The following is a 113,141-nucleotide window of genomic DNA, read 5'->3' as shown; positions in this document are numbered from 1 at the left end:
AGCGCCGCCAACCTCCGTGCCCTGCTTGCCGGTTCGGGCATCGTCGCCAGCCACAAGGGACCCGAGTGCACCCGGGTGCAGGACGCCTACTCGCTGCGCTGCTCGCCGCAGGTGCACGGCACGGTGCGGGACACCCTCGCCCACGCCGAGCTGGTCGCCTCCCGTGAGCTGGCCAGCGCCGTGGACAACCCGGCGGTCACCCTCGACGGCCGGGTGGAGAGCAACGGCAACTTCCACGGCGCCCCGGTCGCCGCCGTCCTCGACTTCCTCGCCATCTCGGTGGCCGACCTCGCCTCCAACTCCGAGCGCCGTACCGACCGGTTCCTCGACCCGGCCCGCAACCGCGGCCTCAATGCCTTCCTCGCCGACGACCCGGGCGTGGACTCCGGCCATATGATCGCGCAGTACACCCAGGCCGCGATCGTCTCCGAACTGAAGCGGCTCGCCGCACCGGCCTCCGTCGACTCCATCCCCTCCAGCGCCATGCAGGAAGACCACGTCTCCATGGGCTGGTCCGCCGCCCGCAAACTGCGCCGCGCCGTCGACGGCCTCACCCGCGTCCTCGCCGTCGAGATCTACACCGCCGCCCGCGCCCTGGACCTGCGCGCCCCGCTGGAACCGTCGCCCGCCACCGGCGCGGTGCGCGACGGGCTGCGCGAGTACGTCGAGGGCCCCGGCACCGACCGCTGGCTCGCCCCCGAGATCGAGGAGGCCGTCCAGTACGTCGCCTCGGGCGGGGCCGTCGCCGCCGCCGAGTCCGTCACCGGGCCGCTGGTCTGAGGGGGAGCCGGATGACACCGCGGATCCTGCCCGCGGCCGGGCGGCGGCCCGTGCCCTGGAAGAACGGCGGGGGAGTGACCACCCAGGTCGCGGCCGCCCCCGAGGGCGCCGGTACGGAGGACTTCGCCTGGCGGGTCAGCGTCGCCGAGGTCGCCCACGGCGGCCCGTTCTCCGCCTTCGAGGGCGTCGACCGGATCATCACCCTGGTCGACGGCCCCGGCATGGTGCTGACCGTCGACGGGGTGCGGCAGGTCGTGGACGCCCCCGGCGAGCCGTTCGCGTTCTCCGGGGACGCGGCCACCGACTGCGAACTGCTCGGCGGCCCGGTGGTCGACTTCAATGTGATGGTCCGCCGCGGTCAGGTGTCGGCCGAGGTCCGGGTGGCGCGCGGACCCACCGAGGTACGGGCGGCCGCCGGAAGCCGGGTACTGGCGGTCGTCCTCTCCGGCACGGCCGCACCGGAACGTACCGGCGCCCGCCTCGGCCGCTTGGACGCGGTACTGCTGGAGGCGGGCGAGGCGGAGTCGTTCGCGGTGACGGGGGCGCTGGCGGTGGTGACCTTCAGCAACTCGGCGGTGCCGGGGGCGAGTTGAGCAAGTGGCCCGGCCTCCGGCAGTTTCAGTGGGCGAAGACCGTGCGAGCCAGGATCACGTGGGTGGCGGTGCCGCCGAGGATGCTCAGCGGTGCGTTGCGGCGCCACAGACGCAGGCCGACCCAGGGAAAGGAGCCGGGCGGCCACCGCACTGAGCACGGCCACTACGGGCGTGGGCACATCGCCCCGCAGGTCCCGAACGGCGTCCAGGGTGAGGACGGTGAACAGCGCGGTCAGCGCATACGCCTCGTCGCGCATCGCGTAGGTGCTGTACGCCTTGCCGAGTCGGCCATGGGCGCCTGCCAGTTGAGACCCCTGGCCTACGAGGAGGTGTGCCGGGGGAGTGCCGCCGGCCAGGCCTCGGTGTCCGTGGGGTGGGGGAAGTGGTGGGTGGTGAGTGGGGTGAAGTGCGGGTCGGCGGTGCGGCGTCGGATCTCGGTGCGGCGGGCCGTGTGCTGTGAGCAGGACCACCACACCGGGTGCTCCGGGCTCAGCCAGCCCGCCCAGGTCTCGCGGTTCCCGCCGAAGATCCGCTCGCGGGTGAGGCTGCGGCGCAGCGACCGGCGCAGTACCCGCGGCAGCACCACCCGCCGCGGATAGTCCAGCCACAGCACCGCGTCCGCCCGCTGCCACAGCAGGTCACGCACCTCGGGCGCGCCGATCGAGTCGATGATCCACCGCGGCTGTGCGGCGATCCGCGCCACATCCTCGGCCAGTCGCGCGTTCACCGACCACCCGGGGCCGAAGTACATCGCGTCCATCTCGTGGTACGGCAGCCCGAGCCGCCCGCCCACCGCCCGCGCCAGGGTGGACTTCCCGGCGCCGGTGACACCCACCACCAGAACCCGTTCCATCCAACTCACCCTAGCCTCCGGCGAGTTCGGGCAACCGCGCCAAGTGGCCCGCGGGCGGGGGTATTTCGGACCGGTGTGCGAACACTCATACCAGAGAAGGGTGTTGTATGCGGGACTTTCCCAACTGGCCGCCGTATGCGGCCCGATGGCGACTACCGTCGGTGTCCGCCGGTCCACGCAGGGAGACAACAGGCCTCCCTGTCACACCGGTTACGCCGCCGCGCCCCCACCGGGGCACGGCGCGGCCCGACCCGCCCCACCACCCCCGGTGCGGGCAACCCCCACCGAAGGACACCGATGTCACACCTCCGTGCACCTGCCGCACGCGCCGACCGCCGTGAGGGCGGCCGGCACGGCAGGCCGGGCGGGCGCAGTGCCGTGCACCTGCCGGAGACGCACATACGCACCCAACTCCTCCGGCTCGCCCTACTCCCCGCCGTCGCGGTGGCGCTCTGCGCCGCGGCCGCCGTCCTCTTCACCGTCCGCGCCACCCCCGGGCCCCGCGGCCACGCCCTGTGGGCCGTACTGGCCGGGGCCGGCGGGATCGCGGTGGGCGGACTGGTGATCGCCGTGGTCGCCGCCGAACGCACCGCCCGCACCCTGCGCGAGCGGGTCGGCGTACTGCGTCGCACTACCGCACGCCACCAGGCCGAACTCCGCGCCCTGGCCGAGCAGATCACCCATGGGCGGACCCCGCGCGCCCGCCGCACCCCGACCCCGCCGCGTGACGGCACACCGGACGATCTCGACCTGCTCGCGGACGAACTGCGGCGCGCCCAGGACGCCGCGGTGGCCGCCGTGGTCCACGCCGCGCGCCGCGGTGAACGGCAGCCGGCGGCACTGGAGTCCGGCACCGGCAAAGACCCCATGATGGAGGTCTTCGCCAACCTCGCCCGCCGCCTCCAGTCCCTGGTGCACCGCGAGATCTCCGTACTGGACGAGCTGGAGAACGACACCGAGGACCCGGACCTGCTCAAGGGCCTCTTCCACGTCGACCACCTCGCCACCCGGATGCGGCGCCACGCGGAGAACCTGGCGGTGCTCGGCGGCGCAGTCTCCCGCCGCCAGTGGAGCAGCCCGGTCTGCCTCACCGAGGTACTGCGCTCCGCGGTCGCCGAGGTCGAGCAGTACGAACGGGTGCGGCTGGTGCCGCCCACCGAGGGCACCCTGCGCGGGCACGCCGTCGCCGACGTCGTCCATCTGCTGGCCGAACTCGTGGAGAACGCAACGGTGTTCAGCGCACCGCAGACCCAGGTCCTGCTGCGGGTCGCACCCGTCACCTCCGGGCTGGCGGTCGAGGTGGAGGACCGCGGACTCGGGATGCCGGCCGGGGAGCAGAAGCGGATGAACGCCCTGCTCGCCGAGCCCGGCCGGGTCGATGTGGCCCGTCTCCTCCAGGACGGCCGTATCGGCCTGTATGTGGTGTCCCGCCTCGCCCAGCGGCACGGCATCAGCGTCCGCCTCCAGTCCAATATCTACGGCGGGATCCAGGCGGTGCTGGTGGTACCGGAGAAGCTGCTCGGTACGGGCGGTGAGGAGACACCGGCCGCACAGCCCAGGTCGGGCGGCGCCGAGCACCGGATCACCGCCTCCGCCGCCCTGAGCGACCTCGTCGACGCCCGCCACCGCGCCCGCCCCGCCCCACCCGGCTCCCCGGCCTCCCTCCCGGCGGCGACCACCGCACCCGCGTACCGCACTCCGGCCAACGGAACGCCCGTTCCCCCGGCGGCAGTTCAGATGACAGCGGCCGGCGCGACGCCCGCCCACGGCACCCCGGTCGGCTCAACTCCGGCCCACGGCACGCCGGTTCAGGCCCAGGCGGCGTACGGCACCCCGGCGTACGGCACCCCGGCCGGTCCAACTCCCGCCCAGGACACCCCCGGTGGGCCGGCGCGGCCGCGGTTGCCCAGGCGGCGGGCGCAGGAGCATCTGGTGCCGCAGTTGCGGGAGCCGGCCGCGGTGCGGGCCGAGGCGGTGCAGGCCGTGGACGAGGAACCGGCGGTGCACGACCCGGGGTTGGTCGCCGCCTTCCGCCGCGGTATCAGCCTCGCCGAGACCGCCGAAGCACCCGCGACCACCGCACCGGACCCGGCCGCACCCACCGCGGAACCCACCGCCCCACCCGCCGAAGCCGCACCCCCCGGAACCGGCTGAACCACCCCCTTCGCCCACCCCACGACGTACCGAGGAGTCGATCCACCATGGCGAGCGATGTGCCGACCGGCCACGCCTGCGACCTCGACTGGTTGATGAACGGCCTGGTGCAGCGCGTGCCGGGCACCCGCAGTGCCGTACTGCTGTCCTCCGACGGACTGGTGAAGTCCGTGCACGGACTCGACGCCGACAGCGCCGACCATATGGCGGCCCTGGCGTCCGGCCTGTACTCGCTGGGCCGCAGCGCGGGCGTACGGTTCGGCGACGGCGGCGAGGTCCGGCAGGTCGTCGTCGAACTCGACACCACCCTGCTCTTCGTCTCCACCGCCGGCTCCGGCACCTGCCTCGCCGTACTGGCCGACCGGGAGACCGACGCGGCCGTCCTCGGGTACGAGATGGCGATGCTCGTCAAAAGCGTGCGCCCGTACCTGGTCACCGCCCCGCGCCGGACCGAGGCCGAGGCCGAACCTTCGGCGATGAGGCATTGAACGTGGCCGCCCCGCAGGACGGGCCCTGGCTGGACGAGGCGGCGGGCCGGCTGGTCCGCCCCTACCAGGTGAGCAACGGCCGCACCCGGCCCACCGCCGAACTGGACCTGCTGTCCCAGGTGCGGGTCACCGGCACCACCCCGGCCGGATACCTCGGCCCGGAGCACAGCGCGGCCCTCTCACTGTGCGGGGTGCCCGTCTCGGTGGCCGAACTCGCCGCCCAACTGCGGCTCCCCGCCGCCGTCACCAAGGTCCTGCTCTCCGACCTGCTCGACTGCGGCGCGCTCACCACGCAGGCCCCGGCCTTCCACGACAACCCGACGGACCGGTCCCTCCTGGAGGCTGTGCTCGATGGTCTACGACGACAGCTCTGACCGCTCCGCCGACTTCCCCACCGCGCTCAAGATCCTGGTCGCGGGCGGATTCGGCGCGGGCAAGACGACCTTCGTGGGCGCGGTCAGCGAGATCGCGCCGCTGAGCACGGAGGAACTCCTCACCTCGGCCGGCGCCGCCACCGACAGCCTCGAAGGGGTGGAGCACAAGCAGGAGACCACCGTGGCCATGGACTTCGGCCGCATCACCCTCGACACCGAGCATGTGCTCTACCTCTTCGGCACCCCCGGGCAGGAACGCTTCTGGTTCATGTGGGACGAGCTGTCCGAGGGCGCGCTCGGCGCGATCGTCCTCGCCGACACCCGCCGCCTCGCCGACTGCTTCCCCGCGGTCGACTTCTTCGAGCAGCGCGGCCTCGGATTCGTGCTCGCCGTCAACGAGTTCGACGGCGGCCACCGCTACGACCCGGAGGAGGTACGGGCCGCCATCGACCTCTCCCCGCAGGTGCCGGTGATCCGCTGCGACGCCCGTATCTCCAGCTCCGCCATCCAGACCCTGCTCACCCTGGTACGCCACCTCCTGCTGAGCGCGCCCTCCGCCGCCCCGCGGTGACCGGCGCCGGCGGGTGTGAAGGAAAGCTGCGGCGGCGGTTAAGAAAACCTCGATGGACCAGCCCGACGCGGTGCGAAAGAGTCGGCGCGGGCGGCGGCAGACCCTAGTGTCTGGGGGCGCGGGACGCGCCGGTCGCCGTCCCCTCCCACCCCCACGCGCGTGACGACAGGAGCCGATGCGGTGAAGGCGCTGGTCAAGGAGAAGGCGGAACCGGGACTCTGGCTCACCGACGTACCCGAGCCCGACATCGGCCACGGCGATGTACTGATCAAGGTGCTCCGCACCGGCATCTGCGGCACCGATCTGCACATCCGCAACTGGGACCACTGGGCGCGGCAGGCCGTCCGCACCCCGCTCGTCCTCGGCCACGAGTTCGTCGGCGATGTCGTCGCCACCGGCCGCGACGTCACCGAGGTCACGGTGGGGGACCGGGTCAGCGGCGAGGGCCACCTGGTGTGCGGGACCTGCCGCAACTGCCTGGCCGGCCGCCGCCATCTGTGCCGCGCCACCGTCGGCCTCGGCGTCGGCCGCGACGGCGCCTTCGCGGAGTACGTGGCCCTGCCCGCCGGCAATGTGTGGGTGCACCGGATCGCCGTGGACCCGGACATCGCCGCCATCTTCGACCCGTTCGGCAACGCGGTGCACACCGCGCTGTCCTTCCCGCTGGTCGGCGAGGACGTACTGATCACCGGGGCCGGGCCGATCGGGCTGATGGCCGCCGCGGTCGCCCGGCACGCCGGGGCCCGGCATGTGGTCGTCACCGACGTCAGCGAGGAACGCCTCCAACTCGCCCGCAAGATCGGCGCCAGCCTCGCGCTGAACGTCGCCGAGGACACCATCGCCGACGGGCAGCGCGAACTCGGGCTGCGCGAGGGCTTCGACATCGGCCTGGAGATGTCCGGCAACCCGGCCGCCCTGCGCGACATGCTCGCCAATATGACGCACGGCGGCCGCATCGCCCTGCTGGGCCTGCCCGCCGAGGAGTTCGCCGTCGACTGGGCGCACATCGTCACCTCGATGATCACCCTCAAGGGCGTCTACGGCCGCGAGATGTTCGAGACCTGGTACGCCATGTCCGTCCTCATCGAGGGCGGCCTCGACCTCACACCCGTCATCACCGGCCGCTACTCCCACCGCGACTTCGAAGCGGCCTTCGCCGAGGCGGCCGGCGGTCGCAGCGGCAAGATCATCCTCGACTGGGAGGCGTGACCCGGCGGGCCCGGCCCCGCCCGCCGCCGCACCCCGAGCAGCCTCCGCGAACCCAACCCCGGGAGACACCCGCATGTTTGACTCCGTCCGCGACGACCTGCGCGCCACCCTCGACGAGATCCGCGCCGCCGGACTCCACAAGCCGGAACGCGTCATCGGCACCCCCCAGTCCGCCACCGTGGACGTCACCTCCGGCGGCCGCCCCGGCCAGGTGCTGAACTTCTGCGCCAACAACTACCTCGGCCTCGCCGACCACCCCGAGGTCGTCGCCGCCGCCCACCAGGCCCTGGACCGCTGGGGCTACGGCATGGCCTCGGTCCGCTTCATCTGCGGCACCCAGGAGGTCCACAAGGAACTCGAACAGCGCCTCGCCGCGTTCCTCGGCCAGGAGGACACCGTCCTCTACTCCTCCTGCTTCGACGCCAACGGCGGTGTCTTCGAGACCCTCCTCGACGCCGGGGACGCCGTCATCTCCGACGCCCTCAACCACGCCTCCATCATCGACGGCATCCGCCTCTCCAAGGCCCGCCGGCTGCGCTACGCCAACCGCGACATGGCCGACCTGGAACAGCAGTTGAAGGACGCCGCCGACGCCCGCCGCCGCCTCGTCGTCACCGACGGCGTCTTCTCCATGGACGGCTACCTCGCCCCCCTCGGCGAGATCTGCGACCTCGCCGAACGCTACGACGCCATGGTCATGGTGGACGACTCGCACGCCGTCGGCTTCGTCGGCCCCGGCGGACGCGGCACCCCCGAACTGCACGGCGTCATGGACCGCGTGGACATCGTCACCGGCACCCTCGGCAAGGCACTCGGCGGCGCCTCCGGCGGCTATGTCGCGGCCCGCGCCGAGATCGCCGCCCTGCTCCGCCAGCGCTCCCGCCCCTACCTCTTCTCCAACACCCTCGCCCCCGTCATCGCCGCCGCCTCCCTGAAGGTCCTCGACCTGCTGGAGTCCGCGGGCGAACTCCGGGAGCGGCTGCACACCAACACCGCCCTCTTCCGCACCCGCATGACCGAGGCCGGCTTCGACGTCCTGCCCGGCGAGCACCCCATCGCGCCCGTCATGATCGGTGACGCTGCCGAGGCGGGCCGGATGGCCGAACTCCTCCTGGACCGCGGCGTCTACGCCATCGGCTTCTCCTACCCGGTGGTGCCACAGGGCCAGGCCCGCATCCGCGTCCAGCTCTCCGCCGCACACTCCGAGGACGACGTACTGCGCGCCGTGGACGCCTTCGTCGGGGCCCGCGCCGAACTGACCGGCGGGCAACTGCAAGAATCGGTGGTGTGATCGAAGCGCGGCGGCTGCACATCCTCCGAGCGGTGGCCGACCACCGTACGGTGACCGCGGCTGCCGCCGCGCTCTATCTGACGCCCTCCGCGGTCTCCCAGCAGCTCACCGCGCTGGAGCAGGAGACCGGGCACCGGCTGGTGGACCGCGGCGCCCGCGGCGTGCGGCTCACCCCCGCCGGGGAGATCCTACTGCGCCACACCAACGCGGTCCTCGCCCAACTGGAGCGCGCCGGCGCCGAGTTGGCCGCCTAGTCGGCCGGCGCCGCGGGCACCGTCACCGTCGCCGCCTTCGCCACCGGTATCCGCCTGGTGGTGGCGCCCGCGGTGGCCGCCCTCGCCGGGAGCAGCCCCGGCATCCGGGTCCGGGTCAAGGACGCCGAGGGCGACGCCAGCCTCCCCATGGTGCTGGACGGGCAGGTCGATGTGGCCGTCGCCGTCGAGTACCGCGGGGCGCCCGGCGCGGACGACCCGCGCCTCACCCGCGTCCCGCTCTATGTGGAGCCCTTCGAGGCGGTCCTGCCCGCCGGGCACCGCCTCGCCGGCCTCGACCGGGTGCCGCTGGCGCAGCTCGCCGGGGACCCGTGGATCGGCCCCTACCCGGGCAACCCCTGCCATGACGTGGTCGTCCTCGCCTGCGAGCAGGCCGGTTTCGAACCGCGCCTGGACCACTCCTCGGACGACTTCAGCGCCGTCGTCGCGCTCGCCTCCGCCGGGGCCGGGGTGGCGCTGGTGCCGCGGTCCGCGCTCAGCGCCCGGGAGGAGGCCGCGGTCGCGATCCGGCCCGTCGACGGCGCCGCACCCACCCGCCGCGTCTTCGCCGCGGTCCGCTGCGGCGCCGAGGACCACCCCCTGATCCGCCCCGTCCTCACCGCCCTCGGCGCCTCAGCCCACACCCCGCAACCTGCCTGAACGACCGGACTGTCAGTGCCGGGCGCTACGTTCTGACCATGCCCGACGCCGACGACGTACGCACCATCGCCCTCTCCCTGCCGGACACCACCGAGAAGACCGCCTGGTCCATGCCCACCTTCCGGGTCGCGGGCAAGATGTTCGCCACCCTGCCCGAGGACGAGACGTCCGTCGCGGTGCGCTGCCCCCGCGAGGAACGCGATGAACTGGTCCTGGCCGAGCCCGCCAAGTTCTGGATCGCGGACCACGAGGCGGCCTTCGCCTGGATCCGCGTCCGCCTCCAAGTCCTGGACGACACCGAGGAGTTGCGCGCCGTACTCGCCGACTCCTGGCGGCAGGCGGCCACCCCCGCGCTACGCGAGGCGTACCCGGAGCTGGGCGTGGTCTGAACCATGAAAGGATTCCCGCAGGGGACGCACTGCCGCGGAACGGGGGTTCCGCGGCCGGGAGGGGAGTGACAGCGATGACGGCCGCCATGTCGTCCTACGGCGATCACGGGCGGACGCAAGGGCGCGTCTGGTCAAGGGACTTCGCGCTCTTCTTCACCGCACGCGCGGTGGCGAAGCTCGGGGACACCATGCTGCCGGTGGCACTCGCCGCGGGCCTGCTCCAGCACGGCCACGGCGCCGGTGCGGTGGGCCTGGCGATGGCCGCCTCGGTGGCCTGCTTCGCCGGACTGGTCGTCTTCGGCGGGGTCTTCGCGGACCGCTTCAGCACCCGCCGGCTGATGATCGGCGCCGACCTGGTGCGCCTGGCCAGCCAGTCGGTCTGCGCCGTCCTCTTCTTCACCGGGCATGTGGTGCTCTGGCAGATATGTGTGATCGGCGCGGTCAACGGCGCCGCCTCCGCCGTCTTCCAGCCCGGCGTCGCCAGCACCGTGCCCCGGCTCGCCGCCGATGTGCAGGGCGCCAACGGGGCCATCCGGATCGCCGAGTCCGCCGCCCAACTCGCCGGTCCCGCACTGGCCGGCCTGCTCGTCGCCTTCGCCTCCGCGGGCGGCGTCTTCGCGGCCCACGCCGGCACCTACGCCCTCAGCGCGCTCTGCCTGCTGCTGCTCCGACTGCCCCCGGCCGCCGCGCCCGCCCCGGAACAGCGCCCCGCCTTCCGCGCCGATCTGGTGGAGGGCTGGCGCGAGTTCCGCTCCCGCACCTGGCTGTGGAGCGTGATCGCCATCTGGTGCGTGCTGATGATCGCGGCCTGGGGTCCCACGGTGCCGCTGGTCGCCACCGAGGTGGTGCAGGAGCACGGCCCCCGCTCCTACGGCCTGGTCAACTCGGCCCTCGGCGCGGGCACCGTACTCGGCGGTCTGCTCGCGCTGCGGCTGCGGCCCCGCCGGATGCTGCGGGCCGGGGCGGTGGCGCTGTTCGCGTTCAGCGCGTTCCCGGCGGCCGTCGGCGCCCGGCTGGACGTGCCGTCGATGGCCGCGGCCGCCGCGGTGGCGGGCGCCGGGATGTCCTTCTGGGGCGTGATGTGGGCGACGAGCGTCCAGACCCAGGTCCCGGCCGACGTCCTCAACCGCATCCACGCCTACGACGTGGCGGGCTCCCTCGCGATGATGCCCGTCGGCCAGGCCCTGGCCGGCCCCGCCGCCGGACTCTTCGGCGTCGAGCACGTCCTGCTGACCGCCGGAGTGGTCACCCTCCTCGTCGCCGCCGCCCTCCTCACCGTCCCCGCCGTCCGCAATCTGATACGCGCCGACCTGACGGCCCCCGTCTCCGGCTCACCCGCGGGCGGACCGAGGACGGGGGAGCCGGAGACCGGTGGTTCGGTGGCGGTCACGGAGAGAGGAAGCCGCTGATCCGGTCGCGCAGGGACACCGGGTCCAGCCCGTGAGCCGCGGTGTGCTCCTCCGCCGTGCCATAGCGGCGCAACTCGGCCCGCCCCACCCCCAGCCCCAGCACCCGATGCGGTACGTCCACCAGGGCCTCGGCCGCCGCGGCCGTCGAGGTGCCCGCCAGATACGGCTCCACCAGCACCACCTCCGGCCGGGCCGCCGCCACCGCACGCCGCAGCGCCGCCCCGTCGAAGGGCCGCACCGCCGTCGCATACAGCACGGTCAGACCCAGGCCCTCGGTGGCGTCCAGCACCGCGTCCAGCATCGGCCCCACCGCGACCACCACCCCGCGTCCGCCCTCCCGCACCACCGCGAAACGCTCCCCGTCCACCGGCCGCGCCACCGAGTTGGCCTGCACCGACAGCCGTACGTACACCTTCTCGTCACCGGCCGCGACCGCGTACCGCAGCAGGGTCTCCGCCTCGTCCGGGTGGCCCGGCACCAGGATGCGCCAGCCGTCCAGGGTGCTCAGCAGTGCCACATCGCCGGGCGACATATGGGTGTGGCCGCCCGCCGGCCAGTCGTAGGAGGCGGCGGCGCTCACCAGCACCCCGCCCACACCCTGGTGCCCGAAGTCCAGCTTGAGCTGCTCGAAGGGCCGCTCCACCAGGAAACTGGCGAAGGTGTGCACCACGGGACGCAGCCCGGTCAGCGCCAGCCCGGCGGCCGCGCCCACCAGCAACTGCTCCCGGATCCCCACATTGAGCACCCGGTCCGGATGGCGCCGCGCGGCCTCCCGGAAGCCGTCCCGGCCGATCTCCGCGAGGACCAGCGCCACCCGCGGGTCCTCGTCCAGCAGCCTGCTCACCACGGGGGCGAAACGATCGCGCATGGTGTCCATGGGGGTCCTCACTCTCCGGCGGTCTTGGACTCGACCCGGGCGACGACGGCCAGCGGCCGGCCCGGATGCGGTGCGGTGAACGCCTCGTACAGGGCGTCGTGGTCCCGCCCGTCCACGGCGCGCACCGTCCAGCCCGCCGTCTCGAAGGGGGCGCCGAGACCGCCGGGGCGGGTGCGGCTGGCGGAGGCGTTGTCCACCACCACGGCGCCCAGACTCTCCAGCGCGGCCGGGCCCGCGTAGGCGATGGCCTCGTCGTTGCTGCCCTCGTCCAACTCCGCGTCACCGACCAGCACCCACACCCGCGGCCCGGTCCGGCCCTGGGCGCGCAACCCCAGAGCGGTGCCCACCCCGATCGGCAGCCCGTGCCCGAGCGAACCGCTGCCGATCTCCACCCCGGGCACGAGCGTCCGGTCGGGATGGTGCCCGAGCGGAGAACCGTACGAGCCGAAGCCCGGCAGCACCTCCGGCGGCACAAATCCCTTGGCGGCGAGCACCGCGTAGTACGCCATCGGGCCGTGGCCCTTGGAGAGGAGGAAGCGGTCCCGCTCCGGATCGTCGGCGGTGTCCGGGGTGACGTTCAGTACCTGGTCGTAGAGGACCCACAGCACATCCAGGGTGGAGGTGGCGGCGGGGCCGTGCTTCTCGTCGCCGGTCATCCGGCTCATCAGCGCGGAGAGGTCCGCGTAACCGCTGCACGTCGTCGTCATGCTACCGAGCGTGCAACCTGAACCGCTGTTGAGGTCAAGCGGTCCCGGCGCCCGCCCGCCCTCGCGCCCGACGGAAACGGGTGCGCGACCACCCTGGAGAGTGCGGTATGGTTTCCGTGCGCGTTCGCCCGGGGGAAACCCCAGGTCATACGGGCATCGGGACGTGGCGCAGCTTGGTAGCGCACTTGACTGGGGGTCAAGGGGTCGCAGGTTCAAATCCTGTCGTCCCGACTGGAGACAGTCGTAGATCGGGGCCGGTTTCGGAGGTATTCGAAACCGGCCCTCGATCGTTCCTGGGGGCAGTCGCCGCGTTGGCCGGGGTCCGCCCGAGGAAGGGTGGCTGCTTACCGCGGCTGGGTGGCGATCTGGATCAGATTGCCGCAGGTGTCGTCGAACACGGCTGTGGTCACGGGGCCCATCGTCAGGGGCTCCTGGGTGAAGTGGACGCCGAGGGCTCGCAGACGCTCGTGCTCCGCCGTTACGTCGGTGACGGCGAACTGGGCGAGCGGAATGCCGTCGTGGACGAGCGCTTCACGGTAGGGCTTGACGGCGGGGTGGCCGGCGGGCTCCAGGAGGAGTTCGGTGCCGTCGGGCTCGTCGGGCGCGACGACGGTCAGCCACCGGGCCCCCTCGCCCAACGGGACGTCGTGCTTCTTCACGAAGCCGAGGATCTCGGTGTAGAAGTGCTCGGCCTTGGCCTGGTCGTCGACGAAGACGGTGGTCAGATGGATCTTCATGGGGTGCCCTTCTCGGGTCCGGAGGGGTTGGGCAGGGGCCACCGCTCGGCAATCCGCTGGAGCGGAGCTGTGTTCAGGTCGTGGAACTTGCATCGGCCCTCCCGTCTGGTCTCGACGAGCCCGGCGGCCTCCAGCAGGGCGAGGTGCTGGGAGACCGCCTGACGCGAGATGCCGAGCTGGTGCTTCATGGTCAGGCGTGAGCAGATCTCGAACAGTGTCTGTCCGGACTTCTCCGTGAGCTCGTCGAGGATGGTGCGGCGGGTGGGGTCCGCCAGGGCTTTGAAAAGGTCGTCGGCCACGACCCGAGGATAGGCAAGTATTCGCTTGCCTATCAAGTCGAGCGGCGGTCCGCGGGGTTGCTCGTGACGAACACAGGGCGCGTGCCACGTCGCACCCGTGCGGTAACTCGGCCTCCTCGCCGTTGCGTTCGGCGCCGGCCGGCCGTTGCCCTCCGGGCGATCCGGCGCCGGGCCGGTTCAGCGGCCGCCCTTGCCGCCGGTGGTGAGGGCGTGGACGGAGGCGGTGGCGGTGGCCACGTCGCGGGGGTAGGTCCGCAGGGCCAGCAGGCCGAGGCCGCCCGCCGCGAACAGTGGCAGGAGGAACAGCAGCAGGGTGTCCTGGAGTGCGTCGCCGCCGGTGAACACATGGACCGACACCCATCCGAAGAGCGTGGGCGCCACGGCCTCTCCCGCGGTGCGCAGTACCGTCCGGGTGGCCTCGGCCCTGCCCCACAGCAGCGGCGGGACGATGTCCAGACGGGCCGCGTCCAACGGGGGATTGGCCGCACCCAGCAGCGCGGTACTGCACATCAGCAGCGGCAGCGCCACCGGCAGTGCCTCGCTGTGGAACGCGGGCGCCGCCAGGAACGGCATGGTCAGCAGGCACACGGTGGGCACCAGGACCCGTGCGTCGTTCCGCCGCCGGCCGAGGCGGTCCGCGATACGGCCGCCGACGAGGACTCCCGCCAGCGAGCCGACGGCCACCACCAGCACCAGCAGTCCCGCCACCGAGGTGCTCACCCCGTACTGGTGGGTGGCGAAGAGGGTGGCGAAGGAGCGCAGACCGGCGAAGAAGAAGTAGCCCAGGGCCGAGGCGACGATCAGCACCAGATTGGTGCGGATCCGCAGCACGTACACCACGGCCCGCCACAGCGGCAGCGTGCCCGGGTCCCGGCGCAACACCATCCGCTTGTCGGGCGGCACTCCGGGAGGTCTGGGCGGCGGCTTCCGTGCGGCGGTCGGCTCGCCGCCTGGGAGGCCGGGGCCGCCGCGGGCCGGTTCCGGCTGCCGCCACACCGCCCACACCAGCAGCGACGAGGGGATCACCAGCCACCAGAAGGCGAACCGCCAGCCCAGGGCCGAGCCCACCGCCGAGGACACCGCGAAACCGATGCCGGTGCCCACCAGTTCACCGCCCAGCACCATGCCGTACACCCGGGCCCGGTCCCGCCCCGGGAAGTAGTCGCCCACCAGGGAGGCCACGGTGGGGCCCGTCGTCGCGGCCACCCCGCCCAGCGCCACCCGCGACACCAGCATCCACAGATACGACGGGGCCAGCGCGGACAGCGCGGTGGCCACCGCCCACAGGGCGACGCTCAGCGCGAGCAGACGGGTGCGGCACACCCGGTCGGTGAGGACGCCCACCGGCAGCGTGAAGAGGCCACCCGCAAGGGCCGTCACCGAACCGAGCAGCCCGATCTCGGTGTTGCCGACGCCGAAGGCGGCCTTGAGCGGGCCCGCCATGGTGGACACGGTGCCCTTGTCGGCACCGTCCAGGCCGAGGACCGCGCCCAGCAGCAGGATCGCCCGCGCCTGCTGCGGCCCGCCGAGCGTACGGAGCAGCCGGTCCCGCGCCGCCCGCACACCGACCCTCATCGGGTCAGTACATGGCGGCCTCCCGCACCCCGCAACCGCGGCTTTCGCCGGCGAGCGTCCGGTTGGCGGGGCGCAGGGGTACGGAGGACATTGGGAGTGAGGGAGCGGGCCGCCCGGTACCTCGTCGCGGTGCGGGGCCGCGGCAAGGGGGATCGCGCGACGACCACCTTCGTGGAGGCCGCACATGGAACGGAAAGTGGCCTTCTCCCACCGGAGTTGGCAAGCGACGCTGGAGGAGCAGGTGCCCGGCGACCGCATCGTCCACTCCGGCGACGAGGAGGACGGGGACCGCGGGACATGAGTACCGCGGACCGTCCGCAGGACGACTTCTACCGCGGGGTGTTCGACAGCCTCGGTGCGGGGGTGCTGGTGACGGACCGGGCCGGCCGGGTCCGCGACTGCAACACCAGTGCGCGGCGCATCGTCGGCCGGCCGCGGGACGACCTGCTCGGCCGTGATCTGCACACCCTGCTGTACCGCGGCACGGACGGCCGCCGACTGCCGCGGGACGAGTGCCGGGTGCTCGCCGTGCTCGACCGCGATCGCCCCGACGAGGGAAGCGAGGAATGCCTGCTGCGGGGTGACGGCGTTCTCGTCCCGATCATCTGGGCGGCCACTCCGCTGCACCACGGCGATCAACTGGCGGGCCTCGTGGTGGTGTTCCACGATTTCAGCCTCCAGCGTGAGGCAGCCGACCAGACCGCCGCCTACCTGGCCGCGCTGGAGGAACTCACCGCGCGCCTCGCCATGGTGAGCGAGGTGTCGACGGTGCTGATCTCCAGCGCCGACATCGAGGAGACGCTGAACCGGCTGGTCCGTCTCGTGGTCCCCGAACTGGGTGACTGGGCCGCGGTCGACCTGATCACTCCCGGCAGGGACCGATCCGTCGACCGCATCGCCCTCTACGCCCCCGGCCGCCGCCACACGTCCGCTTCCCTGACCGGGCCGCTGCCAGCGGTCCCGCGCACCTCGCGTTCCGCGTTGGCCCGGGCGCTGCACGGCAGCCGCCCCCTGGTGCTGGACGCCGCCGACATGGCCAGGGGAGCGGACTCGCCCCTCGGCCGGGCGCACCAGGAGATGTTCGAGCGCCTGGACGGGAGGACCGCGGTGGTGGTGCCCCTGCGCACCCACCGGCAGGTCTTCGGGGCGCTGACCGTGGCCAGGACCACCGAGCGGCGCTACACCGACGACGAGGCCGCCGTACTGGCCGACGTCGGGCAGCGCGCGGGACTGGTCATGGAGAGCGCCCGCCTGTACCACCAGCAGCGGAACGTGGCGGAGACCCTGCAACGCCAACTCCTCACCCCGCTGCCGCAGGTCGACCACCTGCGGATGGGCGCCCGCTACCAGCCGGCGCAGGCCGCGGCCGAGATCGGTGGCGACTGGTACGACGCCTTCCTGCTGGGCGACGGCGTGATGGCGCTGGTCATCGGCGACGTCGTCGGGCATGACCTGCAGGCCGCGGCCCATATGGCGGAGGTCCGCAACATGCTGCGGGCCCTGGCGTGGGACCGGCAGGAGCCGCCCAGCCTGATCATGCAGCGCCTGGACGAGGCGGTGACGCACACCAGTGACGCCCCGATGGCCAGTGCCCTGTTCGCCCGGGTCGAGGGTCCGGAGGGCGGCCCTTGGCAGTTGCACTGGGCGAACGCGGGCCACCCACCGCCGCTGCTGGTCACCGCGGACGGGCAGGCACGCCTCCTGGAGGCGGACCACGGCCCCGTCCTCGGCCTCAACTCCGCCCTCCACCTGGGCCTCGACTGGCCCGACGCCCGCGAGGACCTGCCCCCGGAATCCACCCTGCTGCTGTACACCGACGGCCTGGTCGAGAGCCGGGGGCGCACCATCGGCACCGGACTGTCGCGCCTGCGCCGGCACGCGGCCGCCCTCGCCCACCACGATCTTGAGGACTTCCTGGACGAACTCCTCGTCCGCATCGCCCCGAGCGGCGACGATGTCGCCCTCCTCGCCCTGCGGATGCCCGCCGCCGGCGAGGGCACCGGACCGCATCCGGTGCCGCCTCCACAGCAGCAGGTACCCAGCCCGGCGGCACCGGAGCGGGCGGCCCCCGGCACCCGCGTCGAGGGCGCCCCCGTCCGCGACAGTTCCCAACCACCGGAGGAGACACCGGGGTTGACGGACGACGTGGACGGATGAGGGTGGCGCGCAGACCGACGGCGGAGCGGCGACCGTCGCCACCGACGGGTTCGGTCAGGCCTGTGGCCTGCCGTACTCTGCGAGCCGTGACGCGCTATGTGGTCGACGCCAGGACCTTGCTGCACATCGCCTCGACCGGTCTGCGGGTCAGCCCCGAGCACCAGCTCGCCGCACCGAATCCGGTACCGTCCCAGGCCCTCTCGCTGCTGTACGAACAGGTCAGCGGCGGCGAACTCGACGAGGCCGAGGCGCTGCGGCCGCACGAGCGCGTGACGGCGGTGAAGATCCGGCTGCTGGGCGACCGCGTCTCCCGTCGCACCGCCTGGCGGATCGCGCGGGAGCAGGGGTGGGACGCTCTCGGGGACGCCGAATACCTCGCCGTGACGCGACTTCAGGCCGACGCCCTCGTCACGATCGACGAGGCACTGGCCCACCGCGCGCACGGCATCGTTCCGCTGGCGCCGCTGGACGCTCTGAGTTCCTCGTAGGGCTGATCGTCAGCATCTTCTCCACCGAAGCGTGCTCTGACCGCTGGCTGCCGCTCATGGGCGACGCCCACGTGGCGAACGACTCCGGCACGGGCCGCTCGGCTTCAGAGGGTGAGCAGGACCTTGGTGGCGCGGCGTTCGTCCATCGCCTTGTAGCCCTCGGCGGCTTTCTCGATGGGGAGTTGGAGGTCGAAGACGACGCCGGGGTCGATCTGGTCGGTCATGATCAGGTCGATCAGTTCGGGCAGGAAGCGGCGCACCGGGGCGGGCCCGCCGAGCAGGCTGACGGTGGAGAAGAACAGGTCGAGGCCGTCCAGCTCGACGCCGTGCGCGACGCCGACGTAGCCGACATGCCCGCCGGGACGCGTCGCGTGGATGGCCTGCGTCATCGACTCCTGGGTGCCGACGGCCTCGACGGTGGAGTGCGCGCCGTAGCCGTTCGTGAGTTCCTTGACCTTCGCGACGCCCTCCTCGCCGCGCTCCTCGACGATGTCGGTGGCGCCGAACTTCCGGGCCAGCGCCTGGCGTTCGGCGTGACGGGACATGGCGATGATCCGCTCCGCGCCGAGGCGCTTGGCCGCGAGGATCGCCAGCAGTCCCACCGCGCCGTCGCCCACCACGGCGACGGTCTTGCCGGGACCGGCTTCAGCGGCGACCGCGGCGAACCATCCCGTTCCGAGCACATCGGAGGCCGCGAGCAGGCTCTTGGTCTGTGCGGGAGTGGGCTCGCCCGCGACCTTGACGAGGGTGCCGTCGGCCAGGGGGACCCGCGCGTACTCGGCCTGGGTGCCGATCGAGCCCATCATCACCTGGTGGACGCAGCGGGACTGGAACCCCGCCCGGCAGATCTCGCAGGTGTTGTCGGAGGCGACGAACGACCCGACGACGAAGTCACCGACCTCGATGTCCTGGACGCCGTCGCCGATCTCCTCGACCACACCGATGTACTCGTGTCCCATCGGGGTCGGACCGTCGACGCCCACGACGCCGCGATAGGGCCACAGGTCGGACCCGCAGACGCAGGCCGCGGTGACCCGGATGACGGCGTCGGTGGGTTCGACGACGGTGGGCTTGTCGATCTCCTCGGTCCGGACGTCTCCGGGTGCGTGCATGACGACGGCGCGCATCTGCTCTCCTCGGTTCCTGTGCTTCTGCTCAGTGGTCCACCGGCGTGCCGGCGGTCCGCGTTCCATGAGACCCGATGATCCGCCCCGCGCGGGAGTCCCGGCCGATGGAGGTACCGCGGGGGACTCCCCTGACCATCAGGCGGCTCTTACCGTGGACCGTATGGACAACAGGGCGGAAGTGCGCGAATTCCTCACCTCGCGGCGTGCGAAGGTCGAGCCGAAGGACGTGGGCCTGCCCGCGGGCACCAACCGGCGGGTGGAGGGCCTGCGGCGCAGCGAGGTCGCCACCCTGGCCGGCGTCAGCGTGGAGTACTACACCAAGCTGGAGCGGGGCGCGATCAGCGGCGCGTCCCCGGAGGTCCTCGACTGCCTGGCGAAGGCGCTGCGGCTGGACGACGCGGAGCGGGCGTACCTGTTCGACCTGGCCCACGCGGCGAGCCCCGTCGCGCGCCCGCCCCGCAAGCGCAGCCCGAGGAGTTGGACGCCGCACCCCAGCTTGCAGTGGACGCTGGACACCGTCACCGCCGGGCCCGCGTTCGTGCGCAACGGCCGCATGGACCTGCTGGCGGCGAACGCGCTGGGCCGGGCGTTCTACCGGGACGCCTACGACATGCCCGGCCGGCCGCCGAACCTCGCGCGATTCATGTTCCTGGACCGCCGCTCGGACGATTTCTATCCCGACTGGGACGCCTTCGCGGAGATCACCGTGTCGATCCTGCGCACCGAGGCCGGCCGCGACCCGCACAACAAGGAACTGCACGACCTGATCGGTGAACTCTCCACCCGCAGCGAGGAGTTCCGCCGCCTGTGGGGCGCGCACGACGTCCGCCACCACGGCACGGGCTTCAAGACTTTCCGCCACTCGGTCGTGGGCGAGATGACGCTGGCCTACGAGGGCCTGGACATGGAGTCCGAGCCCGGGCTGACCCTGACGATCTACGCGGCGGAGCCGGGCTCACCGTCGGCGGAGCGGATGCAACTGCTCGCCTCCTGGGCGGCCAGCGAGGCGAGCGAGGCGGCCCCGCCAGTCGCCGATGAGCAGCACGCCCGGCCCCACGGCTGACGCTTACTGGTGCCCGTCGTCCCCGGCCGAGCACCGCGTCGGCGACCATGGACATCTGCGCGCTGTCGTCCCGACGACGACCGCGTCCTGCGGCTCGACCTGCACTCTCGACCTGCACTCTCCACCGGCACTGAGGAGAAGATCCAGATGGCACTCGTCCTTGTCACCGGCGCTTCGACCGGGCTGGGGCTGGCGACGGCGGCCGAGTTGGCCGACCGCGGCCATGACGTCGTTGTGCACGCCCGCGCCTCCGTCCGCGTCGACGGGCTGGACATCCTCGACCGGATGCGCGGTGTCGTGCTCGGCGACCTCGCCGATCCCGAGGAGACGGTGCGCGTGGCCGAGCAGGCGAACGCGTTCGGGCGCTTCGACGCGGTCGTGCACAACGCCGGCACGATGAACGACCCGCACACGATGCCGGTCAACGTGCTGGCCCCATACCTGTTGACCGCGTCGATGCCGCTGCCGGGCCGGGCGGTCTTCCTGTCCAGCGCGATGCATCTGTCCGGCCGACCGGACCTCGACCCCGTGCTCTCCGGCCGCGGCGGCTCGTACTCCGACAGCAAGCTCCTCATCACCGCCTTCGCGCTGGCACTCGCCGCTCGGCACCCCGGGACGCGCTCGCACGCCGTCGACCCCGGCTGGGTGCCGACCCGTATGGGCGGATCGTCCGCGACCGGCGACCTCGTCGAGGGCCATCGCACACAGGTGTGGCTGGCCACCGCGCCCGAGAAGGACATCGAGCCGCGCTCGGGCGGGTACTGGCACCACCGCGCCGTGCGTCGACCGCACCCGGCGGCGCGGGACGCCGAGTTCCAGCAGCACCTCCTCCAGGCGCTGCACACCCGCACCGGCCTCGCTCTGCCCGACGCCGACGCCGCCGGGTGAGCGGCGCCGGAGCCACCACCCAGAGGAACCCATGAAGCACGAGAGGAACTCATGAAGACCGTCCCCTTCGGTCCCACCGGTATCCGGGTCCCCAACGTCGTCGCGGGCATGATGCGGATCGCCGGTGACACCGACGAGCAGATCCGCGCCCTGTACACGGCATCCCGCGAGGCGGGGATCGACTTCTTCGACCACGCCGACCTGTACGGGTTCAACCACCCCGGCGGCGGGTTCCACCTGTGCGAGCGCCGCTTCGCCGACGCGCTGCGGCTGACTCCGGCCGAGCGCGAGCAGATCACGCTCCAGACCAAGACGAGCATCGTCGACGACCCATGGGGCTACGACCAGTCCTACGAGCACATCGTGACCTCCGCGGAGGAGTCGCTGAAGGCGCTGGGAACCGACTACCTCGACGTGCTGCTGCTGCACCGCCCCGACGCGCTCGTGGAGCCGGAGGAGGTGGCCCGCGCGTTCGACCACCTGGAGTCCTCGGGCAAGGTCCGCGCCTTCGGCGTCTCGAACCACACGCCCCGCCAGATCGACCTGCTCAAAACCGCGGTCACGCAGCCGATCGTCGTCAACCAGGTGCAGTTGTCGATCACCCACGCCACGATCATCACCCAGGGCCTGTCCTCGAACATGGTCGGCCAGGACGACTCGATCACCCGTGACGGAGGCGGCGTCGTCGACCACGCCCGCCTCGGCAAGATCACCCTTCAGGCGTGGTCACCGTTCCAGAAGGGCTTCCAGGAGGGCGTGTTCCTCGGCTCGCCCGACTACCCGGAACTGAACGCGGAGCTCGACCGGCTCGCCGCGAAGTACCAGGTCACGCCGACCGCGATCGCGGTCGCCTGGATCACCCGGCACCCGGCGGGGATGCAGGTGGTCCTCGGCACCACGAAGCCGCAGCGCGTCGCCGACGCCGCGGCCGGCTCCGACATCCCGCTCACCCGGGGCGAGTGGTACGGGCTGGTCCGGGCCGCCGGTCACCACGTGCCCTGAGCCGTGGACGCCCCGCCGCGGAGGCGTCGGGTCACTGCGCGGTGTGGCCGGCGTCGACGGGCAGGGCCGCGCCGGTGACATAGCTCGCGGCGTCGGAGCACAGCCACAGCACGGCGGCGGCGATCTCCTCGGGGCGGCCCAGCCGGCCCAGCGGTACGCCCGCGGCGGCGGCCTCGCGGTCGAGCTCTCCGCCCGCGGCCATCCGCGCGACCATCGGCGTCTCGATCGTGCCCGGGCAGACCGCGTTCACCCGCACCCCGTGCCTGCCGTACTGCAGGGCGACGCTCCTGGTCTGGCCGATGACGCCGTGCTTGGTCGCGTGGTAGGTGGCGCGGCCGTCGCCGCCCACGAGCCCGCCGAGCGAGGAGCAGTTCACGATGGCACCCGAACCCTGCTCGCGCATCTGCTTCAGCTCGTGCTTCATCGACGCCCACACACCGCGGAGGTTCACCGCGACGATCCTGTCGAAGGCGGCCGCGGTCTCGTCGGCGGAGTCGACGGGCGGCAACATGATCCCGGCGTTGTTGAACGCCATGTCCAGGCTGCCGAGGGCCTCGACGGTCGCGTGGACGGCCGCGGCGACCTGGTCCTCGTCGGTGACATCGCACGGCACTGCCAGCGCCGTCAGGCCCCGCGCCGTGAGCTCGTCGGCGAGGGCCTTCGCCGCGTCGCCGTCGAGGTCGATGATCGCGACGTTCGCGCCGGCCTCGGCGAAGGCGCGGACGGCGGCTTCGCCCATACCGGTGCTGCCGCCGGTGACGAGCGCGGTCCTGCCGGTGAAGTCGTAGGTGACGGTCATGGGGTGGTTTCCCTTCGTTGTCCTGAGCGGACGGTGGTGTCGACGTCCGCGCGTGCCCGGCGGTGACCCGGCGGCTCCCGAGCCTCCGCGGTCACTCCTCGCCGTCGAGGACCTGCTTGGCCGTGGCCATCGCGGACATGCCGTTCGGCCAGCCGGTGTAGAACGCGAGCTGGGTGATCGCTTCCTTGAGTTCGTCCTCGGTGACGCCGTTCCGGCGGGCGAAGTCGAGGTGGAAGCGCAGTTGGTCCGTCCTGCCCATCGCGGTGAGGGCGGCGACGGTGATGAGGCTGCGGTCGCGCTTGGAGAGACCTTCCCGCTCCCACACCTCGTCGAAGAGGACCTGGTCGGTGTAGTGCACCAGCCCGGGCGCGAAGTCGCCGAAGGCGTTCTTCCCGCCGGTCCAGCCGGTGCTGCCGTCGTCGCTCATGGGGCTTCCTCTCGGTCGGATTTCGCCGCCGGTTCCATGACAGCGCGGATGCGTCGGCTGAGGGAGTCTCCGGTGAGGGGGGTACCGGCAGGGCATCCCTCAGACGGCGCGTTCGCCGTAGCGTGGACGGCATGGACGACAGGAGCGAAGCACGGGAGTTCCTCATGTCCCGCCGGGCGAAACTCGGGCCGGAGCAGGCCGGGTTGACCGTCTCCGGTCAGCGGCGGGTGGCGGGGCTGCGGCGCGGCGAAGTCGCCGCGCTGGCCGATGTGAGTCCCGAGTACTACGCCAAGATCGAGCGCGGCCACCTCGCCGGTGTCTCCGACGGAGTGCTGGACGCCGTAGCCCGTGCTCTGCGACGGGGACGACGCCGAGCGGGACGACGGCACGGCTCCGGCACGAAGAACTTCCGCCACCACGAGGCCGGCGATCTCACCTTGACCTACGAGGGGCTGGAGCTGGCCGCGGAGCCGGGTCTGTCGTTCCTCATCTACACCGCCGAGCCCGGCTCGCCCAGCGAGGAGCGCCTGAAGCTCCTGGCGAGCTGGGCGGCGTCCATACCGCGCGGCGAGGACGGAGGCGGGGACAGGGCAGTGGACGAAGCGGTGGACATGCGAACCGGGAAAGAACGCGAGAAGGAAAGCAGGACATGAGGATCATCCCGAACACCCCGACGGTGAAGAACCCGCCGGAGCAGTTCCTCGGCGCTGTGTGGGTGGACGCGCTGGCGGTGCCGCAGGAGGGCGACCAGCGGGCGACGATGGCCAAGGTGCGCTTCGCGCCCGGTGCCCGGACCGCGTGGCACTCCCACGCCCGCGGCCAGTACCTCCACGTCACCGACGGCGTCGCCCGTCTCGGCAGCCGCGACGGCACCGTCATCGAGGTCCACGCCGGCCAGACGCTGTACACCCCGCCGGGCGAAGACCACTGGCACGCGTCGGCTCCAGGCTGCTTCATGGAGCACATCGCCCTGCTGGAGAGCGGCGACGACCCGGCCGAGACGACGATCTGGAAAGAGCACGTCACCGACGCCGAGTACCACGGGTGACCACCGGCCCGCGAGGGCGGACGAAGCACCAGCACACGACGCAGCACCATCGCGAGGAGCACGCAGCAGCATGACGATCCTGAACGAGACGTACACCCTGCCCAACGGTGTGACCATCCCCAGGCTGGGCCTGGGCACCTGGTTCATCGACGACGACAAGGCACCCCAGGCCGTCCGGGACGCCGTGGAGATCGGCTACCGCAACATCGACACCGCCCAGGCCTACGGCAACGAGCGCGGCGTCGGCGAAGGTGTGCGCACCTCCGGTGTGCCCCGGGACGAGCTGTTCCTCTCCACGAAGCTGGCCGCCGAGATCAAGGACTACGACGGCGCGGTCGCCGCCATCGACGGGTCCCTCGCGACCCTGGGTCTGGAGCACATCGACCTGATGCTCATCCACAGCCCGCAGCCATGGAACGACTTCCGCGGCGGCGACTACGCCGAGGGAAACCGCCAGGCGTGGCGGGCACTTGAGGACGCGCACCGGGCGGGCAAGATCCGCGCGATCGGTGTCTCGAACTTCCAGCGGGCGGACCTGGAGAACATCCTGGCGGGCTCGACCGTCGCCCCGCAGGTGAACCAACTGCTGGTGCACGCGGGCAACACACCCACCGAGCTGCTGTCCTACTGCGAGGAGAAGCGGATCCTCGTCGAGGCGTACTCGCCGATCGCGCACGGGGTGATCCTGGGGAACGCGGACGTCCGGGCGATGGCCGAAAAGTACGGTGTGTCCGTGCCGCAGCTCTGCATCCGCTACACACTCCAACTCGGCACCGTGTCCCTGCCGAAGACGGCCAATCCGGAGCATATGCGCTCCAACGCCGAGGTCGACTTCGAGATCTCCGAGGACGACATGACCGCCTTGCGCGATCTGCGCGACGTGGACTACGGCGAGCACACCGCGTTCCCCGTCTACAGCGGGAAGTGATCGCTCCCGGCGGCGGGTGCCGGCCACCCGCCTCCGCCAACGCCCCGCCCCTGCCCGGGAGTTCAGCGTTGGAAGACGATGTGGGTGGTGCCGCTCGGGGCGGTTTCCGCGGTGGTGGTGGGGTAGCGGGTGTCCAGGTCGCGGAGGCCGGTCCAGAGGGAGGTGCCGCGGTCCAGGACGATGGGGGCGACGGCTACATGGAGGCGGTCGACCAGGTCGGCGCGGAGGAAGTCGCGGACGACGGTGGCGCCGCCGCCGATGCGGACGTCCTTGCCGTCCGCGGCCGCCGTGGCGCGTGCGAGGGCGTCCCGCGGGCTCGCCGCCAGGAAGTGGAAGGTGGTGCCGCCGGCCATCTCCAGGGACGGGCGCGGGGTGTGCGTCAGCACGAACACCGGTGTGTGGAACGGCGGTTCCTCGCCCCACCACCCGGACCACCGGGGGTCGTCGGGGAAGTGGTGCAGCCCGAACATGCCGGCGCCCATGATCTCCGCGCCGATGTTCTCGAAGTAGGCGCGGGCGTGGTCGTCGTCCACTCCGGTGGTGCCCTCGCCGCTGGTGTCGCCGAGGACGCGGGCGCGGAAGGTGCGGGTGGCGGTGTAGGCGCCGACCAGCCGGGACCAGTCCTGGCCCATCGGTTCCTCGGCGGTCTGGCCGGTGGTGGTCATACGGCCGTCGAGGGAGATGTTCAGGTCGACGCGTACCGGCATCGGGATCAGCCTCCGGCGGTGCGGAAGGTGTGGTGCAGATGGTCGGCGAGGAGTTCCGGGGTGAGGGGGTGCAGGCGGGTGCCGAGGTGGCCGTCGGGGCGGACGAGGAAGGCCTCGTCGGGGCGGGCGCCGTAGCCCGCGGCGAAGTCACCGTCACGGTCCACCACGAAGGGCAGCGGGACACCCTCGGGGCGGGCGCTCATGGGCAGTACCGCATAGGCGTCGAGGCGGCCGTGGGCGGCGCGGAGGGCCGCGGCGGCGCAGGCCCGCAACTGCTCCGGGTGGATCCGCTCGCCGCAGTGCAGCAGCAGGGTGTGGTGGGGGCCGCGCAGCAGGTCGAAGAGGCGCAGCGGGTAGGACGCCAGGGGCCGCAGCAGCCCGCCGCAGTCCGGGGCCCGGTCGCCCGGCAGGGGTCCGGTCGCCTCCGGGTCGGCTGCCGCGGCGAGCGGCCCGCCGCGGTAGCCGACCAGCAACTGCGCCTCCCGGCACATCACGGTGGTGAGGTCCTCCCGCTCCCCGGCGCCGCCCCCCTCCCTGGACTGCCGCACGGTACGGTCCACCACCTCCGCGCCGACCGGGTGCCGCTCCGTGTGGTAGCTGTCCAGCAGGTCCGGCGCGGCCACCTCGTCCAGGGCCAGCGCCAGTTTCCACGCCAGGTTGTAGGCGTCCTGCACACCGGTGTTCATGCCCTGGGCGCCGGTCGGCGGGTGGATGTGCGCGGCGTCCCCGGCGAGGAACACCCTGCCGTGCGCGTACCGGTCGACCAGGCGGTGGCCGACGCGGAAGACGGAGGACCAGCGCAGCGCGGAGGCCGTGGTGGCCGCCGGGGCCAGCCGGTCCAGTACCGCCTGGATGCGGTCGAGACCGGGCGCGGGACCGGTCTCGGGGCCAGCCTCCGTCATGCCACCCGCGGCCGAACTCCCGTTGCCTGCCTGCTCGTTGGGCTCGGGCCGGCCGTTCCCGCCGTTGCCGTGCGGCAGCAGCATCGACAGGCGGTAGCGGCCGGTGCCGGGCAGCGGGACGCACACCAGCAGGTCCTCCACCCGGCCGTCCGCACCGTGCCGGGTGGAGCGGACCGCGTACTCGTGCGGCAACTCCCAGTCGACGGCCACATCCCCGAGCAGGTACTCCTCGGGGAAGGTGTCGCCCTCGAAGGCGGCGCCGACGGCCCGCCGCACCCGGGAGTGCGCGCCGTCGCAGCCGATCACGTACCGCGCCCGGACGGTCTCCGTCCCGGCGGGGGACCGGAGTTCGGCCCGTACCCCGTCCAAGTCCTGGGTGAGGCCGACGAGTTCGGTGCCGCGTTCCACCTCGGTGCCGTATCCGGCGAGGTGGTCGGCGAGCAGGCGTTCGGTGGCGTACTGGGGGAGGGTGGCGAAGCCGTACGGGACGTCCGGGGGGAGGCCGAGTTCGAGACGGGGGCCCGGGCGGCCGTCCACGAAGGTGAGTTGGCCCCGCAGTGGCACCGCCGCGTCCAGGGCCTGCCGCAGCAGCCCCATCTGCTCCCACACCTCCAGGGTGCGCGGCTGGATGCCGACGGCCTTCGCATACGGCTGCGGGGCGGGCAGGCGGTCCACGATGCGGCAGTCCGCGCCGCGCCGGCGCAGTTCCGCCGCCGCGGTCAGTCCCACCGGTCCCGCCCCCACCACCAGCACTTCGGTGTCGCCCATGATCTCTCCCGGCGTCACGGGGGTGCGCCCGTGTCTCTGCTTCCAGCCTGCGCTCACGGCCGTGCGCACGCCACTTGCCGGTCCCGGCGGCGGCGCTGAGCTGCGGGGGAGCGACGGTGCGGCCCCGACCATGGACAGGAGTGCCGGGGGGTACGAGACCGGAGTCCCGAGCGGTACGGTCGGACGGTACTGCCCGTGCCCGCCGCGCCGCGGACCCCGTGCCCGCCCGCGACTCCGCTCGCCGCACCCCGACCGGGGAGGTCCCTTGCGTATCGGACTCTTCGCCACCTGCCTGGGGGACACCCTCTTCCCCGACGCGGTGAAGTCGACCGCACTGCTGCTGGCGCGACTCGGCCACCAGGTGGTGTTCCCGCCGGAGCAGACCTGCTGCGGCCAGATGCACATCAACACCGGCTACCAGCGCGAACCCCTGCCCCTGGTAAGGAACTTCGCCGAGCAGTTCGGTGACCCCTCGCTGGACGCGGTGGTCATGCCCTCCGGGTCCTGCGCCGGCTCCGTACGTCACCAGCACCGCCTGATCGCCGAACGCTACGGCGACCCGGCGCTGCGCCGTGCCGTCGCCCAAGTCGAGGGAAAAACCTATGAGTTGAGCGAACTGCTGGTGGACGTGCTGGGGGTGACCGACGTCGGCGCCTGGTTCCCGCACCGGGTCACCTACCATCCGACCTGCCACTCGCTGCGGATGCTGCGCGTCGGGGAGAAACCGCTGCGGCTGCTGCGTGCCGTCGACGGAATCGACCTGGTGGAACTGCCCGAGGCGGACGCCTGCTGCGGCTTCGGCGGCACCTTCGCACTGAAGAACGCGGCCACCTCCGCCGCGATGCTCAAGGACAAGATCCGCCAGATCACGGACACCGGCGCCGAGGTGTGCACCGCGGGCGACTCGTCCTGCCTGATGCACATCGGCGGCGGCCTGGCCCGGCTCCGCTCCGGCACCCGCACCCTGCACCTGGCCCAGATCCTCGCGTCCACCCGCACCGACCCCGCCCTCGTCCCCGACGCCGCCCCGGAGACCGCCCGATGAGCCGACCCCGCAGCACCTTTCTCGGGATGCCCGCCGTCCCGCCCCGCGCACCCCGCGGCGTCGGCCACCTCCGCGGTGAGCAGCCCTTCCCCGAGGCCGCCGCCGGTGAGCTGCGCAACGCCCAACTGCGGCGCAACCTCGGCCGCGCCACCCGCACCATCCGCACCAAACGTCTCGACGTCACCGCCGAACTCCCCGACTGGGAGCGACTGCGCGACGCGGGCGCCGCCATCAAGACCGACACCATGAACCAACTCCCGGAACTCCTGGAGGAGTTGGAGCAGCGGGTCACCGAACGCGGCGGCACCGTGCACTGGGCACGCGACGCCGCCGAGGCCAACGCGATCGTCACCCGGCTCATCGAGGCCACCGGCAGCCGGGAGGTCATCAAGGTCAAGTCGATGGCCACCCAGGAGATCGGCCTCAACGAGCACCTCGCCGAGCGCGGCATCACCGCCCATGAGACCGATCTCGCCGAGCTGATCGTGCAGTTGGCCGGAGATCTGCCGTCACACATCCTGGTCCCCGCGATCCACCGCAACCGCGACGAGATCCGCGACATCTTCCGCGCCCACATCCCCGGCGTCGACCCCGAACTCGACTCCGTCCCGGCCCACTTGACCGCCGCCGCCCGAGCCTATCTGCGGGAGAAGTTCATGACGACCCGGGTCGCCGTCTCCGGTGCCAACTTCGGCATCGCCGAGACCGGCACCCTCGCCGTGGTGGAGTCCGAGGGCAACGGGCGGATGTGCCTCACCCTGCCCGACACCCTGATCACCGTCATGGGCATCGAGAAGATCCTGCCCCGCCACCAGGACCTGGAAGTCTTCCTCCAACTGCTGCCGCGCTCCTCCACCGGCGAGCGGATGAACCCGTACACCACCCTGTGGACCGGTGTCACACCCGGCGACGGGCCGCAGGACTTCCATCTGGTGCTGCTCGACAACGGCCGCACCGCCGCCCTCGCCGACGCCGTCGGCCGCGAGGCCCTCTCCTGCATTCGCTGCTCCGCCTGCCTCAACGTCTGCCCCGTCTACGAACGCACCGGCGGCCACTCCTACGGATCCACCTACCCGGGTCCCATCGGCGCCGTACTCACCCCGCAGCTCGCCGGGATGGACGACGGGCGGCACGACCCCAACGGCTCGCTGCCGTACGCCTCCAGCCTCTGCGGCGCCTGCTTCGACGCCTGCCCGGTGAAGATCGACATCCCCTCGCTGCTGGTGGAGCTGCGCCACCAGAAGACCGAGCAGGGCGGCGCCCCGGCGGAGCAGGCCGCGATGAAGGCGGCGGCCGCGGTGATGGCCAGGCCCAGGGCGTACACCGCGGCCCAGAAGGCGGCGGGCCTTGGCCGCCTGCTCGCCCGGCGGGACGGCGCGATCCACCGGCTGCCCCCACCGCTCGCCGCCTGGAGCACCACCCGCGACGCCCCCGCCCCGCCCCGGCAGACCTTCCGCGACTGGTTCGCCTCCGCCGAGGGCACGGCGGCGATGGCCCACGCCGCGGAAGAGGGCACCGGCACCAGTACCGATTCCGGCGCCGAGGACTCCGGGGAGGGGCGATGAGCGAGCGCGCACCGCGCACGTCCGCCGACAGTGCCCGGGAGGCCGTACTGGGGCGGGTGCGGGACGCGCTCGCCCTCGCGCCCAAGCCCCCGGTGACCGTCGAACGCGCCTACCGCACCGGCCGCACCCTGCCCGACCCGGAGCGCCTCGCCCTGCTCACCGACCGGCTGCTCGACTACCGGGCCGGCGTCCACCCGTGCACCGCCGCCGGGACCGCCGCCACCATCGCCCGGGTACTCGCCGAACGCGGCGCCCGTACCGTCGGGGTGCCGCCGGGGCTGGACCCGGGCTGGCTGGCGGACTTCGACGGGGAGGTGCGCCAGGACGACCCGGACACCCCGGCGCCGCGGCTGGACGCGCTGGACGGTGTGGTCACCGGGGCCGCCGCGGCCTGCGCGGAGACCGGCACCCTCTTCCTCGACGGCTCACCCGGCCAGGGCCGCCGCGCCCTCACCCTCGTACCGGATCTGCATGTGTGCGTGATCGACCTGTCGGCGGTCGCGGCGGGGGTGCCGGAGGCGCTGGCCCTGCTGGTACCGGGGCGGCCCACCACCCTGATCAGCGGCCCGTCCGCCACCTCGGACATCGAACTGGAACGGGTGGAGGGCGTACACGGCCCCCGCACCCTGGAGATCGTGATCCGTACCGACGTCTAGGACCGAACGGCGTTGGTACTAGGGTGCCTTGGACAGGTTCCCGGCCGCGTGGCCGAGGCGGTGGAGGGGCAGATTCTCAGATGCGTGACACTAAGAAGATGGCGCTGATCGGCGGCGCCGCGGCAGTCGTGGTCGCCGGGACCGGCTACGGCGTCTACGCACTCGTCGGGGGTGAGGACAGCAAGGGCGGCAAGGCGAGCGTCGCCTCGTCGGACGACGGCAAGGCCGGGAAGGCCGAGAAGAAGATCGAGCAGGGCCCGCCCAGCGCGTCCGAGGTCCGTACGACGTCACAGCGCTTCCTGTCCGCCTGGTCCGCCGGCGACACGAAGGAAGCCGCCAGGCTCACCGACGACACGGCAGAGGCAGCCGAGCGGCTGAACGGCTTCCGCAAGGACGCCCACCTCGCCGCCATCAAGCTGTCTCCGCGGTCCGCTTCCGGCGCGCGGGTGCCGTTCACGGTGACGGCCCAGATCTCCTACGCACAGCAGAAGTCCGCGTGGTCCTATGCCTCCGCCCTGGAGGTCGTACGGGACAAGAAGACGGGCGATGCCGTCGTCCACTGGAAGCCGGCGGTGCTGAACCCGAAGCTGAAGGAAGGCCAGTCCATTGTGACGGCCAAGGCGGGCGCGCCGCCGATCAAGGCCGTCGACCGCAACGGCGCCGCGCTGACGAAGGAGGAGCACCCCATGCTGGGGAGCATCCTCGACGACCTGCGCAAGCGGTATGGCGACAAGACCGACGGCACACCGGGCGTCGAGACCCGCATCGTCGACCGCAAGGGCAAGGACACCGGCACCACCCTGCTCACCCTGTCCAAGGGCACGCCCGGGACGCTCAAGACGACGCTCGACAAGGCCATGCAGACCGCCGCCGAGCAGTCCGTGAAGGGCAAGCCCAGGGCGGCCGCCGTCGCCGTCCAGCCGAGCACCGGCGAAGTGCGCGCCGTCGCCAACTCTCCCGCCGACGGCTTCAACATCGCCTTCCGCGGCTCGCTCGCGCCCGGTTCCACGATGAAGGTGATCAGCGCGGCGATGCTGCTCGACAAGGGCCTCGCCGCGCCGGACAGGCCGCACCCGTGTCCCAAGTACGTGACGTACGGCGGCTGGAAGTTCCACAACGACGACAAGTTCCAGATCAAGGGCGGGACGTTCGCGCAGAGCTTCGCTCGCTCCTGCAACACCGCCTTCATCAGCCAGGCCAAGGAACTCAAGGACGACGACTTGAGCAAGGAGGCCCGCGAGGTCTTCGGCATCGGCCAGAACTGGCAGGTGGGCACCGGCACGTTCGACGGCAGCGTGCCCGTGCAGTCGGACGCGCAGATGGCCGCGGAGCTGATCGGCCAGGGCGCGGTGCGGATGAACCCGCTCAACATGGCGTCGGTCGCGGCGACGGTGCAGAGCGGCACCTTCAGGCAGCCGGTGATCGTCTCGCCGCAGCTCGACAACCGTACGCTCGCGAAGGCCGCGCGCGGCATGAAGCCGCAGGTCCACAGCGGTGTGAAGAGCCTGATGAGGCTGACGGCCACCAGCGGCACCGCCGCGGAGCCGATGGCCGGGCTCGGCGGTGACGTGGGCGCCAAGACGGGGTCGGCCGAGGTCGACGGGCAGAAGAAGCCGAACGCCTGGTTCACGGCGTACCACGGCGACATGGCCGCGGCCGCGGTGGTTCCGGCGTCGGGCCACGGCGGTGAGAACGCCGGTCCGGTCGTACGCAGGATGCTCGACGCCGCGTCTGGCTGAGGCCCCCGCTACGACACCCTCTCGTGCAGGCACTCCTCCACCACGTGGGGGTCCAGGGCCGCGCGTACCAGGGCGGCGGCGAAGGAGGCGGGGTCGGCGTGGGCGCGGTGGCTGAGGCGGGCCAGGGCGGTGCGGTCATCGGGCAGGCCCAGACTGCGGGCGCCCTGGAGGGCCTTGGGGTCCAGATAGGGGGCCACTTCCGGCCACACGCCCTGCACCTCCCGCAGGAAGATGTCCGCGCCGGCCGGTCCGATACCGGGCAACCGCCGTAGTCCGCGCCGTAGTTGGTCCATATCGCCGTCGGCCTCGTGGCGCAGCCGTCGCAGATTGCCGCCCCAGGCGTCGAGTACGAGCTGCGCCCCGTCGCCGAGTTGGGTGGCGGTGCGCTCGTCGTAGCGGCGGTAGCCGCCCGCGCCGAGCGCGTCCACCCGCTGCTGCCAGCTCGCGTCCCGCATCCGCCGGGCGTCGCGGAGCCCCGCGTCGTACAGCGCGCGGGTGGCGGCCACCGCGACCGAGGCCCGGATCCGGGCGCTGAGCAGCAGGGACAGCACCAGGGTCCGGTAGAGCGGCTGGGGTGTGTCGGCGATGCGGATCCCGGCCTGCGCGGCGTAGGTGTCGCCGTAGCCGGAGAGCAGATCGCGGACGACGGTCTGCTGTCGGGGTTGTCCCGTCTGTCGTGCGGGCACTCGGATCGCCTCCCTCACCAGCGGACGGTGCCCTCGGGCGCCGGGTGCCCGGGTCGGCGGGCCGGAAACGTACGGCGGCCGTGGTCGGCGCCGCGGCATGATGGCCCGATGACCACCGAACGGACACCCACCCCGACATCCGAACCGGCACCCGAGCTTGCCGAGCGGATCAGGGCGGCGTTCGCCCGCCGGGACCGGGCGGACATGCGGCCCACCATCGACTTCTTCGAGCGACTCCTCACCGAGCACCCGGACAACCCCCATGTGCTGTACGAGGTGGGCGGCTCCTACGACACCGACGGGCAGGAGGAGAAGGCGGCCGGCTACTACGAGCGCGCCCTGCCCGGACTGAGCGGCGACGCCCGCCGCGCCTGCCTGCTCCAGTACGGCAGCACCCTGCGCAACCTCGGCCGGATCGAGGAGTCGCTGACGGTGTTCGCCGGGGCCCGCGCGGAGTTCCCCGGTTCGGACTCGCTGCGGGTCTTCTCCGCCCTCACCGAGCACGCCGCGGGCCGCAAGGACCAGGCCCTCGCCACCCTCCTCCACCTGATCGCGGACCGCGTGCCCGGCCCCGAGATCGAACGCTACGAGGCCGCCGTCCGGGGCAACGCGGACTACCTCGCGGGGCTCTGAACTCCCTGCGTCCTGCTCTCACTTGAGGTCGCCCGGCCGGACCGGGCCGCGAGTGCCCTCGCGTTGCCGGAGAGCCAGGCGGTGACGACCTCGGGGCGCAGCGGGAGCGCCGCCAGTTCGGCGGCGAGCGTGCTGGTCGGAACCGGGTTCACCCAGGTCGAGGTGCCGAACAGGACCCGGTCGAACGCCAGGCCCCGGGCGTGGTGGAGCAGGGGTTCCCAGCCGGAGCCCGGCTGGGACATCGTCCGGGGCCGGTGTGAGGAGAACTCCAGGTAGACGCTCGGGTGGCGGGCCGCGGTGAGCAGGGTTTCCTGGACGTCCGGCCACCCCGCGTGTCCGGCCACCAGCAGCAGTTCGGGGTGGCGGGCGGCGAGTGTCTCGACCGTCCGCCAACTGCCCAGTCCGCTGGGGTAGTTGCGGGAGAGATGGTGGCCGGTGTGCAGCCAGACCGGCAGCCGGGCGTGCGCCGCCGCGTCGAAGATCGGAGCGAACCGCGGGTCGCCCGGGTCGGTGCCGTCCAGGAAGGGGATCACGCAGAGACCGCCCGCGCCCGCCGAGAGTGACTGCTCGACTTCCCGGAGGGCGGCGGCCGGATCACGCAGCGACACACCCGCCCAGACGTCGATCCGGTCCCGTACCCGGCGGGTGGTGTCCAGCAGCCAGGCGTTGACGGTACGGCCGTCGGGGCGGAGTTCGGGTGAGCCCATCGCGAACTCGCCTATGACGCCCATCTGGTGACGGCTCGTCAGGTGGTCCGCCAGGTCGAACGGGGGCCGGTCGGGGTGCAGGAGGACATCGACCGCCGCTCGCCAGTCCAGCGCCAACGCCTCGCGGTATTGGCCGTGTTCGGCCCCGAAGTAGCGGCAGAAGGAGCGGGAGAAGACGTTCAGGTACTCGGGGGCGTTCTCGCCGAGGCGGTTCAGATAGAGGCGCCAGCCGATGTCGTCGTAGATCAGTGCACATGCGTCCACGACCGGAGCGGGCCCGGCCGGGTCCGCCGTGGTGCGCCGGGTCTCGGGGGCGCCGGTGGGGGTGGGGGGCGCGTTCACGGTCGCTCCGTAGCCTTGAGGAAGGCGGTGATCAGCCTGTTGACCTCGTCGGGGCGGTCCAGGTTGGCCACATGGCCGGCGCCGGCGATGATGTGCAGCTCGCTGTGCGGGTCCCGCCGGTGCCACCGTGCCATCGCGTCGCGCACGTTGCCGGTGGCGTCGTGTTCCCCGCAGATCAGCAGCTCGGGCCGGTCGATCCGGTAGGCCGGATCAGGGGTCAGCGCACGGCTCATGCCCTCCCAGGTGGTGAGGAAGGACGCCCGCCCGTTGGCGGCGAAGGCCTTGCGCAGATATGTCCGGGCGGCCCGGTCCGTGGCGGAGGCCCGAGCCATCCACCGGGTCAGCGGACGGTACGGCAGCATCCGCATCAGCGGGCGGGAGAGCGCCAGGCGGCGCTGCTCGCCGCGGGTGACGGGGAGGGTGTTGGAGGTGGAGCCGATCACCACGAGCGCGGCGACCTCCTCCGGGTGCCGGCGCAGGTACTCCTGAGAGATGTTGCCGCCCATCGACTGCCCCAGCAGCACGACGGGCCTGCGCACCCGCGCGGAGTCCAGCAGCGAACCCAGGTCTTCGGCGGCGTACCCGGTGCGGAACCTCCCGGTGCCGGAGGCGGACGCCCCGTGGTAGCGCACATCCCACCGCAGGGTGCGGTACCCGGCCCGGACCAGTGCCGGGACCTGCGGATCGAACATACGGTGGTCGGCTCCCGCGCCATGGGTGAGGACGACCGCGGGGTGGTCGTCCTCACCGGCGGTCCAGTAGTGCAACCGGGCGCCGGAGACGTCGAGTTGGTGCGGCGTCTCGACGACCGGCGGTGCTTCGTTCATCGACATCGGATTGCTTTCCGTCCCTGTGCTGAGGGCGGCTCGGCCGTTCACCTGCCGCTGAAGTGGGGAGGCCGCTTCTCGGCGAACGCCGCCACTCCCTCACGGGCATCGGCGACGGTGGCATGGGTCTTGAGGTGGTAGGCGTCCTGGAGGCGCAGTCCGTATTCCGCCGGCTGCCCCCAGCTCCGCTCCCGCAACTCCTTGAACAGTCCCACCGAGGCCGTCGGCAGTGCGGCGAACCGGGCCGCGAGGGAGGCGAGTTCGCCGTCGAAGGCCTCCGGTTCGCAGAGCTGGTCGAACAGGCCCAGGCGGACCGCCTCGGTGCCGGAGACCATCCGTCCGGTGAGGTAGATCTCCGTGGCGCGCGCGGGACCGGTCAGCCGGGACATCAGCACCACGTTCCCGATGTGCCCGACCTGGGCCAGGCAACTGCCGATGGCGGCACGGGTGTCGGCCAGCCGGAAGTCGGCCGCGCAGGCGATCTCCGCGCCCGCCCCCGCCGCCGCCCCGGCCAACCCGGCGATCACCGGTTTGGGCAGGTGCAGGATCGCCTCGCAGACACGCAGATAGTGGGCGTCGGAGGTGATCGGGTCGAAGGGGGTGTCACCGCGGTCGCCCCGCCGCCACCGGCGCACACTGCCCACGTCGTCGCCCGCGCAGAACGCCCCGCCGTTCCCGGTGATCACGACCGTGCGCACCTCGGGGTCGTCGCCCGCGCACATCAGCCCCCGCAACAGCCGCTGCGAGAGCGCGAGATCAAGGCTGTTGCGGCGGTGCGGCCGGTTCAGCGTCAGGGTGGCGACCCCGCCGTCCAGGCTGGCGTGCAGGGGCTCCGCGCCGGTCATGCGTTCCGCGAAACCGGCGAAGGACTCGGTGGCGGCGCCGGCCCATTCGCCCGGGGGTTCCGACGGGGGTTCCGACTCCGTCGGAGGTCGGTCCTGGCTCATACGATCCTCTCCCGTCGGATCCGGATGCCCGCCGCCTCCCGGTCCCAGGTGTCCTCGGTGACGCCTTCGGCGCGCAGGGTGTGCTTGGTGGGTTTGCCGGTGGGTGTCTTCGGCAGTTCGGGCAGCAGCCGGATGTACCGAGGCAGCATGAAGTGGGCGAGCCGCTCCCGGAGGAACGCCAGCAGTGCCTCGGGTGGCACCGGCGCGGCGGGGGTGCGGCCGGCGACGACCAGCAGCACCTCGTCCTCGCCCTCGTCGCCGGGCACGGCCACCGCCGCCGCCTCCAGCACCTCGGGATGGGCGACCGCCTGGGTCTCCACCTCGAAGGACGAGATGTTCTCCCCGCGTCTGCGGATGGCGTCCTTCTTGCGGTCCACGAAGACCAGACCGCCGTCCGGAGCGCGCCGGAAGCCATCCCCGGTGTGGAACCACCCGTTGCGCCAGGCGGCGGCCGTTTCCTGGGGCCTGCCGAGATAGCCGCTGTTGAACGCCCACGGGCGGTCCGCCCGGAGGATCAGTTCGCCCGTCTCACCGTCCGCGACCTCCCGGTCGTGGTCGTCCACGACCCGGGCGGTGATGCCGGGACGGGGCCGCCCGCAGTGCATCGGGACGTCCGGCGCGTGGCCGGGGTCCGAGAGCACCGGGCAGGACACCTCGGTCATGTTGAACAGGGCGCGCACCGACACCCCGAACCGTTCGGCGAACTCCCGCGCACCCTCGGTGAACGGGATGACATACGCCGCCCGCAGCGGATGCCCGGTGTCCTGCGGCACCGCCGGCTGCTTCAGCAGATAGGTGGCCATCACGCCGAGGAGGGTGCAGAGCGTCGTGCCCGTACGCCGGATCAGCGGCCAGAACTCGCTGGTGGTGAAGGCGGGTACGACGGTCACGGAAGCGCCGTACACCAGCATCCCGTAGGCGCCGATGGTGCCGCCGGCGTGGAACAGCGGCAGTTGCAGGAGGTAGCGGTCCTCCGGGCCGGCCATGCCGTGGAAGGCGGCCGTGCAACTGCTGTAGAGGTGGGCGTAGGAGGAGACGACGCCCTTGGAGGGGCCGGTGGTGCCCGAGGTGTAGATCACGGTCTGCGGGTCCCACGGCTGGGGCGCGGGCACCGGTTCGGTGAACTCGCCGCGGTCCGCGCGCAGTCCGGTGTGTACGCGGAACCTCCTGGAGAGCTGCTCGGCGAGTGCCCGCACCTTGTCCGGGGCTTCGTCCGGGCCCGGCAGCAGGACGATCGTGCGCACCTTTCCCGGGGGCTGTGCCGACTCGGTGAGCCGGGCCGCCAGCGACGGGCGGCAGATCAGGACCTCGGCACCGCTGTCGGCGATCACCTGGTGCAGGATCGTGCCGCGATAGGCGATGTTGAGCGGCACCAGCACCGCGCCGGCCATGTTGACCCCGTACCAGGTGCGCAGTGCCTCCGGCCCGTTCGGCAGCCAGCTGAGGACCAGTTCGCCCGGTGCGACCCCGAGGGCCTGGAGTGCGGCGGCCGTCTCCTCGGTCTCCTGGAGGGTGCGCCGGTACGTCCAGACCTCACCGTCGGGCATCAGCGCGTACGGGGCGGTGGGGGTGCCGGCGGCGCGCCGCCTCAGCAGCGGGCCGAGTACGCACTGCGCCGCGGTCGGCACCTCGGCCGAGACGGGGTCCAGCACATCGGAGGGGTGCGCGGCGGGAGGCGGAAGGACCGACGAGTCGCGCTGGACGGGGAGTTGGAAGGGTCCCGCCGCGTGCGGCGCGGAGGGTGCTGCCGGGGCCGGGTCGTGCCCGTCGGCGCTCATGCGGTCTCCTTCCCGCTCCGCGCGGGCAGCGTCTGGAGCCGGAGCACGCTCTGGTACCCGCCGCCGTACCAGACCGACTGCCGTGCCGGGCGGCTGTGGTCGGCCTGACCGATGGGGCCCGGCACATTGGGGTGGCGGTCCAGGTGCGGGAAGTTGCTGCTGGTGACGTGGACCCGCAGCCGGTGCCCGGGGGCGAAGCGCCAGGCCGTGTCACCGAGCAGCAGCTCCGCGACGTGCGGGCCGTCCGCCGGGGTGTCACCGTCGGCGTCCAGCCGAAGGCTGGCCTCGGCCACCAGCAGCGAACGGCCGTCCGGATGCACATCGGTGAGCTTGGCGACCACGGCCGTGGCGGGGGCGTCCGTACCGAAGCGCAGCCGCAGCCGCTGCCGTCCGACCACGTCCAGCGGTCCGGTGAGCGGGGCGGAGGTGTAGCAGAGCACGTCGGGGCGGCTCTCCAGGTGGGACTGGTTGAGCGGTCCCGCGGTCAGCCGCCCGAGCTGGAGCACCCGGCCGCCGTGGGAGGGCACCGGGTCCTCCGGGTCGTAGGTGAACTCGTCGTGCCCCGGGGCGACTTCGGGCGCCGCGGTCAGCAGCCGGCCGGTGCCGTCGATGTCGTCCGGGCCTGCCAGGTACCACTCCGAGTCCACCGCCTCGGGGGGCGGCCAGGACGTCGTCCGGTGCCAGTTGTCCTCCCCGAGGAGGAAGTAGCGCACGGTGCCAGCGGGGTCCTCGGCGGGTTCGTCACCTGAGCCCCGCAGATGTCGGTCGAAGAAGTCCAGATGCAGACCGGCCAGGCCCGCGCCCGCCGCGGAGCCGTACAGGCCCGTGTTCAACTCGCCCTGCACCTGCGGGAGTTGACCGGAATGCACCCAGGGTCCGACGACCAGCTCGTGCCGGTCACCCGATGGGTCCTGGGCGCACAGGGCGCGGTGCAGCTCGATGGTGCCGAAGGAGAACACGTCGTACCAGCCGCCCACCGAGAAGGTGGGGACGTCGACGTCCGCGAGGGGGTAGGCGGCCATGGTGGCCACCCGCCCCGCGAAGATGTCCCGCAGCCGCCCGGGGAACCCCTCGAAGTCGAGGATCGAGGCCAGCGGCCACCGGCGCAGCGACATGTCGGGCGCGGTGAGCAGCCGCACCACCTCGGCCACGATCGAGCCCTCCACCGGATCGCCCGCCGCGGCCCGCCGCTGCACCCACTCCAGCGCGGTCAGCCCGAGCCAGCTCGTCAGGTGGTCCAACCGCAGTGCGCCGCCGAGCTGTTCGGCGTCGAAGTCGGCCGAGGTGGACATGGCGGGCGCGATGGCCCGCAGATGCGGGGGCTTCTCCACGGCCGCCAGCCACTGCACGATCGCCTGGTACGAGGTGCCGGCCATGGCCACCTTGCCGTCGCACCAGGGCTGTTCGGCCGTCCACTCGACGGTGTCGTAACCGTCCGGCCCCTCCTGGTGCCAGTCCAGCGGAGCCCAGTCGCCCTCCGACGCGAACCGGCCCCGGGTGTCCTGCACCACGGCCGCGTAGCCCCGCTCCACGCACTGGGCGGGAGTGAGGGTGGCCAGCCCCAACTGGGCCTTGCCGTACGGGGTGCGGAAGAGCACGGCGGGTGACGGCGGGCCGTCGGCGGTGCGCCACACATCGGCCCGCAGCACCGTCCCGTCCCGCATCTCCACCGGCACATCGTGCTCGACGAGAGTTGTCCTGCCCATCAGTGGTTGTCCTTTCCGGCCGATCCGGTGCGTTCGGTGTGCGAGCGGGTCAGATGGCGGGTCATGGCGGCACCGGCGGCGGCCCGGCTCGCGGTGGGCTCCACCCGGATCAGCGGCCCCACCTGCATCCGCGGCGGCCGGTCGAGCAGCCACTCCACGGTGTCCGCGATGTCCTCCGGGACGAGCACCTCCTCGGCGGGGACGCCGAGCCGGGAAGGCCGGGCGGCGAGCCGGGTGGCGACCCAGCCCGGCGCGACGGTGACCGCCCGGACACCGTGGTCGCGGTTCTCCTCGTGGATCAGCTCCGTGAGCCGCTGCACGGCGTGCTTGCTGACGCCGTAACCCCCGCTGCCCGGCACCACTTCGGACCCCACACCGGAGCCGATGTTCACGATCCAGCCGGAGCCGCGCCCGCGCATCCCGGGCAGCACCTCCCGCGCCAGCAGGAACGGCACGGTGAGGTTGACCCGTAGCTGCTGCTCCCAGTGCCGCTCCTCGCTCTCGTGGATCGCGGCCAGCCGGATCGCGCCCGCGCAGCACACCAGCACACCGACCGGCCCCAGGCCCTCGGTCGTGGCCGCGACCGCCTCGGCGGGGGCACCGGGCGCGGCGAGGTCCAGGTTCAGCGGCAGCGCCGTACCGCCCGCGGCCCGGATCGACTCGGCGACGTCCCGGAGTTCGGCCTCCCGCCGGCCGACCAGCGCCACCGCGCTGCCGCGTGCGGCCAGCCGCCGTGCGACGGCCGCCCCGATCCCGGACGAGGCTCCGGCGACGAGCGCCACCGGCGGCGAACCGGACGACGGGTCCGCCAACTCCCCTGCTTCCAGGCCCGCGTTCACCGGATCTCCGCCGCCGCTCGGAAGCCCGGCCGCAGCGGGGCCACGTCGCCGAGGCCGAATCCGCCGTCGGCGCGCAGCACCGCGCCGGTCACCCGGGACGCGGAACCGCTCAGCAGGAAGCCGAGGATCGCGGCCACCTCGTGCGGCTGCCCCACTCGGCCGGCCGGGATGCGGCTGATCCAGCCGCGCCGGTGCTCCGGCCCCGCCGCGTCCCCCATCGGCGTCTCGATGATGCCGGGAGCCACACAGTTGGCCCGGATGCCGTGACGGGCCACCGAGACCGCGAGGCAGCGGATGTACTGCGCCATCGCGGCCTTGCTGGCGCCGTAGTACTCCAGCCCCGCGACCGGACTGAGGGTGGAGCTGACCGAGGAGACGCCCACCACGGCACCCGGCGTCCCCTCGTCCCGCCAGCGGGCCGTCAGGTACTCGGTCACGGCGACGAAGCTGTGCAGGTTGACGGCGAAGGTCCGGGCGAGGGAGGCGGGGTCGCCGCCGACCGCGCTGAATCCGAGGTGCCCGGCCGCGTACAGCAGGCCGGTGACGCCGCCGGCGGCCGTCCAGGCGCGTTCGCCGAGGGTGGCGGCGTCCTCGGGGTCGGACAGGTCGCAGCGCAGCGGCCAGGCGCGGCGGCCGAGCGCGGCGATCTCGCCGCCGACCTCGTCCAGGGCTCCGGTGCGCCGCGCGGCCAGCACCACGTCCGCCCCGCGTTCGGCCAGGTGCAGGGCGGCGGCCCGGCCGATACCGCTGCTGGCGCCCGCCACCAGGATCCGCCGGCCCAGCAGGTCCTGCCGGGTGAAGGGCTCCGGCGCGGTCCGCTCTCCGGGGACACCGCGGCGCGGGGCGCGCGGGGCCGGTGGTGCGGCCGGCAGGGACGGGATGTGGCCGATGTTCGCGCCCCCGTCGGCCCGCAGGGTCTCGCCGACCAGGTAGGAGCACCCTTCGGAGAGGAGGAAGGCGACGGCGGCCGTCACATCGGCGACGGTGGTGGCGCGCCGCTGCACCAGGTAGGGCAGCAGCGCGGCCTCCGCCGCCCCGGGCAGGCGGTGGCCCAACTCGGGTGCGTAGCCGGTGACCACGGTGTTGCCGGTGACGCCGCGCCCGGCCACCTCGGCGACCAGATGCTGCCACCAGGCCAGATCGCCCGCGAGCCGTGCGTGCCGGTCGGGATCGGTACCGGTGTGCGGTTCGCCCGCCGCGTCGGTCACCAGGACCAGCCGCCCCCGGCCCCGCGCCGCCATACCCAGCGCGGCGGCCCGCACCCGGGCCCGGTCCAGGCCCTGCGAACGCGGCGAGCCGTAGGCCTCCTCGCCCAGCAGCAGCGCGCAGTACGCGGTGGCCGGCCCGGAGTCCGCGGAGCGCGGGTCCTCCGGGACGAGCGGGACGAGGCCGAGTGCGGCCAGCCCGTCCAGGAACGGCTGGACCGGGGCCTCCGCGGCCCCGGAGCGGTCGACGACCACCCGGGTGCTGACCGGTGTACGCGGCGGGCTCGCGGGCTCCGTCCCGGGGACGGGTGCCGGGTTGTGGACGTGGGTCATGGCAAGTCGCCGCCTTCGTATTCGATGACCATGCTCGTGGCGTCGCCGCCGGCCCCGGAGGCCATGACGAGCGCGCTGTCGCCGCCGGTCGGCACGCCGCCCGGCGGGACCGGATCGGCCGGCAGACCCGAGTACGGGACAAGGGTGTTGGCGCTGGGGGCGATGCGGCCGGTGCGCAGCATGAGCAGGCTGGCGAGGAGCTTGACCAGGCCGCCGGTGCCGGCGACATGGCCGAACACCGCCTCCTGGTTGGTCAGTTGGAGCCCGCCCCGGTACCCGGTGGCCTCCCGCACCTCGGTGAGGGCCTGGCAGAGGTGGTCCTCGACGAACCGGTTGCCGTCCGCGAAGTCGTTGACGAACGCCATGTCCCCGAGGGTCCGCCCGGCCGAGGCCAGCGTCGCCAGGACGTCGCCGACCACATTGGCGGGCGGGCCGGTGGCGACCGTGGACGGGCCGTTGGAGCGTGAGGTGTGCGGATGCGCCCGGTGCAGCAGGCCCGCCCGGTCCCCGGTCGCCGCGGGATCCTCCAGGACGACGGCGAGCGCGCCCTCCCCGGTGGCGTTCCCGGTCTGGATCTCGTCGTGCGGCCGGACGTCCGCGGGGTCGGCCGAGAGCGACGAGGCACGGTAACCGCTGCGCCCGGTGTGGCTGGTGCCCGCCACGAACACCGGGTCCACGGTGGTGTCGACGCCGACGACGACGGCCCGGTCGATGTCCCCGCACCGGAACATCTGCTGGACCAGATGCACCGTCCGCAGCGCGACGTTGCAGGAACCGGCCACACTCAGGGTCTGGCACGGCAGTCGGAGCCCCGAGGCGACGGTGCCCACCACGCTCGGCGGCGTCCCGTTGAGCCAGTACTCCATACCGAGCGCGGCGGCCCCCTTGTCCCGGACCAGGTTGTGGTAGCGCTCGGACTCCGGGAAGGCGAACTGGAGCGAGCAGGCCACCAGTACGGTGCGTTCCGGATCGAGGTCGCCGGCGGTCAACTCCGCGTGCGCCAGGGCTCGGTGGACCGCCTCGGCCGCCATCAGCCCGGCCCGTGAGGACCGCCGGATCTGCCGCTCGGACAGCGGCTCGTCGATGCGGGGGGCCCAGCCGTCGACCGTTCCGGCGATCCGGAGCGGCAGTTCGGGATGGGTGTACGGCGACAGGCAGCTCGTCCCGTCGCTGACCACACGCCAGAAGGTGTCCAGGTCGGTGCAGGCGCGGCCGTCGGGACCCGGCAGGACGAATCCGGTGCCGGCCAGGCGCAGGAGCGGGATCTCAGCGGGCATCGGCACCGCCCAGCAGCAGGGCGCTGTTGACGCCGCCCACCTGGTAGTTGAAGCTCAGCGCCCGGTCGAACCGCAGCGGCCGGGTCCTCGTCCCGGGCACCGGGTCGAAGGTGCAGACCGGCGAGGGTGTCCGGCAGTTGGCCGTGGGGCAGACCTGGCTCTCCCGCATCATCATCAGCGTCAGCGCGGTGCCCAGATTGCCGAGCGGGGCGCCGCTGTGGCCGAAGCACGCCTCCTGCGAACTGACCAGCACCCGCCGGGACTTCTCGCCCCACAGCCGGCGTACGGCGTTGGACTCGACGCGGGTGAACAGCGCGTCGCCCTCACCGCCGCCGTTGACGTACGGGACCTGGGCCAGTGAGGTGTGGCCGCCGAGGGCACGGCGGGCGGCCTCGGCCAGTCCGGTGCCGCCGGTGTCGATGGCGACCGCGCTGTTCAGTCCGCCGCGGGTGGTGGCCTGGCCGAGGACGCCGCCGTGCACCCGGGCACCGCGCGCGGCGGCGTGCTCCCGGCTCTCCAGGATGAGCGTCACCGAGCCGTCGCCGTAGTTCATACAGTCGCCCGCCGCGTCGTACGGGCGCATCGGGCGGTCGTGCCGGGGTGCGGCCGGCGGGTCGTCGTTGTGCCGTACGGTCACCCCCTCGCGCTCCACGACCTCCCTCAACCGGTGCCCGTGCAGCACCCGTTCGGTGTCGAAGCGGTCGACGCCGGTGACGACCACCAGGTCGCTCTGCCCGGCGGCGATCATCGTCCGGGCGATACCGAGGAGGACGGCGGAGGAGGCGCAGCCGCAGCTCACCGTGTAGTTGGCGCCGGTACTGCCGAGCAGGGCCGCCTGCACCGGGCCGACGTCGCTGGAGGTACCCGCCATCAGCAGCCGGACGAAGAGGGACTTGGCGTCCGCCGGGCTGATCGTCGACGGATCGGCGTCGTGCCAGGCTCGGTAGCTGTCGTAGTTGCTGTCCACCCCGGCGCGTGCGGTGAGGACGTCCGCGCCGCGCAGCCCGCCCGCGCGGTGGTCGAGCCCGGCGTCCGCGCAGGCCTCGGCGAGCGAGATCAACCCGTAGAGGTGGACGTCCGCGTAGCTGCGCAGATAGCGGGCCGGCATCTCCGGCAGCAGTTCGGCGAAGGCCTCCCGGGCGCCGTGCACCGTGCCGTGGTGGAAGCCGCCGCGGTCGACATGGCTGGTGCCGGTGGCGGCGGTGGCCCAGACGTCCTCGGCCGTGCGCACCGGTTCGCCGCCGGGCCCGGGCAGGCAGAAGCCCATCCCGGTGACCACCGCGTCCCGGGGGCCGGGTGTCCAGGGGCGGGCGGCGGGGGCGAGCGGCGTCCCCGGCGGTGTCCCGCCCTCACCGGGGCCGCCGCTCACAGAGCCCCCGCGTCCACGTTGACGGCCTGCCCGGTCATCCCGCCGGACAGGTCGGAGAGCAGGAACAGCACCTGCGCCGCGACCTCTTCGGGGCGGACCAGGCGGCGCAGGATCGTGCTGTTGACCGCGCGCCTGAGATACCGCTCCCAGGTGAGGTCGGGGGGACCGTGGTGCTTGGCGATGCCGGCCATGAAGGCGTCCCCGTACCGGGTGCCGTCGGTCGCGGCGGGGCTGTCGGTGAGCCCCGGGCAGACCGCGTTGACCCGGACCCCGAAGGCGCCCAGCTCGGCGGCGAGCGCCTGCGTCATGCCGTTGAGGCCGAACTTCGAGGCGCAGTAGGAGGTGTTGGCCGGAAGACCGCGCTTCCCCGCGATGGAGGAGACCATCACGATGTTCCCCTCACGGCGCTCCATCATCCCCGGCACCACCGCGCGGGCCACCCGGAAGGCGCCCAGCAGGTTGATGTCGAGGGTGGCCGTCCACTGCTCCTCATCCTGGTCGCAGAGGAAGGCCTGGTTGCGGGCCTCGCCCGCGCAGTGCACCAGCCGGTCGATCGGGCCGAGTCGCTCCTCGGCCGCCCGGACCGCCGCGCGCACGCTGTCGGCGTCGGTGAGGTCGCCGGGGACCGCGGCCGCCCGCCCGCCGGCCGTGTTGATCTCCTCGGCCAGGACCCGCAGCTCCTTCTCGCTGCGGGCCATGAGCGCGACCCGGGAGCCGTGCGCGGCGAGCATCCGCGCCAGTACGGCACCGATGCCGCTGCTGGCGCCCGTCAGAAAGGTGGTCCTGCCTTCGAGCAGGGTGGGCGCGAAGCCGCTGGTCATGCTGAGTTCTCCGCTTTCTGGGGGAGGTCCGCCGCCACAACTGCGGTACGCGGGTGGGGAGTCGGGTCCTTCGGGGTGCGGTCGGCCGGAGGCAGGACACGGGCGGGCAGCCCGCCCCCGTCGACCTCCAGCACGGTGCCCGTCACCGAGGGGTTGCTCGCGGCGAAGGCCACCGCCTCCGCCACGTCCTGCTCGTCGCACCAGCGGCGCAGCGGCACATGGCGCTGAAGATCGGCCATGTACGCGGCGTGCCGCTCGCTGGCCGCCGAACGCCTGCGCAGCGCCTCACCGTCGATGACACCCGGTGCGACCGCGCTGACGCGGATGCCGTACTCGCCGAGTTCGGTGGCCCAGGTCCGGGTGAGCGCCTCGACGCCGGACTTGGCCGCGCAGTACGCGGACTGCCCGTACGCGCCGTGGCGGACCGTGGAGGAGATGTTGACGATGGCTCCGGGCGTACCGGTGGCCAGCATGGTCTGCGCCGCGTGCCGTCCGACCAGGAAGGTGCCGGTCAGCAGGGCGGTGACGACCCGCTCGAAGTCCTCCAGCGGGTGCGCGGAGAGCAGGGGCGGGCCGTCGGGCTGCTCCCTGACGCTCACCAGGCGGCGGGAGAAGTTGCTGCCCGCGTTGTTGACGCACAGCCCGAGTGGTGGCGCGTTCCCGGCGAGCCACTCGAAGAGAGCGGCCACCGACTTCTCGTCGGTGACGTCGGCCTGGGCGGGGTGGAGTATCACTCCGGCGTCGGCGCCCCGCCGCACGGCGGCGGTCAGGCGCTCCCGGTCCCGTCCGCAGATGACGGTGTGCCAGCCGGTGGAGGCCAGTTGCCGGGCGATGGCCGCACCGAGGCCCCGGCTGCCACCGGTCACCAGCGCGGTGCCGCGGCCCTCGGCGCCCCCGTGCGCGGGCGGTTGCTCAGACACGGAACAGCAGCCCCCCGTAGTACCAGCCCGAGCCGACGGTCGGCGTGTAGCAGAGGTCCCCGGACCGCAGCCGTCCGTCGCGCGACATCTCCGAGAGCACGATGGGGACGGAGGCGCTGCCGGTGTTGGCCCGTACCTCGTAGTTGGTGATGAAGCGCTCCTCGGGGATGCCGAGGCGCTCGCGTACGGCGGTGTGGAGCTGACCGGTCCCCGGGTGCGGTACGACCCAGTCGATGTCGTCCATCGTGATGCCGGATCTGGCCAGCATCCGCGCCGCCAGGTCCGTGTGGGAACCGGCCGCGATGGAGACCAGTTCGCGGTCGCTCCTGATCCAGCCGGTGGGCGGGTAGACGGTCACTGTCTCCCGGCCGGAGCCCTCGCTGACCAGCAGCGAATCCCACAGGCCGCCGTCCCGCCCGTCCCCGCGCGACAGTACGGCCGCGCCGGCCGCATCGCCCACGACCAGCTCGCCCTTGCTCCCGGGGCGCACCCGGCGGGAGAAGCGCTCGCTGGAGACGACCAGCGCGTGGCGCCAGTCGGGGCGGGTGCCGAGGAACGAGGCCGCCGTCTGCACCCCGTGCACAAAGCCGGTGCACGCACCGCAGACGTCGAAGGCGAGCGCCCGGTCGCAGCCGAGCAGATGGGCGGTGTACGGGCCCCACTCGGGAACGAACTGGCGGTCCGTCCAGTTGCTGAGGACGAGCAGGTCCACCTCGTCGACGCCGACGCCCGCCTGCTCCAGCGCGGCGCGCGCGGCCCGGACACCCATGTACGCCGGGGTCTCCTCCTCGCCCGCCACATGACGGCTGCGTACGTCGAGCCGGCCGATGACGGCGTCGTCCACCGCGTTGCCCGCGGGGTCGTCCGCCGGCTCGTTCTCGATCAGGGACTCGGGGTAGTAGTGCCCGAATCCGGACAGGCGCAGACCGCTGTCGCGCCATAGGGAGGTCTCGTCGTGCATCTTTCGCTTTCCAACTGGGCCTGGGCCGGGTGCCGTCAGGCTGATGAGAGGCCGTGGCCGACTACAGGATCCGCAGGAGCATCCCGCCCCAGCTCAGCCCGCGGCCGATGCCGATCGTCGCGACGAGCGCGCCGGGGCGGATCGTCCCGGAGGCGATGTTCTCGGAGAGGCAGCTCGGGATGGAGACGCTGGAGGTGTTGCCGCGCTCCTGGATGTTGGTCAGGAGCTTCTCCCGCGGGACGTCCAGCGTCCGGCACACCTCGTCGATCATGTTGAGGTTGCCCTGATGCGGTACGAACCAGTCGATGTCGTCCATCGTCAGGTCGTTGCGCTCCAGGATCTCCCGGCCGACCTGGGAGAGCAGCTTCGGGCCGACGTCCCCGATCTCCCGTCCCCGCATCAGCATCTTGTCGTTCTCGTCGATGTCGAAGGCGTCGAAGTACGAACCGTCGGCGTGCAGCGCCACGTCGAGCAGTCCGCGCTCCTCGGTGTCGGCCGACCAGACCGCTGCCGCCGCGCCCGCCCCGAAGAGGGCCGAGTAGCGGTAGTCGAAGTTCAGGATCGGGCGCGGATTCTCCGCGCAGACGACCAGCGCGTTGCGCATCCCCAGGGCGGGCAGCAGACCGGCGGCGGTGGCGGTGCCGTACATGAACCCGGCGCAGGCGACGGAGGTGACGTCGAAGCAGGTGGCGTGGCGCAGCCCGGCCTGCCGCTGGAGCGGCAGGGAGATGTCCATGTAGTTGTTGGTGGCGCTGGAGGGGTTGACGCGGGGCCGGGTGGTGGAGGTGGTGCCGATGACGAGGTCGATGTCGTCGGGGCCGAGGCCCGCGGCGGTGAGCGCGTGGTCGACGGCCTTCGCGGCCATCTCCACCGCGCGTTCCTTCTCGTCGGCGGGCCAGTGGCGGCTGACGATCCCGGTGTGCTTGCGGATCCAGGCGTCGTCGATGCCCAGCGCCTCCAACTGCTCGAAGTGGCTGTTGGTGATCGGCTCACCGGGGAAGTAGTGACCGATGCCGGCGAGCCGGACGGGGGCTATCGCGGTGGACGGCAGCGGGCGGAGGTGGGCCGTCGCCTCGGTCGTGGCGGTCATCGGTAGAAACCTTCCGGATCCATGGTGCGCAGCAGGGAGAGTTCTTCGGTGGTGACGGCCTTCTCGTCGGTGAGGTGCGGGCTGATGCCCGAGCCGTCCGCCGGGGCGGTCCAGCCCGTGAGGTCGCGCAGGGCCGCCTCCGGGCTGGTGGGCAGGTCCTGCCCGGACCGGCCGCGTCCGGGCACCGGGGGCAGCCAGCTCCGCAGCGCGAAGCCGGCACCGGCATCGGCCCGGGTGAAACGCCCGAACTGGCTGACCACGTCGCGGACATGAAGGCCCGGACTGGTGTGGTGGGTCAGCCGCGGCACATACCGGCGGGCCGAGGCGACCGCGATGACGACGCAGTCGACGGAGGAGGCGATGTCGTTGGCGCCGCCGGTGCCCGTGATCCAGCGGCCGTCGGGCAGGAGGGTGGTGTTGATGTTGGCGGCCGGATCGATCTCGGCGGCGGAGAGCACGCCCAGACAGCGCGGGTTGGCTGCGACCGCCCCGCCCAGCGTCTCCGCGATCCCGCTGAGCATCTGCGAACGCTCGGCGTGCCGCTGGCTGAAGAGGAAGACATCACCGGGCTCGGGGTCCATCGACTGAAGCCCCAACTCGGCGGCCACCTGCACCTGGACGCCGTCGGCGGCCAGCATCCGGGCCGCGAGCCACGCGGACATGTGGGAGGTGCCGATCCCGGCGAGCAGGGTGTCGTACCCGCGTTCCCGGACCAGGTCGGCGACGGTGCGGGCACCGAGCACGATCAACTGCTCCTGCTCCGTGGGCTCGCCGACCGGCTCCGGCGACCTCGGCACGTCCCGGGGCGCGGGCACGCCACGGGGGAAGACGAGGGAGGCGCGGCGCTCCTCGCCCAGGCGCTCCAGGTACTCGGTGTGGCTCGCCACCCCGCCGACCCAGGTCTCGTACCAGTCGGCGGCGGTCCGCGGGTCCTTGCAGGCGGCGACGATGCCGGTGAGGAAGTCGTAGTCGTCGAGATAGCCGTCGACTCCGGCCAGTCCGGCGGTGCGCAGGGACTGCGGGTGCGCGCCGAGGGGCGCCGCGCACAGGCCGAGGACACGGGCGGCGGGGATCACCACCCGGTCCGGCATCGCCGCGACCACCTCGTCGTCGACCACCGCCTCGACGGAGGCCAGCACCCCCTCGGTGGCGGCGTAGGCGGACCACGCGCCCTCGCCCATCGGCGGGCAGGCCACGACATTGCCCCGGCGGTCGGCGCACACCCCGTGGAAGAGGGTGAAGCGGGGCCGCAGCGGGCTGAGGAGGGTGACGGTGCGCCCCGGGTCCTCCGGGTGCGGTACGAGGTGGAGGGTTCCCTCCTTGCCGTGGCGCAGGTCGGTCTCGGCGAGCATCGAACCGGTGGTGGCGAAGGGCTGGCCGAGCGCCGCGGCCATCAGGCGCTGGGTGTAGCTGAGCAGCGACCACATCTCGACCTCGAACGGCCGGCCTTCGGCGAGTTCACGGTAGAGGCGGTTGGGGCGCGGCGAGGGGAACGTGTCGCCCACGAAGCCGGTGATGACCTTGTGTACGGCTCCGGACAGGGCGAGCGCGTGCGCGCTGGAGTGCACGGCGGTGGTGCTGACGGTCAGGCTGCGGCTGCCGGCGAAGGCCCGGCACACCGCGTTGAGCAGGGCGTTGGGCCGTGACATCGTCGCCGCCGCGTGGAGGTGGTCGCCCTCGCGGACGAAGCGGCGCACCAGGTCGTCCGGGCCGGACGCCAGATAGGGGACCCGAGCGGGACGCGGGTGGCCGCCGGCGGGACGGTGTTCCGAGGTGGTGGTCATACGCGCTCCAAGGCCATCACGGAGGTCTGCGAGCCGAAGGCGAAGGACAGCGAGACCGCGAGATCGAACTCGGCGTCGCGCGGCCCGTCGGCGACGTGGTCGTGGTCGCACTCCGGGTCGGGGGAGAGGTGGTTGGCGGTGCGCGCCAGCCGCTGGTGATGCAGCATCAGCGCGGTCGCGGCCACATTGATGATTCCGGCCATGCCGAACGTGTGGCCGTAGACGGGCTTGTTGGAACCGTGCGGCGGCAGGTCCGCGTCGTCGTGCCGGGGGAGCAGGCGGCGCAGGGCCCGGCTCTCGGCGATGTCGTTGTACCGGGTGGCGGTGCCGTGGCCGCAGACGTAGCCGATGTCCTCGGGCTTGCGTCCGGCCTCGTCAAGGACGCCCCGGACGACCGAGGCCGTGACATCACCGACCAGGTCCATGCTGGTCGCGTGGCCGGCCTCGTTGAGGGCGCGGTGACCGAGGACCCGGGCGTAGATCCGGGCGCCCCGTGCCCGCGCCGAGGACTCGCGCTCCAGACAGAGGGTCATGGCGCCCTCGCCGAGGGCGAATCCGCGGCGGCCGGCGTCGTAGGGGCGCACGGCGGAGGCGGGGTCGTCCGCTTCGGGGGACAGCACTCCGTCACCGAGGCCCAGATAGCAGCGGGCGATCTCGGGGATGACGGGGAACTCGTGGCCGCCGGCGAGGACGACGTCGGCGCTGCCGGCGCGTAACTCCCGTAAGGCCAGGCCGATCGCGTGGTGTCCGCCGACGCAGGCGCTGCTCAGGGTGGTGACCAGGCCGCGGGCGCCGATGCCGATCGCGGCCAGCGTCGCCGGGCAACTCGTCAGCCCGCGGAACATGGCCGAGGCCTTGCCCGCGTACGGGTCCGGCTCCGGGGGTGCGGTGATGGTGTCGCGCCACCAGGACAGCGGACCGCGGGACGAGGACTGGATGACGCTGATCCGCTCCGGGGCGATCCGGTCCCGGTCGAGTCCGGAGTCCTTCAGCGCGTCCTCGACGGCCGCCATGGTCGCCAGGATGTCCCGGTTGTACTTCGCCGCGTGCGCCGGGGAGAGGTCGGGCAGCCGGCCGGCGGTGTCGAAGTCCCCGAGCTGCGCCGCCGCGTGCACCGGCAGTCCGGCCGCTTCGAACTCGGGCCGCTCCAGCCGGGTCACCTGCGATGTCCCCGTGGAGACGTGGTCCCAGAACGCATGGACGTCCGGGGTGCCGGGCAGCACGCATCCGATACCGGTCAGCACGATGGCGTCAGAAGGCCCCGGCGAAAGGGTTCGGCTACTGTCCATAGGCCGAACCTAACGCCGCGTATATGAGCCCGGTATGGCCGTCGAGTACTCACACCTGCGTCCCATGGTGACCTTCGGTACCCAACTGCAGTCCCTCTGCTACCGGTTGAGGGGAGCCGGAGGCCGCCGCGGCGGCCTGCCACCAGTAGCCGTTCTCCACGCCGAGCGCCGCCACGCGGTCCAGATGGCCGGAGTCCCGCAGCAACCTGACTCCGGCGTTGAGGAGTTCAGGGTCCTGGGCGGCGAGGGAGTCCGCCAGCCGCCGCGCCTCGGCCAGAGCACCGCCGTCCGGTGTGACCCGTTCGATCGCGCCGAGTGCGACGAGCGCGTCCGCCCGCGCCCGTTCTCCCGCGAGCAGCAGCCGGGCCGCGACCCCGCGGCCGGCCCGCCGCACCAGCGAGTGGACCGCCCCTCCGCCCGGTACGGCTCCCACCGCCAGCTCGGGGAGCCCGAACAGCGCCCCCTCTCCGGACACCACCAGGTCGCAGGCGAGCGCCAGTTCCAGCCCGCCTCCGAGCGCGTACCCCTCGACGGCCGCGATCAGGGGGAAGGGCGCTTCGTGCAGCGCCTGGAACACCGCACGGAAGTGGGCCCGCCGTACCGAGCGGACGGCGATGTCACGCCACGCGGGCTCGCGGACATCGGCTCCGCTGGAGAACGTTCCACCGGCGCCGGTCAGGACCAAGGCACTCACGGAAGCCGCGGTCCGCGTCAACTGCCTTAGTTCTGCGTCGAGTTGACCCAGCATCGCGGTCGACATCGCGTTCCGGCGGTGCGGCCGGTCAAGCGTGACGGTGACCACTCGGCCGTCCCGCTCCACCCGCAGGGGCCTCTCCTCGGGGAGCGCGTCGTCCCCACCCGTCAACCGCATGGCCGCACCATCCTGAACAGTTCCTTCCGCCCGGACACCCCGACTTTCCGGAAGACCCGGCTGGCGTAGTTCTTGACCGTCTGCTGGGTGAGGCACAGCTCTTGGGAGATTTCCTCGTTGGAGCGGCGGAGGAGCATCAGGTCGAGGATCTCCTCCTCGCGCTCGCTCAGCCCCCACTGCCGCGCCCCGGCCGAAAGCTGTTCCGGCGGGGGGTGTTCGGGCCGCTCCGCTCCGAGGTGCCAGAAGCCGCGGCCCTGGATGACGTCATGCAGCCCCTTGACGATGGCCTCGGGTGGGCACGACTCATGGACGAACCCGGCGGCACCCGCCCTCATGCCGTCCACGACACTGCGGGGCGCGTTGTCCCTGCTGTAGAGGATCACGCGGACCTCGTTCCACCGCGCCAGGTTCTCCCGCGCCTCCAGCCACTGCTCGTACTCGACCAGGGCCACATCCGGGCGGCCACCGCGCAGTGTGCTGACGGCGGAGAGATGCGGACGGCTGTCCAGCACCTCGACGCGCGGATCGTTTCGGAAGAGGTCGGCAACTGCCTTGCGAATCAAGGGAGAAGAGTGCAGGACCAGCAGTCGGCACCTGCCTAATTGCGCCATGACAAGACCTCGTAGCGTATCGGCGGCGTCGCCTGCTGCCGCTTTTCTCTGCTTCCTTCTGACACATGGCGAATACCGGAGCCCGAAGGCCGGAATGCGCCGACGGTTATTCGTGTGGGGACGGTTATTCGGGCGAGGCTTGCGCTCCGGGCAGGGGAAGAGCGGGAAAATATCAGGGGATGCTCCGTCGGTGGCGTGCTCACTGGAATGAGGAGGGGAACCTCTCACCGGTGCCGGGAGTCGATGCGAATATGTCGGCGATCTCGCGGTTTCATGTCGACGTCAGCAATTGCGGGAACTCCCTGACGGTGCGGGCCACCAGTGAACTTGTCCTGGCGAACCGTTAGTTGCGGTGCAAAACGGACCCCTCGGTTCGGGTGTCGACTTGACGGCCGAATGTGGACAGGCTGAAGTGCGGTGGTCAACCCCACTCTGTTGATCAACGGTAGTCGTAGATCCGCGGCTTGTCACGTCAACGCATTTTCCTGATAGGCGCCGTGAGAGCGGTCTCTGGGTTACCGATGCGTACGAGTTGATAACAGGTGTATAGAGGGTGGCCGGTTTATTGTTCCGGGCGCGCTTCTCCGGTCAGGGAATGCGTGATTCGGGAGCCGCCGTCCGCCGCCCCCTCACCCGCCACCGCCCAGCGTCGGTGACCAGGCCGATGGGTCGACGGGAGAGGGGTCCGCGTCCAGGCGGGCCGCCAAGGTCTCCGCCCAGGTGGCCAGGTCCGCCAGGGCGAGGCCGTACGGGCGGGGTTGGCCGGATGTGGTCGACCAGTCGGCTGCGGACCGGGCGCCGCGGCGCAGGAGCCGGGCGCCGCCGCGGGCGTTGCCGCGGGCCGCGTGGGTCAGTCCCACCGCCATCTGCGCCAGTCCCCGCCACAGCGGCCGCTCCGCCGCCGGACCCGACTTCCAGGCGTCCTCGAAGACCTCGTGCGCGTGGAACGGCCGCCCCGCGTCCAGCAGTTGCTGCGCCTCGGCGAGCGTCCCGGCCGGGCTGCGCCGTACGCCCTCGGGCTGCCGCTCCACCCCGGCCGAGCCGTACGGCAGCGGGCGGCCCAGACCGTCGCGGGGGCGGGCATTGCGCGCCCGCCCCTCCGCGTCCCGATCCCGCCGCACACCGGACGCGCCCGCGGCACCCGTCACGTCCGCGGCACCGGTCGCGTCCGCGTCCCCGTCCTGACCGCGGTCCCGGTCGCTGCTCTGCCCGTCGTCCATACCGCCATTGTCCCGCCCGCCGGCCACCAGGGCGCAGCGGACCGGGAGAGGGGCGGGCTCCGGATGAGGGGAGGGCGCGGAGGAGGTGTGGTCGTGAGACGTGGGCGTCTTGCCGGTCGGTGGGCACCTGAGATGATGTGCGGCCGGGGGATCAGGGACCGACCGAGCTGGGAGAAGTGTCATGGGGAGTGCGGGGGGTGCCGGCGCGCTGGCCGAACTACGGGCGGCGCAGAAGTCGGCCAAGGGTGTCTCGCTGTACTCGCGATTCGTCAACCGTCCCGCCGGGCGCTATCTGGCCGCCGCCGCCCATGCCGCCCAACTGACGCCCAATCAGGTCACGTTGATCAGTGCCGCCTTCAGTTTCGCCTCGGTGGCCGCGCTGGCGCTCGCACCGCCGAGCCGCGTTCTGGGGCTGCTGGTCGGCCTCGGGCTGGTCGTCGGCTTCGCCTTCGACTCCGCCGACGGGCAACTGGCCCGGCTGCGCGGCAGTTCGAGCCCGGCCGGGGAGTGGCTGGACCATGTGGTGGACTGCGCCAAGATCACCGCGCTGCACACCGCCGTCCTCATCGCCTTCTACCGCCACCCCGGCCACTTCGGGCTGACCGGTGACGCCTGGCTGCTGGTGCCGCTCGGCTTCCAACTCGCCGCCGTCGTCACCTTCTTCGGCGGACTGCTCACCGAGAAGCTGAAGCCGCGACCGGCCCCCGGCACCGCACCACCCGCCCCGTCCACCCTGCGCGCGGTGGCCCTGCTCCCGGTCGACCACGGTGTCTTCTGCCTGGTCTTCCTGCTGCTCGGCGGTGGCACGGTGTTCCGCTGGGCCTACACCCTCCTGGGCGCCGCGGCCGGGTGCTTCCTGCTGGCCTTCCTCACGAAGTGGTTCCGGGAACTGAGCGCAACTCCCCGCTGAACGGCGCCTGTTCGTCCCCCGACTCGGCCAGCGCGTCCAGTGCCCGCCGCAGTTGGGTGCTGGAGGTGTGCACCGTGTACGGGAAGTACACGACGTCCACACCCACCGAGCGGAAGTCCCGTTCAAGACGGTCGCCCTTGGGGGTGCCGCGCCAGTCGTCGCCCTTGAACAGCACGTCGAAACGCACCTGTTGCCAGGTGTCCAGCTTGTCCGGCACCGTCTCCACGAACGCGGCGTCCACGTACTTCACACTGCGCACGATCTCCAGGCGCTCCACCAGCGGGATCATCGGCCGCCGGCCCTTGGCGCGCTCCGCCATCTCGTCCGAGACCACCCCCGCCACCAGGTAGTCGCACTGCGCCCGCGCATGGCGCAGGATGTTGAGATGCCCGATGTGGAACAGGTCGTACGCCCCCGGCGCATAGCCCACCCGGTACGGACGGTCCGCTGTCACTCTCCAACCCCCCAGAAAGAACTCCGTCTGCCCCCGCAGCCGCACCCGGCACAACGCCGGTGCGCCAACCGACCATAGCGTGCGCGTTCCGTGCCAGCCCGGTGAACGATTAGGGTGGGCCCGTTGCACCTGGGGGAAGGGACCGCGTGACGCAGGAGAGCAGCGACCGGCCCGACGGGGCCCGCCGCAGACTGGTGCTGGTATCCACCAACTACGCGCCGGAGCACGCCGGAATCGGCCCGTACGCCACCCAGATCGCCGAGCACTGGGCCGCGCAGGGCCATGAGACGCATGTACTGACCGGGATGCCGCACTACCCGGCCTGGCGCACCGAGCCCGAGTACCGCGGGGTGTGGCGGCGGAGCGAGGAGCGGGCCGGGGTGACCGTGCACCGCAGACGGCACACCGTCCCACCGCGCCAGACCGCCGCCCGCCGGGCACTCTTCGAGGGCTCGGTGCTGCTGCACGGGATGATCGCCCCGCCGCGCACCGCACGCCCCGACGCCGTCCTCGCCCAGATGCCCAGCCTGGCCGGCGGACTGCTCGGCGCCCGTCTCGCCGCCCGGCACCGGGTGCCGTATGTGCCGGTGGTGCAGGACCTGATGGGGGCCGCCGCGGCGCAGAGCGGTATCCGCGGCGGCGGGCGGGCCGCGGTACTCGCGGAGCGCGCCGAGTCCCGCGCGCTGCGCTCCGCCGCCCTGGTGGGTGTCATCCACGAGACCTTCGTGGCCCGGGTCCGCGCGCTGGGTGTCGACCCGGGGCGCATACGTCTGGTGCCCAACTGGTCGCATGTGCCCGCCCCTTCGGCACCCCGCGAGGAGACCCGCGCCCGTCTCGGCTGGGCCGACGGGGACACCGTGCTGCTGCACTCCGGGAACATGGGCCTCAAACAGGGCCTGGAGGTCCTCGTCGACGCCGCCCGCCTCGACCCCGCCCTCCGGATCGTGCTGATGGGCGACGGCAACCAGCGCACCCACCTCGCCGGGCTCGCCGCCGGACTGCCCAACCTGGAGTTCCTGCCGCCCGCCGACGACGCGGACTTCCCCGACGTACTGGCCGCCGCCGATGTGCTCGCCGTCACCCAGCGGGCCTCCGTCCTCGACATGAGCGTGCCGTCCAAGCTCACCTCGTACTTCGCCACCGGACGGCCCGTGGTCGCCTCCGTCGCCGCCGAGGGGGGCACCGCGCAGGAAGTGCGCCGCTCCGGCGCCGGACTCCTGGTGGAACCGGAGAACCCGGCCGAACTCCTCGCCGCGGTGCGTAGACTCGCCGGGCAACCCGGGTACGCGGACCGGCTCGGCGCCAACGGGCCGCGCCACGTCGCCACCCACCTCTCCCGCACCGCGGGACTGGCACGCATCGACGCACTCGTCGACGAGGCACTGAACGACGCACAGGGGAGCCAGGGCACGTGACGGACACGCACGTCCCCGCCAGGGGAGACGACGAGCCGGAGCAGTTGCGGGACCAGTTCCGCCAACTGCTGCGCTACCGCTGGCTGATCGGCGGCGGGGTCGCGGTGGGCCTGATCGGCGGCGCCTGGCTCGGTATCACCGGCGCCGACAGCTACGCCGCGACCAGCGAGGTCGTACTCCGCGCGCCCACCAACGACCCGTTCAACCCCTCCGTCGCCGTCGACAAGTCCACCAACATGGGCTCGGAGCGGCAGACCGCGCTCAGCAGCAGCGTCACCGCGCACGCGGCCAAGCAACTCGGCGTGCGGTCAGGGGAGTTGCGGTCCGGACTCCAGGTCACCAACCCACCGCAGACCATGGTGCTCCGCTTCACCTACACCGGATCGAGCCCCGGTGAGTCCGCCCGCCGCGCCAACGCCGTCACCCAGGCCTACCTCGATGTGCGCAAGAAGCAGTGGGAAGACCTCCGCGACACCATGATCACGAAGTACCGGGACCAGCTCGCCCCGGTCGCCAAGCAGCAGGAGGACCTGGCGCGGGAGCTGAAGACCATCGGGGACGGGCCGGTCGCCGACGCCAAGGAGACCACCCGGGTCAACCTCCTCAACCGGATGACCGAGCTGAACGCCCAGATCAGCAATCTCAAGTCCCTCGACATGACCGCCGGCACGGTCAACTCCCGTGCCACCGCGCCCACTTCGGCCGACGGCATCGGCATCCTGCTCTCCCTCGGCCTCGGCGCCGCCGTCGGGATAGCCATCGGGCTGCTGGCCGCCTGGGTGCGGCTGGTCTTCGACCCGGCGCCCCGCTCCCCGCTGGACGTGGCACGCGCCGTCCGCGCCCCCGTCCTCGGCACCCTGCCCCGCGGCGCCACCGGCACCCTGCTGGTCGGCGGCCAGACCGACGCCCGCGCCGCCGAGGAGTACCGCTCCATCGCCTTCCGCCTCGCCTACGACGACCGGTTCGCCGACCGGCGCCGACTGCTCGTGGTGGCACCCCGCGGCGGTGTCGAGGCCACCGTCGCCGTCGCCTCCAACCTGGCCGCCTCCTTCGCCGAGACCGGCAAGGACGTCACCCTCGTCGAGGCCGACCTGCGTACCCCGTCCCTCGCGGACCGGCTCCGCGGCGTCACCGCCGCCCGCCCGCACTGGACCAGGACCGGCCGCGGCGACCCGGACGACGGCGACACCGGCTGGCCCGGAAGCTCCCAACTCACCGTCGACGCGGGGGAGTCCGGCTCCTTCCTGCTGGTCCCCGGCGAACGGGTGCGCAATGTGCCGCGGGCCCTCACCTCGCCCCGCACCAGCCGTCTGATCGCCGAAGCGGACGACCCCGGCTCCACCGTCGTCGTCCTCGCCCCGCCCGTCCTCGCCTACGCCGACGCCCTCGCCCTGGTGGACCGCGTCGACGGCGTCCTCGTCGTCTGCGACCCGCGTACCGTGCACCGCGCCGAACTCGCCCGGATCCGCGAACTGATTGGCGGCGCGGGCGGCACCGTGCTGGGCGCCGTCATCCACACCGAGCGGGGCCCGCACCGCAAGCGGACGAAGAAGGCCGGCCGCAGCCCCGCATCGCAGCCCGAGCCCGCACTGCCCGACCCCGCACTGCGCGAGCCCGTCGTACGGCGCACTCCCGACGGGGAGCACGGCGACACCATGGCGCTGCGCGGCATCAAACCGGAGGAACTGCGCGGCGCCACCTCGGACGACCGGTGAGACCGGCGGCCGCGGCCGCCGCCTCGGTGCTCGACCAGGCCGCGTCCAGCGCCACCAACATCCTGGTGCTGGTGATCGCCGCCCGGGTCTCCACCGCCCCCGGCTTCGCCGCGTTCTCCATGGTCTATCTGACCTTCACCGTCCTCCTCGGCCTCAACATGGCGTACGTGGGGCAGGCCGTCGTACTGGAGCGCGACGCCGCCCGCCTCGGCACCGCCTGCCGGTCCGCCGTCACCTTCACCGCCTGCGCCGCCGCCACCGCCGCCGTACTGCTCGCCGCCGGCGGCGCCCTCGCCGGCGGACGCACCGGGCACGCCTTCGCCGCCCTCGGCCTCGTCCTCCCCCTGGTCCTGGTCCAGGACGGACTGCGGTACGCCTTCTCCGCGCTGCGCACCCCCGCCCGCGCCCTCGCCGCGGACACCCTGCGGCTGGCCTGTGTGGTGCCCGCACTGCTCATCCAGCCCCCGCACGCGGGCCCCGCCCGACTGGTCGCAGTCTGGGGCCTGTCCGCGCTGCCCGCGCTGCTGCTCGGCCTCGCCCTGCTGCGGCCCCTGATCCGCGGCGCCGGGGTGCACCTCGCGCCCTATCTGCGGCGCGGCCACCTCGGGGCGCGGTTCCTCGTCGAGTTCGCTGTCGGCAACGCCTCCAGCCAACTCGCCGTCCTGGGCCTGGGGTTGTTCGCCAACCCGCTCACCGTCGGCGCCCTCCGCGGCGCCACCACCCTCTTCGGGCCGCTGAACGTCCTCTTCAACTCGGTCAACGCCTTCGCGCCGCCCGTCCTCAGCCGACTCGGCGGCCGCCGCCGCACCGTACGCGCCGCCGCCGCCCTCGGGCTCGCCCTCGCCGCCACCGCCCTCGCCTGGGCCGCCGTCCTCTACGCACTGCCCGACCGGGCCGGCCGCGGACTCCTCGGCGCCACCTGGAACGCCGCCGCCGCCCTGCTCCCCGCCTCCGGCACCCAGTACGCGGTGATGGGCCTCGGCACCTGCGCCCTGGTCACCCTGCGCGTCCTCAGCCCCCGCGCCACCCTCTCCGTGCAGGTCGTCTTCTCCCTGCTGTCGGTGGTGCTGATGCTCGGCGGCTACGGGCTCGGGGGTGCGGCCGGTGCCGCCTGGGGGCTGGCCGTGGGCTCTGCCCTCAAGGCGGTCGCGGCCTGGACGAGGGTCGCCCGCACCCCGGCCGACGCACCGGCGGACGAGGCGGCGGACGACGCGACGGGTGACGATGCTCAGCGCAGCGCGGCGCCCCGGTCCTGACGGAAGGTGGTGATCAGGGCGATACACGCCAGCGCGATCGCCACCCGGCCCGAGGCCTGGAGCAGCGGGCCCCGCAGCAGGATGAACGAGTAACCCGCCACCAGCGGCACCACCAGCGAGATCAGACTGCCCGGCGGCGCCCGGCGGGTGGCACGCCGGGCACAGCGGTTGTCCACCCGCGCCGCCGCATAGCCCAGCCCCAGGAAACCGGCCACCATGCCCACCGGGCCGAAGTCGATCCACAGCTCGGCCCACACCGGCGAGGAGAGGTTGGTGTTCACCGCGCCCATCCACTCGCCCACCATCACCCCGGTGTCCACCGGCTTGCCCGGCCACACCGAACGCGGCACTGCGAACAGCACCGAACCGGCCAACTGCCGCCCATAGGTGTGCCCTTCACCGGAATCCACATAGGTGATGGTGTTGGCGAACATACCGACCTGGTCGTAGTCCTTCATCGCCAGCGGTTCCAGCACCGAAGTCGTCTGCACCGGACGGTAGTTGGTCTCGTCGTAGCGGAAGCGGTCCGCGAACGGGAACACCACCAGCGCCACCACCACACCCAGGCTGAGCGCCGACCGGTACATCGCCGCGCTCACCGGGAACACCGTGAACATCAGCGAGAACAGCACCGTCAGAAACCAGTAACGCGGGTTGGAGATCGGGTTGTTCACCACCCCGTTCGCCACCACCAGGCCCAGCCACACCGCGATCACCACCGGCGATCTGCGGGCCCGCCGCGAACGCACCAGCCACCGGGTGTACACCAGCAGCGCGATCAGCGCGGGCACCGTACCCAGGCCCCGCAGCATCGCCTGCCCCGCCTGCGAGTCGCCCTCGTCCAGACCGGCGCCCTCGATCCCGGCGATGATCTCCTGCCGGGAGGTGAAGAACACCGCGGGCCCGCCCAGCTTCACCACCAGCAGCGCACTGCCCGCGAACGCCAGCAGCGCCAGCAGATACAGCCGCCGCCGGTGCACCAGCGCCGGCCGCACCGCGTCCCGGTCCCGCCCGCCCAACCGGTGCCGCGCCAGCAGCGACCCCACATCGAAGGCCGTACAGCCGATCAGTACCAGCGACACCGCCGCCGTCAGATCCGACCGCGGACCCACCACCGGCGTCGGCACCTGCCCCAGCACCGCCTGCGCCAGCGGCGCCACCCCCATCGCCATATAGACGAACAGCCAGAACGAGGCCTGGAGAAGCTTGCGGCGATTGGTGAGGATCATGCCGGACAGCCGCGCCCCCGCGTACATGGTGAGCGTCAACTGGAGCCAGAACGCCGGATCCCGCCGCCCCGCCCCCGGCTGCACCGCCACCACCAGCGGCAGGAACACCGTCAGACCCAGCACCAGCGGCACCGAGAGCGCCCGCGACAGCAGCGTCCGCGGCGTGGCCGGCGCCGGTAGCGCGAGCGCGGGAGGCGCGGCCTCGCGCTCGTCGGCCACCGACCCGGCAGCCACCACCTGCTGCGCCATCCGACCCCCTGCCGTCCCCTGCCCTGCGGCCCGCACCGGTAGCCGGCGCACCCCGGAAAGATCCCCGCCGCAGTCTACAGACGCCCCGCCCGCTCCCCGCCCGGCAACCGTTAGGCTGCTCCCTCGGGCGCCCGGGGAGGGCGCAGTCGGGGGTGGAGAAGACGATGCGCGATCTGCCGGCCTTCACGCTGGCCGGGTATGACAAGGGCCGCGGCCGGCTGGTGCAGGCCCTCTGGTTCGCCGTGATGAACCTGCTCTTCATGGCCTGGTTCTGCCCGGCCCGGCTGAGAGTGGCGCTGCTGCGCGCGTTCGGCGCCCGGATCGGCGAGGGCGTACTGATACGGCACCGGGTGCGGGTGCTGTGGCCGTGGAAGCTCACCGTCGGCGACCACACCTGGATAGGGGAGGGCGCCTGGATCCTCAACCTCGAACCGGTCACCCTCGGTTCGAACGTCTGCGTCTCCCAGGAAGCCCTGCTCTGCACCGGCAGCCACGACCACCGCGCCGCTGACTTCCGCTACCGCAACGCACCCGTCCGCGTCGAGGACGGCGCCTGGATCGCGGCCCGTGCCACCGTGCTCGCCGGAGTCACCGTCGGCCGGCACTCGGTGGTCTCCGCCGGTACCGTCCTCGCCCGCGATCTGCCGGAGCTGACCCTGCACACCGCGCAGGGCACCCGGCCCGTCCAGGAGCCCGTATGAGAGTCCTGCACGCGGTCACCCTGCACAGCCCGGACCACGCCTTCGGCGGTCCGGTACGGGTGGCGCTGAACCTCGCCAAGGAGCTGCGCGAACGCGGTCACGAGGCGAGCCTGGTCGCCCTCGGCAGCGGCTTCGACGGGCCGCTGCCCACCGACGTCGAAGGCGTACCCGCCCGCCTCTACCCGGCCCGCCGGGTCCTGCCGTTCGGCTTCAGCGGCATCACCTCGCCCGCGCTGCTCGCCGCCGCCCACGGCCTGGTCCGGAACGCCGACGTGGTCCATGTGCACCTCGCCCGCGACCTGGTGACCCTCCCGGTGGCGCTGGCCGCGCTGCGCGCCCGCCGCCCCCTGGTGCTCCAGACCCACGGCATGGTCGACCCCAGCGACCGCGCCTCCGCCAGGATCCTGGACACGGTGGCGGTACGCCGGGTGCTGCGCGGCGCCGGCGCCCTGCTGTACCTCACCGAGCACGAACGCCGCGGTCTGGAGGCCGTCCTCGGGCCACCCGCCCCCCGGCACACCGTGCGCCTGGTCAACGGCGTCCCCGCGTCGGGGGCGCCGCACACCACCCGCACCGGCCCGCCCCGCATCCTGTACGCGGCCCGCCTGCACGCCCGCAAACGGCCCGCCGACCTGGTGGCCGCCGCCCCGGAGATCCTGCGCGCGCACCCGGACGCGGAGTTCGTCATCGCCGGGCCCGACGAGGGTGAACTCCCCGCCGTACGCGCCCTGGTGGAGAAGCTGGGCCTGGCCCACAAGGTGCAGCTCCTGGGCCCGCTCAGCCACGAGCGGATCGTGACCGAGCTGCGCCGCGCCCATGTCTACGTACTGCCCTCGGTGGACGAGCCGTTCCCCATGTCGGTACTGGAGGCGATGTCGCACGGCGCCCCGGTGGTGATCACCCGCTCCAACGGGCTGGCCGACGACGTGGAGCGGGCGGGCGCGGGCCGGGTCGTCGAGGACGCGGCGGGCCTGGCCCCGGCGATCCTGGAGATCCTCGCGGACGAGGACGAGCGGCGGGCCCTCGCCCGCGCCGCCCGCACCCTCGCCGCCACCACCTTCGACATGCGGTCCGTAGGCGACGCCCTCCTCGACGCCTACCGGCTCGCGGGCGCCCCCGTCCCCGTGGCGGGGTCGTCGGATCAGGACCCGGAAGGCGCCCAGGCGTAGCAGCCCTCGGAGACGAAACGCTCGGTGCCCGAGGGGACCTTCGCCTTGACCGGGCCCTTGGCGCCGGTGCCGGGGCCGGAGGCGAGGACACGGCCGCCGGAGCCCTCCGCGCGCCAGGAGCAGTGCCCGGTCTCGGCGGTCAGGGCGCGGTACTCGCCGGGGGCCGGGTTCTTCCGGGTGCCGTCGGGGAAGCCGGCCGCGGCGGCCGCCAGCAGCGGCTTCTGCTTCGGGCACAGCTTGTCCACGGCGGCGTCCGCCCCGTCGATCTCACCGGTGACGAGGGCGCCGAGCGCGGCGTCCCGGTCCAACTTCGCGGTACGGGTGAGGCGTTCGCAGGCCTCCTGCCCGACCTGGAGGACGGCCGCCGGGTCCATGTCCTTCGGCACCCGGCCGCTGAGGTACTTCTTCTCCTTCTCGGTGAAGGAGCCGGTGGCGGGCTTCAGCGCGGAGTCCGGTACCACGGGGGCCTTCGGCGTCTCGGAGGGCTCCGCGGAGGGCGGTTCGGCCTGGGTGTCGGGCCGGGTGGCGGCGGGCGCCGGGCTGCCGGTGGAGGCCGCCGCGGTGTCCTTGTGCCCGTCGCCGTCGGAGCCGCAGCCGGTGAGCGCGGCCAGGGCGGTGACGGCGGCCAGAGCGGTCCCGAACGCCGTGCCGCGGCGTCGGAGTTGAGCGTGCATCAGTGGGCTCCCGGAATCAGGGGGACGGCCCGCCGGCCCGCCGCCGAAGCGGCGGACCGGCGGGTTCGGTGCTCAGGGGGTGCCGAAGGTGAGGTCGAGCTGCGGGGTGCCGCCGGCGGCGGCCGCCTCGCGGGACCACAGCCACAGCGCGTCGCTGCCCTCACCGGTCAGCGCCACGCTGTACGACGTGCCGAGGTGATCGGCGAGCGCCGCGGTGTCCAGCGACGCGGTGTACGGCGTGGCCGCCGACTCGGTGGCGTCGAAGGAGCCGATGGGCTTCCCGGCGAGCGAGGGCCGGTTCTTGTAGGTGACCCCGGACTCGCTCCACTCCCCGGTGACCGGCACCACGGAGGGGGTGTCCGCGGACTCGGCGCCCGACTGGGTGCTCGTCTTCACGGTGAGCCGCGCACTCTTCAGCTCGGTACCGGCGGGCGCCGCCGGCAGGTCGAAGCGGAGGTAGGCGAGGTACGCGGAGGTGCCGCGGACGGCGAGCGAGGCGGAGGAGCCGTAATTGGTGCCGGGCGCACCGGCGTTGGCGTAGGCGTCCTCGGTGGCGGCGACGGTGCGGACGGTGTCCGAGGGCGCGGAGGCGGCCGTGAAATGGGCCCGCACCCGGGCCGCGGACAGTGCCGAGCCGTAGACCGCGGTCTCGTCGAGCTGCCCGGCGAGGAAGGAACTGCTGGGCTGCTCGGGCCAGCCGTTGAGGTTGTCCCCGCCCGCGTGCCAGTAGCCGCTGTACTTCTGGTTGCCGGTGACGTCGTTGCTGCCGACCTGCTTGCCGTCGACGTACAGCGCCATGCCGTCCGGGCCCTGGGTGCCGACGGCGTGGTGCCACTTGCCGTCGTTCAGGCCGGAGTCGGAGGACAGGGTGCGGGCGCCGCCGCTGTACACGCCGAAGACGGCCTTGCCGTCGTTCGTCAGATACAGGTGCTTGTCGTAGCGGCCGCTGGCGGCGGTGGTGCGGTCACCGAAGCCGAGGAGCTTGCCGCCCCGGGCGGAGGAGGTGCGGAACCAGGTCTCCAGGGTGAACGCGCCGTCCACGGTGGTCGCCTGGTCGCTGTACACCTTCTGCTGGGCGCCGTCCAGGGCGACCGCCCCGGTGTCCCCGTTGAGCGCGGCCTGGTTCCGGCCGAGCGTCGGACCGCCCACGTACACACCGCTGTTGTCCTTCGCCGAGGAGTCCGCGGCGAACGGGGTCGACGGGTCGTCGTAGCGCCAGTACAGCTCAGCCCCGTCGGCACCCACGGCTGACGGGTACTTCGCCGCGGCGGTGGGCACGGTCACCTTCACCGCCGCGGACTTGGTGCTGGTGTTGCCCGCGGCGTCGGTGGCGGTCACCTGGTAGGTGTACGTCGAGCCGGCCTTCACATTGGTGTCGGTGAAGGAGAGTTGGGGCCGGGACCACTCGAAGGACTCCCCGGAGACGGTGTGCACCGGCGAGGTGCCCCCGTTCCGGTACACCTTGTACGTCAGCTTGCTGTCGTCCAGGTCGGTGCTGGAGCGCCAGCTCACCTTCACCTTGTCCGGTGCGGTGCTGGTGGCGCTGGCCTGCGGGATGGTGGGCTTGCCGGTGTCCGGGCCGGAGGCGAAACGGCTCAGGCCCTGCGCCTTGCCGCCGTTGACGGTGGTGAACTCACCGCCCACCCACAGGTACTTGGTGTCGGTCTTGGTGGAGATGGCCAGCGCCCGCGGGCCGATCTTCTCGCCGAGGCCGTCGTTGGTGTCGGGGAACCAGCCGAGCAGCTTGGGGTCGTCGGTGCGCTGCGCCATCAGATGGTGCCGCCGCCCGTCGGGGAACTCGCCCATGCTGGAGCAGTCATGCGCGTGCGAGGCGCTGTAGAGCACGTTCTTGTACGACTTGACGGCCTGGGTGGCGCCCAGGCAGGTGTCCCGCCAGCGCTGGTTGAAGGTGCCGTTGTCGACCGCGATCCGCCCGTCGAAGACACCGCCGCCGGTGCCCTCGTTGCCGGTGTAGAAGCCGGTCGAGTCGGCCTCCACGTCCTTGACCACGGAGGTCTTGGAGATGAAGCCCAGCGGATAGGTCTTCTTGTTGGCGCCGGTCGTGGCGTCGACCACGGCCAGGGCGTGTGAGTCGGCCCCGTTGACCGTGAAGAAGTCGCCGCCGAGGGCGACATGCTTGCCGTCGGAGGTGACGTCCACGGCCCGGCCCGGCTGGTCCGCGTCGGCCTTGAAGGCCTTGACCTTGCCGCTGGTGGCGTCCACCGCGGCGAACCGCTCCCGCTTCACGCCGCCCGCGGAGTGGAAGTCGCCGCCCGCGTACACCGTGTCGGAGGTCGCGGCCAGCGCCCGCACGGTCGACGGGAAGCTCGCCTTGAAGCCGGTCTTGGCCTTGCAGGTGGCGATGTCGATGGCGGCCAGCGAGCTGACCTTGGTGCCGTTGACCGCCCCGAAGTAGCCGCCCGCGTACAGGGTCTTCTTGTCCGGCGACACGGTCAGCGCCCGTACGGTGGCGGTGCCGGTGCCGATGGTGAAGGACAGCGAGCAGCCGGTGGGCTTGCCCGTCGCGGCGTTCATGGCCGCGAAGTTGACGGCCTTCTTGGCGGTGCCGCTGGTGCCTTCGGGCGGGCGCACCTCGGAGAAGGTGCCGCCGACGAAGACCGTGCCGTTGGCCTCCGCGAGGGACCACACGATCCCGTTGGTCTGCCAGGTGGGCAGGTTGTCGGCGGTGAACGCCACCGGCGGAGTCACCGCGTCGGCCCGGTCGGTCGTGGCCAGACCGACCCCCAGACCTGCGGTGACGGCGAGGATGAGGGCCGCCGTCAGCCCTCTGGATCTACGCATGAACCCCCCAAGGGTCAGTCGGGTCATCTGTACGTGCCATGTGTACTTGTCATGTCATTGTCAACGAGCGTTCTCGGCGAGCATCGCACGGTCAGCGATCGATACGCACGGCCGCACCCGCCAACTGGTCTTCCACCAGCCGGACATCGGCGTCGACCATGATGCGCGCCAGCTCCTCCACCTGGACGCGCGGCTGCCAGCCGAGCAGCTCACGGGCCTTGGAGGCGTCCCCGAGCAGTGCGTCGACCTCGCTGGGCCGCTCGTACTTCGGGTCGTACCGCACATGCTCGGACCAGTCCAGCCCGGCGTGCGCGAAAGCGGTCTCCACGAACTGCCGTACGGTGGCGGGCACTCCGGTCGCCACCACGTAGTCCGAGGGCTCGTCGTGCTGCAGCATCCGCCACATCGCGTCCACATACTCGGGCGCGTACCCCCAGTCGCGCACGGCGTCGAGGTTGCCCAGATAGAGCCGGTCCTGGAGACCGGCCTTGATCCGGGCCACCCCGCGGGTCACCTTGCGTGTCACAAAGGTCTCCCCACGCCGTGGCGACTCGTGGTTGAACAGAATCCCGTTCACCGCGAACATCCCGTACGCCTCACGGTAGTTGACCGTCGCCCAGTACGCGTACACCTTGGCGGCACCGTACGGACTGCGGGGGTGGAACGGGGTCGACTCGTTCTGCGGCGGGGGAGTGGAGCCGAACATCTCGGAGGACGAGGCCTGGTATATGCGGGTCTCGACCCCGCTCGCCCGGATCGCCTCCAGCAGCCGCAGCGCCCCGAGCCCCGTCACGTCCCCGGTGTAGAGCGGGGCGTCGAAGGAGACCCGGACATGGGACTGGGCGCCCAGGTTGTACACCTCGTCCGGCTGGATGTCGCGCAGCAGATTGACCAGCGCCACCCCGTCGGAGAGGTCCGCGTGGTGCAGCACCAGGGAGCGGTCCGCCTCCTGCGGGCCCTGGTAGATGTGGTCGATGCGCTCGGTGTTGAAGCTGGACGAGCGGCGCACCAGGCCGTGCACCGTGTACCCCTTCGACAGCAGCAGCTCCGCCAGATAGGAGCCGTCCTGCCCGGTGACTCCGGTGATCAGAGCGGTCTTGCTCATGCTGGTTCTCCCCCCAGGGGTGTTGCTGCGGCCGAGGCCGCGGTCGAGTACGCAGGTGAACGGAGATCGGACGGCATACGGGACAGGTGCGCCGTTAACGGGGATCGGGACCTTTGGCGTGGCCGGCGCCTGGCATGATCCGGGGCATGACCGAATCGCTGCTGCCCGAGCGGGCCCGGATATTCGTCGCCGGCCACCGGGGCCTGGTGGGCTCGGCGGTGGCCCGCCGGCTGACCGCCGACGGACACACCGTCCTCACCCGCACCCGCGCCGAACTCGATCTGAGGGACGCCGCGGACACCGCCGCGTATCTGCGCGACACCCGGCCCGACGCGGTCGTCCTGGCCGCCGCGAAGGTCGGCGGCATCCTCGCCAACAGCACCTACCCGGTGCAGTTCCTGGAGGAGAACCTCCAGATCCAGTTGAGCGTGGTGGCCGGGGCGCACGCCGCCGGAGTGCCGCGGCTGCTCTTCCTCGGCTCCTCCTGCATCTACCCCAAGCTGGCACCCCAGCCCATCCCCGAAGAGGCCCTGCTCACCGGCCCGTTGGAGCCCACCAACCAGGCCTACGCCCTCGCCAAGATCGCCGGCATCGTCCAGATCCAGTCCTACCGGCAGCAGTACGGCGCCTCCTACGTCTCCGCCATGCCGACCAACCTCTACGGGCCCGGCGACAACTTCGACCTGGCCACCTCGCACGTCCTGCCGGCCCTGATCCGCCGCTTCCACGAGGCGCGCACCGAGGGCCGCGAGGAGGCCGTGCTCTGGGGCTCGGGCACCCCCCGCCGCGAGTTCCTGCACGTGGACGACCTGGCCTCGGCCTGCGCGCTGCTGCTGGAACGCTACGACGGGGACGAGCCGGTCAACATCGGCTGCGGCGCGGACCTCACCATCCGCGAACTCGCCGAGACCGTCGCCGAGGTCACCGGCTTTACCGGCCGCATCGCCTGGGACCGCGACAAGCCCGACGGCACCCCGCGCAAACTCCTCGACGTGTCCCGGCTGACCGCCCTCGGCTTCAAGCCCGCGGTCCCGCTGCGCGACGGCATCGCCGCCACCTACGACCACTGGCGCGCCCAGGAGACCGGCTGAGGTACGGGGACCCGGCCGGTGTGAACGCGCCCCGGCCGGGCGCCACTTGGTGTGCACGGAAGCCCGACCGCCGTCCTCAGTAGGCGCCGCGGCCATCGACCACGGCGCGCAGTGTTCGGGCCATCACATCGACGTCACTGGTGAACGACCAGTTGTCGACATAGCTCAGGTCGAGCTGGACCGTCTCGTCCCAGGACAGATCGGAACGGCCGCTTATCTGCCACAGCCCCGTCATCCCGGGCCGCACCGCGAGCCGCCGCAACTCCACCGCGTCATAGTGCGCGACCTCCTCCGCGAGCGGCGGACGCGGCCCCACCAGGGACATCTCGCCGCGCACCACATTGACCAGTTGCGGCAGTTCGTCCAGCGAGGTGCGGCGCAGCAGCCGGCCGACCCGGGTCACCCGCGGGTCGCGGCGCATCTTGAACATATGGCCGTCGTTCTCGTTCTCCGCGGCCAACTCCGCCTTGCGGTCGGCCGATCCGACGAACATGGTGCGGAACTTCCACATGGTGAACGGCCTGCCGCGCCGCCCGATCCGCTCATGCCGGTACAGCACCGGTCCCCGCGAGTCGATCCGGATGGCGAGCCCCACCAGCAGCAGCGGCAGGAGCAGCACCAGCAGCCCGAGCGCGGCGCCGATACGGTCCAGCGCGCCCTTCAGCAGCGGCTGCACCCCGTGCCGTACCGGGGGAGCCACCCGCAGCAGTGCCATCCCGGCGGCCGAGGCGGTCTCCAGGCGCTTCACCGAGACCTCCACCAGGCCCGGCGCCAGGGCGAGTTCGACGCCCGCGTCATGCAGGCCCCAGGACAGTCCGCGCAGCCGCTGCCCCGCCAGACCGCCCGGCGCGACCAGCACCACCGAGGCGTCCCGCTTCCGCGCCGCGGCCAGCACCACCGAGGTGTCGGCCTCCGGCGCGGACGGCGCGCGGCGCGCCAGCCGGGCCGCCAGCGGAACCCCGCCCGCCGGTTCCCCCTCGCCGACTGCCACCACACCCACCACCACATACGGATGGTCGGTACGCGCCGCCAGATGTCCCGTCATCTCGTCCGCCGCGGCCGCCCCGCCGACCACCAGCACCCGTATCACGGCCTGTGCCTCGCGGCGGTCGGCCGCCAGCCGCCGGTAGACGGCCTTGTGGCAGACGAGGGTCACCAGCAGCGGCGGCAGCAGGGCCAGCAGGCACAGCAGTGGCGGATGTCTCAGATCGGCGGCCGCCCGGCACACCGCGAGCGCCCCGAGCAGCACCAGCCAGTCGTGCAGCACGGGCAGCACCCCGCGGGACTCGCCCAGGACCCGCCGCGCGTACCGGCCGCGGCAGAGCCGCACCAGCGGCCAGACGACGGCGGCCAGCAGCGCCGGCAGCACCCAGGACTGCCCGGCCAGGCCCAGTACGGCGGCCACCGATGCGCCGGCGCCGCCGATGTCCGCGCCGAGGACCGCCGGCAGAAACCAGGACGGCTTCGCCGGGATACCGACCGGCGCACGGACCTGTGCCGAACTCCCGCCCCGCGTCTGGGCGATACCGCTCTCAGACGCCTGGACATGCCACATGAACCCCCCAAGGCACTGACGACCCTCCTTGCGCTGCTCTTCGACTCCCCAATCGACGAACATGCGTCGCAACGGTGAAGAGTACGGGAAGATTCATACGTGTGGGGCCGTTCGCTCGAACGTCCCCAGCTCGTGATGAATCGTTCCGGTCGTTCCGAACGGCCCGAACGCACCCCGGCGTACGCGGGCCCTTCGGTCAACGGGCCGCCCTGCGCCGCGCACACGCTCTCCATGCGCCGTCCACGACGAGGTTACCGCGTGTTCGGCCCCTGTGACCCCGAAACGAAACTGGTGAGTAGCTCCGCGAGCGCCCCCGGCCGCTCCAGATGCAGGTCATGCCCCGCCCCCGGCACACTCACCGCCCAACTCCCCGGCCGCGCCCGCGACATGGCGTCCATCACATCCCCCGGAACCACCCCGCCCTGCCCGAACACCACCAGAACGGGACACTCCACCCGCCGCCACACCGGCATCCAGTCCCGCTCCGCATACCCGCGGACCATCGCCACCAGCACCTCCGGATCGAACCGTGGCCGCAAGCCGTCCGGCCCCTCCGCCAGCCCCGCCGCCCATACCTCGCCCACGGGCCCACCGCCGAAGAACTCCACCGCCGCCGCCCGGTCCCGGAACGGCACCGGCCACCCCTCCAGCCACCGAGCGACCCGCCCGGCACGTGACGGATCCGGCCCACCCGGCGCCGACTCGACCAGCACCAGCCCACCCACCGACTCCCGCGCACCCACCGCCGCCAGCAGCGCCGTCACACCTCCCAGTGACTGGCCCACCAGCACCGGCCGCCGTAGCCCCAACTCCCCGCACACCGCCGCCACATCACCGGCCACCGCCTCCGGCGACACCTCCGCCGGCCACCGCTCCGAACCCCCGTGCCCCCGCAGATCCAGGCACACCACCCGCAGCCCCCGCCGCCCCAACTCCCGTGCCACCGGCTCCCATTCACCGCCGCACCCCGCCAGACCGTGCAGCAGCACAACCGGCCGCCCCGCCCCACCCGAGTCCCGCCACTCCAGCCGCGCCCCGCCCACCTTTCCCCTTTTTCTCCTTCCGGACCAGAACGCACCTCCACGCCAGGGGGCCCCGGTGTCTCGCCACCCCTACCGCGTCGGACGTAGGAGGGGGCGGGTCCGGCTTGTCCGGTTGCAGTGGATCGGGTTCTACTACTGGCCTGCCGCCGCGCACTTCCGAGCGGCGCCCGCTCCCGGAGGCACCCGACCATGACGGACGCGCCCGCCAGGCCCGTGACGCCACACCACCGCAGACGACCGGCCGGCGCCCGCCGGCTGCTGCTCGCCGCAGTCCTCGGCGCCCTGCTGATCGCACTGGTCGCCGGAGTGTCACCGGCCTGGGACCACACCGACGCCGCCCCCGCCGCGCCCCGGACGAGCCGCGCCCTGCCCTTCGACCTGCCCGCCGCCGACACCCTGCGCCGCAGCCAACACCTCGTCTTCGCCCACTACTTCACGCCCTACCCGCTCTCCCTCGACAACCAGCCCCCGGACCGCGACTACTACAGCCGCAACTACCTCCGCCCCGACGGCGAAGGCGGCAAGCACGCGGCCTACGGGGGCCTGCTGCGGGACCGCCCCGCACCGCGCGCCCCACGCCGCGGCAACTGGCGCCTGGCCGACCTGGAGCAGGAGGTGCGTACCGCCCGCGACGCCGGGCTGGACGGCTTCACCGTCGACCTGCTCTCCCTCTCCGGCCCCAACTGGCAGCGGGTGAAACTGCTGTTGACCGCCGCCCACCGCGTCGACCCCGCGTTCCGCATCCAGTTGATGCCCGATATGACGGCCCTGGGCGCCGACCCCGCGACCCTCGCCCGCGCCCTCGCCACCCTCGCCGCCGAACCCGCGGCACACCGCCTGGGCGACGGCCGCCTCGTCGTCACCCCCTTCAAGGCCGAGGCCCACGACCCCACTTGGTGGCGCCGCGTCATCAACTCCCTTGCCGGACAGGGCATTCGCACCGCACTGGTACCCCTCTTCCTCGATCTCCGGGGCCACGCCCGCGAGTTCGCCCCCCTCAGCTACGGCTTCTCCAAGTGGGGCAACCGCAGTTGGACCGGCCAGTCCGGCATCCCCGGCGACATCCGGCTCGCCCACGGCCTCGGCAAGAAGTGGATGCAGCCCGTCTCCGTCCAGGACGCCCGACCCAACCAGGGCGTCTACGACGAAGCCGGCAACACCGCGACCCTGCGGGCCAGTTGGGGCCACGCCATCGACGACGGCGCCGACTGGGTACAGCTCACCACCTGGAACGACTACTCCGAGGGCAGCCACTTCGCACCGTCCCTGCACAACGGCGCCAGCTACCTCGACCTCTCCTCCTACTACCTCACCCGCTTCAAGACCGGCCACTGGCCCCGCATCGTCCGCGACACCGTGTACATCACCGCCCGGGTGCAGTTCGCCGCCGCCGGTACGCCCCAGCAGCGCACCATGCGACCCCGGCACGGCACCCCGAAACCCCGCGACACCGTCGAGGCCCTGACCTTCCTCACCGCGCCCGCCGACCTCGCCACCGCCGTCGACCGCGACCGCCGCACCACCCGCGTCCCCGCCGGAGTACACGCCACCCTCTTCCCCCTGCGCCCCGGCCACACCACCGCCGCCATCCGCCGCCACGCCCGCACCACCACCCGGGTCACCACCCTCTACCCCGTCCGCCCCGACCCCCAGACCCAGGACCTCCAGTACTACGCCGTCTCCAGCCGCCGCGACGGGTGACGGCGGGGGTGTGACCGGGCGGGCGGCCGAAGGAGAGCAAGCCACCGATGCAGCCGACGTTCGTCCTCGTCCACGGAGCCTTCTCCAACTCCTTCGCCTTCGCACCCCTCCAGGCCGAACTCGCCCTGCACGGCCACCGATCGGCCGCCGTCGACCTGCCCGGGCACGGCTTCGCCGCCACCCACCCGCCCGCCTACCAGTGCCCGCAGGACCCCGCCGGACTCGCCGCCGAGCCCGGCACCATCCGGGGCGTCACCCTCGCCGACAACGCAGCCCATCTCATCCGCGTGCTGGAGCGCGCCAAGGCGAACGGACCGGTGATCCTCGTCTCCCACAGCCGCGGCGGCCTGACCGCCACCGCCGCCGCCAACGCCCGCCCCGATCTCATCGACCACCTCGTCTACGTCTCCGCCTGGTGCCCCGTCGACCTCGCGGTGGGCGACTACTACGCCGAGCCCGAGATGGCCGCGGTCGACTCCGCCGCACTCACCCGGGGCATGGCAGGCGACCCGGCCCAACTCGGCCTGCTCCGCGTCAACTTCCGCACCGCCGACCCCGCCGTCCTCGCCGCCCTCAAGGCCGCCTTCCTGGCCGACGGCACCGACGAGGAGTTGCTGGCCATCCTCAACACCTTCCAACCGGACGAGAACCTGGACGCCGGCACCCGTGCCGACCGGGCCCAGGCCGCCACCTGGGGCCGCATCCCCAGGACGTATGTGCGCCTCGCAAGGGACGCCGCCATCCCGCCCGCCGCCCAGGACCGCCTGATCCGCGAGGGCGATGCGCTCACCCCGGACAACCAGTACGACGTCCGCACCCTCGACTCCAGCCACCTGAAATGGCTCCTCCAACCGGCCCCCGCCGCCCACCAGTTGGCCCAGATCGCCACCCTCACCAGCAGACCCACCCCCTGACCGCGCCAGCCCGGCCGCGGGACGCCGCACCCGGTCCGTCATGTATGCTTTCACCTGCGCGATCACAGGGGCAGCCGCCCCGGGACACGCGCACCGGGACGTGGCGCAGCTTGGTAGCGCACTTGACTGGGGGTCAAGGGGTCGCAGGTTCAAATCCTGTCGTCCCGACTGGAGACAGTCGTAGATGAGGGCCGGTTTCGGAGCCATCCGAAACCGGCCCTTGGTCGTTCTTGGGGTCGGGGTGGGGCAGGTGTCCCTGATGGCGAGGTCAGGTCCGTTCACTGGCGAGCTGTGATAGGCAGAGCCGGTGATCAGCCGACTTCCTCTCGACCAGCAACTCGATTCCCTGCGTGCGGTGTTGTCCCGGAATGACGTGTTGGTCGAGGTGTTGACCCGGACCGCGAAGTTGGATCTGCCCGGTTGGTATGTGACGGCAGGGTGTCTGTTCCAGACGGTGTGGAACGTGGTCACGGACAAGCCGCCGACCAGAGGCATCAAGGACTACGACGTCTTCTATTTCGACGCCGGCGATCTGTCCTGGGAGGCGGAGGACACGGTGATCCAGGCCGGTCGGGAGGCCTTTGCGGGCCTGCCGGCCGAAGTGGAGATCCACAACGAGGCACGGGTTCACCTCTGGTACGAGGACAAGTTCGGAGTCGAGTGTCCCCCGTACGAATCTGCCGAGGCGGCGATCGACAGCTTCGCTGCGACGACCTGCTGCCTGGGCGTGCGTCTGGAGACAGAAGACAGGTGGCGTGTCTATGCGCCCCATGGACTGTCGGACGTGTTCAACCTCGTCGTTCGCCCCAATCCTGTACTCGCTCCACGGTCTGTCTACGAGGCGAAGGCGACGCGATGGCGGCAGGTATGGCCCGAACTGACTGTCCTGGATTGGCCTTCCACGAGCGCCACGAGCTGTTCCGGCGGCTGACTGCGGCTGTGGCGGGCCAGTCTCCGGCGGCGGAGCGCGACTTGTTGGGGAGCGAGCGAGCTCAGCGACGGGTGCTGGGGTGACACCTGAGCCCGCTGAAGGCAGTAATCGTGGGACCACACCACCAGGAGGAACCAGTGTCATACCCGCAACTACCCACCCCCGAGGAGAAGTTCGCCGAGGCGAAGAAGCTGTTGAGTCTCCCGCATATCGTCGTGATCTGCGGCTCCACCCGCTTCATGACCGAGATGAACGAGGCCGATCTGCGGGAGACCAAAGCCGGAAAGATTGTCGTCAAACCGGGCTGTGACATGAAGTCGCCGCACGAACTCTGCTCCGACCCTGTCGAGGCCGAGGTGCTGAAGGTTCGACTCGACGATCTGCACCGAGCGAAGATCCGGCTTGCTGATGAGGTGCTCGTAGTCGGCGACTACATCGGAGACAGCACCCGAGCCGAAATCGCCTACGCCCGGTCGCTGGGCAAGCCCATGCGGTTCACGCACCCCGAAGTAGACCCCGACGCCTGACCGACCGCCCCCACACCCTCCGCAGGCACGCCTTGGAATCGATCATCTAGGGGCTGCGCGTCCTGGCCGGTTCTACGAGTGGGATTTGGGTTATCGCTCCGTTTCGACTGCCCAAGGCAAGTCCGTGCACCTGTAGGAGGGCAGCCCGTCGTCTTGGTTTGGTGACGTGCGTCACGCCCGGCTTCTGTCAGCAATCGGGGCGCTGTCTCGTTCAAGGGGTACGCGAACGAGACAGGAGCATCGCCATGACGCATCGCATCGTCGTACTCGGCGCCGGATACGCGGGGGCCTTCGCCGCCGGGAACCTGGCCCGCCGGCTTTCCCCCGTCGACACCGAGATCACCGTCGTCAACGCCGAGCCCGACTTCGTCGAGCGGATGCGGCTCCATCAGTTCGCGATCGGCCAGGACGTCACGGTCCGCAAGCTCGCCGACGTGTTCGCGGGCACCGGGGTGCGGCTGCGCCTGGCGCGTGTCACCGGCGTCGACCCCGACCGGAGGACCGTCGCCGTGACCGGCGGGGACGGCGACGGCCGGCTCGCGTACGACACTCTTCTCTACGCGCTCGGCAGCTCTGTGGCCCACCATGGTGTCCCGGGCGTGGCCGAGTACGCCTTCGATGTGACCGGGCGGTCCTCGGCGCTGCGTCTGCGTGAGCGCATGGACGGCCTGGGGCAGGGTGGCACCGTGCTGGTCGTCGGTGAGGGGCTGACCGGTATCGAGACCGCCACCGAGTTCGCCGAGTCCCGGCCCGACCTCTCGGTGGCGCTCGCCGCCCGTGGCGAGCTGGGCGCCTGGCTCTGCCCGAAGGCCCGCCGTCACCTGCGCCAGGCCTTCGACCGGCTCGGCGTCACCGTCCACGAACACACCTGCATCGAAGCCGTCGAGCCGGCACGGGCCATCGCCGCCGACGGTACGTCCATCCCGGCCGACGTGACCGTGTGGTCGGCAGGGTTCGCCGTGCACCCCCTCGCGGTCGCCAGCGGCCTGGAGGTCGCCGAGACCGGCCAGATCGTCGTCGACCGCACCATGCGCTCGGTCTCGCACCCGGACGTCTACGCCGCCGGTGACAGTGCCTACGCGATCGGCGAGAACGGCCGACCGCTGCCGATGTCCTGCGCCTCGGCCGGCTACACCAACATGCAGGCCACTGCCGCGATCATCGCGCGCCTGACGGGCCGAGAGGCCCCGACCACCGGGCTGAAGTACCACGGCAATCACATCAGTCTCGGACGGCGGGACGCGATCTTCCAGATGGTGGACGGGGATGCCCAGGCGAAGTCCTGGTACCTGGGCGGCCGGACTGCCGCGCGGCTCAAGTCGGGCGTACTCAAGGGGGCCGGGTGGGGCATCGTCCACCCGACCTTCGGTATGCCCAAGCGCAGGCGCCGCCTGGCCACCGCGCCCGACCGGGCCGGTGTGAAGGTCGCCGCCTAGACTCCTGACCGTGGACAGCGCTTCCATCGAACGGTTCGAGGCCAGCCGGGACCGGCTGGCCTCGCTCGCGTACCGTCTGCTGGGCTCGGCCGCCGACGCCGAGGACGCCGTGCAGGACTCGTTCCTGCGCTGGCAGGCCGCAGACCGGGAACGTATCGAGGTGCCGGAGGCGTGGCTGACCAAGGTGGTCACCCATCTCTGCCTCGACCAGCTCCGCTCCGCGCACGCGCGCCATGAGCGGGCCGCAGGTGCCTGGATGCCCGAGCCACTCCTGGAGGGCGACCCGATGCTCGGCCCGGCCGAAACCTTCGAGCAGCGCGAATCCGTGTCCTTGGCCGTACTGACCCTCATGGAGCGCCTCTCGCCCACCGAACGGGCTGCTTACGTCCTGCGTGAGGCCTTCTCGTACCCCCACGCCGAGATCGCCGGGATCCTCGACATCAGCGAGTCCGCGAGCCAGCAGCATGTCCACCGGGCCCGGATCCGGGTCGCCGCCGTGCGTCGCGGCGGCGACGAGGGGGACCCCGCGGCCACGCGCCGGATCGTCGAGGAGTTCCTCGCGGCCGCCATGTCGGGGCGCACCGAACGGCTGGTGGCGCTGCTCACCGACGACGCCACCGCGGTCTCGGACGGCTACGGACTGGCCAGGCGCCTGCTGCGGTACACCACGCGCGAGCGCGTCGCCTCCTATGTGCGGGCCGGCTTCAAGCCCACGGAAGCGAAGCGGAGGCTGGCCGGTGGCTCCCCCGCGTTCCACATCGCGCTGGTCAACGGCTCCCTGTCCGTCCTCGCCGTGACCGGCGACCGGGTCGTGGGAGCCGTGGCGTTCGAGGTCAGCAACGGCAAGGTCGCGTCCCTGTACGGCATCGCCGCCGCGGACCGGCTGGCGCGCCTCAACGAGGCCTGGCGGCAGCACGAGCCCGACGCGCCGGTCATCCCTGCGTGGTGATCAGAGCCAGTGGCATCCGGACTCGGCCATGCGTGCAGCCGCCAGCTTCAACTCTCCCCGCGCTACGCCAGGTTGGGCAGGGCTCACGGTCTCCACTCCCGGCGGTCTACGTTCCCCCCTGGACCAGCGGGAGGATGCGGTCCGGGTTGTAGATGACCCAGCGGGCGGAGGTTCTGATTTTCAGGTGGCAGAGGATCGACTGGTCGCCGGTGGTGCTCCAGCCGGTGATGGTGCCGGGCCATGAGGTGCCTGAGCGGTCGTAGACCGCGACGGGTTGGTAGGCGGGGGTGACGTCCTGTTGGGGAGCCGGATTCCGGCCCTGGGACAGGTCGTTGAGCAGATCTTCTGCCGCGGGGGTGCCACTCACGTCATCGGCCTCCGTCCTTCGGGCGCGTTCACCACACCGATGTTTTCATTATTGCGCAAGCGTTGGAATAGTGGGGCGGGTGAGGCGAGGGCCGGTGCCTAGAATGGGGCGGCAGCGGGAATCCAGCCGCCGGTCGGCGGCTGCTACGGGACAGGAGTCGGACTGTGGCGGCACGCGCCGGAGGGACGGATCAGCACCAGGAGCCGTCCGGTGAAGTGCTCGGCCGCGCGGCGGAGGCGTTCGGGCTGCTCGCGGCTCCCGCGCGGCTGCACATCGTGTGGATTCTCGCCGAGGGGGACTGCGATGTCAGCGGTCTGGCCGAGCGGGTCGGCGGTGCGCTGCCGGCCGTCAGCCAGCATCTGTCCAAGCTGAAGCTCGCGGGCCTGGTGCGGTCCCGCCGGGAGGGGCGCCGGCAGGTGTACTACGTCGACGCCCCGGATGTGGTGGCCGTGGTGCGGCTGATGATCGGGCAGCTCGCGGAGCAGCAGGCCGGGCCGGTGCGCCGGCTGCACGGGACCGGTGCCTGACCGTCTGGCGGCTCGACCGGCGAGTCCAACACCCTTGCCCGGTACGGCGGTTCACGGGTTGACGCCGCTCCAGGTGCTGCGGGCCCTGGGCACCTCGCCGCGCGGGCTGACCGAGGACGAGGCGGCGGTCCGGCTCGGTGTGCACGGGCCGAACACGCTGCCCGCGCGCCGCGCCCCGTCCTGGCCGCTCCGGCTGGTGCGCAGCGCTCGGGACCCCTTCACCGCGGTGCTGCTCGCGCTCGGTGTGGTCTCCGCCGTCGTCGCCTCCTGGGGCACGGCCGCCGTGATCGTCACGCTGGTCACGGTGAGTTGCGTACTGCGGGCGCACGGGGAGCATCGGGCCGAGCAGGCCATGGTGCACCTTCAGGACCTGGTGGCCACCACGGTGAGTGTGCAGCGCAGAGCGCGGCCGGAGGACGGGCCGCGGGTGCGGGAGGTGCCGGCCGATGAGGTCGTACCGGGGGACGTGGTGCGGCTGGGGCCCGGGGATCTGGTCCCGGCGGATGTGCGGCTGCTGCGGGCGCACCGGTTGAGCGTCGACCAGTCGGAGCTGACCGGGGAGTCGGCCCCGGTGGCCAAGGAGGCCTGTGAGACACCGGACGGCGACACCTCCTTCGCCCGCCGGGACCTCTGCTTCCAGGGCAGTACGGTCACCGCCGGGAGCGCCGCCGGAGTCGTCGTCGCGACCGGCGCGGGCACCCGTTTCGCCACCGCGTACGCCCCGGCGGGGCGGCGGCCGCCGAGTGCCTTCGACCGGTCGGTGAACGGCATCTCCTGGGTGCTGATCCGCTTTATGCTGCTCACCGCGCCGCTGGTGCTGATGGCGAACGCGGCGGTGCGGGGGCGCGGTCTGGAGACGCTGCCGTTCGCGGTGGCGGTGGCGGTGGGGCTGACGCCGGAGATGCTCCCGGTGGTCGTCACCACCTGTCTGACCCGGGGCGCCGCCCTGCTGGCCCGCGCCCACGGTGTGATCGTCCGCCGGCCGCCCGCGCTGCACGACCTCGGTGCGATGGATGTGCTGTGCCTGGACAAGACCGGCACCCTCACCCAGGATCTGCCCGAGGTGCTGGACGCCGTCGACGCGGAGGGTTGCCCGGCGCCCGAGGTACTGGCCCTGGCGGCGGTCAACGCCTGGTGGACGCTGCAACTCGCCGATCTCCCCATGCCCGACGCCCTCGACGCGGCCCTCCTGGAATCCGGCGATCCGGAGGACGCCATGGCGTACGAGGCGGTCGCCGCGGTGGCCTTCGACCCCGGGCGCAGGCTGTCCACGGCGGTGGTCCGGGCCCCGGACGTACTCGGCCGCCACCTCCTGGTCGTCAAGGGCGCGGTGGAGTCCGTCCTCGAACGGTGTGTGCTCGACGGGGCGGAGCGGGAGCGGCTGCTCGGGGAGGCCGAGCGGCTGGCGGGGACGGGGGTGCGGATCCTGGCCGTCGCCACCGGTGAGCGGGCGGCGCGCGACCGGCCCTATGGCCCGGCGGACGAACGGGGCCTGGAATTCCGGGGGTTCGTCACCTTCCACGACGCGCTCGCGCCCAGTGCCGCCGAGGCGCTCGCCCGTTTCGCCGGACGGGGGGTCGACGTCAGGATCCTCACCGGTGACCATCCCGCCACCGCCGCCCGCGCCTGCCGCGATCTGGGCCTGGAGCCGGGCGAGGTGGTCGACGCGCGGAGCATCGACGGGCTCGGCGACGGACAGCTCGCCCAACTCGCCGCCCGTACCGTGGTGTTCGCCCGCTGCGGTCCCGAGCACAAGGCGCGGGTGGTGGCCGCGCTGCGCGAGCACGGCCGTACCGTCGGCTTCCTCGGTGACGGGGTGAACGACCTGCCCGCGCTGCACACCGCCGATGTCGGGATCTGCCCGCTGACCGGGGTGGGCGTGGTGCGGGAGAGCGCGGATGTCGTCCTGGCGGGCAAGCACCTCACGGCCATCGACGAGGCGATCGCCGCGGGCCGGCACGCGGGCGGCAACATCGCCTCGTATCTGCGCATCACGCTCTCCTCGAATCTGGGCAATGTGATAGCGATGCTCGCCGCGGGGCTGCTGCTGCCGTTCCTGCCGATGCTGCCGACGCAGGTCCTGGTGCAGAACCTCTGCTTCGACGCGGCGCAACTCGCCCTCGCCCACGACCGTCCGGCGCGCCGCCACCTCGCCCGGCCGACCGCGCTGCGGCCCGTGCCGTTCCTCCGCTTCATCACCGGCTTCGGGCTGCTCGGTTCGCTGGCCGACCTGGCGACCTTCGCGGCGCTGGCCGTGACCGCGTCCGCCACCCGGGACGAAGGCGCCTTCCACTCCGGCTGGTTCACCGAGAACCTGCTCACCCAGGCCCTGGTGATGCTGCTGCTGCGCACCGGGACCCGCCCCGCGCCCGGGCCGCTGCGGATCACCGCCGCCGCACTGGCCGCGGTGGGCATCCTGCTGCCGCTCACCCCGCTCGGGACGACGCTGGGCCTTCAGGCGCTGCCACCGGCCTACTATCTGCTGCTCGCCGCCGTCCTGACCGGATACGCCGTGGCGCTGAGGTGGCTGACGCGGCGCAGGCGTCAGCCGTAGGAGAGGTCGGAGCAGGGGTTGTCGTCGGCCGAACGGGCGTCGTCCGCAAGGCCCTTGGGCACCTCACCGGTGTAGTCGGCGCCCAGGACGAGACCGAGGCCGTCCTCGGCGACGGGTGTGACCGCTGCGTCCGGGAAGAGCCGGGCGAGGGTCTCGGCCTGGGTCTTCCTGCCGGGGCCGTACTGGATCGCGGTGGTGGTGTGCTCCTGGTTGTCGGCGTTGCCGGTGGCGGTGACCGAAAAGCCGTTCTCCTGAAGGGTTTTGGCGGCACGGGAGGCCAGTCCGGCGGTGGCGGTGCCGTTGTACACGGCGACCCCGATGCCCTGGCCGGACACCTCGGCCCCACCGGTGCTCGCGGAGGGCGTCGGGGCGGGCTTCTTGGTGGGGTGCTTCTTGCCGCCCGCGTCGGAGCCGTCCAGGGTGCGGTCCTTCTTGAGTGCGGCCCAGAGGGCACCGGCGTCCGGTTCGACGACGGCGACCCGGCTGCCCTCGTAGCGCCAAGGGACCGTGATGAACTGGGTGTTGTGCAGGTCGATGCCCTTGAGGGACATGGCGAAGCGCAGCAGTTTGTCGGCCGAACCGAGCCCGGGGTCGACCGTCATGGACCTGGTCGCGGCCTCGGTCAGCGGCAGCAGCTTGGCCGGGGTGAAACCGTCGTCCTTGATCTTCTTCAACAGGCTGGACATAAAGGCCTGTTGGCGTTTGATACGGCCGATGTCCGAGCCGTCCCCGATGCCGTGGCGGATGCGCACATAGTCCAGCGCCCGCTGCCCGGCGACGGTCTGCTCGCCCTTGGTGAACAGCTTTCTGCCGAGGGTGGCACGGTTCGGGTTGAGGTCGCGCTGGTAGATGTCCTGGGGGAGGCAGACCTTCACCCCTCCCACCACGTCCGTCAGCGAGGCGAAGCCCTTGAAGTCGACCACCACGGTGTGATCGACGCGCAGCCCGGTGAGCTTCTCCACGGTGTTCTGGGTGCAGGCCGGATTGCCCTTCGCGGTCTGCCCCACGGAGTAGGCCGCGTTGAACATCGTCCGCGGCTGCTCCCTGGTCCAGGTCCCGTCGGGCAGCCGGCACGGCGGGATGGTCACCAGGGTGTCGCGGGGGACGGACACCGCGACGGCGTGCCGGTGGTCGGCGTAGACATGCAGCAGGAACGCGGTGTCCGAGCGGCCGATGTCGCTCTTGTCGCCGCCGCCGAGCCCGGCGTTGCCGCCGGTGCGCGCGTCCGAGCCGATCACCAGGACGTTCTCGCCCTTCGAAGTGGCCGCGTCGGGACGGTTCTTGGCGAAGCCGTCCGCGCCGAAGGTGTCGATGCCGCCCGTCAGCCGTAGATAGAGCCAGCCCGCCCCCGCCGTCACCAGCACGACCACCGCCAGCGCCACCGCGAGTATCCGGCGTAGCCGGCTGCGCCTGCGGCGGTGGCCGGTGCGCCCGGTCCGGTCGGTACGCCGGTCACCGCGAACGGGTGCGCGCCTGCCGCGTCGCGGGGGAGCCGCCTGCTGGTCCGTGGTCATCTGCGCGCCTCATACGAATCGGCCGTGCGGAGGGGGCACCCGCCGCCAGAGCTTTTACGGTTGCGCAATGTAGCAAGTGAATCTGGTGTGCGGGTACTGCCCCGTGCCGGTGACGCGCACCGCCCTGCACCAGCGACGTGTACTGCCCCGTACAAGCGGCGCCCCCGCCTTTGTATCCGCCTTGTATGCGCGGCCGGTTGACTGCCGCCCGGTCCCCATCGGAGGGCGCCGGTACGAGCCGAGACGAGAGCAAGGGGAGATCATGCCGAGACGAACCAGGCGGATGCTGGCCGCGGTGACCGGCGCGGGGGCGGCCCTCGCGGTCGCCGCCCCGGTCGCGGTCGCGGCGCCGCAGGACGCCGCCGCCGCGGGCCGGCCCGCCTTCAAGATGCCCTTCCGCTGCGGGCAGACCTGGGTGGGCAGCAACTGGGACGGGCACAGCCCCCTGCACTCGGTCGACTGGAACCACTACGACGCCAACGGCACCCCGGACGACTTCGGCCGCAAGGTGCTGGCCAGCGCCTACGGCACCGTCGTCGCCTCGTACTACTCGACCACCACCGGGTACGGGAACACCATCGTCATCCAGCACAAGAACGGCTGGCAGACGCGGTACGCGCATCTGTCGGCGCGGTTGGTGGGGACGGGCGCGCAGGTGAGCCGGGGGCAGCTCATCGGCAAGGTGGGCAAGTCCTCCGCCAAGTACACCATCACCCCGCATCTGCACTACGAGCAGATACTCAACGGCTCGACGGTGGTCGCGGTGGTCCAGGGCTTCGCCTGGAAGGACTTCACCAAGCGCGGGCAGATCAGCAACAACGCCTGCTGATAAGGGAGTTGGTCGCGGCGCTCCCTGTGTGGAGGGTCAGCGCAGGGAGCGCAGTCGGGCCGTCACCGACTCCGCCTGGTCGGGGCGGCCGAGGCCGCGGTAGGCGGACAGGGAGCGGTGGAAGTAGCTGCGGGCGGTGCGGTGGCGGCCGTGTGCGTGGTGCAACTCGCCCAGCAGGCAGGCCACTCGGGCCTCGGCGGAGAGGTCGCCGTGCTGCTGCTGGACCGCCAGCGCGTCGGTGAGCAGCGCCGAGGCCTTGCCGGTCTCGCCGCGGCGCAGATACAACTCGCCGATGCTCTGCTGCACATAGGCCGCGCAGTGGGTGTCGTCCAGCTCGTCCAGTATCCCGAGAGCGATCTCCAACTCCTGTTCGGCCAGGCTCTGTTGGCCGAGGAGTTCGCGGCGGGCCGCGATCCGGCGGCGGACCTGGGCCTCGCGGTGGCGGTCGCCGAGTTCGCGCGCGAGGACGAGGGCCGAGTCCAGCCAGGGGCCCGCGGCCTCGGGGTCCTGACGCTTCAGCCACACCGAGGCGATGGCATTGCAGGCGACGGCCTCCCCGTGCCGGTCACCGGACCGCCCGAAGAGGTCCAGGGCCTCGGTGAACGCACTGAGTGCCGCGTCCAGGCGGTTCCCGATCCGGTGCACCGCCCCGGCGCCCACCGAGGCGACCCCCTGCCCCGCGAGGTGGCCGAGCCCGGTGAAGAGGGTGCGGGCCCGCTCGAAGCAGTCCAGCGCCTGCTCGTATCGGTCCTGGTAGTAGTGGAGTTGGCCCAGATTGCGCAGCAGGGTGGCGGCCCGGGGGCCGGTCTGCTCGGGCATCGCGTCCAGGACCAGGCGGTGGGTGCGCAGCCAGTCGTCGTAGTAGAAGCGCATGTCGAAGAAGCCGGCCAGTTCGATCGTCAGGTCGGCGGCCCGGTCCGCGCTGTCCAGGCGCAGCGCCGTCTCGGCGGCGCCGACCAGGATGCGGCGCTCGCTCTCGAACCAGTCCAGCGGCCGGGCCCGCACCAGCGGCAGTACGCCCGCCGCCGCACCGCGCGGTTCGGTGGGCTCGCCCAGCACGCCGAGGAAGCGGTTGGGCATGGCGGTGTTGGCCGCGTGGGCGAGGGCGATCAGGGCGTCGGTGACGCGGAGTTGGCGTTCGCGGTGCAGTCCGGGCGGCTCCCGGTCGGCCAGTTCGCGGGCGTAGCAGCGCAGCAGGCCGTGCATCCGGTAGCGGGGCCGGCCCAGCCGGTCCGCTCCCGCCGTCTCCAACAGGTGCTCATCCAGGAGGAGTTCGACCTCCGCGGGCGCCGGACCCGCCCGGCCGGTGGCCACCGCGAGCAGCCAGCCGGGTACCGCCTCCTCGGCCAGGGTGCCGAAGGCGCGGAAGGCGGCGGCGGCCTCCGCGGGCAGGTGCCGGTAGCTGAGTTCGGCGCTCGCCCGCACCTCCATCTCGCCGGTCTGGAGCTGGTCCAGGCGGCCGCGTTCGTCGTCCAGGAAGTCGGCCAGGGTGGCCACGGTCCAGCCGGGCCGGTTGGCCAGCCGGGACCCGGCGATCCGCACCGCCAGCGGCAGCGACCCGCAACTGTCCAGCACCCGGTCCGCCTCGGCCGCCTCCGCCGCCAGCCGCTCGGCGCCCACGATCGCCCCCAGCAGGTCACGGGCCTCGGCACGCTGCATCAGACCGAGCGGGCAGTGGTGCGCCGGCAGCCCGGTCAGTCTGCGGCGTGAGCTGACCAGGACGGCCGAGCCGCCGGTGCCGGGGAGCAGTGGGCGCACCTGCTCGCTGCCCGCGGCGTCGTCCAGGACGAGCAGCAGCCGGCGCTGGGCCAGACGGGAGCGGAACAGCGCGGCCCGCTCGCCGAGCCCGGCCGGGATGACGCTGTCCACCACGCCCAGGCCGCGCAGCAACTCCGCGAGTACATCGGCCGGTTGGCGCGGCTGGCCGCTCATCGCCCCCAGGTCGGCGAAGAGTTGGCCGTCCGGGAACGCCTCCCGTACCCGGTGCGCCACATGCACCGCCAGGGTCGACTTCCCGGAGCCCGGCGGCCCGCTGAGCACCACGACCACCGGCTGCCGCGCCGCCCCCGAGAGCCGACGCTCCAACGCGGCCGCCTCCGCACTCCGGCCGGTGAAGTCCGGTACGTCCAGCGGGAGTTGGCATACGGGGGCGGCGGGTTGGGCGGGGCGTCTGCGGGCCCGGGGGGAGCCGCCCACCTCCTCGCCGAGGGCGCGCAGCGGGGCACTGGGCTGCACACCGAGCTCCGCCGCGAGCAGTTGCTCGGCCTCGGCATAGGCGGTGCGTGCCTCCGCGGTACGGCCCGAGTCGTGCAGGGCGCGTACCAGCATCTGCCACAGGTCCTCCCGCAGTGGGTCCGCGCCGAGCCGGGCCCGCAACTCGGCCACCAGGGTGCCGAACTCGCCCAGCAGCAACCGCAGTTCGAGGCATTCGTCGACCGCGGCCGAGCGCAGCTCCTCGATCCTGGCCACCGCCGGATCCCACACCACACTGGCCGGCACATCCTGGAGCACCCCGCCGCGCCACAGCCCGAGCGCCGCCTCATAGCCGCGCAGCGCGGCACTGTGCCGCCCGCCCTCGCGCGCCCGGCGCGCCTCCTCCAGCCGCCGCTCGAACAGGCTCAGGTCCAGTTGCCCGGGGGAGAGGTCCAGCGCATAGCCGAGCGACTCGGTACGCAGCGCCGCCTCGTCCACCCCGGCCTGCGCCAGCGCGGCACGCAGACTGTGCACATAGGTACGGACGTTGGCCACCGCGGAGCGCGGCGCGCCCCCGGGCCACAGCACCTCCGTCAACTGGTCCACCGAGACGAAGCCGCCCGGTCGCAGCAGCAGTGTCGCCAGGACGGCACGCGGTTTCGGCCCGCCGAGATGTACCGGTCCGCTCCCGGACATCACCCGGAGCGGCCCGAGCACTCCGAACGCCGGCTCCCCCATCGCAGGCCTCCACGCCAGTACATGACTGCGCTCAGCGTACTGAGGTGAAGCCCGCCCCGAACGGCCTTTCGCACACCGCCGCCACCCGCAATCCCAGGTCCCCGAGGGGGAGTTGACCCCGCTCGCCCGCATCTGCCCGGAGGCGTCCGGGAGTTGCCGGGCGGTGGGTCACCCGATCCGCTAATCGGCCGCCTTGCGGAGGAGTTTGGCGAGGGTGGTCTGTTCGGCGGCGGTGAGGGACTCGACGGGGGAGTCCTGGGCGAGTGCGGTGAGCACATTGCCGCGGCAGCTCTCGCCGCCGGCGGTGAGGACGAGTCGTTTGGCGCGCCGGTCGGTCGGGTGGGGCCGGCGCTGGACGAGGCCCTGGCGTTCCATCCGGTCGATGACATAGCTGGCGTTGGAGGCCTCGCAGGACATGCGCTCGGCCAGCTCGGAGAGGGTCATCGGCTCTGAGAGCTCGCGCAAGGCGATGGCCTGCGAGGAGGTGATCCCCAGCCCGTCCGCGACGCGGCGGATATGCGCGTCCAGCCGCTGGTTCAGGTGGGCCACCAGCCCGCACAACTCCACTCGACGTGTCGCAGCACTCATGGCGCCAGTCTACCGCAGGTGCTTCGAACTGATATGGTCCGAACTCGAAACATCCGAACTCGAAATATTCGACGGCGGTGCGCGCCCTGTGGCGCCGCCGAGTGACGGCAGGTGCGTATGAGAACCGAACCCTCCACCCCGAAAACCCCCGCGGTCCCTGCGGCCCCGGTCGCGCGGGCCGGGCTGCTGCTGGCGGTGCTCGCCGCGGCGCAGCTTCTGACCGGCCTGGACTACAACATCGTGTTCGTCGCGCTGCCCGAGATCGCCGGGCTCGGCTTCTCCGCCGAGACCTTGCAGTGGGTGGTCAGCGCCTACGCCATCGCGTTCGGCGGCTTTCTGCTGCTGTGCGGGCGGCTCACCGACGCGCTCGGCAGACGGCGGATGTTCTTCGCGGGGCTCGGCCTCTTCGCGCTCGGCTCGCTGCTGGGCACCGTCGCGGCCGACGAGTGGATGCTGATCGTCGGGCGCGGTGTGCAGGGCCTCGGCGGTGCCACGCTCGCGCCCTCGCTGCTCGCGCTGATCAGCGTCAACTACGCCGAGGGCGCCGCACGCAACCGGGCGCTGGGGGTGTGGGGCGCGGCCGGGTCGTCCGGGATGGTGCTGGGGTCGGTCCTCGGCGGGGTGCTCACCGATGTCCTGGGGTGGCGTGCGGTCTTCGCCGTCAACATCCCGATCGTGCTCGCCATCCTCGCGGTGGCGGTCCGGGTGGTGCCCGCCGACCGGCACCGGCCGGCCCCCGGCCGCCTCGACATTCCCGGCGCGATCCTCACCACGGGCGCGGCCATCCTGATCGTGATGGGCTTCACCTTCGCCGCCGAGAGCGGCTGGGGCTCGCCGTCGACCCTGCTGACGCTGGCCGCGGGGCTCGCCGCCGCCGTAGTCCTGCTGGCCGTCGAGCGCCGCACTCCCGAACCGCTGCTGGACGTACGCCGCTTCGCCAACCGGCATCTGGCGACGGGCACCGCCTCGACGTTTCTCTTCATGGCGGGATTCGGGGCCACCGCGTTCTTCCTGACGCTGTACTTCCAGCAGACCCGCGGCCTCAGTCCGCTGGTCACGGGGCTGGCGTTCACCGTCCCATGCGCCGGTGTGCTGGTCGGCACCACCATCGGCGGGCGGCTCGCCACCCGTACCGGACTGCGGGCGGCGATGGTCACCGGGCAGGTGGTCGGACTGGTGGGGGTCGGCGCGTTCGCGGCGCTGGTGGGGGAGGCGACGGGCTGGGGGCTGGTGCTGGGGCTGGCGGCCGTGTTCAGCCTGGGCCAGGGCATAGTGTTCACCACCATGTTCGCCACCGCGACCACCGGCACCCCCGAGGCCGAGCAGGGCACCGCCAGCGGGATCGCGACCGCCGGGCAGCAGCTCGGCAGCGCCATCGGCCTCGCGGTCCTGGTGAATCTGACCGCGCTCTTCGGCCGGGCGTCCTCGCTCACCACCGCGATGACCGGCATCGGCGCCATCATCTTCCTCGGCGCGCTCGTCGCCCTCACCGTGCCGGGGCAGGCCACCCGGTCCGCCGGCCGTAAGCAGGAGTGCACGGCGTCCTGACCGCCCGGCGGCCCCGCACCGAACACCTACCGGAAGGACCTCGAATGGCCAGCAAATTCAGCGAGTTGGAGATCGACTGCCTGGACCCGGGTCCGCTCGCCCGCTTCTGGTGCGCGGTGCTGGAGTACGAGGTGCTGCGGGAGGACGAGGGCGGCGATGTCGTCATCATCGGCTCGCCCGAGGTGCCGGAGGGCAGGCGGCGTACCGGGCCGGTGCCGCCGGTGCTGACCTTCGCGCGGGTGCCGGAGCCGATGACCGTCAAGAACCGGCTGCATATCGACGTCAACCCCACCGACCGGGAGCAGCACGAGGAGGTGAGCCGGCTGCTCGCGCTGGGCGCCCGGCACGCCGATGTGGGGCAGAGCGGAGAGGAGAGCTGGGTGGTGCTCGCCGACCCGGAGGGCAACGTCTTCTGCGTCCTCGCCGCGCGCCACCCTTGACCGTGCCGTTGCCCCCGTCAGCCGGTGGCCGCCGGGTCCTGGTCCGCGGGCTGCCAGGCGGCGGCCGGGACGATCAGCGGGCCGCCGGTCACCGGGTCGGGCACCACCACGGCGGTGAGCCCGAAGACGTCCCGGACCAGCTCCGCGGTGACCACCTCCGCGGGCGGGCCCTGGGCGACGATCCGGCCGGCCTTCATGGCGACCAGGTGATCGGCGTACCGGGCGGCCTGGTTGAGGTCGTGCAGTACGGCGACGACGGTGCGGCCGCGTTCGTGGTTGAGGCGGCGCACCAGGTCCAGGACCTCCACCTGGTGGGCGATGTCAAGGTAGGTGGTGGGCTCGTCGAGCAGCAGCACCTCGGTGTCCTGGGCCAGGGCCATCGCGATCCACACCCGCTGCCGCTGCCCGCCGGAGAGTTCGTCCACCGGGCGGTCGGCGAGGTCGGTGGTGTCGGTGTGCTCCAGTGCCGTGGCGACGGCCCGCTCGTCGGCCTCGGACCACTGCTGCCACCACCGCTGGTGCGGCTGCCGCCCGCGGGCCACCAGATCGGCGACGGTGATGCCGTCCGGCGCGGCCGGTGACTGCGGCAACACGCCGATGGCGCACGCCACTTGGCGGCCGGGGAGCCGGGCCAGTTCCTCGCCGTCCAGCAGCACCGTGCCCTGCCGGGGTTTGAGGAGGCGGCCCAACGCCCGCAGGAGGGTGGACTTGCCGCAGGCGTTGGGCCCGACGACGACCGTCACCTTCCCGTCGGGGACCTCCAGATCCAGGCCCTCCACAATGGTGCGGTCCTCGTACGCCAGCGTCAGCCCACGGGCCGCGAGCCGGCCGCCGGCGGGCCAACTGCCTTTCGCGGGGCTGCTGTTGGAGGTGCTGCTGCGGCTCATACGGTGCCTCCGGTACGGCTGCGGGTGCGGGCGATCAGCCACATCAGACAGGGGGCGCCCACCGCTGCGGTGAGCACGCCGACGGGCAGCTCGATCGGGGCGAACAGACGGCGGGCCAGTAGATCCGCGGCGACCACCAGCAGCGCACCGGTCAACGCCGAGGACAGCAGCGGGACATGGGCGGTGCGGGTGAGGCGGCGGGCGATCTGCGGGGCGAGCAGCGCCACGAAGTCGATCGGTCCCGCGGCGCCCGTCGCCACCGACGCCAGGACCACACCGAGGACGGTCAGGCCGAGCCGTACCCGGCCCGGGCGGATGCCGAGGGCGGTCGCGGTGTCGTCGTCGAAGGAGGCGCCGCGCTGGGCCCGCGCCGCCCACAGGGCCGCCGGGACGGCGAGCAGCAGCACCACGGCGAGCGGCGCGGCCTCTTCGTAGCCGCGGCTGTTGAGGGAGCCGGTGAGCCATACCTTGGCCTGCTGGGCCACCAGGTAGTCGCCCTTGGTGAGGAAGAGCCGGGTGAGGGAGCCGAGCGCCACGGACACCCCGATGCCGATCAGTACGAAACGGGAGGACTGCATCCCGCGGCGCCAGGCGAAGACGTACACCAGCAGGGCCGCGGCGAGGCCGCCGCCGACGGAGGCGAACGGCAGTCCCTCCTGCGACACGGCGCCGAAGGCGAGCGCGGCGACGGTGGCGGCCCCCGCGCCATGGGTGACACCGATGACATCGGGGCTGGCCAGCGGATTGCGCGCGACGGTCTGCACCAGGGCGCCCGCGATCCCGAAGGCGGTACCGGCGAGCAGCCCGAGCACCAGCCGCGGCAGCCGCAGCACACCCACCACCAGCTCGTCGGGGCTGGGGAGTTGAAGCACCACCCGCACCACCGAGGAGGGCGGCACGAAGGACTCCCCGACGCTCAGCGAGAGCACCGAGACCACCGCGAGCAGTACCGAGAGGACCGCGGCGACGAGCACGGAACGCCGGTGCACCAGGAAGGTGGCGCGCCGGTGGCGCAGCACACTGTGCCCGGCCGGGACCACTGGGCGGGGTGCGGGAAGGGCACGGCTCATGCGGCGACCACCGCCCGCCGCCGTACCAGGGCGATCAGGAACGGGACCCCGATCAGCGCGGTCATCACGGCCACCGGCACCTCCGAGGGCGGGAAGACGACCCGGCCGACCACATCAGAACCGAGGATCATCACCGGCCCCAGCAGTGCGGCCAGCGGCAGCACCCAGCGGTGGGCGGTACCCACCAGTGCGCGGGCGATATGAGGAACGGCCAGACCGGTGAAGGCGATCGGCCCGGCCGCGGCCACCGCCGCCCCGGTGAGCACGGTCGCCCCCAGCGCCCCGAGGACCCGCAGCAGGCCCACCGGGTGGCCGAGCGCCCGCGCCGTGTCGTCGCCCAGGGCGAGCGCGTCCAGACCGCGGGCCATGGCCGCCACCAGCAGCAGGCCCGCCAGCGCGAACGGCCAGATCCGGCCGAGGAGTTCGGCGTCGCGGCCGTTGATCGAACCAACCTGCCAGAAGCGGAACTCGTCCAGGGCGCGGGCGTCGGTGGTGGCGATCCCGGACACCACCGAGGCGAGGAACGCGTTCATCGCGGCCCCGGCGAGGGCGAGCCGGACGGGGGAGGCCCCGCCGCGTCCACCGCTCGCCACCGCGTACACCCCCACCGCGGCCAGGGCCGCCCCGGCGAACGCGAACCACACATAGCCGGTGAGGGTGTGCACCCCGCAGAACGCGATGGCGCACACCACACCCACCGAGGCGCCCTGGCTGACGCCGAGGATGCCCGGTTCGGCGATGGGGTTGCGGGTGACGCCCTGCATGACGGTGCCGGCGAGGGCGAGCGCGGCACCCACCAGGACACCGACGGCGGTCCGCGGCACCCGCAGGGTGCGCACCACCTTCGCGTTGTCGCTGCCGCCGCCGTGCAGCAGTGCCTGGAACACCTCGCCGGGCGCGATCTGGCGGCTGCCGACGCACAGGCTCAGCAGCAGCGCGACCAGCAGCAGCACGGCCCCGGCCAGCAGCCAGCCCGCGCGGCGGCGAGTGGAGGTGGAGGGTGTCACGTCAGGACGTCAGATGCCGCTGAAGGTCGTCCAGGACCTCGTCCGCGGCGGTGACCCCGAGTCCCAAGTACCAGGTCTCGTCCGGCACATCGTAGGCGTGGCCGTCCTTGACCGCCTTGAGGTTCTTCCACAGCGGATTGCCCTGGGCCTTGGTCTTGTCGGTGGCCTTGGGGTCGCCGTAGACACCGGTGAAGATCCAGTCGGCGTCGGCCTGGTCGATGTTCTCGGCGCTGATCTCGGCGGCGAGGTCGTCGATGTCCTGGTTCTTCGGCCGGGGGATGCCGACGTCCTTGAGGATGGTGCCGATGAAGGAGGCGTTGGCGTAGAGGCGGATCACGCCGTCGGGCAGATAGCGGACCATGGAGACGGTCGGCTTGTGGTCGCCGAGCTTGCGGCCCAGGGCCTCGGCGCGCTTCTCGTAGGCGGCGAGCTTCGCCTTCGCCTCGGCTGTCTTGTCCAGCGCGGCCGCGTTGAGGAGGTAGTTCTCCTTCCAGGTGAAGCCCGGGCGGAGGGAGAAGACGGTGGGCGCGATCTTCGACAGCTCGTCATAGGACTTGGCGGCGCGCAGTTGGCTGCCCAGGATCAGATCGGGCTTGAGCGCCGCGATCGCCTCCAGGTTGAGGCTGTTGATGGTGCCGACGTTCTCCGGCTCGCCCGCGTCCTTCTTGAGGTACGAGGGCAGTTCGGGCGAGCCCTCGGTGGGGGCCAGGCCGACCGGCTTCACACCCAGCGAGACCACGTTGTCCAACTCGCCGACGTCCAGTACGACCACGCGCTCGGGCCGGGAGGTCAACTCGGTGCTGCCCATGGCGTGTTCGACGGTGCGCGGCCACTGGCCGGGCTCGGCGTCGGTGCCCATCGCGGCGGTCTTCTTGGCCGCGTCCCCGAAGCCCTCGCCGCCCTTGGCGACGGAGGAGGAGTCCCTGCCGCCGGTGCTCCCCTCCTTCCCGCTGCCGGAGGAGTCGCCTCCGCCGCAGGCCGTCAGCGAGAGGGCGGCGGCGACGGCGAGGGCGACCGTGGTGGTACCGCGGAGCCGGACAGGCAGCCGAAGGGACAGCCGAAGAGACATGGAGGCTCCTGAGCTTGTGATGTGAGCTTGTGATGCCACGGGGAAAGCGTTAGGTGAGCCTTACCTTAAACGGCCCCCGCTTGCAGGACGCAAGCGGGGGCCGCACAGCGGACGAAACCGGCTCAGACGATGCCCTCGGCGATCTCCGCCTGCTCCGCGTCGTTGCCGTACGCCTCGGACGACGGGGTGCCGTACGAGTTGCGGGCCACGTACCACCAGACGCTCGACAGGATGAGGACGGCGGCGAGGGCGATCACCGCGTAGTTCATCGAGTCGATGGTGATCGGTGAGGACTGCGGCAGGCAGAACAGCACCGTTACGAACGCCACCCACACCACCGCGATCCAGCCCACCGGACGGGACCAACGGCCAAGGTGCCAGGGCCCCTTCTGGAAGCGGTCCCCGGCCCGCAGCCGCAGGAACACCGGGATCGCGTACGCCGGGGTGATGCCGATGACGTTGATCGCGGTGACCGCGCCGTACGCGGTCGCCGAGTACAGCGAGGGCAGCGCCAGTACGCAGGCCACCCCCACCGACAGCCACACCGCGGGCACCGGGGTCTGGGTGCGGCTGCTGACCCGGCGCCACAGCGAGGACCCCGGCAGCGCGTTGTCCCGGCTGAACGCGAACACCATCCGGCTGGCCGCGGCCACCTCCGCGTTGCCGCAGAAGAGTTGGGCCACGATCACCACCAGCAGCAGCGCGGTGGCGCCGCCGCTGCCCAGCGCGTCCAGCAGGATCTGCGCCGGGGGCACCCCGGTGGCGCTGTTCACGGTGCCCGCGTAGTCCTGGATGGCGAAGGTCAGACCGGCCAGCAGGACGAAACCGGCGAGCCAGGACACCCAGATGGCGCGGACGATGCCCTTGGCGGCGCTGACCGAGGCGTTGGAGGTCTCCTCGGAGAGGTGCGCGGAGGCGTCGTAGCCGCAGAAGGTGTACTGCGCCAGCAGCAGGCCGATCGCCGCCACATAGAACGGGTTGTGCCAGCCGGTGTCGTTGACGAACTCGGTGAAGACGAACTTCGGGGGCTGGTGGTGGTCCGGCACGATGGCCAGCACCGCGACGATCAGCGCCACACCCGCCAAGTGCCACCACACACTCACCGAGTTGAGCACGCTGACCAGCCGCACCCCGAAGAGGTTGAGCACCGCGTGCACCAGCAGGATGGCTATGAAGATCAGCATGGTGGACCCGGGAGTCGGGTCGAATCCCCACTGGAGGTTGAGGAAGGCCCCGGTGAACAGCGCGCAGCCGTAGTCGATACCGGCGATCGCGCCCAGCAGGCCCAGCAGGTTCAGCCAGCCCGTGTACCAGCCCCAGCGCCGGCCGCCCAGCCGGTCCGCCATGTAGTAGAGCGCACCCGAGGTCGGATAGGCGCTGGTCACCTCGGCCAGCGCCATCCCCACGAACAGCACGAACAGCCCGACCCCGGCCCAGCCCCACATCATCACCGCGGGTCCGCCGGTGCCCAGCCCGAAGCCGTACAGGGTCATACAGCCGGAGAGGATGGAGATGACGGAGAAGCTGATGGCGAAGTTGCCGAAGCCGTTCATACGTCGGGCGAGGACCGGCTTGTAGCCCAGCTCGCGCAGCCGCTGCTCCTCGTCGTGCTGCGGCGCACTGCTGTCTGTGCCGGTCCATTTACTCGGGGACACGCTGAGACCTCCGGTCTGGGTGGAACTAAACGGTGGTGAAGGGGGGTGGCGGTGCGGGGCGGTGCTCAGCCGCCGCGCGCGGAACGCTCGGCGGCATCACAGCGCGCCCGCGCCTGTACGAAGAGGTCGAGCGCCGCCGTACCGGGGGACTCGTCCGCCAGGGCCGGCGCCACCCGGTGGGTCCACGGCACGGCAACGTAGTACGGGTCGAGGGCGCTGAACACCCTTGCGCCCGCGGTGAATTGGTGCGACCCCCATAGGGCGTGCGCCAGATGGCTCAGGTCCAGCAGCGAGGCCTCGGCGGGCGGCGTGTACCCGAACCACCGCTCCAGGGCGACGGTCGCCTCCCGGGTGGCGTCCTCCGCCACCCAGTGCAGATCGAGGGCCGCGTCCCGGCCGTCCTGCCGGCGGTAGCGCTCCACCCGCACATACAGCGGCAGCAGATGCAGCGACGACCCCAGGGTGGCCGAAGACGCCGCCCACTGGGTGAAGTTGATGGCCTCGGAGAGCCGCCCGCCGTTCCGCCGGCCGAACATGAACTGCAGCATCCGGTGGTAGGCCTCGCGGTTCTGCGGATCGCGCTTGTCGGCCTCCGCGAGCAGACCCCAGGGGCCGGGCGGCAGCATCGGCTCCGGCGGCGCCACCCGGTGCTCGTCCCACTCCTGTGCCTCGTCCAGCCGGGCCAGCGCCAGCAGGCACACCCACGGCACCGGGTCGTCCGGCGCGGCGAACGCGGCCTGCCGGCACGCCTCCCAGGCCCTCAACCACGGTTCGCGCAGGCGCTGATGGCCCTCGCGGTGCGCGCGTAAGGCGCGTTCCACCTCGACCCGGGCGTGCATCACGGCCGCCACCGGGTTGTTCGGTTCATCGGTGCGCCAGGCCTGCACCAGGTCGCTGCCGGCCGCGGCGGCCGCCAGTACCTGGGTGCGCTGGGTCCACTGCCGGCCGCCCGCTGAGGCGTTGAGCAGATCGCGCATGGCCAGCCAGCGGCCGGCCCGCAGATCCTGCAACGCCCCGCGCAGGGCGGCGTCATGGCCCGCGGGATGGTAGGTGGGGCGGGTGCGCTTGGGAGCGCGGGCCATCAGTCGCCGGCCTCGGCGGAGCAGGGCGGAACATAGGAGACAGGCAAAATGTTGCTCCGCGGGGAGATTAGGACAATGAGCATTGGTCGGCGGCCAGTGTAGGGCTCCTGCCAGATCAGGGAAGGACTTTGCCGATCTTACGCAACGCATAACCACGCAAGGTGAGTTGATGACCTGGCGGAATGCCGGACTTGGTACCGGGGGAGGGTTTTCAGAACGCCCGGGGATGTGGTGGTGTGACCGATCCGGGCGACGGCGTCCGGGTGCGCGCCCCGCATATGCCGATATCCCTCCGGGTGGCGGTATCCGGCCGCGCTGGCCGAAACCGCTCCGAACGCCGCGCCCGCTCCCGTGCCCGCCTCCGTCCGTGGGTCGCCACCCCCGCCCGCGGTGCCGGCTCGGCATAGCACGTGCAGGCCCCGGGCCGGGGGACTTCCCACCTCGGGGCCGCCCGCCGCTCGGCAAAGTGCTAGAAAAGAGGACATGGAGGGCTCGGCTCGGCGATCGGGAGGGCTGCGGTCCTGGCTGAGCACCAGCAGCGTGGCCGGCCAGGTGCTGCTCGTGCAGATCGTCGTGGCGGTGCTGCTGGTCGCCGCCGGGGTGATCGCGCTCCAGCTCCAGGTGCAGGGCGGGGAGCAGAGTTCCGCCCGCAGCCGCTCCCTGGCCGCGGCCGCCGCCTTCGCCACCGCACCCAGTACCGCCCAGGCCCTCACCTCGGCCCACCCCGGGGCCCGGCTCCAGCCGCAGACCGGTCCCGCCACCCGCCGCGCCCATGTCGACTTCATCGCCGTCGCCGCCCCGAACGGGATCCGCCTCGCGGACACCGACCCCACGCTGATCGGCGACTACATGCCGGGCACCGAGCGGGCCGTCGCCCACGGCGACTACACCGACACCTTCCGCGGACCCCCGAGCACCGCGGCCCGCGCCGTCGTCCCCGTCACCGACGGGCACGGCAAGGTGGTCGGCGTGGTCGCGGCCGGGGTGCGGATCGAGCATGTCAGCGCCTGGAGCCAGCGGCGGCTGCCCGTCGTCCTCGGGGCCGGGGGGATCGCCCTGCTGCTGGCCGGCACCAGCGCCGTCCTGGTCAGCAGACGCCTGCGCCGCCAGACCCACGGCATCGGCCCCGCCGAGATGACCCGCATGTACGAGCACCACGACGCGGTGCTGCACTCGGTGCGTGAAGGCGTGCTGATCATCGCGGGCGACGGGCGGCTCCAGCTCGCCAACGACGAGGCGCGCCGCCTGCTCGCCCTCCCTGCCGACGCCGAGGGACGCCACCTCGGCGAACTGGGCCTGGACACCGGTATCGCGGACCTGCTGACCTCCGACCGCACCGTCACCGACGAGGTGCACCCGGCGGGGGACCGGCTGCTCGCCGTGAGCACCCGGCGCACCCCGCCCGGCCGCGGCGCCGCCCCCGGCACCGCCGCCACCCTCCGCGACACCACCGAACTGCGGAAGCTGTCCGGCATCGCCGAACTGGCCCGGGACCGGCTGGCGGTGCTGTACGACGCGGGCGTCCGGCTCGGCAGCACCCTGGACGTGGTGCAGGCCGCGGAGGAACTGGCCGAGGCCACCGCGGGCCGCTTCGCCGACGTCACCACCGTCGAACTGCTGGAACCGGTCCTGGAGGGCGAGGAACCGGGCGGTACCCCGGCGGTGATGCGGCGGGTGGCGCTGGCCGCGGCGGGCGACGGCGGCGCGGGCGCGCGGGAGGCGGCGGCCCGGCCGGTCGGCACACCGGTCGCGCTCGCCGAGGCCGGTGATCCGGCGGCCGCCGCGCTCCACTCCGGCCACGCCGTCCTCGTCACCGCCGGCCCCGGCCCCGCCGGAGCCGGCTCGATGATCGCGGTACCGCTCCAGGCGCGCGGTGCGGTGCTGGGCCTGGTCACCTTCCGGCGCGGGCCCGGCAGCACCCCGTACGAGGAGGACGACCGGTCGTTCGCGGACGAGCTGGCCGCGCGGGCCGCCGTCGCCGTGGACAACGCCCGCCGCTACACCCGTGAGCACAACCTCTCCGAGACCCTGCAACGCAGCCTGCTGCCGCACGGCTTCCCGGAGCTGGACGCGGTCAAGGCGGCCTACCGCTATCTGCCCGCCCAGGCCGGGGTGGGCGGCGACTGGTTCGACCTGATCCCGCTGCCCGGGGCGCGGGTGGCGCTGGTGATCGGCGATGTCGTCGGGCACGGGCTGCACGCCGCCGCCACCATGGGCCGCCTGCGCACCGCCGTCCACAACTTCGCCCGCCTCGACATCCCGCCCGACGAGGTCCTCTGGCACCTCGACGAACTGGTGAAGGCACTGGACGAGCAGGACGCGGTACGCCGGGAGCCGGGCGCGGAAGGCGCCGACGGGGTGCCCGCGGAGGGCGGGATCACCGGCGCCACCTGCCTGTACGCGATCTACGACCCGGCGAACGGGCAGTGCACCATGGCGCGCGCCGGGCACTTCGCGCCCGCCCTGCTGTCACCCGACGGCACCGTCCACTTCCCCGAGGTCCCCACCTCCCCGCCGCTGGGCCTCGCCACCCTGCCCTGCGAGACCGCCACCGTCACCGTGCCGGAGGGCAGCCGGCTGGTGCTCTTCACCGACGGACTCGTCGAGCGCCGCGACCGGGACATCGACACCGGCCTCGACCTCCTCGCCGAAGTCCTCGCCGCCCACACCGACCGCACCCCGGACGGCCTCTGCCGGGCCGTGGTCGAGCGGCTGCTGCCCGAGCACCGGCACGACGACATCGCCCTGCTCATCGCCCGCACCCGACTGCTCCCGCCGTCCCGCGTCGCCGAGTGGGACGTGCCCTCGGAACCGGCCGCGGTCGCCCCGGTACGCGCCGCCTGCGTACGGCAGGTCACCGCCTGGGGCCTGGACGAGGCCGCGTTCACCACCGAGCTGATGCTGAGCGAGCTGATCACCAACGCCATCCGCTACGGCACCCAGCCCGTGCACGTCCGGCTGCTCCTCGGCCGCACCACTCTGACCTGCGAGGTGTCCGACGGCAGCAACACCTCACCGCATCTGCGGCGCGCCGCCCTGGGCGACGAGGGCGGCCGGGGCCTCTTCCTGGTGGCGCAGCTCGCGGAACGCTGGGGCACCCGCTACACCACGCACGGCAAGGTGATCTGGACCGAGCAGCCCCGCACCGGACCGCCCGGCACCACCTGGCCCGGCTTCGACCTGTCCGACCTCCCCGAAGTCTGAACCGCCGCCCCGGTGTGGGGAGGTGGACGTACGGCAGAACCCGGCGCCCGGGAGTGCTTCGGCGGCGTACGCTGGCCGCCGACCGCGGGCGCCGCGCCGAACCGCCCTGCCGGGCAACGGCTTTCATCTGTCGTCGCCGCGGTCACGGCTTGGCCGGGCTCGTACGGAGTGCAGGTGGACAGTGAGCGGGGGAAACGCGCGGTGGTAGACGGGCCGGGGTCCGGGGCGGAGGAGGCGGCCGGTGCGGGTCGGAAGATCGGCGGACGGTACCGGCTGATCCGCCGCCTCGGCGCGGGCGGCATGGGCCGCGTCTGGTACGCCCACGACGAGGAGCTGTCCTGCGAGGTCTCCATGAAGGAGATCGCGGTGCCCGGACAGGGCGAGGCCCGCCCCTCGCCGGAACTGGTGGCGCGGGCCCGCAGCGAGGCACGCAACGCGGCCCGGCTGCGGGCGCATCCGAACGTGGTCACCGTGCACGATGTCATCGAGGACGACGGACTGCCGTGGATCGTCATGGAGTTCGTGCCGGACGTGGTCGACCTCCAGGAACTCATCGACCGCTCCGGCCCGTTGACCGTCGAGCGCACCGCCCGCGTCGGACTCGCCGTCCTGGACGCGCTCAGCACCGGGCACCGCATCGGCATCCTGCACCGCGATGTGAAACCGGCCAACATCCTGCTGGCACCGGACATTTCAGGCGACCCGTACGGCCGGGTCCTGCTCACCGACTACGGCATCGCCCTGCGCCCCGGCTCCCGCGATCCGCGGCTGACGCCGGTGGCCGGGGTCATCGGCACCCCCGGGTTCCTGGCGCCGGAACGCATCCACGGGGACCCGCCGACACCGGCCGCCGACCTGTTCTCCATGGGCGCCACCCTGTACACGGCGGTGGAGGGCCGCGGCCCGTTCGAGCCGGGCGAGGACGGTGCGGCGCGGGTGTCGATGGTGCTGGACGCTCCCGTACCGCCGCGGCGAGCAGGGGAGTTGGGCCCGGTCCTGCTGGGGCTGCTGGAGAAGGACCCGATGCGCCGCGCCGCCCCGGAGACGGTCCGCGACAGCCTGCGGGAACTGCTGGCCCAGGACGGCCCGGCGCCCAACCCCGCCCCGACCGGCGGCTCCGCGGCCACCCCCGACACCCAGGGGGAAGCCCCGCCCCCGCCCGCCGAGCCACCCACGACACCCCCTTCGGCCACCCCCGACAGCGCGCCGGAGGGCGACCCCCGGCGCCGGTGGCGGCTGGTGGCGGCCGCGGTGGCGGCGGTGGCCGTACTGGCCGGTGCCGTGGTGTGGGCGGTGACCGCCTTCGGCGGCGGCGGGCACCACCACGACGACGCCAAGAAGCCCACCCCCGCCCACTCCTCGCCCGTCGGTTCCGCACCGGCCCGCACCTCCCAGCCGTACGGCGAGCAGGTCGGGCTCGATGCCGAACTCCGGCCCGGGGATTGCCTGTCGGCGGTCTGGTCCGGCAAGAAACTGCACAGCACACCGCGGCTCTCCCTGCTGAACTGCGACAAGGAGTGGCCCGACGCCCAGGTCGTCACCGTGCTGGAAGCCCGCTCCCTGGACGCCGCCCGCAAGGACTCCAAGTCCCGCTGCGCCACCGAACTCGACGGCCTGGTACGCGGACTCGCCGACCTCACCCCCTACGCCCTGGTCCCCACCGAGGCGGGCTGGACCTCCAAGACCCAGCGGTACGCCTGTGTCGCGTTCGCCAAGAGCGACAACGGGGTCTCCGGCCCCCTCGGCCGCTTCCGCGACACCGGCGACACCGTCTACCCCGGGAACACCTCGATCGACGACTGCTTCGACGTCTCCGAGGACAAGGACAAGAAGGGCACCTACTCCTGGATCCTGGCCGACTGCGACAAGTCCCACGCCCACCAGGTCATCGGCTTCGTCTCGGTCCCCGAGGACATGTCCTTCCGGAAGGCCTCCGACAACGAGTACAAGCTCTGCGCGCAGAAGTACGCGGCGGCCTGGGAGCACGGCGGGCACGAGCTGTACGGCTGGACCAACAAGAGCGCCTTCGGCGACGGCTACCACTTCGTGACCTGCACCGTGAGCGACGCGGACACCAAGCTGCCGCCGGGCAGAATCAGCGCGGGACACTAGGCCGTGTCGTTGGGATCTCCGTGGCGTCGCGTCCCCTGGCACGCTCCCCCAGCTACCCCCGCAGGGTGACCCGATGACCGTGCAGGTGACCGTGTGGGACGACCGCGAGCGGGCCGGCCGAGGCCCGGCCCCCGCCCTCTTCGTCCACAACATCTTCACCTGGGGCAGCGACCCCGCGTACGGCTTCGCCGGGCAGCGGCCCCTCGCGGACAGCCGGCGGCTCCTGCTGATGGACCGCCGGGGTTACGGCGACAGCCCCGACACCGCGCGCAGCGACTTCGACGTCGACGCGGACGACGTGGTGGGCGTGCTCGGCGACGGGGCGTGTGCCGAGACGCCCGGCGGCGCGCACCTCGTGGGGCACGGGAACGGTGCCGTCGCCGCGCTCATCGCTGCCGCCCGCCGACCCGACCTGGTCCGCTCCCTCGCCCTCATCCAGCCCTCCGCCTTCACCGCCGCCGCACACCATCCCGTCGTCGCCGCCCTCCTCGACCGGGTCCGCGACGGTGCGCCCGGCATCCCGGACGGTGTGACGCCGGAGCGGTATCTGCGGGCGTCCACCGAGGGGTTGGGGATGGCCATGCCCGAGCCGACGCCGCGCCGGCTCCGTGCCGTCGCCACCTCCATGGGCGAGCGGCCCGTCTGGGAGGCGGACATTCCGCTGGACCCGATCCGGGCCGCCGCCCTGCCGGTCCTGGTGATCTGCGGAACCTGGGAGCGCGCACCGGCCGCCTACCGCGAGCATGTGGGGCTTCCCCTCATGGCCGTGGCCGAGTCCCTCACGGACTCCCTCGGCGGCCGCCTCCTACGGGTGCCCGGCTACTACCCGCACACCCAGGAACCCGCCACCGTCAACGCGGCCCTGCGGGAGTTCTGGGGCTGACCGGTCGCGGCCCGGGCCGCTAAGCCGTCTCGAACACGGTGTCCGCGATGTGTTCCGCGATCGCCAGGGAGGAAGTCGCCGCGGGGGAGGGCGCGTTGCGGACCGCGGTGACCGCGCCCGCCCGGTGGATGGCGAAGTCGTCCACCAGCGAACCGTCCCGGGCCAGCGCCTGCGCCCGCACCCCGGTCCGGCCGCGCACCACGTCCCCGGCACCGATCTCCGGCACATACGCCTGCGCGGCCTTCATATAGGCGCGCACCGAGAGCGTGCCGCGGATCTCCCGCAGGCCGGTGCGCCAGTGCCGCCGGGCCAGCCGCCACGCACCCGGGAAGGCGGCGATCCGGGCCACCTCCCGCAGATCCACGTCCGCCGGCCGGTACCCCTCCCGGGCCAGGGCGAGCACCGCGTTGGGCCCCACCTCCACACTGCCGTCGACCCGGCGGGTGAAGTGCACCCCCAGGAACGGGTAACGCGGGTCGGGCACCGGGTAGATCAGCCCGCGCACCAGGGGCGCCCGCTCCGGGGACACCGTCATGTACTCGCCGCGGAAGGGCACGATCCTGGGCTCGTCGCCGTCCTCCGCGAGCCGCGCCACCCGGTCGCTGTGCAGACCGGCGCAGAGCACCAGCCGGTCCACGGTCAACTCCCGCTCACCGGAGGCCACCCGCACCCGGCCGCCGCCGAGCCGGGTCACCGCCGTGACGGGGAAACCGAGCCGCACCTCGCCGCCCGCGTCCTCGATGTCCGCCGCGAACGACCGGGCGATCGCCGGGAAGTCGGTGATCGCGGTGTGCGGCGAGTGGAGCGCGGCCACCCCCGCGGCATATGGCTCGACCTCCCCGACGGCGCCCCCGTCCAGACGGCGCACCCCGGGCACCCCGTTCGCCCGCGCGTTCTCCAGGAGCCGTTCCAGCCTTGGCAGTTCACCCCTGTCGACCGCGACCACCAGCTTCCCGCACTCCTGGTACGGCAGCCCGCGGTCCTGGCAGTAGGTGCGGAGCATCGCCCTGCCGCGGGTGCAGAGCCGGGCCTTGAGGCTGTGCGGCGGGTAGTACACCCCGGCGTGCACCACACCGGAGTTGCGCGCCGACTGGTGGGCGGCGACGCGCTGTTCCTTCTCCAGCACCACCACCCGGGTCCCGGGCCGGCGCAGCGCGATCTCCCGCCCGGTGGCCAGCCCCACGATCCCGCCGCCCACGATGCCGATCGTCTCGTCGGCCATGGGTGTCCTCCTCGACGGGGTGCGCGGGTACGGCGCGCGGTGCGCGGCCCGGTGCGTCACGTTACCGTGCATACCGAGCGGGGCCGGGCCCGCGTGCCCAACGGGCCTTGCGGGGCGGGGAGTTGGGCCGGTACGGGTGGGGCGGGGCGCACCGGGAGGCAGGGGAACGGACTTGACCACGTCGCCGCCGTCGTGGACGCCCGCCCCCGCCGTGGAGGACCATACGGAGCGCCTGGAGAGAGCAGCGCTCTCCGACCGCCGCCCTGCCCGGACACCCACCGGACACTCACACAGAGGAGCTTGTGGATGACCCGCCGATCCATCGGCATCATCATGAACGGCGTCACCGGACGGATGGGCCGCAACCAGCACCTGGTCCGCTCGATCCTCGCCATCCGCGAACAGGGCGGAGTCACCCTGCCGGACGGGACCTCGGTCTGGCCCGAGCCGATCCTCGTGGGCCGCGACCGCACCAAGGTCCGCGCCCTGGCCGAGCGCCATGGACTGCGCCGTTGGACCACCGACCTGGACGAGGCGCTGGCCGACCCGGCGAGCGAGATCTACTTCGACGCGCAGCTCACCCGCGCCCGCGAGCAGGCCGTCAGAGCGGCGATCGCGGCGGGCAAGCACATCTACACCGAGAAGCCCACCGCCGAATCCGCCGACACCGCACGGGAGTTGGCCCGCCTCGCCCATGCGGCGGGCGTCCGGAACGGAGTGGTGCAGGACAAGCTGTTCCTACCGGGCCTGATCAAGCTCAAGCGCCTGGTCGACTGCGGCTTCTTCGGCCAAATCCTGTCGGTACGCGGCGAGTTCGGCTACTGGGTCTTCGAGGGCGACTGGCAGCCCGGCCAGCGCCCCTCGTGGAACTACCGCGCCGAGGACGGCGGCGGCATCGTCCTGGACATGTTCCCGCACTGGCACTATGTGCTGGAGCGGACCCTCGGCGTCCCGGTCCGCTCGGTCTACGCCCACACCGCCACCCATATCCCCGAGCGCCACGACGAGCAGGGCCGCCCCTACACCGCCACCGCCGACGACGCCGCCTACGGCATCTTCGAACTCGAAGGCGGCATCCCCGCCCAGATCAACTCCTCCTGGGCGGCCCGGGTGCACCGCGACGAACTCGTGGAGTTCCAGATCGACGGCACCGAGGGCAGCGCGGTCGCCGGTCTGCGCGACTGCCGTATCCAGCACCGTGCCGCCACGCCCAAACCCGTGTGGAATCCGGACCTCCCGGCAGGCGAGGCGTTCCGCTCCCAGTGGCAGAGCGTCCCCGACAACACGGAGTTCGACAACGGGTTCAAGGTGCAGTGGGAGCAGTTCCTGACCCATGTCGTCACCGGTGCCCCCTTCCCGTACGACCTGCTCGCGGGGGCCCGAGGGGTGCAGCTCGCCGAACTCGCCCTGGTCTCCGCACGTGAAGGCCGCCGGATGGAGATCCCCGAACTCACCCTCTGACCACCCCCGACCCGGTGAGGTATCCGCCCATGAGGGACATCCTGCTGCCGCTGCCCGACGGCCCCCGCCGCTACCGGCCGCCCGCCCCACCGGACCTGTGCCGCACCGCCCCGCCCGCGTCCAGCCGTACCGCTTTCGCCGCCGCCCATGTCGTCGCCGACCCCGCGGCCGCTCAACTGCCGGGCGCGTCCGCCGTGTTGGACTGGGACGCCACCCTCGCCTTCCGCCGGCATCTGTGGTCGCTGGGCCTGGGGGTCGCCGACGCCATGGACACCGCGCAGCGCGGGATGGGCCTGGACTGGGCCGGTGCACGGGAGTTGATCACCCGCTCCGGTGCCGAGGCCCGCGCCACCGGCGGACGGCTCGCCTGCGGCGCCGGAACCGACCAGCTCACCACCGCCGAACCGTCCCTCGCGGACGTACTGCTCGCCTACGAGGAGCAGATCGAGGTGGTGGAGGCGGCCGGGGCGCAGGTCGTCCTGATGGCCAGCCGGGCACTGGCGAAAGCCGCCGACGGGCCGGAGGACTACGCCCGGATCTACGGGAGGCTGCTCGCGCAGACCCGGCGGCCGGTGATCCTGCACTGGCTCGGCACCGCCTTCGATCCGGCACTTGAGGGCTACTGGGGGTCGACCGACCTGGACCGGGCCGCCGCCACCGTACTGCGGATCACCGAGGAGAACGCCGCCCAGGTCGACGGGATCAAGATCTCGCTGCTGGACGCCGACCGGGAGACCGCCCTGCGCCGGGCACTGCCGGAGGGGGTGCGGATGTACACCGGGGACGACTTCCACTACCCGGGACTGATCCTCGGTGACGAGCAGGGCTTCAGCGATGCGCTGCTCGGTGTGTTCGACCCGATCGCCGCCCATGCCGCCACCGCACTCCAAGCCCTCGACCGCGGCGACACCACCGCCTACCGGACGGTCCTGGAACCGACGCTGCCGCTGGCCCGCCACCTCTTCGCCGCACCCACCCGGCACTACAAGACCGGAGTGGTCTTCCTCGCCCATCTCGCAGGCCACCAAGGGGAGTTCACCATGGTCGGCGGTGAGCAGCACAGCCGCGGCGTCCGGCATCTGGCCGAGCTGTTCCGGCTGGCGGGCGACGCGGGCGCGTTCCCCGACCCGGACCTCGCGACGGCACGGATGGGCGCCTTCCTGACCACGAAGGGATACGACACATGACCGCCCCAGGGCTGGAACGCCTCTCTCTCAACACCGCCACCACCAAGCGGTGGACGCTGCCCGAAGCGGTGGCCGGCTGTGTCGAGGCGGGCATCGGCGGTATCGGCCTCTGGCGCGACCGGGTCGCGGAGACCGGCGTCCGCAGAGCGGCCCGGCTGGTACGCGACGCGGGTCTGACCGTCACCACACTCTGCCGCGGCGGATTCCTCACCGCCACCGGACCACGGGAGCGCGCCGCCGCCCTGGCCGACAACCGCCGCGCCATCGAGGAGGCCGCCGAACTCGGCACCGGCACCCTGGTCCTGGTGGTCGGCGGCCTCCCCGAGGGCAGCCGGGACCTGCCCGGCGCCCGTACCGCCGTCCAGGACGCGATCGCCGAACTCGCCCCGTACGCCGCCGAGTTGGGAGTGCGGCTGGCGGTCGAGCCGCTGCATCCGATGTTCTGCGCGGACCGGGCGGTCGTCTCCACCCTCGGGCAGGCGCTCGATCTGGCGGAGGGTTTCCCGGTGGAGCAGGTCGGTGTGGTGGTCGACAGCTACCACGTGTGGTGGGACCCGCAGTTGGCGGAGCAGATCGCCAGGGCGGGCGAGCGGATCGCCGCCTACCAGGTCTGCGACTGGGTCACCCCGCTGCCCGCCGACACCCTCCTCGGACGCGGGCATGTCGGTGACGGGCATATCGATGTCCGCGCCCTCACCGAGGCGGTGGACACCGCCGGATACACCGGCTGGATCGAGGTCGAGATCTTCAACCAGGCCATCTGGGACACCCCCGGCGCCCGCACCCTGCGCACCGTGGTGGAACGCCATCTCGCCCATGTCGCCCCGCGCTGAAGGGAGTTCACCGCCGCCGTCACCCCGCCGCCCCCGGTATCCGTTCCAGCACTCCGCCCGCGAACACGTCGTACAGCGGCAGGGTCTCCAGATGGACATAGCCGATATGGCAGTCGCACACGGCGTTGGGGCAGGCGCGCGGGCGGAGCTGGGTGCGGTAGCTGCCGTCGTAGAGGTTGCCGAGGGGAGCGGGTACGAAGTGGCAGCGGCGGACGGTGCCTTCGCCGTCGACCGAGAGGACCGACTCACCGGTACGGCAGGGCAGTCCCGCGCTGCGGTGCGGATGGCGGCTGTACGGGAACAGCGGGTCGAGGGCCGTCCACCGCTCTGCCTCCACGTCGGTGTACGTGCGGCCCTCCGCGGCGTTGACCCAGAGGTAGACCTCGGCGGGCAGCTCGGCGCGCAGCCGGCGGGCCTGGTCCAGATGCTCGGGCAGCCCCACCACCCCGACGCTGTACCGCACCCCCCGCCCCGCCAGCTCCCGGCACTTCGCCAGGAAGCGGCCATACGGTGTCTGGCCGGGGTGGAAGGTGCACCACAGGGCGAGGGTGTCCAGGTCGGCGGCGTCCAGCCAGTCCGTACGGCAGCTCAGATTGGTCTGGATCGCCACCCGCCGGATGTGCGGCAGCAGGCTCAACTCGGTCAGGGCGCGGCGGTACCACGACCGCACCAGGCCCTCGCCCCACGGGGTGAAGAGGATCGACAGCCGGTCCTCCCGCTGCGCCCCGGCCCAGCCGGTGAAACGCTCAAGTGCCGTGCGGTCGGCGGTCAGTTGGGCCCGGCTGTCGCGGCGCTTGGCGAACGGGCAGTACGGGCAGTCGTAGTCGCAGGAGGCCAGCGGGCCGCGGTAGAGCAGCGTCAGATCCATGGCGGCCCTGTCACTTCGTCTCATAGGCGGCCATCCGGGCGCGCACCTCGGCGGAGAACAACTCCGGGCCGACCGCGTCGGAATGGGCCAGGCCCTCGGGGGAGAGCCGCAGCAGCCCGGGGCCCGCGCCGGTGTCCAGCCAGCCGCGCGCCTCGAACCGGTCCAGCTCCGCCGGGAAGTCCGCCAACGGCGTGGTGCCGAACCGGACTTGGTAGTCGTCCGTGCTCATCCCCTCGGCCTGGAGCAGCGATTGCAGCAGATGGCGGCGGCGGGACTCCTCGGGCGTCATCCACCAGCCGAAGTCGGCACGGCGGAACTCCTCGGTGCTCCGGGCGGTGTACTCGTCCACGAGCCGGCGTATGCGGTGCATGTCCACCGCGTAGTCGAAGGAGTAGTGCAGCCGTGAGGTGTACGAGCGGGCGCCGCAGCCGAGGCCGACCATGCCGTCGGTCTGGCAGGTGTAGTCCTCCCCGCCGGTGTCGGGCGCGCCGCCGCGGCGGAACATCCGCATCGACACCTGCCGGTACCCGTGCGCCAGCAGATGGTCCCGGCCCTGGCGGTACAGCCGCAGGCGCTGCGCGTCCCACTGCGCCTCCGCGCCGTCCGGGCCGGGACGGCGGCCGAGACCGGTGAGCGGCCGGACATAGAGCGGGTACAGGTACAGCTCCTCGGGCTGCCAGGCGAGGGCGGCGTCCAGGGACTGCCGCCAGGTCCGCTCGGTCTGGCCCTCGATGCCGTAGATCAGGTCGATGTTGAGCACGGGCAGGGCCGCTTCGCGGATCCGGGTCAGCGCGGCCTCGACATCGGCGCGGCGCTGGGGGCGTACCGCCGCTCGGGCCTCGCTGTCCACGAAGCTCTGCACACCCAGGCTGAGCCGGGTGGCGCCGCGCTCGGCCAGTACGGCGAGCCGGTCGGCGGTGGCCGTGGCGGGGGAGGCCTCCACGGAGAGCGGAATCGTCCGCAGATCGGCGCCGAGGCCCCGCTCGGCGAGATCGCACAGCCGCTCCAACTCGGCCGCGGTGAGAAACGTCGGGGTGCCGCCGCCGAAGGCCGCACCCGCGAACCGCGCCCCCTCGCCCAGCGCCTCCCGCACCGCCTCCGCCTGCCGCTCCAGCGCGTCCAGATAGGCTCCGGTCAGCCCCTCCGGCGCCCCGATGCGGGTGAACAGATTGCAGAACCCGCAGCGCACCTCGCAGAACGGGATGTGGAAGTACAGCGAGAGCGCGTCCCGGGCCTCCCCGTCCCACAGCTCCCGCACCGCCGCCTGCTCCGCTGCGAGCGGCCGGTACGCGGTCTTGTGCGGATAGGCGTAGACGTACTGCTGGTAGGGGCGGACGGTGGCCGGGGCCGCCGCACCGCCGGTGGCTGTGGTGTCGGTGGTGGTCATCGGGCCTCGCCGGGAAGGGAGTTGGGGGAGTCGAGGGAGCCAAGGGAGCTGTCGAGAGTGAACTGGGCGTAGGGGACGGTCCAGACGGCCTCGTGGCCGATGCGGTGGCCGTGGTAGCCGTCGTCGCCGTAGGCGGTGCCGTGGTCGGAGCAGACGATGGTGAAGCAGGGGCGGCGGGCGGCCGCGGCGGTGAACAGCCTGCCGATGTGCCGGTCCACATAGGCGAGCGCCGCGGCGTGGGTGGCGCGCGTATCGCCCTCCTCGCGGGTGGCGCCGGGCAGATGGAACCAGTTGGGCTGGTGCAGGGCCGAGACATTGACGAAGAGGAACAGGCGCTGCTCGGCCGGGAGTTCGCCCGCGATCTGCTCGGCGCACGCCACCTGCGACTCGAAGGACGTGGGCGAGGCCACCCCGAACTCGGGCCGCCAGTGGCTCTCCTGGAACATCCCGGGCAGCACCGAGCCCAGCGCCGCCTGCCGGTTGAAGAAGCCGACACCGCCGATGCACACCGTGCGGTACCCGGCGGCGGCCAGGCCCGAGACCAGATCGGGGGTGTCGTAGACGAAGGTGCCCTCGGCGGTGGTCTCGCTGCCGGCGAAGCGGGCGGCGAACAGCCTCGGGTGCGGCCCCGGTTCGGCGGGTGTCGGCAGGAAGCCGGCGAACATCGCCTGGTGGGAGGCGTAGGTGAAGCTGCCCGGGGCGTGCCGCCGCTCCCAGCCGCCGGCGGGCAGATGCCGGGCCAGATTCGGGGTACGGCCCGCTGCCGCCGACTCCTGCGCCACGTCGTAGCGGAGGGTGTCCAGGGTGACTAGGAGCAGATCATGGCTGCCCACGATGTCGTTCATGTCGAAGGGGGGCGTCATGGTGGCGCTGCTCCTGGTGATACCGGTGGGGTGCCGCGTCGGGGGCGGGTGGCGCGGGCGGTGGTGGCGGCGACCTGGGCCGCGTAGGTGTCCAGGCCTTCGGCGCCGCTGCCGGGCAGGCCGGTCAGCCCGGGGAGCAGGTCACCGAAGGCGTTCACCTCGCCGACGGCGAAGCGGCGCCAGCGGAGGCCCGGCAGGATGTCCACCCCGACGCAGAGAGTGCCGGGGAAGCAGGCCGCCGCGCCCTCGGCCGTGTCCAGTACCTCGGTGAAGTCACCGCCCGCGGCCTCGATCGCCCGGCGTACCGAGCCGAGGTCGCCGCGGCGGCCGCCCAGGTGCAGATTGGTCATCGGGTGGCGGCTGGTGCGCACCACGGCATGGGTGGCGCGCCCGGCGACCACCACCACCCGCAGGTCGGCGGCCCGGCCGTCGAGGGAGGACTTGGGCACCCACCGCTCGACCTGGAGCCCGTCCGGGGCGAGCGCGTCGACCAGGGCGGCGATCTCGGTCTCCGCGGTGTACCGCCGCACCCGCAGGGAGTTGAACAGCCGGCCGCCGGGCCCCCTCTCCACGGAGGTGGTGGCCTGCACCCGGCCGGGACCGGCGAGGGTGAGCGCCAGCACCCCGGAGGCCGAGGAGCCGTGGGCCGGTTTGACGAAGGCCCGGGTGATACCGGCGGCCGCCAACTCCGCCTTGAGCCGGTCCCAGCCGTCGACCGGGCCGGGCAGCGCGGCGGGCACCGGGACCCGGGCGGCGGCGAGCCGGGCATGGCAGCGCCGCTTGTCGAACATCACCGCGATCTCCTCCGGATCGGCGCAGGCCGACGAGCCCGCCCGCCGCGCGGACTCCGCCACCTCGCGGACGGCGGCGGTGAAGCGGCGGTGCCAGCGGGCGGTGCCCTCGACCCGGGTGGGGTCCTCGACGTCCCGCAGCAGCCGGTCCACCTCCGCGTTCTCCCCGGGGGAGTCGATCCGGACCAGCTCGCCCGGCTCGAACTCGTAGTCCCCGCACAGCACTTGGCGCCAGGGCAGGACGCGGGGAGCGGGGTGGCCGGCGGCGCGGGCGGCGGCGGTGAACATCGCGGTGCGCCGGTTCTCCGGATTGCCCACCAGGGCGAACCGGACCGGCCCGCCCTCGGTGGGCACCGGACCGGAGCGGTCCACGACGGTCACGGCCGTCCCCCTCCGCTGCGCATCGCCTATTCCCCGACGGCGGTGTAGCGGTAGACCGTGCCGTCCCCGTCCTCCCAGGAGTCGCCGGGCTCGGACAGGTCGACCTGGACCCCGGCCGGCTCCAGCGCCCGCCGCACCCGCTTGACCACCTCGTCGGTGAGGTAGTGGTGGCGCAGGTCGAGCTTCTTCAGGTGGGTGAGCGGGCGGCCGGCGAGCAGGGCGTTCGCTCCCTCGTCGGTGAGCATTCCGAGGGAGAGGTCCAGGGTGTGGAGCTGGTCGACCACCGGGGAGGCGGCCACCGCGGCGGCGATCCCGTCCTGGAACTCGCTGTTGCGCAGGCCGAGATGGCGGAGCGCGGGGTGGTGTCCGGGGGTCAGGATCGGTTCCAGATCGCCGACTTCGGCGGTGGCGCCGTAGTCCTCCTGACCGAACCAGAGCTCCAGGTGCTCCAGGGCGGGGAACTCGCTGGCGGCGACGGCACGTACCACCTCGCCGGGCAGGCCGCCGGACTCGATGACCAGGCGCCGCAGATGCTCCAGCCTGCCCCCGGAGAAGCTCAGCTTGGTGCCGCCGCGGACGCCGAACTCCACCAGCAGCGGGAAGGCTTCGAGGAGCGGGGTGATGTCGGACTGCTCGATCCAGGAGATCTCCGCCTCCTCCATCTCCAGATCGCCGAGGAACAGGCCGCGCAGTCCGGTCAGTCGGTCCCGGTGGTCGGTCAGGAGCTGTACGACCATGCCGGAGTCGTGCTCGTAGACCTCGCCCCAGGGGCCGATGATCAGCGCGCGCACCTCGCCCAGGTCGACCGCGGCGGCGAAGCGGTCCCACAGGGCCTCGAAGGTCTCCTCGTGGTTGTCCCCGTAGGGGTCGACGCCCAGCCGCCAGGCCACGGTGCCGGCCGCGGGCAGTTCCTGCCGCACGTCGGGCTCGGGGAAGGTGAAGGCCGGGAGGCCGTGCAGCTCCTGCACGTGAACAACGGACATCGGTGGGGCTCCTGGAAGGGGTGCGACGAGGACGCTTCGGTGTGCGGGCAGGGCGGGACCGCACCTGCACCGGTGTGACTGCCGCGGCACGGCGGCCGCATGAGGACTGTTCTACCAAGCCGCACTGACAACGGCCCCCGGGAGCCCGGGACATGGGCCGATCACCAGGACAAAGGGCCCATCGTGGCCGGGTCCGGCGCGAGGAGGCACCGGCCGAACGCCCGTCGGGGCACGCGGCCCCCCGGGGCCGGGGGCCCCCCGGGGGTGGGGAGGCCGGCGGCCCGCGGCCCCGCGGCCGGCCCCCCCCGCGCGGGGGGGGGGTATTATAAG

Annotated in this window: 100 protein-coding genes, 2 tRNA genes and 1 pseudogene (1 of these 103 running past the window's edge); 50 read left to right on the top strand and 53 right to left on the bottom strand. The window is 72.6% G+C overall.

Translation table 11 applies throughout. From position 1 onward, the window contains the following. Both hutH and ACFVST_RS01100 read left to right on the top strand, forming a co-directional pair. Window positions 1–780, top strand: the 3' portion of a protein-coding gene (hutH, locus tag ACFVST_RS01105) for a histidine ammonia-lyase (RefSeq protein WP_390145556.1). It extends 756 nt beyond the left edge of the window; 780 of the gene's 1,536 nt are visible here — the last part of the coding sequence; the start codon falls outside the window, past its left edge; the stop codon is at window positions 778–780. 11 nt (window positions 781–791) lie between these two features. Continuing rightward, entirely contained in the window at window positions 792–1,373 is a 582-nt protein-coding gene (locus tag ACFVST_RS01100; RefSeq protein ID WP_390145554.1) for a HutD family protein, read from the top strand. Between the two features lie 319 nt (window positions 1,374–1,692). Here ACFVST_RS01100 and ACFVST_RS01095 read toward each other — a convergent pair whose 3' ends face one another. Next, entirely contained in the window at window positions 1,693–2,226 is a 534-nt protein-coding gene (locus ACFVST_RS01095; protein ID WP_390145552.1) for an adenylate kinase, read from the bottom strand. A 297-nt stretch (window positions 2,227–2,523) separates the two neighbouring features. Here ACFVST_RS01095 and ACFVST_RS01090 point away from each other — a divergent pair, with 297 nt between their 5' ends. The 9 genes and pseudogenes from ACFVST_RS01090 to ACFVST_RS01050 all read left to right on the top strand — a co-directional run bounded on the left by ACFVST_RS01090 (window position 2,524) and on the right by ACFVST_RS01050 (window position 11,022). Beyond that, window positions 2,524–4,380, top strand: a complete 1,857-nt coding sequence (locus tag ACFVST_RS01090) for an ATP-binding protein (protein ID WP_390145550.1) — start codon at window positions 2,524–2,526, stop codon at window positions 4,378–4,380. 47 nt (window positions 4,381–4,427) lie between these two features. Beyond that, the gene (locus tag ACFVST_RS01085) at window positions 4,428–4,868 is read left to right on the top strand and encodes a roadblock/LC7 domain-containing protein (RefSeq protein ID WP_390145548.1); all 441 of its coding nucleotides are present in this window, start codon (window positions 4,428–4,430) and stop codon (window positions 4,866–4,868) included. Between the two features lie 2 nt (window positions 4,869–4,870). Beyond that, window positions 4,871–5,242 (top strand): DUF742 domain-containing protein, encoded by a 372-nt coding sequence (locus ACFVST_RS01080; protein WP_390145546.1) that lies wholly within the window; start codon window positions 4,871–4,873, stop codon window positions 5,240–5,242. Further along, window positions 5,220–5,813, top strand: coding sequence for an ATP/GTP-binding protein (locus tag ACFVST_RS01075; RefSeq protein WP_390145544.1), 594 nt, complete (start codon window positions 5,220–5,222; stop codon window positions 5,811–5,813). Before ACFVST_RS01080 ends, ACFVST_RS01075 begins: the two co-directional genes overlap by 23 nt. Before the next feature lie 180 nt (window positions 5,814–5,993). Continuing rightward, window positions 5,994–7,022, top strand: a complete 1,029-nt coding sequence (tdh, locus tag ACFVST_RS01070) for an L-threonine 3-dehydrogenase (protein WP_390145720.1) — start codon at window positions 5,994–5,996, stop codon at window positions 7,020–7,022. A gap of 73 nt (window positions 7,023–7,095) precedes the next feature. After that, window positions 7,096–8,313 carry a glycine C-acetyltransferase gene (locus ACFVST_RS01065; RefSeq protein WP_390145542.1) on the top strand — a complete coding sequence of 406 codons (1,218 nt, stop codon included), beginning with the start codon at window positions 7,096–7,098 and terminating at the stop codon, window positions 8,311–8,313. Beyond that, window positions 8,310–9,224, top strand: a pseudogene (locus ACFVST_RS01060) (LysR family transcriptional regulator). The gene ACFVST_RS01065 and the pseudogene ACFVST_RS01060 overlap by 4 nt, the downstream one beginning before the upstream one ends. A 38-nt stretch (window positions 9,225–9,262) precedes the next feature. Further along, complete coding sequence (locus ACFVST_RS01055) at window positions 9,263–9,613, top strand: MmcQ/YjbR family DNA-binding protein (protein WP_390145540.1); 351 nt, start codon at window positions 9,263–9,265, stop codon at window positions 9,611–9,613. A gap of 74 nt (window positions 9,614–9,687) precedes the next feature. Beyond that, on the top strand, window positions 9,688–11,022 hold the full coding sequence (locus ACFVST_RS01050) for an MFS transporter (RefSeq protein ID WP_390145538.1): 1,335 nt from the start codon (window positions 9,688–9,690) through the stop codon (window positions 11,020–11,022). On the opposite strand, the gene ACFVST_RS01045 is transcribed toward ACFVST_RS01050, so the two are convergent. Together ACFVST_RS01045 and ACFVST_RS01040 are read right to left on the bottom strand one after the other, a co-directional pair. Further along, on the bottom strand, window positions 11,000–11,899 hold the full coding sequence (locus ACFVST_RS01045; RefSeq protein ID WP_390145536.1) for a transketolase family protein: 900 nt from the start codon (window positions 11,897–11,899) through the stop codon (window positions 11,000–11,002). The genes ACFVST_RS01050 and ACFVST_RS01045 overlap by 23 nt on opposite strands. An 8-nt stretch (window positions 11,900–11,907) precedes the next feature. After that, complete coding sequence (locus tag ACFVST_RS01040) at window positions 11,908–12,606, bottom strand: transketolase (RefSeq protein ID WP_390145534.1); 699 nt, start codon at window positions 12,604–12,606, stop codon at window positions 11,908–11,910. Window positions 12,607–12,763: 157 nt separating this feature from the next. Between ACFVST_RS01040 and ACFVST_RS01035 the strand changes: the two genes are divergently transcribed. Next, window positions 12,764–12,837: transfer RNA gene (locus ACFVST_RS01035), tRNA-Pro, on the top strand. 113 nt (window positions 12,838–12,950) lie between these two features. On the opposite strand, the gene ACFVST_RS01030 is transcribed toward ACFVST_RS01035, so the two are convergent. From ACFVST_RS01030 to ACFVST_RS01020, 3 genes are all read right to left on the bottom strand, one after another. Further along, on the bottom strand, window positions 12,951–13,343 hold the full coding sequence (locus ACFVST_RS01030; protein WP_390145533.1) for a VOC family protein: 393 nt from the start codon (window positions 13,341–13,343) through the stop codon (window positions 12,951–12,953). Then, window positions 13,340–13,642 carry an ArsR/SmtB family transcription factor gene (locus tag ACFVST_RS01025; protein WP_390145531.1) on the bottom strand — a complete coding sequence of 101 codons (303 nt, stop codon included), beginning with the start codon at window positions 13,640–13,642 and terminating at the stop codon, window positions 13,340–13,342. The genes ACFVST_RS01030 and ACFVST_RS01025 overlap by 4 nt, the downstream gene beginning before the upstream one ends. A gap of 177 nt (window positions 13,643–13,819) precedes the next feature. After that, a complete protein-coding gene (locus tag ACFVST_RS01020; protein ID WP_390145529.1) occupies window positions 13,820–15,217 on the bottom strand; it encodes an MFS transporter in 1,398 nt (465 codons plus the stop codon). 297 nt (window positions 15,218–15,514) lie between these two features. Here ACFVST_RS01020 and ACFVST_RS01015 point away from each other — a divergent pair, with 297 nt between their 5' ends. Together ACFVST_RS01015 and ACFVST_RS01010 are read left to right on the top strand one after the other, a co-directional pair. Further along, complete coding sequence (locus tag ACFVST_RS01015) at window positions 15,515–17,374, top strand: SpoIIE family protein phosphatase (protein ID WP_390145527.1); 1,860 nt, start codon at window positions 15,515–15,517, stop codon at window positions 17,372–17,374. A gap of 86 nt (window positions 17,375–17,460) precedes the next feature. Continuing rightward, window positions 17,461–17,862, top strand: a complete 402-nt coding sequence (locus tag ACFVST_RS01010) for a hypothetical protein (RefSeq protein ID WP_390145525.1) — start codon at window positions 17,461–17,463, stop codon at window positions 17,860–17,862. Between the two features lie 104 nt (window positions 17,863–17,966). Here ACFVST_RS01010 and ACFVST_RS01005 read toward each other — a convergent pair whose 3' ends face one another. Further along, on the bottom strand, window positions 17,967–18,989 hold the full coding sequence (locus ACFVST_RS01005; protein ID WP_390145523.1) for a zinc-dependent alcohol dehydrogenase family protein: 1,023 nt from the start codon (window positions 18,987–18,989) through the stop codon (window positions 17,967–17,969). Between the two features lie 160 nt (window positions 18,990–19,149). Between ACFVST_RS01005 and ACFVST_RS01000 the strand changes: the two genes are divergently transcribed. The 3 genes from ACFVST_RS01000 (at window position 19,150) to ACFVST_RS00990 (ending at window position 21,942) form a co-directional block, all read left to right on the top strand. Further along, window positions 19,150–20,052: a helix-turn-helix transcriptional regulator gene (locus tag ACFVST_RS01000; protein ID WP_390145521.1), complete on the top strand. Its 903-nt coding sequence runs from the start codon at window positions 19,150–19,152 to the stop codon at window positions 20,050–20,052. Between the two features lie 147 nt (window positions 20,053–20,199). Then, window positions 20,200–20,940, top strand: coding sequence for an SDR family NAD(P)-dependent oxidoreductase (locus ACFVST_RS00995; RefSeq protein WP_390145519.1), 741 nt, complete (start codon window positions 20,200–20,202; stop codon window positions 20,938–20,940). A gap of 51 nt (window positions 20,941–20,991) precedes the next feature. After that, complete coding sequence (locus tag ACFVST_RS00990; protein WP_390145517.1) at window positions 20,992–21,942, top strand: aldo/keto reductase family oxidoreductase; 951 nt, start codon at window positions 20,992–20,994, stop codon at window positions 21,940–21,942. Window positions 21,943–21,973: 31 nt separating this feature from the next. On the opposite strand, the gene ACFVST_RS00985 is transcribed toward ACFVST_RS00990, so the two are convergent. Further along, a complete protein-coding gene (locus ACFVST_RS00985) occupies window positions 21,974–22,741 on the bottom strand; it encodes an SDR family NAD(P)-dependent oxidoreductase (RefSeq protein ID WP_390145515.1) in 768 nt (255 codons plus the stop codon). A gap of 91 nt (window positions 22,742–22,832) precedes the next feature. Continuing rightward, a complete protein-coding gene (locus tag ACFVST_RS00980; RefSeq protein WP_390145513.1) occupies window positions 22,833–23,168 on the bottom strand; it encodes a carboxymuconolactone decarboxylase family protein in 336 nt (111 codons plus the stop codon). Window positions 23,169–23,299: 131 nt separating this feature from the next. Here ACFVST_RS00980 and ACFVST_RS00975 point away from each other — a divergent pair, with 131 nt between their 5' ends. The 3 genes from ACFVST_RS00975 to ACFVST_RS00965 all read left to right on the top strand — a co-directional run bounded on the left by ACFVST_RS00975 (window position 23,300) and on the right by ACFVST_RS00965 (window position 25,144). Further along, window positions 23,300–23,821 carry a helix-turn-helix domain-containing protein gene (locus ACFVST_RS00975; protein ID WP_390145511.1) on the top strand — a complete coding sequence of 174 codons (522 nt, stop codon included), beginning with the start codon at window positions 23,300–23,302 and terminating at the stop codon, window positions 23,819–23,821. After that, the gene (locus tag ACFVST_RS00970) at window positions 23,818–24,216 is read left to right on the top strand and encodes a cupin domain-containing protein (RefSeq protein WP_390145509.1); all 399 of its coding nucleotides are present in this window, start codon (window positions 23,818–23,820) and stop codon (window positions 24,214–24,216) included. The genes ACFVST_RS00975 and ACFVST_RS00970 overlap by 4 nt, the downstream gene beginning before the upstream one ends. A 70-nt stretch (window positions 24,217–24,286) precedes the next feature. Then, entirely contained in the window at window positions 24,287–25,144 is an 858-nt protein-coding gene (locus ACFVST_RS00965) for an aldo/keto reductase (RefSeq protein ID WP_390145507.1), read from the top strand. Between the two features lie 62 nt (window positions 25,145–25,206). Here ACFVST_RS00965 and ACFVST_RS00960 read toward each other — a convergent pair whose 3' ends face one another. Next, a complete protein-coding gene (locus tag ACFVST_RS00960; RefSeq protein ID WP_390145506.1) occupies window positions 25,207–25,851 on the bottom strand; it encodes a dihydrofolate reductase family protein in 645 nt (214 codons plus the stop codon). A gap of 5 nt (window positions 25,852–25,856) precedes the next feature. Then, entirely contained in the window at window positions 25,857–27,521 is a 1,665-nt protein-coding gene (locus ACFVST_RS00955; protein ID WP_390145504.1) for an FAD-dependent monooxygenase, read from the bottom strand. 265 nt (window positions 27,522–27,786) lie between these two features. On the opposite strand from ACFVST_RS00955, the gene ACFVST_RS00950 reads away from it, so the two are divergent. The 4 genes from ACFVST_RS00950 to ACFVST_RS00935 all read left to right on the top strand — a co-directional run bounded on the left by ACFVST_RS00950 (window position 27,787) and on the right by ACFVST_RS00935 (window position 32,526). Beyond that, window positions 27,787–28,566 (top strand): (Fe-S)-binding protein, encoded by a 780-nt coding sequence (locus tag ACFVST_RS00950; protein WP_390145502.1) that lies wholly within the window; start codon window positions 27,787–27,789, stop codon window positions 28,564–28,566. Beyond that, window positions 28,563–30,131, top strand: coding sequence for a lactate utilization protein B (locus ACFVST_RS00945; protein ID WP_390145500.1), 1,569 nt, complete (start codon window positions 28,563–28,565; stop codon window positions 30,129–30,131). Before ACFVST_RS00950 ends, ACFVST_RS00945 begins: the two co-directional genes overlap by 4 nt. Further along, window positions 30,128–30,787, top strand: a complete 660-nt coding sequence (locus ACFVST_RS00940; RefSeq protein ID WP_390145498.1) for a lactate utilization protein C — start codon at window positions 30,128–30,130, stop codon at window positions 30,785–30,787. Before ACFVST_RS00945 ends, ACFVST_RS00940 begins: the two co-directional genes overlap by 4 nt. Before the next feature lie 80 nt (window positions 30,788–30,867). Continuing rightward, window positions 30,868–32,526 (top strand): penicillin-binding transpeptidase domain-containing protein, encoded by a 1,659-nt coding sequence (locus tag ACFVST_RS00935; protein WP_390145496.1) that lies wholly within the window; start codon window positions 30,868–30,870, stop codon window positions 32,524–32,526. Between the two features lie 8 nt (window positions 32,527–32,534). Here ACFVST_RS00935 and ACFVST_RS00930 read toward each other — a convergent pair whose 3' ends face one another. Further along, window positions 32,535–33,218: an endonuclease gene (locus ACFVST_RS00930; RefSeq protein ID WP_390145718.1), complete on the bottom strand. Its 684-nt coding sequence runs from the start codon at window positions 33,216–33,218 to the stop codon at window positions 32,535–32,537. Between the two features lie 102 nt (window positions 33,219–33,320). Between ACFVST_RS00930 and ACFVST_RS00925 the strand changes: the two genes are divergently transcribed. Continuing rightward, window positions 33,321–33,845: a tetratricopeptide repeat protein gene (locus tag ACFVST_RS00925; RefSeq protein WP_390145494.1), complete on the top strand. Its 525-nt coding sequence runs from the start codon at window positions 33,321–33,323 to the stop codon at window positions 33,843–33,845. Here the strand turns inward: ACFVST_RS00925 and ACFVST_RS00920 are convergent. From ACFVST_RS00920 to ACFVST_RS00835, 18 genes are all read right to left on the bottom strand, one after another. Continuing rightward, the gene (locus ACFVST_RS00920) at window positions 33,827–34,894 is read right to left on the bottom strand and encodes an amidohydrolase family protein (protein ID WP_390145492.1); all 1,068 of its coding nucleotides are present in this window, start codon (window positions 34,892–34,894) and stop codon (window positions 33,827–33,829) included. The two genes, ACFVST_RS00925 and ACFVST_RS00920, sit on opposite strands and share 19 nt — an antisense overlap. Then, window positions 34,891–35,727: an alpha/beta fold hydrolase gene (locus ACFVST_RS00915; RefSeq protein ID WP_390145490.1), complete on the bottom strand. Its 837-nt coding sequence runs from the start codon at window positions 35,725–35,727 to the stop codon at window positions 34,891–34,893. The genes ACFVST_RS00920 and ACFVST_RS00915 overlap by 4 nt, the downstream gene beginning before the upstream one ends. A gap of 41 nt (window positions 35,728–35,768) precedes the next feature. Beyond that, on the bottom strand, window positions 35,769–36,668 hold the full coding sequence (locus ACFVST_RS00910) for an enoyl-CoA hydratase/isomerase family protein (RefSeq protein ID WP_390145489.1): 900 nt from the start codon (window positions 36,666–36,668) through the stop codon (window positions 35,769–35,771). After that, window positions 36,665–38,446 carry an ATP-dependent acyl-CoA ligase gene (locus ACFVST_RS00905; RefSeq protein ID WP_390145487.1) on the bottom strand — a complete coding sequence of 594 codons (1,782 nt, stop codon included), beginning with the start codon at window positions 38,444–38,446 and terminating at the stop codon, window positions 36,665–36,667. Before ACFVST_RS00905 ends, ACFVST_RS00910 begins: the two co-directional genes overlap by 4 nt. Beyond that, the gene (locus ACFVST_RS00900; protein WP_390145485.1) at window positions 38,443–40,152 is read right to left on the bottom strand and encodes a CocE/NonD family hydrolase; all 1,710 of its coding nucleotides are present in this window, start codon (window positions 40,150–40,152) and stop codon (window positions 38,443–38,445) included. Before ACFVST_RS00900 ends, ACFVST_RS00905 begins: the two co-directional genes overlap by 4 nt. After that, window positions 40,152–40,991 (bottom strand): SDR family oxidoreductase, encoded by an 840-nt coding sequence (locus ACFVST_RS00895; protein ID WP_390145483.1) that lies wholly within the window; start codon window positions 40,989–40,991, stop codon window positions 40,152–40,154. The genes ACFVST_RS00900 and ACFVST_RS00895 overlap by 1 nt, the downstream gene beginning before the upstream one ends. Next, window positions 40,988–42,529, bottom strand: coding sequence for an SDR family oxidoreductase (locus ACFVST_RS00890; protein WP_390145481.1), 1,542 nt, complete (start codon window positions 42,527–42,529; stop codon window positions 40,988–40,990). Before ACFVST_RS00890 ends, ACFVST_RS00895 begins: the two co-directional genes overlap by 4 nt. After that, window positions 42,526–43,806, bottom strand: a complete 1,281-nt coding sequence (locus tag ACFVST_RS00885; RefSeq protein ID WP_390145479.1) for a beta-ketoacyl synthase — start codon at window positions 43,804–43,806, stop codon at window positions 42,526–42,528. Before ACFVST_RS00885 ends, ACFVST_RS00890 begins: the two co-directional genes overlap by 4 nt. Then, a complete protein-coding gene (locus ACFVST_RS00880) occupies window positions 43,796–45,175 on the bottom strand; it encodes a beta-ketoacyl-[acyl-carrier-protein] synthase family protein (RefSeq protein ID WP_390145477.1) in 1,380 nt (459 codons plus the stop codon). The genes ACFVST_RS00885 and ACFVST_RS00880 overlap by 11 nt, the downstream gene beginning before the upstream one ends. Next, window positions 45,172–45,996: an SDR family NAD(P)-dependent oxidoreductase gene (locus tag ACFVST_RS00875; RefSeq protein ID WP_390145475.1), complete on the bottom strand. Its 825-nt coding sequence runs from the start codon at window positions 45,994–45,996 to the stop codon at window positions 45,172–45,174. The genes ACFVST_RS00880 and ACFVST_RS00875 overlap by 4 nt, the downstream gene beginning before the upstream one ends. Further along, on the bottom strand, window positions 45,993–46,916 hold the full coding sequence (locus tag ACFVST_RS00870) for an SDR family NAD(P)-dependent oxidoreductase (RefSeq protein WP_390145473.1): 924 nt from the start codon (window positions 46,914–46,916) through the stop codon (window positions 45,993–45,995). The genes ACFVST_RS00875 and ACFVST_RS00870 overlap by 4 nt, the downstream gene beginning before the upstream one ends. After that, a complete protein-coding gene (locus tag ACFVST_RS00865; RefSeq protein WP_390145471.1) occupies window positions 46,909–47,877 on the bottom strand; it encodes a ketoacyl-ACP synthase III in 969 nt (322 codons plus the stop codon). The genes ACFVST_RS00870 and ACFVST_RS00865 overlap by 8 nt, the downstream gene beginning before the upstream one ends. Before the next feature lie 61 nt (window positions 47,878–47,938). Continuing rightward, on the bottom strand, window positions 47,939–48,967 hold the full coding sequence (locus ACFVST_RS00860) for a ketoacyl-ACP synthase III (protein ID WP_390145469.1): 1,029 nt from the start codon (window positions 48,965–48,967) through the stop codon (window positions 47,939–47,941). Further along, entirely contained in the window at window positions 48,964–50,751 is a 1,788-nt protein-coding gene (locus ACFVST_RS00855; protein ID WP_390145467.1) for a CoA-transferase, read from the bottom strand. The genes ACFVST_RS00860 and ACFVST_RS00855 overlap by 4 nt, the downstream gene beginning before the upstream one ends. Continuing rightward, the gene (locus ACFVST_RS00850; protein ID WP_390145465.1) at window positions 50,748–52,040 is read right to left on the bottom strand and encodes a beta-ketoacyl-[acyl-carrier-protein] synthase family protein; all 1,293 of its coding nucleotides are present in this window, start codon (window positions 52,038–52,040) and stop codon (window positions 50,748–50,750) included. Before ACFVST_RS00850 ends, ACFVST_RS00855 begins: the two co-directional genes overlap by 4 nt. 49 nt (window positions 52,041–52,089) lie before the next feature. Further along, entirely contained in the window at window positions 52,090–52,911 is an 822-nt protein-coding gene (locus tag ACFVST_RS00845; protein WP_390145463.1) for an enoyl-CoA hydratase/isomerase family protein, read from the bottom strand. Further along, window positions 52,902–53,474: a DNA-binding response regulator gene (locus ACFVST_RS00840; RefSeq protein ID WP_390145461.1), complete on the bottom strand. Its 573-nt coding sequence runs from the start codon at window positions 53,472–53,474 to the stop codon at window positions 52,902–52,904. The genes ACFVST_RS00845 and ACFVST_RS00840 overlap by 10 nt, the downstream gene beginning before the upstream one ends. 677 nt (window positions 53,475–54,151) lie before the next feature. After that, complete coding sequence (locus ACFVST_RS00835; protein WP_390145459.1) at window positions 54,152–54,742, bottom strand: DUF309 domain-containing protein; 591 nt, start codon at window positions 54,740–54,742, stop codon at window positions 54,152–54,154. A 181-nt stretch (window positions 54,743–54,923) separates the two neighbouring features. Between ACFVST_RS00835 and ACFVST_RS00830 the strand changes: the two genes are divergently transcribed. Then, window positions 54,924–55,652, top strand: coding sequence for a CDP-alcohol phosphatidyltransferase family protein (locus tag ACFVST_RS00830; protein WP_390145457.1), 729 nt, complete (start codon window positions 54,924–54,926; stop codon window positions 55,650–55,652). On the opposite strand, the gene ACFVST_RS00825 is transcribed toward ACFVST_RS00830, so the two are convergent. Next, on the bottom strand, window positions 55,612–56,106 hold the full coding sequence (locus ACFVST_RS00825; protein ID WP_390145455.1) for an adenylyltransferase/cytidyltransferase family protein: 495 nt from the start codon (window positions 56,104–56,106) through the stop codon (window positions 55,612–55,614). The two genes, ACFVST_RS00830 and ACFVST_RS00825, sit on opposite strands and share 41 nt — an antisense overlap. Window positions 56,107–56,303: 197 nt before the next feature. Between ACFVST_RS00825 and ACFVST_RS00820 the strand changes: the two genes are divergently transcribed. From ACFVST_RS00820 to ACFVST_RS00810, 3 genes are read left to right on the top strand one after another with little or no spacing between them, the layout of a single operon-like run. Then, window positions 56,304–57,521, top strand: a complete 1,218-nt coding sequence (locus ACFVST_RS00820; RefSeq protein WP_390145716.1) for a glycosyltransferase — start codon at window positions 56,304–56,306, stop codon at window positions 57,519–57,521. Next, window positions 57,518–59,236, top strand: coding sequence for a lipopolysaccharide biosynthesis protein (locus tag ACFVST_RS00815; RefSeq protein ID WP_390145453.1), 1,719 nt, complete (start codon window positions 57,518–57,520; stop codon window positions 59,234–59,236). Before ACFVST_RS00820 ends, ACFVST_RS00815 begins: the two co-directional genes overlap by 4 nt. Beyond that, on the top strand, window positions 59,233–60,492 hold the full coding sequence (locus tag ACFVST_RS00810; RefSeq protein ID WP_390145451.1) for a hypothetical protein: 1,260 nt from the start codon (window positions 59,233–59,235) through the stop codon (window positions 60,490–60,492). Before ACFVST_RS00815 ends, ACFVST_RS00810 begins: the two co-directional genes overlap by 4 nt. Here ACFVST_RS00810 and ACFVST_RS00805 read toward each other — a convergent pair. Further along, window positions 60,465–61,970 carry a hypothetical protein gene (locus ACFVST_RS00805; RefSeq protein WP_390145450.1) on the bottom strand — a complete coding sequence of 502 codons (1,506 nt, stop codon included), beginning with the start codon at window positions 61,968–61,970 and terminating at the stop codon, window positions 60,465–60,467. The two genes, ACFVST_RS00810 and ACFVST_RS00805, sit on opposite strands and share 28 nt — an antisense overlap. Window positions 61,971–62,134: 164 nt before the next feature. On the opposite strand from ACFVST_RS00805, the gene ACFVST_RS00800 reads away from it, so the two are divergent. Further along, complete coding sequence (locus ACFVST_RS00800; protein WP_390145448.1) at window positions 62,135–62,671, top strand: WcaF family extracellular polysaccharide biosynthesis acetyltransferase; 537 nt, start codon at window positions 62,135–62,137, stop codon at window positions 62,669–62,671. Further along, a complete protein-coding gene (locus ACFVST_RS00795) occupies window positions 62,668–63,840 on the top strand; it encodes a glycosyltransferase (RefSeq protein WP_390145446.1) in 1,173 nt (390 codons plus the stop codon). The genes ACFVST_RS00800 and ACFVST_RS00795 overlap by 4 nt, the downstream gene beginning before the upstream one ends. Here ACFVST_RS00795 and ACFVST_RS00790 read toward each other — a convergent pair. The 3 genes from ACFVST_RS00790 to gmd all read right to left on the bottom strand — a co-directional run bounded on the left by ACFVST_RS00790 (window position 63,813) and on the right by gmd (window position 68,421). Continuing rightward, a complete protein-coding gene (locus tag ACFVST_RS00790) occupies window positions 63,813–64,514 on the bottom strand; it encodes a hypothetical protein (RefSeq protein ID WP_390145444.1) in 702 nt (233 codons plus the stop codon). The genes ACFVST_RS00795 and ACFVST_RS00790 overlap by 28 nt on opposite strands. Before the next feature lie 72 nt (window positions 64,515–64,586). Further along, the gene (locus ACFVST_RS00785; protein WP_390145442.1) at window positions 64,587–67,316 is read right to left on the bottom strand and encodes a DNRLRE domain-containing protein; all 2,730 of its coding nucleotides are present in this window, start codon (window positions 67,314–67,316) and stop codon (window positions 64,587–64,589) included. Between the two features lie 91 nt (window positions 67,317–67,407). Then, window positions 67,408–68,421, bottom strand: coding sequence for a GDP-mannose 4,6-dehydratase (gene gmd / locus ACFVST_RS00780; protein WP_390145440.1), 1,014 nt, complete (start codon window positions 68,419–68,421; stop codon window positions 67,408–67,410). Window positions 68,422–68,567: 146 nt separating this feature from the next. Here gmd and ACFVST_RS00775 point away from each other — a divergent pair, with 146 nt between their 5' ends. Further along, a complete protein-coding gene (locus ACFVST_RS00775; protein ID WP_390145438.1) occupies window positions 68,568–69,512 on the top strand; it encodes a GDP-L-fucose synthase family protein in 945 nt (314 codons plus the stop codon). Window positions 69,513–69,588: 76 nt separating this feature from the next. On the opposite strand, the gene ACFVST_RS00770 is transcribed toward ACFVST_RS00775, so the two are convergent. Together ACFVST_RS00770 and ACFVST_RS00765 are read right to left on the bottom strand one after the other, a co-directional pair. Beyond that, the gene (locus tag ACFVST_RS00770; protein WP_390145436.1) at window positions 69,589–71,067 is read right to left on the bottom strand and encodes an exopolysaccharide biosynthesis polyprenyl glycosylphosphotransferase; all 1,479 of its coding nucleotides are present in this window, start codon (window positions 71,065–71,067) and stop codon (window positions 69,589–69,591) included. 251 nt (window positions 71,068–71,318) lie between these two features. Continuing rightward, the gene (locus ACFVST_RS00765) at window positions 71,319–72,110 is read right to left on the bottom strand and encodes an alpha/beta fold hydrolase (RefSeq protein WP_390145434.1); all 792 of its coding nucleotides are present in this window, start codon (window positions 72,108–72,110) and stop codon (window positions 71,319–71,321) included. 189 nt (window positions 72,111–72,299) lie between these two features. On the opposite strand from ACFVST_RS00765, the gene ACFVST_RS00760 reads away from it, so the two are divergent. The 7 genes from ACFVST_RS00760 (at window position 72,300) to ACFVST_RS00730 (ending at window position 78,568) form a co-directional block, all read left to right on the top strand. Continuing rightward, window positions 72,300–73,811 carry a glycoside hydrolase family 71 protein gene (locus ACFVST_RS00760; protein ID WP_390145432.1) on the top strand — a complete coding sequence of 504 codons (1,512 nt, stop codon included), beginning with the start codon at window positions 72,300–72,302 and terminating at the stop codon, window positions 73,809–73,811. Window positions 73,812–73,858: 47 nt separating this feature from the next. Next, window positions 73,859–74,725 (top strand): alpha/beta fold hydrolase, encoded by an 867-nt coding sequence (locus tag ACFVST_RS00755; protein WP_390145430.1) that lies wholly within the window; start codon window positions 73,859–73,861, stop codon window positions 74,723–74,725. A gap of 94 nt (window positions 74,726–74,819) precedes the next feature. Next, a tRNA-Pro gene (locus ACFVST_RS00750) sits at window positions 74,820–74,893 on the top strand. A gap of 139 nt (window positions 74,894–75,032) precedes the next feature. Beyond that, a complete protein-coding gene (locus tag ACFVST_RS00745; protein WP_390145428.1) occupies window positions 75,033–75,656 on the top strand; it encodes a nucleotidyltransferase family protein in 624 nt (207 codons plus the stop codon). Window positions 75,657–75,793: 137 nt separating this feature from the next. After that, window positions 75,794–76,183, top strand: coding sequence for a hypothetical protein (locus ACFVST_RS00740; RefSeq protein WP_390145426.1), 390 nt, complete (start codon window positions 75,794–75,796; stop codon window positions 76,181–76,183). 245 nt (window positions 76,184–76,428) lie between these two features. After that, window positions 76,429–77,619 carry an NAD(P)/FAD-dependent oxidoreductase gene (locus ACFVST_RS00735; RefSeq protein WP_390145424.1) on the top strand — a complete coding sequence of 397 codons (1,191 nt, stop codon included), beginning with the start codon at window positions 76,429–76,431 and terminating at the stop codon, window positions 77,617–77,619. Window positions 77,620–77,629: 10 nt separating this feature from the next. Continuing rightward, window positions 77,630–78,568, top strand: a complete 939-nt coding sequence (locus ACFVST_RS00730) for a sigma-70 family RNA polymerase sigma factor (RefSeq protein ID WP_390145422.1) — start codon at window positions 77,630–77,632, stop codon at window positions 78,566–78,568. A 106-nt stretch (window positions 78,569–78,674) separates the two neighbouring features. On the opposite strand, the gene ACFVST_RS00725 is transcribed toward ACFVST_RS00730, so the two are convergent. Next, entirely contained in the window at window positions 78,675–78,935 is a 261-nt protein-coding gene (locus ACFVST_RS00725; protein WP_390145420.1) for a hypothetical protein, read from the bottom strand. Window positions 78,936–79,099: 164 nt separating this feature from the next. Here ACFVST_RS00725 and ACFVST_RS00720 point away from each other — a divergent pair, with 164 nt between their 5' ends. Both ACFVST_RS00720 and mgtA read left to right on the top strand, forming a co-directional pair. Beyond that, on the top strand, window positions 79,100–79,462 hold the full coding sequence (locus ACFVST_RS00720; protein ID WP_390145418.1) for an ArsR/SmtB family transcription factor: 363 nt from the start codon (window positions 79,100–79,102) through the stop codon (window positions 79,460–79,462). Continuing rightward, the gene (gene mgtA / locus ACFVST_RS00715) at window positions 79,455–82,016 is read left to right on the top strand and encodes a magnesium-translocating P-type ATPase (RefSeq protein ID WP_390145416.1); all 2,562 of its coding nucleotides are present in this window, start codon (window positions 79,455–79,457) and stop codon (window positions 82,014–82,016) included. The genes ACFVST_RS00720 and mgtA overlap by 8 nt, the downstream gene beginning before the upstream one ends. Here mgtA and ACFVST_RS00710 read toward each other — a convergent pair. Then, a complete protein-coding gene (locus ACFVST_RS00710) occupies window positions 82,007–83,530 on the bottom strand; it encodes an LCP family protein (protein ID WP_390145414.1) in 1,524 nt (507 codons plus the stop codon). The genes mgtA and ACFVST_RS00710 overlap by 10 nt on opposite strands. A gap of 262 nt (window positions 83,531–83,792) precedes the next feature. Here ACFVST_RS00710 and ACFVST_RS00705 point away from each other — a divergent pair, with 262 nt between their 5' ends. After that, window positions 83,793–84,359, top strand: a complete 567-nt coding sequence (locus tag ACFVST_RS00705; protein ID WP_390145412.1) for a M23 family metallopeptidase — start codon at window positions 83,793–83,795, stop codon at window positions 84,357–84,359. A 36-nt stretch (window positions 84,360–84,395) separates the two neighbouring features. Here the strand turns inward: ACFVST_RS00705 and ACFVST_RS00700 are convergent, their stop codons facing one another. Continuing rightward, window positions 84,396–87,290: a BTAD domain-containing putative transcriptional regulator gene (locus ACFVST_RS00700; protein ID WP_390145410.1), complete on the bottom strand. Its 2,895-nt coding sequence runs from the start codon at window positions 87,288–87,290 to the stop codon at window positions 84,396–84,398. Between the two features lie 180 nt (window positions 87,291–87,470). Further along, window positions 87,471–87,878 carry a MarR family winged helix-turn-helix transcriptional regulator gene (locus tag ACFVST_RS00695; RefSeq protein ID WP_390145408.1) on the bottom strand — a complete coding sequence of 136 codons (408 nt, stop codon included), beginning with the start codon at window positions 87,876–87,878 and terminating at the stop codon, window positions 87,471–87,473. 117 nt (window positions 87,879–87,995) lie between these two features. Here ACFVST_RS00695 and ACFVST_RS00690 point away from each other — a divergent pair, with 117 nt between their 5' ends. Beyond that, entirely contained in the window at window positions 87,996–89,426 is a 1,431-nt protein-coding gene (locus ACFVST_RS00690) for an MFS transporter (protein ID WP_390145406.1), read from the top strand. 44 nt (window positions 89,427–89,470) lie between these two features. Then, a complete protein-coding gene (locus ACFVST_RS00685; protein ID WP_390145404.1) occupies window positions 89,471–89,866 on the top strand; it encodes a VOC family protein in 396 nt (131 codons plus the stop codon). A 17-nt stretch (window positions 89,867–89,883) separates the two neighbouring features. Here the strand turns inward: ACFVST_RS00685 and ACFVST_RS00680 are convergent, their stop codons facing one another. From ACFVST_RS00680 to ACFVST_RS00655, 6 genes are all read right to left on the bottom strand, one after another. Then, window positions 89,884–90,753 (bottom strand): ABC transporter ATP-binding protein, encoded by an 870-nt coding sequence (locus ACFVST_RS00680; protein ID WP_390145402.1) that lies wholly within the window; start codon window positions 90,751–90,753, stop codon window positions 89,884–89,886. Beyond that, on the bottom strand, window positions 90,750–91,823 hold the full coding sequence (locus ACFVST_RS00675) for a FecCD family ABC transporter permease (RefSeq protein ID WP_390145400.1): 1,074 nt from the start codon (window positions 91,821–91,823) through the stop codon (window positions 90,750–90,752). Before ACFVST_RS00675 ends, ACFVST_RS00680 begins: the two co-directional genes overlap by 4 nt. Next, the gene (locus tag ACFVST_RS00670) at window positions 91,820–92,830 is read right to left on the bottom strand and encodes a FecCD family ABC transporter permease (RefSeq protein ID WP_390145398.1); all 1,011 of its coding nucleotides are present in this window, start codon (window positions 92,828–92,830) and stop codon (window positions 91,820–91,822) included. Before ACFVST_RS00670 ends, ACFVST_RS00675 begins: the two co-directional genes overlap by 4 nt. A 1-nt stretch (window position 92,831) precedes the next feature. Next, a complete protein-coding gene (locus tag ACFVST_RS00665; protein ID WP_390145714.1) occupies window positions 92,832–93,875 on the bottom strand; it encodes an ABC transporter substrate-binding protein in 1,044 nt (347 codons plus the stop codon). Window positions 93,876–94,021: 146 nt separating this feature from the next. Continuing rightward, window positions 94,022–95,554, bottom strand: coding sequence for an amino acid permease (locus tag ACFVST_RS00660; protein WP_390145396.1), 1,533 nt, complete (start codon window positions 95,552–95,554; stop codon window positions 94,022–94,024). Between the two features lie 65 nt (window positions 95,555–95,619). Beyond that, window positions 95,620–96,636, bottom strand: a complete 1,017-nt coding sequence (locus ACFVST_RS00655; protein ID WP_390145394.1) for a hypothetical protein — start codon at window positions 96,634–96,636, stop codon at window positions 95,620–95,622. A gap of 483 nt (window positions 96,637–97,119) precedes the next feature. On the opposite strand from ACFVST_RS00655, the gene ACFVST_RS00650 reads away from it, so the two are divergent. From ACFVST_RS00650 to ACFVST_RS00640, 3 genes are all read left to right on the top strand, one after another. Beyond that, entirely contained in the window at window positions 97,120–99,840 is a 2,721-nt protein-coding gene (locus ACFVST_RS00650) for a SpoIIE family protein phosphatase (RefSeq protein WP_390145392.1), read from the top strand. Window positions 99,841–100,014: 174 nt separating this feature from the next. After that, window positions 100,015–101,952 (top strand): serine/threonine-protein kinase, encoded by a 1,938-nt coding sequence (locus ACFVST_RS00645; RefSeq protein ID WP_390145390.1) that lies wholly within the window; start codon window positions 100,015–100,017, stop codon window positions 101,950–101,952. A 73-nt stretch (window positions 101,953–102,025) separates the two neighbouring features. Then, window positions 102,026–102,835, top strand: coding sequence for an alpha/beta fold hydrolase (locus ACFVST_RS00640; protein ID WP_390145388.1), 810 nt, complete (start codon window positions 102,026–102,028; stop codon window positions 102,833–102,835). 19 nt (window positions 102,836–102,854) lie between these two features. Here the strand turns inward: ACFVST_RS00640 and lhgO are convergent, their stop codons facing one another. Beyond that, complete coding sequence (gene lhgO / locus ACFVST_RS00635; RefSeq protein WP_390145386.1) at window positions 102,855–104,057, bottom strand: L-2-hydroxyglutarate oxidase; 1,203 nt, start codon at window positions 104,055–104,057, stop codon at window positions 102,855–102,857. Window positions 104,058–104,363: 306 nt separating this feature from the next. Between lhgO and ACFVST_RS00630 the strand changes: the two genes are divergently transcribed. From ACFVST_RS00630 to ACFVST_RS00620, 3 genes are read left to right on the top strand one after another with little or no spacing between them, the layout of a single operon-like run. Beyond that, window positions 104,364–105,518, top strand: coding sequence for a Gfo/Idh/MocA family protein (locus tag ACFVST_RS00630; RefSeq protein WP_390145384.1), 1,155 nt, complete (start codon window positions 104,364–104,366; stop codon window positions 105,516–105,518). A 29-nt stretch (window positions 105,519–105,547) separates the two neighbouring features. Continuing rightward, window positions 105,548–106,705: a dihydrodipicolinate synthase family protein gene (locus tag ACFVST_RS00625; protein ID WP_390145382.1), complete on the top strand. Its 1,158-nt coding sequence runs from the start codon at window positions 105,548–105,550 to the stop codon at window positions 106,703–106,705. Beyond that, window positions 106,702–107,538: a sugar phosphate isomerase/epimerase family protein gene (locus ACFVST_RS00620; RefSeq protein ID WP_390145380.1), complete on the top strand. Its 837-nt coding sequence runs from the start codon at window positions 106,702–106,704 to the stop codon at window positions 107,536–107,538. Before ACFVST_RS00625 ends, ACFVST_RS00620 begins: the two co-directional genes overlap by 4 nt. A 19-nt stretch (window positions 107,539–107,557) precedes the next feature. Here ACFVST_RS00620 and ACFVST_RS00615 read toward each other — a convergent pair whose 3' ends face one another. The 5 genes from ACFVST_RS00615 to ACFVST_RS00595 all read right to left on the bottom strand — a co-directional run bounded on the left by ACFVST_RS00615 (window position 107,558) and on the right by ACFVST_RS00595 (window position 112,811). Beyond that, window positions 107,558–108,406, bottom strand: a complete 849-nt coding sequence (locus ACFVST_RS00615) for an STM4011 family radical SAM protein (RefSeq protein WP_390145712.1) — start codon at window positions 108,404–108,406, stop codon at window positions 107,558–107,560. Window positions 108,407–108,416: 10 nt separating this feature from the next. Then, window positions 108,417–109,793: an STM4012 family radical SAM protein gene (locus ACFVST_RS00610; protein WP_390145378.1), complete on the bottom strand. Its 1,377-nt coding sequence runs from the start codon at window positions 109,791–109,793 to the stop codon at window positions 108,417–108,419. After that, entirely contained in the window at window positions 109,790–110,638 is an 849-nt protein-coding gene (locus ACFVST_RS00605; RefSeq protein WP_390145710.1) for an STM4013/SEN3800 family hydrolase, read from the bottom strand. The genes ACFVST_RS00610 and ACFVST_RS00605 overlap by 4 nt, the downstream gene beginning before the upstream one ends. Window positions 110,639–110,652: 14 nt before the next feature. Next, entirely contained in the window at window positions 110,653–111,735 is a 1,083-nt protein-coding gene (locus tag ACFVST_RS00600; protein ID WP_390145708.1) for an STM4014 family protein, read from the bottom strand. Between the two features lie 119 nt (window positions 111,736–111,854). After that, complete coding sequence (locus ACFVST_RS00595; RefSeq protein ID WP_390145376.1) at window positions 111,855–112,811, bottom strand: STM4015 family protein; 957 nt, start codon at window positions 112,809–112,811, stop codon at window positions 111,855–111,857. Between the last annotated feature and the right edge of the window lie 330 nt (window positions 112,812–113,141).

The sequence above is a fragment of the Streptomyces sp. NPDC058045 genome (assembly GCF_042885635.1).
GTDB lineage: Bacteria > Actinomycetota > Actinomycetes > Streptomycetales > Streptomycetaceae > Streptomyces.
The sequence above is the reverse complement of the archived record's forward strand: the minus strand, read 5'-3'. Positions and strand labels throughout refer to the sequence as shown.

Excerpts from the sequence above, each read along its gene's own strand:
- ACFVST_RS01100 (WP_390145554.1), top strand. The coding sequence starts at position 792 with ATGACACCGCGGATCCTGCCCGCGGCCGGGCGGCGGCCCGTGCCCTGG.
- ACFVST_RS01095 (WP_390145552.1), bottom strand. The coding sequence starts at position 2,226 with ATGGAACGGGTTCTGGTGGTGGGTGTCACCGGCGCCGGGAAGTCCACC.
- ACFVST_RS01090 (WP_390145550.1), top strand. The coding sequence starts at position 2,524 with ATGTCACACCTCCGTGCACCTGCCGCACGCGCCGACCGCCGTGAGGGC.
- ACFVST_RS01085 (WP_390145548.1), top strand. The coding sequence starts at position 4,428 with ATGGCGAGCGATGTGCCGACCGGCCACGCCTGCGACCTCGACTGGTTG.
- ACFVST_RS01075 (WP_390145544.1), top strand. The coding sequence starts at position 5,220 with ATGGTCTACGACGACAGCTCTGACCGCTCCGCCGACTTCCCCACCGCG.
- ACFVST_RS01065 (WP_390145542.1), top strand. The coding sequence starts at position 7,096 with ATGTTTGACTCCGTCCGCGACGACCTGCGCGCCACCCTCGACGAGATC.
- ACFVST_RS01055 (WP_390145540.1), top strand. The coding sequence starts at position 9,263 with ATGCCCGACGCCGACGACGTACGCACCATCGCCCTCTCCCTGCCGGAC.
- ACFVST_RS01050 (WP_390145538.1), top strand. The coding sequence starts at position 9,688 with ATGACGGCCGCCATGTCGTCCTACGGCGATCACGGGCGGACGCAAGGG.
- ACFVST_RS01045 (WP_390145536.1), bottom strand. The coding sequence starts at position 11,899 with ATGGACACCATGCGCGATCGTTTCGCCCCCGTGGTGAGCAGGCTGCTG.
- ACFVST_RS01040 (WP_390145534.1), bottom strand. The coding sequence starts at position 12,606 with ATGACGACGACGTGCAGCGGTTACGCGGACCTCTCCGCGCTGATGAGC.
- ACFVST_RS01030 (WP_390145533.1), bottom strand. The coding sequence starts at position 13,343 with ATGAAGATCCATCTGACCACCGTCTTCGTCGACGACCAGGCCAAGGCC.
- ACFVST_RS01020 (WP_390145529.1), bottom strand. The coding sequence starts at position 15,217 with ATGAGGGTCGGTGTGCGGGCGGCGCGGGACCGGCTGCTCCGTACGCTC.
- ACFVST_RS01015 (WP_390145527.1), top strand. The coding sequence starts at position 15,515 with ATGAGTACCGCGGACCGTCCGCAGGACGACTTCTACCGCGGGGTGTTC.
- ACFVST_RS01005 (WP_390145523.1), bottom strand. The coding sequence starts at position 18,989 with ATGCGCGCCGTCGTCATGCACGCACCCGGAGACGTCCGGACCGAGGAG.
- ACFVST_RS01000 (WP_390145521.1), top strand. The coding sequence starts at position 19,150 with ATGGACAACAGGGCGGAAGTGCGCGAATTCCTCACCTCGCGGCGTGCG.
- ACFVST_RS00995 (WP_390145519.1), top strand. The coding sequence starts at position 20,200 with ATGGCACTCGTCCTTGTCACCGGCGCTTCGACCGGGCTGGGGCTGGCG.
- ACFVST_RS00990 (WP_390145517.1), top strand. The coding sequence starts at position 20,992 with ATGAAGACCGTCCCCTTCGGTCCCACCGGTATCCGGGTCCCCAACGTC.
- ACFVST_RS00985 (WP_390145515.1), bottom strand. The coding sequence starts at position 22,741 with ATGACCGTCACCTACGACTTCACCGGCAGGACCGCGCTCGTCACCGGC.
- ACFVST_RS00980 (WP_390145513.1), bottom strand. The coding sequence starts at position 23,168 with ATGAGCGACGACGGCAGCACCGGCTGGACCGGCGGGAAGAACGCCTTC.
- ACFVST_RS00975 (WP_390145511.1), top strand. The coding sequence starts at position 23,300 with ATGGACGACAGGAGCGAAGCACGGGAGTTCCTCATGTCCCGCCGGGCG.
- ACFVST_RS00970 (WP_390145509.1), top strand. The coding sequence starts at position 23,818 with ATGAGGATCATCCCGAACACCCCGACGGTGAAGAACCCGCCGGAGCAG.
- ACFVST_RS00965 (WP_390145507.1), top strand. The coding sequence starts at position 24,287 with ATGACGATCCTGAACGAGACGTACACCCTGCCCAACGGTGTGACCATC.
- ACFVST_RS00960 (WP_390145506.1), bottom strand. The coding sequence starts at position 25,851 with ATGCCGGTACGCGTCGACCTGAACATCTCCCTCGACGGCCGTATGACC.
- ACFVST_RS00955 (WP_390145504.1), bottom strand. The coding sequence starts at position 27,521 with ATGGGCGACACCGAAGTGCTGGTGGTGGGGGCGGGACCGGTGGGACTG.
- ACFVST_RS00945 (WP_390145500.1), top strand. The coding sequence starts at position 28,563 with ATGAGCCGACCCCGCAGCACCTTTCTCGGGATGCCCGCCGTCCCGCCC.
- ACFVST_RS00940 (WP_390145498.1), top strand. The coding sequence starts at position 30,128 with ATGAGCGAGCGCGCACCGCGCACGTCCGCCGACAGTGCCCGGGAGGCC.
- ACFVST_RS00935 (WP_390145496.1), top strand. The coding sequence starts at position 30,868 with ATGCGTGACACTAAGAAGATGGCGCTGATCGGCGGCGCCGCGGCAGTC.
- ACFVST_RS00925 (WP_390145494.1), top strand. The coding sequence starts at position 33,321 with ATGACCACCGAACGGACACCCACCCCGACATCCGAACCGGCACCCGAG.
- ACFVST_RS00915 (WP_390145490.1), bottom strand. The coding sequence starts at position 35,727 with ATGTCGATGAACGAAGCACCGCCGGTCGTCGAGACGCCGCACCAACTC.
- ACFVST_RS00910 (WP_390145489.1), bottom strand. The coding sequence starts at position 36,668 with ATGAGCCAGGACCGACCTCCGACGGAGTCGGAACCCCCGTCGGAACCC.
- ACFVST_RS00905 (WP_390145487.1), bottom strand. The coding sequence starts at position 38,446 with ATGAGCGCCGACGGGCACGACCCGGCCCCGGCAGCACCCTCCGCGCCG.
- ACFVST_RS00900 (WP_390145485.1), bottom strand. The coding sequence starts at position 40,152 with ATGGGCAGGACAACTCTCGTCGAGCACGATGTGCCGGTGGAGATGCGG.
- ACFVST_RS00890 (WP_390145481.1), bottom strand. The coding sequence starts at position 42,529 with ATGACCCACGTCCACAACCCGGCACCCGTCCCCGGGACGGAGCCCGCG.
- ACFVST_RS00885 (WP_390145479.1), bottom strand. The coding sequence starts at position 43,806 with ATGCCCGCTGAGATCCCGCTCCTGCGCCTGGCCGGCACCGGATTCGTC.
- ACFVST_RS00875 (WP_390145475.1), bottom strand. The coding sequence starts at position 45,996 with ATGACCAGCGGCTTCGCGCCCACCCTGCTCGAAGGCAGGACCACCTTT.
- ACFVST_RS00865 (WP_390145471.1), bottom strand. The coding sequence starts at position 47,877 with ATGCACGACGAGACCTCCCTATGGCGCGACAGCGGTCTGCGCCTGTCC.
- ACFVST_RS00860 (WP_390145469.1), bottom strand. The coding sequence starts at position 48,967 with ATGACCGCCACGACCGAGGCGACGGCCCACCTCCGCCCGCTGCCGTCC.
- ACFVST_RS00855 (WP_390145467.1), bottom strand. The coding sequence starts at position 50,751 with ATGACCACCACCTCGGAACACCGTCCCGCCGGCGGCCACCCGCGTCCC.
- ACFVST_RS00850 (WP_390145465.1), bottom strand. The coding sequence starts at position 52,040 with ATGGACAGTAGCCGAACCCTTTCGCCGGGGCCTTCTGACGCCATCGTG.
- ACFVST_RS00845 (WP_390145463.1), bottom strand. The coding sequence starts at position 52,911 with ATGCGGTTGACGGGTGGGGACGACGCGCTCCCCGAGGAGAGGCCCCTG.
- ACFVST_RS00835 (WP_390145459.1), bottom strand. The coding sequence starts at position 54,742 with ATGGACGACGGGCAGAGCAGCGACCGGGACCGCGGTCAGGACGGGGAC.
- ACFVST_RS00830 (WP_390145457.1), top strand. The coding sequence starts at position 54,924 with ATGGGGAGTGCGGGGGGTGCCGGCGCGCTGGCCGAACTACGGGCGGCG.
- ACFVST_RS00805 (WP_390145450.1), bottom strand. The coding sequence starts at position 61,970 with ATGGCGCAGCAGGTGGTGGCTGCCGGGTCGGTGGCCGACGAGCGCGAG.
- ACFVST_RS00800 (WP_390145448.1), top strand. The coding sequence starts at position 62,135 with ATGCGCGATCTGCCGGCCTTCACGCTGGCCGGGTATGACAAGGGCCGC.
- ACFVST_RS00795 (WP_390145446.1), top strand. The coding sequence starts at position 62,668 with ATGAGAGTCCTGCACGCGGTCACCCTGCACAGCCCGGACCACGCCTTC.
- ACFVST_RS00790 (WP_390145444.1), bottom strand. The coding sequence starts at position 64,514 with ATGCACGCTCAACTCCGACGCCGCGGCACGGCGTTCGGGACCGCTCTG.
- ACFVST_RS00785 (WP_390145442.1), bottom strand. The coding sequence starts at position 67,316 with ATGCGTAGATCCAGAGGGCTGACGGCGGCCCTCATCCTCGCCGTCACC.
- gmd (WP_390145440.1), bottom strand. The coding sequence starts at position 68,421 with ATGAGCAAGACCGCTCTGATCACCGGAGTCACCGGGCAGGACGGCTCC.
- ACFVST_RS00775 (WP_390145438.1), top strand. The coding sequence starts at position 68,568 with ATGACCGAATCGCTGCTGCCCGAGCGGGCCCGGATATTCGTCGCCGGC.
- ACFVST_RS00770 (WP_390145436.1), bottom strand. The coding sequence starts at position 71,067 with ATGTGGCATGTCCAGGCGTCTGAGAGCGGTATCGCCCAGACGCGGGGC.
- ACFVST_RS00760 (WP_390145432.1), top strand. The coding sequence starts at position 72,300 with ATGACGGACGCGCCCGCCAGGCCCGTGACGCCACACCACCGCAGACGA.
- ACFVST_RS00755 (WP_390145430.1), top strand. The coding sequence starts at position 73,859 with ATGCAGCCGACGTTCGTCCTCGTCCACGGAGCCTTCTCCAACTCCTTC.
- ACFVST_RS00735 (WP_390145424.1), top strand. The coding sequence starts at position 76,429 with ATGACGCATCGCATCGTCGTACTCGGCGCCGGATACGCGGGGGCCTTC.
- ACFVST_RS00710 (WP_390145414.1), bottom strand. The coding sequence starts at position 83,530 with ATGACCACGGACCAGCAGGCGGCTCCCCCGCGACGCGGCAGGCGCGCA.
- ACFVST_RS00705 (WP_390145412.1), top strand. The coding sequence starts at position 83,793 with ATGCCGAGACGAACCAGGCGGATGCTGGCCGCGGTGACCGGCGCGGGG.
- ACFVST_RS00700 (WP_390145410.1), bottom strand. The coding sequence starts at position 87,290 with ATGGGGGAGCCGGCGTTCGGAGTGCTCGGGCCGCTCCGGGTGATGTCC.
- ACFVST_RS00695 (WP_390145408.1), bottom strand. The coding sequence starts at position 87,878 with ATGAGTGCTGCGACACGTCGAGTGGAGTTGTGCGGGCTGGTGGCCCAC.
- ACFVST_RS00690 (WP_390145406.1), top strand. The coding sequence starts at position 87,996 with ATGAGAACCGAACCCTCCACCCCGAAAACCCCCGCGGTCCCTGCGGCC.
- ACFVST_RS00685 (WP_390145404.1), top strand. The coding sequence starts at position 89,471 with ATGGCCAGCAAATTCAGCGAGTTGGAGATCGACTGCCTGGACCCGGGT.
- ACFVST_RS00680 (WP_390145402.1), bottom strand. The coding sequence starts at position 90,753 with ATGAGCCGCAGCAGCACCTCCAACAGCAGCCCCGCGAAAGGCAGTTGG.
- ACFVST_RS00675 (WP_390145400.1), bottom strand. The coding sequence starts at position 91,823 with ATGAGCCGTGCCCTTCCCGCACCCCGCCCAGTGGTCCCGGCCGGGCAC.
- ACFVST_RS00655 (WP_390145394.1), bottom strand. The coding sequence starts at position 96,636 with ATGGCCCGCGCTCCCAAGCGCACCCGCCCCACCTACCATCCCGCGGGC.
- ACFVST_RS00650 (WP_390145392.1), top strand. The coding sequence starts at position 97,120 with ATGGAGGGCTCGGCTCGGCGATCGGGAGGGCTGCGGTCCTGGCTGAGC.
- ACFVST_RS00640 (WP_390145388.1), top strand. The coding sequence starts at position 102,026 with ATGACCGTGCAGGTGACCGTGTGGGACGACCGCGAGCGGGCCGGCCGA.
- lhgO (WP_390145386.1), bottom strand. The coding sequence starts at position 104,057 with ATGGCCGACGAGACGATCGGCATCGTGGGCGGCGGGATCGTGGGGCTG.
- ACFVST_RS00630 (WP_390145384.1), top strand. The coding sequence starts at position 104,364 with ATGACCCGCCGATCCATCGGCATCATCATGAACGGCGTCACCGGACGG.
- ACFVST_RS00625 (WP_390145382.1), top strand. The coding sequence starts at position 105,548 with ATGAGGGACATCCTGCTGCCGCTGCCCGACGGCCCCCGCCGCTACCGG.
- ACFVST_RS00620 (WP_390145380.1), top strand. The coding sequence starts at position 106,702 with ATGACCGCCCCAGGGCTGGAACGCCTCTCTCTCAACACCGCCACCACC.
- ACFVST_RS00615 (WP_390145712.1), bottom strand. The coding sequence starts at position 108,406 with ATGGATCTGACGCTGCTCTACCGCGGCCCGCTGGCCTCCTGCGACTAC.
- ACFVST_RS00610 (WP_390145378.1), bottom strand. The coding sequence starts at position 109,793 with ATGACCACCACCGACACCACAGCCACCGGCGGTGCGGCGGCCCCGGCC.
- ACFVST_RS00605 (WP_390145710.1), bottom strand. The coding sequence starts at position 110,638 with ATGAACGACATCGTGGGCAGCCATGATCTGCTCCTAGTCACCCTGGAC.
- ACFVST_RS00600 (WP_390145708.1), bottom strand. The coding sequence starts at position 111,735 with ATGTTCACCGCCGCCGCCCGCGCCGCCGGCCACCCCGCTCCCCGCGTC.
- ACFVST_RS00595 (WP_390145376.1), bottom strand. The coding sequence starts at position 112,811 with ATGTCCGTTGTTCACGTGCAGGAGCTGCACGGCCTCCCGGCCTTCACC.